General features: G+C 70.4%; 79 protein-coding genes and 1 riboswitch. Of the genes, 41 read left to right on the forward strand and 38 right to left on the reverse strand.

All coding sequences use genetic code 11. The features are described 5' to 3' along the window. From GFH49_RS35465 to GFH49_RS35515, 11 genes are all read left to right on the forward strand, one after another. Positions 1–1,155 (forward strand): LLM class flavin-dependent oxidoreductase (locus GFH49_RS35465; protein WP_155060160.1); only part of this gene is annotated, 1,155 nt, incomplete at its 5' end. Continuing rightward, positions 1,152–2,024: an alpha/beta fold hydrolase gene (locus tag GFH49_RS35470; protein WP_155060161.1), complete on the forward strand. Its 873-nt coding sequence runs from the start codon at positions 1,152–1,154 to the stop codon at positions 2,022–2,024. The genes GFH49_RS35465 and GFH49_RS35470, both read left to right, overlap by 4 nt. Before the next feature lie 158 nt (positions 2,025–2,182). Next, positions 2,183–3,799 (forward strand): MDR family MFS transporter, encoded by a 1,617-nt coding sequence (locus GFH49_RS35475; RefSeq protein ID WP_155060162.1) that lies wholly within the window; start codon positions 2,183–2,185, stop codon positions 3,797–3,799. Positions 3,800–3,928: 129 nt separating this feature from the next. Continuing rightward, the gene (locus GFH49_RS35480; protein ID WP_155060163.1) at positions 3,929–4,477 is read left to right on the forward strand and encodes an RDD family protein; all 549 of its coding nucleotides are present in this window, start codon (positions 3,929–3,931) and stop codon (positions 4,475–4,477) included. 418 nt (positions 4,478–4,895) lie between these two features. After that, positions 4,896–6,479 carry an ABC transporter substrate-binding protein gene (locus tag GFH49_RS35485; protein WP_155060164.1) on the forward strand — a complete coding sequence of 528 codons (1,584 nt, stop codon included), beginning with the start codon at positions 4,896–4,898 and terminating at the stop codon, positions 6,477–6,479. A 197-nt stretch (positions 6,480–6,676) separates the two neighbouring features. Beyond that, positions 6,677–8,266 carry an ABC transporter substrate-binding protein gene (locus GFH49_RS35490; RefSeq protein ID WP_155060165.1) on the forward strand — a complete coding sequence of 530 codons (1,590 nt, stop codon included), beginning with the start codon at positions 6,677–6,679 and terminating at the stop codon, positions 8,264–8,266. A gap of 176 nt (positions 8,267–8,442) precedes the next feature. Then, positions 8,443–9,579, forward strand: a complete 1,137-nt coding sequence (locus GFH49_RS35495; RefSeq protein ID WP_230396685.1) for an ABC transporter permease — start codon at positions 8,443–8,445, stop codon at positions 9,577–9,579. Between the two features lie 130 nt (positions 9,580–9,709). Next, positions 9,710–10,687: an ABC transporter permease gene (locus GFH49_RS35500; RefSeq protein ID WP_230396686.1), complete on the forward strand. Its 978-nt coding sequence runs from the start codon at positions 9,710–9,712 to the stop codon at positions 10,685–10,687. A 5-nt stretch (positions 10,688–10,692) separates the two neighbouring features. Next, a complete protein-coding gene (locus GFH49_RS35505) occupies positions 10,693–11,838 on the forward strand; it encodes an ABC transporter ATP-binding protein (protein ID WP_155060166.1) in 1,146 nt (381 codons plus the stop codon). Next, on the forward strand, positions 11,838–12,854 hold the full coding sequence (locus GFH49_RS35510; protein ID WP_155060167.1) for an ABC transporter ATP-binding protein: 1,017 nt from the start codon (positions 11,838–11,840) through the stop codon (positions 12,852–12,854). The genes GFH49_RS35505 and GFH49_RS35510 overlap by 1 nt, the downstream gene beginning before the upstream one ends. Continuing rightward, the gene (locus tag GFH49_RS35515) at positions 12,851–13,939 is read left to right on the forward strand and encodes an NAD(P)-dependent alcohol dehydrogenase (RefSeq protein WP_155060168.1); all 1,089 of its coding nucleotides are present in this window, start codon (positions 12,851–12,853) and stop codon (positions 13,937–13,939) included. Before GFH49_RS35510 ends, GFH49_RS35515 begins: the two co-directional genes overlap by 4 nt. 124 nt (positions 13,940–14,063) lie before the next feature. Here the strand turns inward: GFH49_RS35515 and GFH49_RS35520 are convergent, their stop codons facing one another. The 4 genes from GFH49_RS35520 to GFH49_RS35535 all read right to left on the reverse strand — a co-directional run bounded on the left by GFH49_RS35520 (position 14,064) and on the right by GFH49_RS35535 (position 21,774). Then, complete coding sequence (locus GFH49_RS35520) at positions 14,064–14,924, reverse strand: 3-hydroxybutyryl-CoA dehydrogenase (RefSeq protein ID WP_155060169.1); 861 nt, start codon at positions 14,922–14,924, stop codon at positions 14,064–14,066. Between the two features lie 98 nt (positions 14,925–15,022). Continuing rightward, entirely contained in the window at positions 15,023–18,250 is a 3,228-nt protein-coding gene (gene icmF, locus GFH49_RS35525; protein WP_155060170.1) for a fused isobutyryl-CoA mutase/GTPase IcmF, read from the reverse strand. A 151-nt stretch (positions 18,251–18,401) separates the two neighbouring features. Continuing rightward, a complete protein-coding gene (locus tag GFH49_RS35530) occupies positions 18,402–20,969 on the reverse strand; it encodes an ABC transporter permease (RefSeq protein ID WP_155060171.1) in 2,568 nt (855 codons plus the stop codon). Between the two features lie 4 nt (positions 20,970–20,973). Continuing rightward, the gene (locus GFH49_RS35535; protein WP_155060172.1) at positions 20,974–21,774 is read right to left on the reverse strand and encodes an ABC transporter ATP-binding protein; all 801 of its coding nucleotides are present in this window, start codon (positions 21,772–21,774) and stop codon (positions 20,974–20,976) included. A 168-nt stretch (positions 21,775–21,942) separates the two neighbouring features. Here GFH49_RS35535 and GFH49_RS35540 point away from each other — a divergent pair, with 168 nt between their 5' ends. Both GFH49_RS35540 and GFH49_RS35545 read left to right on the forward strand, forming a co-directional pair. Then, on the forward strand, positions 21,943–22,182 hold the full coding sequence (locus tag GFH49_RS35540; protein WP_155060173.1) for a toxin-antitoxin system HicB family antitoxin: 240 nt from the start codon (positions 21,943–21,945) through the stop codon (positions 22,180–22,182). A gap of 4 nt (positions 22,183–22,186) precedes the next feature. Next, positions 22,187–22,561, forward strand: coding sequence for a fic family toxin-antitoxin system, toxin component (locus GFH49_RS35545; protein ID WP_155060174.1), 375 nt, complete (start codon positions 22,187–22,189; stop codon positions 22,559–22,561). Here the strand turns inward: GFH49_RS35545 and GFH49_RS35550 are convergent. The 4 genes from GFH49_RS35550 to bioB form a co-directional block, all read right to left on the reverse strand. Continuing rightward, complete coding sequence (locus GFH49_RS35550; RefSeq protein WP_155060175.1) at positions 22,556–23,245, reverse strand: class I SAM-dependent methyltransferase; 690 nt, start codon at positions 23,243–23,245, stop codon at positions 22,556–22,558. The two genes, GFH49_RS35545 and GFH49_RS35550, sit on opposite strands and share 6 nt — an antisense overlap. 410 nt (positions 23,246–23,655) lie before the next feature. Further along, entirely contained in the window at positions 23,656–24,372 is a 717-nt protein-coding gene (gene bioD, locus GFH49_RS35555; RefSeq protein ID WP_155060176.1) for a dethiobiotin synthase, read from the reverse strand. Position 24,373: 1 nt separating this feature from the next. Then, complete coding sequence (locus tag GFH49_RS35560; protein WP_155060177.1) at positions 24,374–25,654, reverse strand: adenosylmethionine--8-amino-7-oxononanoate transaminase; 1,281 nt, start codon at positions 25,652–25,654, stop codon at positions 24,374–24,376. Further along, entirely contained in the window at positions 25,647–26,843 is a 1,197-nt protein-coding gene (bioB, locus tag GFH49_RS35565; RefSeq protein ID WP_155060178.1) for a biotin synthase BioB, read from the reverse strand. The genes GFH49_RS35560 and bioB overlap by 8 nt, the downstream gene beginning before the upstream one ends. A 147-nt stretch (positions 26,844–26,990) precedes the next feature. On the opposite strand from bioB, the gene GFH49_RS35570 reads away from it, so the two are divergent. Beyond that, positions 26,991–28,118 (forward strand): 8-amino-7-oxononanoate synthase, encoded by a 1,128-nt coding sequence (locus GFH49_RS35570; RefSeq protein WP_155060179.1) that lies wholly within the window; start codon positions 26,991–26,993, stop codon positions 28,116–28,118. Positions 28,119–28,180: 62 nt separating this feature from the next. Here the strand turns inward: GFH49_RS35570 and GFH49_RS35575 are convergent, their stop codons facing one another. Both GFH49_RS35575 and GFH49_RS35580 read right to left on the reverse strand, forming a co-directional pair. Further along, positions 28,181–28,405 carry a DUF397 domain-containing protein gene (locus GFH49_RS35575; RefSeq protein ID WP_155060180.1) on the reverse strand — a complete coding sequence of 75 codons (225 nt, stop codon included), beginning with the start codon at positions 28,403–28,405 and terminating at the stop codon, positions 28,181–28,183. Positions 28,406–28,414: 9 nt separating this feature from the next. Next, positions 28,415–29,284: a helix-turn-helix domain-containing protein gene (locus GFH49_RS35580; protein WP_155060181.1), complete on the reverse strand. Its 870-nt coding sequence runs from the start codon at positions 29,282–29,284 to the stop codon at positions 28,415–28,417. Between the two features lie 212 nt (positions 29,285–29,496). On the opposite strand from GFH49_RS35580, the gene GFH49_RS35585 reads away from it, so the two are divergent. Both GFH49_RS35585 and GFH49_RS41125 read left to right on the forward strand, forming a co-directional pair. Then, complete coding sequence (locus GFH49_RS35585) at positions 29,497–29,958, forward strand: ATP-binding protein (protein WP_155060182.1); 462 nt, start codon at positions 29,497–29,499, stop codon at positions 29,956–29,958. 7 nt (positions 29,959–29,965) lie between these two features. Continuing rightward, positions 29,966–30,094 (forward strand): hypothetical protein, encoded by a 129-nt coding sequence (locus GFH49_RS41125; protein WP_268867541.1) that lies wholly within the window; start codon positions 29,966–29,968, stop codon positions 30,092–30,094. A gap of 43 nt (positions 30,095–30,137) precedes the next feature. Here the strand turns inward: GFH49_RS41125 and GFH49_RS35590 are convergent, their stop codons facing one another. The 3 genes from GFH49_RS35590 to GFH49_RS35600 all read right to left on the reverse strand — a co-directional run bounded on the left by GFH49_RS35590 (position 30,138) and on the right by GFH49_RS35600 (position 32,113). Then, complete coding sequence (locus GFH49_RS35590; RefSeq protein ID WP_155060183.1) at positions 30,138–30,611, reverse strand: C40 family peptidase; 474 nt, start codon at positions 30,609–30,611, stop codon at positions 30,138–30,140. 3 nt (positions 30,612–30,614) lie between these two features. Then, a riboswitch (cyclic di-AMP (ydaO/yuaA leader) is annotated at positions 30,615–30,794 on the reverse strand. Between the two features lie 369 nt (positions 30,795–31,163). Continuing rightward, the gene (locus GFH49_RS35595; RefSeq protein WP_155060233.1) at positions 31,164–31,472 is read right to left on the reverse strand and encodes a hypothetical protein; all 309 of its coding nucleotides are present in this window, start codon (positions 31,470–31,472) and stop codon (positions 31,164–31,166) included. A gap of 5 nt (positions 31,473–31,477) precedes the next feature. Next, on the reverse strand, positions 31,478–32,113 hold the full coding sequence (locus GFH49_RS35600; RefSeq protein ID WP_155060184.1) for an ATP-dependent Clp protease proteolytic subunit: 636 nt from the start codon (positions 32,111–32,113) through the stop codon (positions 31,478–31,480). Positions 32,114–32,201: 88 nt separating this feature from the next. Here GFH49_RS35600 and GFH49_RS35605 point away from each other — a divergent pair, with 88 nt between their 5' ends. Beyond that, on the forward strand, positions 32,202–32,480 hold the full coding sequence (locus GFH49_RS35605; RefSeq protein WP_155060185.1) for a type II toxin-antitoxin system Phd/YefM family antitoxin: 279 nt from the start codon (positions 32,202–32,204) through the stop codon (positions 32,478–32,480). Positions 32,481–32,620: 140 nt separating this feature from the next. Here the strand turns inward: GFH49_RS35605 and GFH49_RS35610 are convergent, their stop codons facing one another. Continuing rightward, positions 32,621–33,757 carry an ABC transporter permease gene (locus GFH49_RS35610; RefSeq protein WP_230396687.1) on the reverse strand — a complete coding sequence of 379 codons (1,137 nt, stop codon included), beginning with the start codon at positions 33,755–33,757 and terminating at the stop codon, positions 32,621–32,623. Positions 33,758–33,878: 121 nt separating this feature from the next. On the opposite strand from GFH49_RS35610, the gene GFH49_RS35615 reads away from it, so the two are divergent. From GFH49_RS35615 to GFH49_RS35650, 8 genes are all read left to right on the forward strand, one after another. Further along, positions 33,879–34,508 (forward strand): TetR/AcrR family transcriptional regulator, encoded by a 630-nt coding sequence (locus GFH49_RS35615; RefSeq protein ID WP_155060186.1) that lies wholly within the window; start codon positions 33,879–33,881, stop codon positions 34,506–34,508. Positions 34,509–34,640: 132 nt separating this feature from the next. Further along, complete coding sequence (locus GFH49_RS35620) at positions 34,641–34,943, forward strand: urease subunit gamma (RefSeq protein WP_028808600.1); 303 nt, start codon at positions 34,641–34,643, stop codon at positions 34,941–34,943. Between the two features lie 29 nt (positions 34,944–34,972). Next, on the forward strand, positions 34,973–35,284 hold the full coding sequence (locus GFH49_RS35625) for an urease subunit beta (RefSeq protein WP_155060187.1): 312 nt from the start codon (positions 34,973–34,975) through the stop codon (positions 35,282–35,284). Then, positions 35,277–36,998, forward strand: coding sequence for an urease subunit alpha (locus GFH49_RS35630; protein ID WP_155060188.1), 1,722 nt, complete (start codon positions 35,277–35,279; stop codon positions 36,996–36,998). The genes GFH49_RS35625 and GFH49_RS35630 overlap by 8 nt, the downstream gene beginning before the upstream one ends. A gap of 11 nt (positions 36,999–37,009) precedes the next feature. Next, complete coding sequence (locus tag GFH49_RS35635) at positions 37,010–37,684, forward strand: urease accessory protein UreF (RefSeq protein WP_155060189.1); 675 nt, start codon at positions 37,010–37,012, stop codon at positions 37,682–37,684. 139 nt (positions 37,685–37,823) lie between these two features. Next, positions 37,824–38,501 carry an urease accessory protein UreG gene (ureG, locus tag GFH49_RS35640; RefSeq protein ID WP_155060190.1) on the forward strand — a complete coding sequence of 226 codons (678 nt, stop codon included), beginning with the start codon at positions 37,824–37,826 and terminating at the stop codon, positions 38,499–38,501. Next, positions 38,489–39,280 carry an urease accessory protein UreD gene (locus GFH49_RS35645; protein ID WP_155060191.1) on the forward strand — a complete coding sequence of 264 codons (792 nt, stop codon included), beginning with the start codon at positions 38,489–38,491 and terminating at the stop codon, positions 39,278–39,280. The genes ureG and GFH49_RS35645 overlap by 13 nt, the downstream gene beginning before the upstream one ends. A gap of 105 nt (positions 39,281–39,385) precedes the next feature. Then, positions 39,386–40,987, forward strand: a complete 1,602-nt coding sequence (locus GFH49_RS35650; RefSeq protein ID WP_155060192.1) for an alpha/beta hydrolase — start codon at positions 39,386–39,388, stop codon at positions 40,985–40,987. 49 nt (positions 40,988–41,036) lie between these two features. On the opposite strand, the gene GFH49_RS35655 is transcribed toward GFH49_RS35650, so the two are convergent. From GFH49_RS35655 to GFH49_RS35680, 6 genes are all read right to left on the reverse strand, one after another. Further along, positions 41,037–42,050, reverse strand: a complete 1,014-nt coding sequence (locus tag GFH49_RS35655) for an NAD-dependent epimerase/dehydratase family protein (RefSeq protein ID WP_196218240.1) — start codon at positions 42,048–42,050, stop codon at positions 41,037–41,039. Positions 42,051–42,120: 70 nt separating this feature from the next. Next, positions 42,121–42,846 carry a lysophospholipid acyltransferase family protein gene (locus GFH49_RS35660; protein ID WP_155060194.1) on the reverse strand — a complete coding sequence of 242 codons (726 nt, stop codon included), beginning with the start codon at positions 42,844–42,846 and terminating at the stop codon, positions 42,121–42,123. A 170-nt stretch (positions 42,847–43,016) separates the two neighbouring features. After that, positions 43,017–44,246, reverse strand: coding sequence for a PP2C family protein-serine/threonine phosphatase (locus tag GFH49_RS35665; protein WP_155060195.1), 1,230 nt, complete (start codon positions 44,244–44,246; stop codon positions 43,017–43,019). A 117-nt stretch (positions 44,247–44,363) separates the two neighbouring features. Then, positions 44,364–45,584 carry an ornithine--oxo-acid transaminase gene (gene rocD / locus GFH49_RS35670; protein WP_155060196.1) on the reverse strand — a complete coding sequence of 407 codons (1,221 nt, stop codon included), beginning with the start codon at positions 45,582–45,584 and terminating at the stop codon, positions 44,364–44,366. Further along, positions 45,581–46,393 carry a dimethylargininase gene (ddaH, locus tag GFH49_RS35675; RefSeq protein ID WP_155060197.1) on the reverse strand — a complete coding sequence of 271 codons (813 nt, stop codon included), beginning with the start codon at positions 46,391–46,393 and terminating at the stop codon, positions 45,581–45,583. The genes rocD and ddaH overlap by 4 nt, the downstream gene beginning before the upstream one ends. Positions 46,394–46,539: 146 nt before the next feature. After that, on the reverse strand, positions 46,540–47,031 hold the full coding sequence (locus GFH49_RS35680; protein WP_155060198.1) for an Lrp/AsnC family transcriptional regulator: 492 nt from the start codon (positions 47,029–47,031) through the stop codon (positions 46,540–46,542). A 76-nt stretch (positions 47,032–47,107) separates the two neighbouring features. On the opposite strand from GFH49_RS35680, the gene GFH49_RS35685 reads away from it, so the two are divergent. The 4 genes from GFH49_RS35685 to GFH49_RS35700 are packed head-to-tail and all read left to right on the forward strand — an operon-like array spanning position 47,108 to position 51,158. Then, on the forward strand, positions 47,108–47,857 hold the full coding sequence (locus GFH49_RS35685; RefSeq protein WP_155060199.1) for a LytR/AlgR family response regulator transcription factor: 750 nt from the start codon (positions 47,108–47,110) through the stop codon (positions 47,855–47,857). Between the two features lie 2 nt (positions 47,858–47,859). Next, positions 47,860–48,222, forward strand: a complete 363-nt coding sequence (locus GFH49_RS35690; RefSeq protein WP_155060200.1) for a hypothetical protein — start codon at positions 47,860–47,862, stop codon at positions 48,220–48,222. A gap of 12 nt (positions 48,223–48,234) precedes the next feature. Continuing rightward, entirely contained in the window at positions 48,235–49,947 is a 1,713-nt protein-coding gene (locus GFH49_RS35695) for a sodium/solute symporter (protein WP_155060201.1), read from the forward strand. Continuing rightward, positions 49,944–51,158: a sensor histidine kinase gene (locus tag GFH49_RS35700; protein WP_155060202.1), complete on the forward strand. Its 1,215-nt coding sequence runs from the start codon at positions 49,944–49,946 to the stop codon at positions 51,156–51,158. The genes GFH49_RS35695 and GFH49_RS35700 overlap by 4 nt, the downstream gene beginning before the upstream one ends. A 3-nt stretch (positions 51,159–51,161) precedes the next feature. Here GFH49_RS35700 and GFH49_RS35705 read toward each other — a convergent pair whose 3' ends face one another. The 5 genes from GFH49_RS35705 to GFH49_RS35725 all read right to left on the reverse strand — a co-directional run bounded on the left by GFH49_RS35705 (position 51,162) and on the right by GFH49_RS35725 (position 55,722). Beyond that, entirely contained in the window at positions 51,162–51,332 is a 171-nt protein-coding gene (locus GFH49_RS35705; protein WP_155060203.1) for a hypothetical protein, read from the reverse strand. Between the two features lie 115 nt (positions 51,333–51,447). Continuing rightward, positions 51,448–52,398, reverse strand: coding sequence for a cytochrome c oxidase assembly protein (locus tag GFH49_RS35710; RefSeq protein ID WP_155060204.1), 951 nt, complete (start codon positions 52,396–52,398; stop codon positions 51,448–51,450). A 123-nt stretch (positions 52,399–52,521) separates the two neighbouring features. Further along, positions 52,522–53,547 carry a 6-phosphofructokinase gene (locus GFH49_RS35715; RefSeq protein ID WP_155060205.1) on the reverse strand — a complete coding sequence of 342 codons (1,026 nt, stop codon included), beginning with the start codon at positions 53,545–53,547 and terminating at the stop codon, positions 52,522–52,524. A gap of 191 nt (positions 53,548–53,738) precedes the next feature. Continuing rightward, positions 53,739–54,467: a type 1 glutamine amidotransferase gene (locus GFH49_RS35720; protein WP_155060206.1), complete on the reverse strand. Its 729-nt coding sequence runs from the start codon at positions 54,465–54,467 to the stop codon at positions 53,739–53,741. Positions 54,468–54,483: 16 nt separating this feature from the next. Beyond that, entirely contained in the window at positions 54,484–55,722 is a 1,239-nt protein-coding gene (locus GFH49_RS35725) for a MurT ligase domain-containing protein (RefSeq protein ID WP_155060207.1), read from the reverse strand. 111 nt (positions 55,723–55,833) lie between these two features. Between GFH49_RS35725 and def the strand changes: the two genes are divergently transcribed. Next, a complete protein-coding gene (gene def / locus GFH49_RS35730; RefSeq protein WP_155060208.1) occupies positions 55,834–56,373 on the forward strand; it encodes a peptide deformylase in 540 nt (179 codons plus the stop codon). An 85-nt stretch (positions 56,374–56,458) separates the two neighbouring features. On the opposite strand, the gene GFH49_RS35735 is transcribed toward def, so the two are convergent. Then, entirely contained in the window at positions 56,459–57,100 is a 642-nt protein-coding gene (locus GFH49_RS35735) for a TetR/AcrR family transcriptional regulator (protein ID WP_155060209.1), read from the reverse strand. Between the two features lie 168 nt (positions 57,101–57,268). Here GFH49_RS35735 and GFH49_RS35740 point away from each other — a divergent pair, with 168 nt between their 5' ends. Then, positions 57,269–58,486, forward strand: coding sequence for an acyl-CoA dehydrogenase family protein (locus GFH49_RS35740; RefSeq protein WP_155060210.1), 1,218 nt, complete (start codon positions 57,269–57,271; stop codon positions 58,484–58,486). A gap of 57 nt (positions 58,487–58,543) precedes the next feature. Here the strand turns inward: GFH49_RS35740 and GFH49_RS35745 are convergent, their stop codons facing one another. The 8 genes from GFH49_RS35745 to GFH49_RS35780 all read right to left on the reverse strand — a co-directional run bounded on the left by GFH49_RS35745 (position 58,544) and on the right by GFH49_RS35780 (position 66,359). Further along, the gene (locus GFH49_RS35745; protein ID WP_155060211.1) at positions 58,544–59,065 is read right to left on the reverse strand and encodes a cupin domain-containing protein; all 522 of its coding nucleotides are present in this window, start codon (positions 59,063–59,065) and stop codon (positions 58,544–58,546) included. Positions 59,066–59,072: 7 nt separating this feature from the next. Continuing rightward, entirely contained in the window at positions 59,073–60,287 is a 1,215-nt protein-coding gene (locus GFH49_RS35750) for a cytochrome P450 (protein WP_155060212.1), read from the reverse strand. Between the two features lie 14 nt (positions 60,288–60,301). Next, positions 60,302–61,411: a type III polyketide synthase gene (locus GFH49_RS35755; RefSeq protein ID WP_155060213.1), complete on the reverse strand. Its 1,110-nt coding sequence runs from the start codon at positions 61,409–61,411 to the stop codon at positions 60,302–60,304. A gap of 74 nt (positions 61,412–61,485) precedes the next feature. Beyond that, positions 61,486–61,722 carry a DUF6213 family protein gene (locus GFH49_RS35760; protein ID WP_155060214.1) on the reverse strand — a complete coding sequence of 79 codons (237 nt, stop codon included), beginning with the start codon at positions 61,720–61,722 and terminating at the stop codon, positions 61,486–61,488. A gap of 25 nt (positions 61,723–61,747) precedes the next feature. Beyond that, complete coding sequence (locus GFH49_RS35765; protein WP_155060215.1) at positions 61,748–63,133, reverse strand: NADP-dependent succinic semialdehyde dehydrogenase; 1,386 nt, start codon at positions 63,131–63,133, stop codon at positions 61,748–61,750. Positions 63,134–63,207: 74 nt separating this feature from the next. Then, on the reverse strand, positions 63,208–63,666 hold the full coding sequence (locus tag GFH49_RS35770) for an NUDIX hydrolase (protein WP_155060216.1): 459 nt from the start codon (positions 63,664–63,666) through the stop codon (positions 63,208–63,210). After that, on the reverse strand, positions 63,663–65,201 hold the full coding sequence (locus tag GFH49_RS35775) for an ATP-dependent DNA ligase (protein ID WP_155060217.1): 1,539 nt from the start codon (positions 65,199–65,201) through the stop codon (positions 63,663–63,665). The genes GFH49_RS35770 and GFH49_RS35775 overlap by 4 nt, the downstream gene beginning before the upstream one ends. 234 nt (positions 65,202–65,435) lie before the next feature. Next, positions 65,436–66,359, reverse strand: a complete 924-nt coding sequence (locus tag GFH49_RS35780; protein ID WP_155060218.1) for an NAD(P)/FAD-dependent oxidoreductase — start codon at positions 66,357–66,359, stop codon at positions 65,436–65,438. A gap of 78 nt (positions 66,360–66,437) precedes the next feature. On the opposite strand from GFH49_RS35780, the gene GFH49_RS35785 reads away from it, so the two are divergent. The 6 genes from GFH49_RS35785 (at position 66,438) to GFH49_RS35810 (ending at position 71,692) form a co-directional block, all read left to right on the forward strand. Then, positions 66,438–67,019 carry a helix-turn-helix domain-containing protein gene (locus GFH49_RS35785; protein ID WP_155060219.1) on the forward strand — a complete coding sequence of 194 codons (582 nt, stop codon included), beginning with the start codon at positions 66,438–66,440 and terminating at the stop codon, positions 67,017–67,019. Between the two features lie 84 nt (positions 67,020–67,103). Beyond that, a complete protein-coding gene (locus GFH49_RS35790) occupies positions 67,104–68,081 on the forward strand; it encodes an NADPH:quinone oxidoreductase family protein (RefSeq protein ID WP_155060220.1) in 978 nt (325 codons plus the stop codon). Next, positions 68,078–69,259, forward strand: a complete 1,182-nt coding sequence (locus GFH49_RS35795) for an acyl-CoA dehydrogenase family protein (protein WP_155060221.1) — start codon at positions 68,078–68,080, stop codon at positions 69,257–69,259. Before GFH49_RS35790 ends, GFH49_RS35795 begins: the two co-directional genes overlap by 4 nt. Continuing rightward, entirely contained in the window at positions 69,256–70,335 is a 1,080-nt protein-coding gene (locus GFH49_RS35800) for an acyl-CoA dehydrogenase family protein (RefSeq protein WP_155060222.1), read from the forward strand. The genes GFH49_RS35795 and GFH49_RS35800 overlap by 4 nt, the downstream gene beginning before the upstream one ends. 185 nt (positions 70,336–70,520) lie before the next feature. Then, positions 70,521–71,387 carry a phosphatidylinositol-specific phospholipase C/glycerophosphodiester phosphodiesterase family protein gene (locus GFH49_RS35805; RefSeq protein ID WP_155060223.1) on the forward strand — a complete coding sequence of 289 codons (867 nt, stop codon included), beginning with the start codon at positions 70,521–70,523 and terminating at the stop codon, positions 71,385–71,387. Positions 71,388–71,497: 110 nt separating this feature from the next. Further along, positions 71,498–71,692 carry a hypothetical protein gene (locus GFH49_RS35810; RefSeq protein WP_155060224.1) on the forward strand — a complete coding sequence of 65 codons (195 nt, stop codon included), beginning with the start codon at positions 71,498–71,500 and terminating at the stop codon, positions 71,690–71,692. A gap of 14 nt (positions 71,693–71,706) precedes the next feature. Here the strand turns inward: GFH49_RS35810 and GFH49_RS35815 are convergent, their stop codons facing one another. The 4 genes from GFH49_RS35815 to GFH49_RS35830 form a co-directional block, all read right to left on the reverse strand. Further along, a complete protein-coding gene (locus GFH49_RS35815) occupies positions 71,707–72,945 on the reverse strand; it encodes a phosphodiester glycosidase family protein (protein WP_155060225.1) in 1,239 nt (412 codons plus the stop codon). A gap of 75 nt (positions 72,946–73,020) precedes the next feature. Beyond that, complete coding sequence (locus tag GFH49_RS35820; RefSeq protein ID WP_155060226.1) at positions 73,021–73,380, reverse strand: DUF779 domain-containing protein; 360 nt, start codon at positions 73,378–73,380, stop codon at positions 73,021–73,023. 109 nt (positions 73,381–73,489) lie between these two features. Next, positions 73,490–76,864 (reverse strand): pyruvate carboxylase, encoded by a 3,375-nt coding sequence (locus GFH49_RS35825; RefSeq protein WP_155060227.1) that lies wholly within the window; start codon positions 76,862–76,864, stop codon positions 73,490–73,492. Positions 76,865–76,953: 89 nt separating this feature from the next. Further along, on the reverse strand, positions 76,954–77,535 hold the full coding sequence (locus GFH49_RS35830) for a TetR/AcrR family transcriptional regulator (RefSeq protein ID WP_155060228.1): 582 nt from the start codon (positions 77,533–77,535) through the stop codon (positions 76,954–76,956). Between the two features lie 216 nt (positions 77,536–77,751). Here GFH49_RS35830 and GFH49_RS35835 point away from each other — a divergent pair, with 216 nt between their 5' ends. The 4 genes from GFH49_RS35835 to GFH49_RS35850 all read left to right on the forward strand — a co-directional run. After that, positions 77,752–78,264: a 2Fe-2S iron-sulfur cluster-binding protein gene (locus tag GFH49_RS35835; protein WP_196218239.1), complete on the forward strand. Its 513-nt coding sequence runs from the start codon at positions 77,752–77,754 to the stop codon at positions 78,262–78,264. Continuing rightward, the gene (locus tag GFH49_RS35840; RefSeq protein WP_155060229.1) at positions 78,261–79,256 is read left to right on the forward strand and encodes an FAD binding domain-containing protein; all 996 of its coding nucleotides are present in this window, start codon (positions 78,261–78,263) and stop codon (positions 79,254–79,256) included. Before GFH49_RS35835 ends, GFH49_RS35840 begins: the two co-directional genes overlap by 4 nt. Then, positions 79,253–81,472, forward strand: a complete 2,220-nt coding sequence (locus GFH49_RS35845; protein ID WP_155060230.1) for a xanthine dehydrogenase family protein molybdopterin-binding subunit — start codon at positions 79,253–79,255, stop codon at positions 81,470–81,472. Before GFH49_RS35840 ends, GFH49_RS35845 begins: the two co-directional genes overlap by 4 nt. 228 nt (positions 81,473–81,700) lie before the next feature. After that, positions 81,701–82,607 (forward strand): ABC transporter ATP-binding protein (locus GFH49_RS35850; protein WP_155060235.1); only part of this gene is annotated, 907 nt, incomplete at its 3' end.

Consider the following 82,607-nt stretch of genomic DNA (forward strand, 5'->3'; position numbering starts at 1 on the left):
TCGATTCGGGTCACGTTCCCGAACCGGCATTACGATCCCAGGCTCGGTGCCGATATCTGGCACCGCAATCTGGACCTGTACCTGCACGCCGACTCGGTCGGGCTGGACGTGATGGTCAACGAGCACCACGCCACCCCGTCCTGCATCGACTCGGCCCTGGCGGTCATCTCCGGGGCGCTGGCGCGGCAGACGACGGACGCGCGGATCCTGCAGCTGGGCAACCCGGTCGCCAACCGGCGCGACCCGGTGCGCATCGCGGAGGAGACCGCGCTGGTCGACGTGCTGTCGCGGGGCCGCCTGGAAGTCGGCATGATCCGAGGTGTTCCCTACGAGGTCATCCCGGCCAACTCCCACCCGGTCGGCACGAATGAGCGGATGTGGGAGGCGCACGACCTGATCAAGGCGGCGTGGACCTCGCACGACGGTCCGTTCAACTACGAGAGCGAGAACTTCCAGTTCCGCAACGTCAACATCTTCCCGCGGCCGTATCAGGACCCGCATCCGCCGATCTGGTTCGTGGCGATGAGTCCGGGCACGAACGTGAAGCTCGCCGAGTACGGGTATGTGTCCGCCAGTTTCCTGCTGGGGTATGACACGCGGCCGTTGTTCGACGTCTACCGCAAGCAGTGGCGTGAGCTGGGCCGTCCCGGCGAGGCGCCCATGGACAGGTTCGCCCTGATGGCCCTGGTCTACTGCGCCGACACCGAGGCCGCGGCACGGAGCGGCGCCGAGAAGCTCAGCTGGTTCGTCAACGGCCCCGGACGCAAGATCCCGCCGCAGTTCGCCGGCCCTCCCGGATACAACAGCGTCGAGGCGACCGTCCGTATGCTCCGCCAGCGCGCCGCCGGGAATCGCCAAGTCGCCGGTGGACAGGGCGTGGCCGCGGCCTTCGACGTGGAGTCCATGAGCAAGAAGGGCACGCTCATCTACGGGACCCCCGACAGCGTCTACGAGCAGCTCCTCAGCCTCTACAAGGCAGTCGGCGGCTTCGGCCACCTCCTCCTGCACGGCCACGCCGGCCACATGGAGTACGAGGAGACCTCACGGAGCCTCACCCTCCTGGCGCAGGAGGTCCTGCCCCGCCTTCGAGAAGCCGAGCTCGACATCGAGTTCGACGAAGTCCCGGTCACGCCCACAGGAGGTGCAGCGTCATGAGTTCGTTGGACGGTGTGAAAAGTCGCTTCGTCAATGTCGACGGCATCCGGACCCATTACCTGGAGGCGGGTGACGGGCCTGTCGTGGTGCTGTTGCACAGCGGGGAGTTCGGAGCGGCGGCCGAGATCAGCTGGGAGTTCAACATCGGCCCGTTGTCGCAGCACTTCCGGGTGATAGCGCCTGACTGGCTGGGCTTCGGGTACACCGACAAGATCTTCGACTTCAGCTCGGGCAACGCCGCCGGGGCCTTCGCCCGGCGCCTTGAGCACATGCGCCGGTTCCTGGAGGTCATCTCGATCGACGAGGCCGACTTCGTGGGCAACTCGATGTCGGCGGGACTTCTCCTGGAGATGACGACGAGGGAGAAGCCGCTGCTACCGGTGCGCAGGCAGGTGATCATCAGTGGCGGTGGAGCGGCGACCGTGAACGACGCCCGTCGGGCGGTGCTGGAGTACGACTGCACCCCCGAGGCGATGAAGCGCATCCTGCAGGCGATCTTCGTCGAGGAAGCACTGATCGACAACGAGGACTACATCAAGCGACGAGTCGAGATGAGCATGGTCCCGGGTGCATGGCAGTGCAGTGCCGCGGCTCGGTTCCGCATGCCGGGCGAGGACGGCACGTCGGCTGCGCCCGCCAACCGACTGGCCAGCGCGCCGCTCGAGAACATCCGTGTGCCGACGCTCCTGATCGCCGGGGAGAAGGACCGCCTGCGACCGCTGGAGGACATGCAGGATTTCCACCGCAGGATCCCGGACTCGAAGTTGATCGTCCTGCCGAACACGGGACACTGCTCGAACATCGAGCGTCCCGACGAGGTGAACAGCGCCGTCATCGGATTCTTCTCGGAGCCTGCCCCGGCGGAGTGACCTCTGTCGTCGCCGGCCGGAAGTCCGGTCTGGACGGCGTGGTCCGAACCGGACGGCGTCCCAGGGACAGGTCTGCGCGCCCGCCGCATCAGCGGCGGGCGAGCCCCGCCCGGGCGCGGCGGCGACGTAGCCGACTTCCACCACCGCGAGGTACTTCGATGGACACTCAGACCCCACCCGGCAGTCCGCTCAGCCGCCGTGAGGTCCGCGTCGTGCTGGGCGCCCTGTTGGCAGGGATGCTGCTCTCCGCGCTCGACCAGACGATCGTCGCCACTGCCGTGCCCACGATCGCGGGCGACATCGGCGGTTTCGACAACCTGCCCTGGGTCTACACCGCATACCTGCTGACGAGCACCACCACCACGCCGTTGTACGGGAAGCTGAGCGACGTCTTCGGCCGCAAGGTGATCTACCAGATCGCGATCGTGCTGTTCCTGGCCGGGTCGGTCCTGTGCGGACTCGCGCAGGACATGACGCAACTCATTCTGTTCCGCGGTCTCCAGGGCGTCGGCGCGGGCGGCCTGACGGCGATGGCGTTCGCGATACTGGCCGACATCGTCTCTCCTCGCGAGAGGGGCCGCTATTCAGGCTACTTCGGCGGGCTGCTCGCCTTTGCGAGTGTCCTGGGTCCGCTGCTCGGCGGCTTCTTCGTCGACCACCTGTCGTGGCGATGGATCTTCCTCGTCAACGTACCCATCGGCGTTGCCGCGCTGTTCGCCACGACCACAGCGCTGCGCCTGCCCTTCGCCCGGCGCCCGCAACGCCTCGACTTGGCGGGTGCCGCTCTCCTCATGGGCGGCGCCACGACGCTGCTGCTGGTCCTGGAGTGGGGCGGGAACGAATACGCGTGGGCGTCGGCCACGATCGTCACGCTGGGCGCCGCCGCGCTGCTGCTGCTCGTGGCCTTCCTTCTCTGGGAGCGAAGAGCCGCCGAGCCGATCCTGCCGCTCGGTATGTTCCGGGACAGCATTTTCACGCTCGGCGTGACCCTGAGCTTCCTCGCAGGCTGCACCATGTTCGGCGCGATCCTGTTCCTGCCGCTCTTCCAGCAGACCGTGACCGGTGCGTCCGCGACCAACTCCGGCCTCTTGCTGCTGCCGCTGATGGCCGGCCTCACGGGGACGTCGATCGTCACGGGTCACGTCGTCACGGCGACCGGTCGCTACAAGGTCTGGCCCATCGTGGGGACGGCGGTCTCGGCGACGGGGATGTGGTTGCTGAGCCGGATGGACCCCGGTACGAGCCAGTTCGAGACCTCGGTCAACATGTTCGTGCTCGGCCTCGGCATCGGCATGACCATGGGCGTCTTGATCCTCGCTGTGCAGAACTCCGTGGGCCGGCGCGACCTCGGCGTCGCGTCATCGGCGATCAACTTCTTCCGCTCGATGGGCGGCGCGGTCGGCACGGCGGTGTTCGGCGTCATCTTCACGACACGTCTCAGCCATGAGTTGAGCGACGTCCCAGCCTCTGGCGACCCGTCAGAGCTGGCCGGCAGCCCGGAACGGATCCAGGCCCTTCCCGATCCCGTCGAGGCGGCCGTCGTCGAAGGGATGTCGCGCTCGATCGGTACCGTGTTCCTCGTCCTTTCCGTGGCGCTGCTGGTCGGACTCGTCCTGGCCTGCTTCCTCCGCGAGATTCCGCTTCGCGACAGTGCCCACATCGGCCGCGGCGACGCCGTGGGAGTCGATCCGCCGGGAGTGGTGACGGCAGGAGAGGGACAAGCGCCCAAGCGGCGGGGCCGCCGGTGGGGTCGCCGCGAGGAGGAGCCCGGCTGATGAGTCCGCACCCCTCTTGATGAAGCCGGGACCGCGACTCGGTGCCGTGTCAGGTCATGGCCGGCGGTCGGCACAAGACAGAGCAAGTCCGTTGCACGCGCACCGAAGGGGAGGCCTACCATCGCTGGCATGTCGACCACCGGCCGGGAGACGACCGGCCCTCTCGCCGGAGCCGGCGGCGCCGTGCCGACCGGGGCCCTGTGGCGCAGACTTCTCGCCAGGCTCGTCGACGCGACCGCCGTCCTCGCGGTGCTCTGGGTGCTCGTCGTCCTGCAGATCTTCTGGTTCATGGGGGACGCCACCCGGCGCCTCGACCCCGAGCCGTGGGGTTCGGCCTTCGTCCCGTTGGTTGCCTTCGTGGTGCTGAGCGCGACGTACGAAGTCGTGTTCCTGAGGTTCAACGGTGGTCAGACGCCGGGGAAGGACCTGCTCGACATCCGTGTCGTCGCCCGGAGTGCCGACAGTCCGGAACTGTCGCTCCCCAGGGCGTTGCTGCGGTGGCTCCTCCCCGGACTGCTGCTTCTCGCGTGGCCGCTGTGGCTGGGCGCACTGGCTGTGGCCGGGACCGCCGTCACCACGCCGCTGGGGACCCGTCCCCGCGCGGCACACGATTACCTGGCCGGCACGGAGGTCGTCCACTACCGGCATGCGGATCACGTCGGCCAGGACGCCGACTGAGCGCTCCGCTGGGTGTGTCGATATGCGGCTCCGCCGCGGGGCCGTGGTGTGCCGTCGTTCGACCGCGGCGCCATCGTGGCGGGTCGCGCCCGTGCGGTGGAGCCGCATGCCGATAGAGCCTCGCGCCCCTTTGGGGCGCTGCCGAACCGCCGGATCGTCCTCATGGGGCGCGGCGGTGACCGTCCCGCGTGAAGGCCCAGGCCCGTAGGTGAGCTGACCCGGTACGTCGGTGACGGCCGTGGTCCGCGGGCCGGCCACAACTGCCTTCCCGGGCGCCAGATGCCCGGCCGTCCCTGAGACGCCCTCGCCGACCAGCACGTCCCGACAGGTTTTACCTTCGCCCTTGATTGACTGACCGGCCAGTCAGGTCTACGGTCGGGCCACTGTCGTGACGACGTCGGCGAAAAGAGGGATACCGATGGGACACGGGAGAACGATGCGTGCGGTGGTGGCGGTGGCGATCGCGAGCTGCGTCCTCGCGGCATGCGGAGATGACGGCGAGCCGGAGAGCGCGAGCCCGACGGGCGACTCGACGTGCACGGAGGGCCGGGTCGGGGGAGAGGTGACCATGGGGTCGCTGAGCCAGGTCACGGGCCTCGATCCGGTGGTGAACCTGGGACTCGGCGGCACGGGCGCGAACGAGGTGATCGCGCTCTACGACACCTTGGTCCGGTATGACCCCGAGACCGACGAGTTCGTCCCGGTGGTGGCGGAGTCGCTGAAGCCCGACGAAGATTTCGCCGAGTGGACCCTGAAGTTGCGCGAGGGAGTCACCTTCGGCAACGGAGACGCCCTGACCGCGGAGCAGGTGCGGGACAGCTTCGCTCGCCATCAGGACCCGGCGAACCGCTCCGCGGCCCACCGGGAGTCGCTGGCGGTCACGGAGATGGAGATCGTCGACCCACTGACACTCGTCTTCCACCTGGACGAGCCATGGAGCCGGTTCCCGACCCTGCTCGCCGACCTCCCGGGGATGGTCACGAACGGCTCGGTGGTCGAGCGGCAGGGTGAGAACTTCAACACCGCTCCCACGGGCGGCGGCGTCGGCCCCTACGAGGTGCAGACCTTCACTCCGGGGGAGAAGCTGGTACTCAAGGCCAAGGACGACTGGTGGGGTGGGCCGGTGTGCATCCGGACGCTGCGGTTCGTCGTGATCACCGGTAGCCAGGCCACGTATGACGCGTTCAAGAACGACGACATCCAGCTCGCGTTCCTGCGTGCGCCCGATGTGATCGCGCAGGCCGAGGACGACGGAGTCCAAGGTCTTTCCACGATCGACAACGCAGGAAGCACCATCATTCTCAACACCGCCGAGGGGCCGGCCGCCGACCCGTTGGTGCGACGGGCCCTGGCGGCTGCGATGGATCCCGAGGTGATCAACCAGCGTGCGTACGGCGGCGCCGGCCTTCCCGGCACCGCGCTCATCAACGAGCAGTCGATCCTCTACGACGGTCTCGCGGGCCCCGAGCCCGACGCGGACCGGGCGGCCGATTTGGTGGAGCGGGCGAAGGCGGCCGGCTGGGACGGCCGCCTCAAGATGCCGTGCCAGAACTCGCCCGAGGGCAACAACGTCTGTCTGGCGATGAAGGCGATGGCGGAGGCCGCCGGCATGAGCGTCACGATCGAGCAGATGGCTCCGCAGGACTTCATCTCGACCGTCCTGGTCGACCGGAGCTTCGACATCGCCTCCTGGAGCATGCCGCTGTCCGAGGCCGAGCCGGCAGTGCGGCTGTCGGCCGCCGTCGGAACCGGCGGCGGGCTGAACCCGGGTGGATATTCCAACGCCGAGATGGACGCCGCCCTCGCCGCCCTGCGAGCCGCCCCGGATGCCGCCGACCGCCGGCAGGCGCTGGCCGGCATCCAGGAGATCTGGAACGAGACGCTCCCGAGTCTCGTCATCGCGGCGAACGAGAACTTCATCGCGATCAGCGATGCGGTCAAGGGCGTGCGGCTCTCACAGAACTCCCAGATCTACTTCGACTCGGCCTACGTCGACGACTGAACTTGAGGCCGGTGCCCGGGGCCTGTCTCAGCCTGAGTCGTAACCCACCGATAACACGACCAAAACCTTGACTGACCGATCAGTCAAGGTTAGTTTGCAGCAGCCGATGTGTCGACGGTCACGTGCACGGAGCGCACAAAGGGGCGCCAACTCGTTGCCGCGGAAGCCGTGACGACCGTTCAACGAGAGGGGCAGAAATGAAGCGAACGCGCAAGGCGCGGCTGACGATAGCCACGCTGGTGGGGGGCCTTCTGCTGACGGCGTGCGGCAGCAGCTCCGATGATTCAGAGGAGGCGGCTGACAACGGCCCTGCGGCATGCACCGAAGCCAACATCGGCGGCGAAGCGAGCATGGCGACGCTGAGCCAGGCACCCGGGCTCGACCCCGTGGTGAACCCGGGCACGGGCGGCAGCGGCGGCAACGAGGTGATCGCGCTGTACGACACCTTGGTGCGCTACGACCAGAAGAGCGACGAGTTCGTCCCGGTGGTGGCGAAGTCCCTCGAACCCAACGCCGACTCCACCGAGTGGACCCTGAAGCTGCGCGAGGAGGTCACCTTCGGGAACGGCGATCCCCTGACCGCGCAGCAGGTGCGGGACAGCTTCGCCCGTCACCAGGACCCGGACAACCGGTCCGTGGACTACCTGGCGTCGCTGGCGGTCACGGAGATGGACGTCGTCGACGACCTGACGCTCGTGTTCCACCTCGACGAGTCCTGGGCCCGGTTCCCGACCTTGCTCGCGAACATGGCGGGCATGATCACCAACAGCTCGGTGGTCGAGCAGCAGGGTGAGAACTTCAACACCGCCCCCACGGGCGGCGGCGTCGGCCCGTACGAGGTCGAGAAGTTCACGCCGGGCGAGGAACTGGTGCTCAAGGCCAAGGACGACTGGTGGGGTGGCCCCGTGTGCATCCAGACGCTGCGCTTCGTCACCGTCGCCGGCGGCGTCCAGCCGGCCTACGACGCGTTCACCAACGGCGACATCCAGCTCGCCTTCCTGCGCGGTCCGGAAGTCATCGCACAGGCCAAGGAGGACGGCGCCGCCGGCTTCTCCACGGTCGACAACGCCGGGTACACCATCGTCCTCAACCACGAGAACGGCCCGACGGCCGAGCCTCTGGTCCGGCAGGCTCTGGCGGCGGCCATGGATCCCGAGGTGATCAACGAGCGTGGGTACGGCGGCAAGGGGCGCCCCAGCAGTGCGCTGATCGACAAGGACTCGGTCCTCTACGACGGTCTCGAAGGGCCCAAGGCCGACGCGACCGAGGCGGCCGATCTGGTGAAGCAGGCCAAGGCCACGGGCTGGGACGGCCACCTCGACCTGCCGTGCCAGAACAGCGTCGAGGCCAACAACGTCTGCCTGGCGATGAAGGCACAGGCTGAGGCGGCCGGCATGACCGTGAAGATCGAACCGATGGCGCCCAACGACTTCATCACCAAGGTCCACGTCGACCGCGACTTCGAGTGGGCGGCGTGGAGCATGCCGCTCTCCGACGCCGACCCGTGGCTGCGCCTCTCAGCCGCCGTCGGGACCGATGGCGCACGGAACGCGGGCGGATACTCCAACGCCGAGATGGACGCGGCCCTCACCGCCCTGCGCGCGGCCCCGGACACCGCTGCCCGCCAGGGGGCCCTGGCCGACGTCCAGGAGGTCTGGAACGAGACCCTCCCGGCCCTCGCGTACGGCGCCAACGAGAACTACGTCGTGGTCGATGACTCGATCAAGGGACTTCAGGAGTCGCAGTACTCCCAGGTCTACTTCGACACGGCGTACATCGCCGACTGATCGCGAGCTGGGTGTCCCCGGCCCGGGAAGTCGGGCCGGGGACGCGGCAAGGTCCAAGGCGACGGTGGTCCGACAAGGAGCAAGCATGTGCATGGTGTGGCAGCTGATGAACATGGGTGACGTGCCGTGGCACACGCCACCTGTGCGGAGCCGGTGCCGGACGGAGGTGGTCGCCGGTGCTGCGTAGCCTCGGCGCACGGCTCCTCCGACTGGTGCCGGTGCTGTTTCTCGTGTCGTTGGGGACCTTCTTCCTCGTCGACCTCGTACCAGGGGACCCCGCCGTGGCGATCCTGGGTTCCAACGCCACGCCGGAGCAGTACGAGGCGGTTCGCGCCGAGCTCGGGCTGAACGAATCCGTCGTCACGCGCTACTTCGACTGGCTGGGGGACACGCTGCGGGGCGACCTCGGCGAATCGCTGACCCCGCCGACGCAGTCGGTGACCGATCTCATCCAGTCCCGGCTGCCCGTCACCATCCAGATCGCGACCATGGCCATGCTGATCTCGGTGACGGTGTCCATCGTGCTGGCGCTGGCAGCGGCCTACCGGCCGGGCAAGGTGTTCGACCGGGTGACCAGCGGCACGGCGTTCGCCGCCATCGCGGTGCCCCAGTTCCTCACCGGCCTGCTCCTCATCTTCTTCGTGCTCTTCCACACCGACTTGGTCCGCTGGTTCGTGCTGGTGGCCGGGATCGCGGGCGCGGTGCTGATCGCGGTTCGAGCGGTGGGAGGGGTGACCGACCATCCCCCGGGCAACGAACGGGTACGCGCGGCGGCGATCAGGGCGGTCCTCGCGCTCGCGGTGGTCGGGTTCGCGGTGTTGCTGTTCGCCAGGTTCCCGGAATTCCCACGGCAAGGCTTCACCCGCATCAGCGAGGACGGCCTCTGGCCCAGCTTGCGCGACGCCTTCCTGCCGGCCCTCACCCTGGCCGTGGCCGAGATCGCCATCTTCATGCGGCTGCTGCGCAACGACCTCATCACGACACTGCAGGAGGACTACATCCTGTCGGCGCGAGCCAAGGGGATGCCGCCGTGGCGAATCCTCGTGCGCGACGCGTTGCGTCCCTCGTCGTTCTCGCTGATCACGGTGGCGGGCGTCGCGCTCGGGCGACTGATGGGCGGCACCGTCATCGTGGAGACCATCTTCAACCTGCCTGGCATGGGAACGCTCATCGTCAACGCCATCGGGGCGCAGGACGTGCGGGTGATCCAAAGCTCCGTCCTGGTGATCGCCGTCTTCTACGTGCTGGTGAATCTCCTGGTCGACCTGTCCTACAGCCAACTCGATCCGAGGCTTCGCCGTGGCCGTGTCTGAACCCACCGAAACCAAGCCGGTCGTCCAGCCTGCCACGATCGGCGCTGACGTCGCAGCCGGCACAGCTGCTGGAGCGTCCGATATCGACGCCATGCTCCCACGAAGGCGGTCACGCCTGCTGAGGTTCGGCGTGCCGACGGCCGTCGCGGGCATCGCCCTGGTCGTTCTCGGCGCCGTCGTGATGACCGAGGGGACCACCTGGGTCCGGCTGTCGATGATCGGCGCCGGGCTGCTCGCGGCGTACATCGGCATCGACCGCGTGGCCAAGGCCGTCTTCGGTGCCACCTTCGACACCGGGCTCTGGATGGCGGCCGGCTGGCTGGCGCTGATCACGCTCAGCGCCGCCTTCGCCGACCTGCTGCCGTTGTCCGAACACGAGGACGTCTCGAAGACGCTGACCGTGACGCCGATGCTGACGCCCGATCTGTTGTCGTCCCATCCCCTCGGTACCGACTCCCAGGGCCTCGACGTACTGGGCGGAGTCATCTACGGGGCACGCGTGTCACTGGTCGTCGGCGTCGGCGCGACGGTGCTCGGCATGGTCCTCGGAGCGGCCATCGGCCTCGTCGCCGGCTACCTGCGCGGCATCGTGGACGCGGCCGTGGGCCTGGTCGGGGACGCCATGCTGGCGTTCCCGCCCCTGATCCTGCTGCTCGCCATGGTCGCGGTGCTGGAGCCCAGCATCTTCAACACGACCATCGCGCTCGCCATCCTCACCGTGCCCACCTACATCCGGCTCACCAGAGCCAACACGCTGCTCTTCGCACAGCGTGAGTTCGTGCTCGCCGCCAAGGCGCTCGGCGCGAAGAACCGGCGCATCATCGTGCGCGAACTCCTGCCCAACGTCGTCCTTCCCGTCGTCTCCTACGGCGTCATCGTCGTCGGGGCACTCGTCGTCGCCGAGGCGTCGCTCAGCTTCCTGGGCGTCGGTGTCCAACGGCCCACACCGACCTGGGGAAACATGATCGCCGCCGCGCAGTCGCGGTTCGAAAGCGATCCGCACCTCGTGTTCATCCCCGGTGCCTGTCTTTTCCTGACCGTCTACGCCCTGAACCGAGTGGGCGAGAGCGCACGCGCGGTCTGGGACCCGCGACAGAGGGAGTTGTGACGCACATGTCCGACAGCAGCACGCTGCGCCCGACCGAGTCCGCGCCCCAGGAGGACGGAGCACCGGACGCGCACGTGGCCCCGCAGCAGGCGTCGCCGGCGCTTCTCGAGGTCCGCGATCTCCACACGCACTTCAAGACGCCACGTGGCATCCTGCGCGCCGTGGACGGGGTCTCCTTCACGCTCGAACAGGGCGCCACGCTCGGCATCGCGGGTGAGTCGGGCTCGGGGAAGTCCGCTCTCGTGCGCTCGATCATGGATCTCACCGCCGCGAACGCCATCCGGCCCACAGGGCATGTGATCTTCGACGGCCGGGACATGACCGAGATGCCGAGGTGGGAGGCGCGGCACTTCTGGGGCCCGCAGATCGCCATGGTGTTCCAGGACCCCATGACCTCACTGAATCCGGTCAAACGGGTGGGAGCCCAGCTCACGGAGTCGATGCGGCACCACCTGGGACTGTCCCGGCGCGACGCACGCAGCCGGGCGATCGACCTTCTCCACCAGGTGCGGATCCCCGAACCGAAGCGACGCCTCGACCAGTACCCGCACGAACTGTCGGGTGGCATGAGGCAGCGGGTGACGATCGCCATCGCCCTGGCCTGTGAACCTCGACTCCTGATCGCCGACGAGCCCACCACAGCCCTGGACGTGACGGTCCAGAAGCAGATCCTCGAACTGCTCGCCAGTCTTCAGGAGGCTCACCACATGGCGATGATCCTCATCACCCATGATCTCGGCGTCATCGCCGGTTACACCGACCGCACGGCTGTCATGTATGCCGGGCAGGTGGTCGAGGAGGCATCCACGACCACCCTGTTCGACGAGGTGCGCCACCCGTACACGAACGCTCTGCTCGCATCGATTCCCCGTGTCGAGGAGGCCAGCCACGTGAGACTCGAAGCGATCAGCGGGCGCCCCCCGGACATGACCGCGCCGCCGGCGGCCTGCCGGTTCGCGGCACGCTGCCGCCTCGCCCAGGACAAGTGCCTCACCGACGCGCCGACACTCGTCCAGGACGGGAGCGAGGGTCACAGGTTCAGGTGCTTCTATCCCGTAGGAACCGGCGACGGTGTGAACGCTCTGAAGAAGAACCTGGAGCGAGGGTCCTCCGCCGCCGGGTTGCCCCTCAAGTCGAAGGTGACGAGCTGATGGCCGGCGTCGTGATGGACCACATGCGGCACTCCGACAAGGCCCTGCTGCGCGTCGAGGATCTCGTGGTCGAGTTCCCGGCACGCCGGAAGCAGGTGGTTCACGCGGTGTCGGGCGTGAGCTTCGACGTGCTCGAAGGCGAGACGCTCGGCATCGTCGGCGAGTCAGGCTGCGGCAAGTCCACGACGGGACGCGCCATCATGCAGCTCCCGCGTCCGACGAGCGGCAGTGTCTCGTTGGAGGGGGTCGAACTGACCTCCCTCAAGGACGAGGAGCTGCGGCGTACCCGCACCCGGATGCAGCTGATCTTCCAGGACCCGATCTCCTCGCTGAACCCGCGGCGCAGCATCAAGGACATCGTCGCCGAGGGGCTCACCATCCAGGGCGTCCCGAAGGACGTGCAGGCGAAGCGGATCGAGGAGGTGCTGGAAGCGGTCGGGCTGGACCCGGCGGGTGTCGGGGGCCGCAGACCACGCGAGTTGTCGGGCGGCCAGTGCCAGCGGATCTGCATCGCCCGTGCCGTGGCCCTGGAACCGAAGCTCCTGATCTGCGACGAACCGGTCTCGGCACTCGATGTCTCGGTGCAGGCCCAGATCCTCAACCTGCTCCAGGACATGAAGGCGCGCTACCAGCTCACCATGGTCTTCATCGCCCATGACCTCGCCGTCGTGAAGAACATCAGCGACCGGATCATGGTCATGTACCTTGGCAAGACCTGCGAGATCGCGGCGCCTGACGATCTGTTCGCCCGCCCGCGGCACCACTACACGAGCGTTCTGCTCAACTCGATCCCGCAGCCTGACCCGCGGCAGCGCAGCAAGGGCGTGGAGATCGCCGGCGAGCTGCCCTCACCCCTCGATCCGCCGTCGGGTTGCCGGTTCCGCACGCGGTGCCCGGCCGCCACCGACCTGTGTGCGACCAAGGAGCCGGAACTGCGCGAGCTGGCTCCGGGGCACTTCACCGCTTGTCACCATCCAGTTCAGACAGGTCAGGACCAGGAAAGGAAAGTTCCATGACCACCATCAGTGCCCTTGTGTCGCGAGGCAAGGAAGCCCCCTTCACTCTTGAGACACTCGAACTGGCCGAGCCGGGCCCTGACGAAGTCCTGGTGAAGATCAGCGCCGCAGGGCTGTGCCACACGGATCTCGCCGTGCTGGGCGGCCCGATGATGATGTGGCCCGGGGTACTCGGCCATGAAGGGGCCGGAGTGATCGATCGGGTGGGCACGAACGTGACGGAGGTCAAGCCCGGCGACCACGTGGCCACCACCGTCGGGTGGTGCGGCCGGTGCGCGTCCTGCCTGCAGGGCCGGCCCACGAAATGCGCACGGATGATGCCGCTGAACTTCACCGGCACCCGTGAGGACGGCTCGACGATCCTGACCGCTTCCGACGGATCCCCGGTGGGCGGACGGTTCCTGGGGCAGTCCTGCTTCGCGACCCACGCGCTCCTCTCGTCCACCAGTGTCATCCCCGTCCCCGACGACCTCGACTTCACGATCGTCGCCGCCCTCGGATGCGGCCTCCAGACCGGATCAGGGGCCGTTCTCAACACGCTCCGGGTCAGCCCTGGAGACAGCATCGTCATCTCCGGGGTGGGGCCGGTCGGACTGGGGGCCGTCATGGCGGCCCGGGCGGCGGGCGCCACCCGGATCGTCGCGATCGACCTGCTCGCGTCGCGTCGTGAGCTGGCCCTCGAAGTGGGTGCGACACACGCGGTCGACGGGCGCGGCGACAACGTGCTGGCGCAGATCCAGGAGGCTGTCGGCGGTCCGGCAGACTTCGCCTTCGACTCGACCGGGGTCCCTGAGGTCGTGCTGACCGACCTCGCCGCGCTCAAGCTGGACGGCCACTTCGCAGCCGGAGCATCCGGGCTCGGGGCCGCGTCGCAGTCACCGGTGATGCTGGGGAAGACGATTCACAACGTCGTCGCCGGCGACTCCGTTCCGCGCCTGTTCCTGCCCCGCCTGATCGACCTCCACCGGCACGGAATGTTCCCCGTCGAGCGGCTCATCACCACCTATCCGCTGGCGGACATCGACACCGCCATCGAGGACACGCAGGTCGGAAAGGCCACCAAGGCCATCCTGACCACGGCCTGAGCGGACCGTCCGAAGCGGTCGCGTCCGCCCCGGGACGGATCGATGCCCACTAAAACCCGCTGAGGGCGGCCAGGCCCACACAAGCCTGGCCGCCCTCGCGGTCTCTTCGGCAAGCGCGCCTTCGTCAGGCGTCGTAGGTGTAGAAGCCGCGACCGCTCTTGCGGCCGAGGTGGCCTGCGGCGACCATGCGGCGCAGCAGGGCGGGCGGTGCGTACAGCGGTTCCTTGAACTCTTCGTACAGCGATTCGGCCACCGCCGACGCGGTGTCGAGACCGATGAGGTCGAGCAGGCGCAGGGGACCCATGGGGTGGGCGCAGCCGAGCTCCATGCCGCGGTCGATGTCGTCCGGGCGAGCGGCCCCCGATTCCACCATCCGCACCGCGCTGAGCAGGTAGGGCACCAGCAGGGCGTTGACGACGAAGCCGGAGCGGTCGGGCGCCTTGATGGCCTGCTTGCCCAGTCGCCCGGCGAGGTCGTGGGTGCGCCGCACGGTCTCCTCGCTGGTGGTGAGGGCGGGGATGAGCTCGACCAGCTGCTGCACGGGCACGGGGTTGAAGAAGTGCATGCCGACGACCTGCGCGGGCCGCTCGGTGACGACGGCGAGATCGACGATGGGGATCGAGGACGTGTTGGTCGCCAGGATCGCCGCCGGGTCTTCGACCGCCTTGTCCAGCGCCCGGATGACGTCGGCCTTGATGTCACGGTTCTCCGCGACGGCCTCGATGACGAACTGACGGTCGGCCATGTCGCCGAGGTCGTGGGTGAACGAGAGCCTGGCGAGGGCCTGGTCCCGCTGCTCCTGGCTGAGCTTGCCGCGCTGTACACCCCTGTCCATGGATGCGGTGATACGACGGCGGCCTGCCTCGGCGGCGTGATGGGTGGCCTCGGCGACGCGGACGTCGATTCCGTTGCGGGCGGCGACTTCGGCGATGCCGGAGCCCATCAGACCGCATCCGACGACACCGAGACGGGTTACGGGATCCATCTGAGGTCCTATCTGTTGAGTAGCGCGCGGGGGTGGGCGTGCGCGTCAGGCCGAGGTCCGGCGGTGAGGACCGCGGCCGTCGGCGCGGTCCGGTCCGGTCAGACGTTCCGCCGGTACTGGCCGCCGACTTCGAAGAACGCCTCGGTGATCTGCCCCAGCGAGCAGACCTGGGCGGCGTCCATGAGGACCTCGAAGACGTTGTCACCGTTGGTGGCCGCGGTCTTCAGCCGGTCGATCGCCTGCGCGGCCTCCTCGCCGTGTACGGACTGGAAGTCGTTGACCCGCCTGAGCTGGGAGTCCTTCTCCTCCTCGGTGGCGCGGGCGAGTTCGAGCTCCTGGGGCGGGAGGTCGTGGCTTGGCCGGAGGAAGGTGTTCACGCCGATGATCGGCAGCGAGCCGTCGTGTTTGCGCTGCTCGTAGAGCATCGACTCGTCCTGGATGCGCCCGCGCTGATAGCCGGTCTCCATGGCGCCGAGGACACCGCCGCGTTCGCTGATCCGGTCGAACTCGACGAGCACCGCTTCCTCGACCAGGTCGGTGAGCTGGTCGATGATGAACGAGCCCTGCAGCGGGTTCTCGTTCATCGCCAGGCCCCACTCGCGGTTGATGATGAGCTGGATCGCCAGCGCCCGCCGTACGGACTCCTCGGACGGGGTGGTGACCGCCTCGTCGTAGGCGTTGGTGTGCAGCGAGTTGGCGTTGTCGTAGATGGCGATCAGGCCCTGCAGGGTGGTGCGGATGTCGTTGAAGTCCATCTCCTGGGCGTGCAGGGAGCGGCCGGAGGTCTGGACGTGGTACTTCAGCTTCTGCGAACGCTCGTTGGCGCCGTACTTGTCCTTCATCGTGACGGCCCAGATCCGGCGGGCGACCCGGCCGAGCACGGAGTACTCGGGGTCCATGCCGTTGGAGAAGAAGAAGGACAGGTTGGGCGCGAAGTCGTCGATGTGCATGCCGCGTGCCAGATAGGCCTCGACGTAGGTGAAGCCGTTGGCGAGGGTGAACGCGAGCTGGCTGATGGGGTTCGCGCCGGCCTCGGCGATGTGGTAGCCGGAGATCGACACCGAGTAGAAGTTGCGGACCTGGTTCGCGATGAACCACTCCTGGATGTCGGCCATCATCCGCAGCGAGAACTCGGTGGAGAACAGGCAGGTGTTCTGCCCCTGGTCCTCCTTGAGGATGTCGGCCTGCACGGTGCCGCGTACGGTCGCCAGCGCCCGCGCGCGCAGCCCGGCCGCTTCTTCGGGCGACGGAGCACGGCCCTCGGCCGCGCGGAACGATTCGATCTGCTGGTCGATGACGGTGTTGAGGAAGAACGCCAGCACGGTGGGCGCGGGGCCGTTGATCGTCATCGACACCGAGGTCGTCGGCGCGACCAGGTCGAAGCCGTCGTAGAGCGCCTTCATGTCGTCCAGGGTCGCGACCGAGACGCCGGAGGTGCCGACCTTGCCGTAGATGTCGGGCCGTTCGGCGGGGTCGCGGCCGTAGAGCGTCACCGAGTCGAACGCGGTGGAGAGCCGGGTGGCCGGCTGCCCCTCGGAGAGCAGTTTGAAGCGCCGGTTGGTGCGGAACGGATCGCCCTCGCCGGCGAACATCCGCGCCGGGTCCTCGCCGTCGCGCTTGAAGGGGAACACTCCGGCGGTGAACGGGAAGTGTCCGGGCAGGTTCTCCCGCCGCCAGAATGTCACCAGCTCCCCGTGGTCGGTGAACCTCGGCAGCGCGACGCGGGGGACCTTGTTGCCCGACAGGGACTCGCGGGTCAGTTTGGTGCGTATCTCCCGGTCCCGGATCTTCACGATCTGCTCGTCGCCGGAGTACGACTCCACGACCGCGGGCCAGTTCTCGAGTTGCTCCGTGATGCCGTGCGGAAGCTGCTTGCGGGCGCCGGCGAGCAGCGACTCCACGTTCGCGGCGTCGGAGCCGGCCTCGACCAGCTCTTCCCTGGTCACGTCCAGGTGCTGCACCCGCCGGGCGGCCCCGGCCAGCCGCTCGGTCTCCGCGTGGTACGCGCGGACGGTCTCGGTGATCTCGGCGAGATAGCGCACCCGTCCCGCGGGCACCACCTGCCGGATGCCGGAGGAGTGGCGTACGTCGACCGGCGCCAGCGTGCCCGCGGACAGCGGCAGTCCCTTCTCGGTCAGGACGGTCCTGAGGTACTGGTAGAGCGCGGTGACACCGTCGTCGTTGAACGCCGCGGCCGAGGTGCCGAACACCGGCATGTCCTCGGGTCGCTGGGTGAACTCCTCGCGGTTGCGGACGAGTTGGCGGCCCACGTCGCGCAGCGCGTCCTTGGCGCCGCGCCGCTCGAACTTGTTGATCGCCACCACGTCGGCGAAGTCGAGCATGTCGATCTTCTCCAGTTGCGAGGCGGCGCCGAACTCCGGCGTCATGACGTACATCGAGGCGTCGACGAACGGCACGATCGCCGCGTCGCCCTGGCCGATGCCCGGGGTCTCCACGATCACCAGGTCGAACCCGGCTGCCTTGACCACGTCGATCACGTCGGACAGGTGCTCGGGCAGTTCATGGCTGCCGCGGGTGGCGAGGCTGCGGAAGAAGACCCGGTTCCCGTCGAGGGAGTTCATCCGGATCCGGTCACCGAGCAGCGCGCCGCCTCCTCGGCGGCGGGTGGGGTCGACCGCGAGCACCGCGATCCGCAGCTTGTCCTGCTGGTCGACACGGAACCGGCGCACCAACTCGTCGGTCAGGGACGACTTCCCGGAGCCGCCGGTGCCGGTGATGCCGAGCACGGGTGTGCCCCGGCCCGCCGCGGCGGTTCGCAGCTGTTCCCGCAGCTCCGTGGGCAGCTTGCCGAGTTCGGCGCCGGTGATGGCACGGGTGACCGCGAACCGGTCGCCGGCCAGAACGCCGGCGGCGTCGGCCGGCTTGCCGTCCCAGAGGTCGAAGTCGCAGTCCTTCACGACCGAGTTGACCATTCCGGCGAGGCCCATCCGCTGGCCGTCCTCGGGGGAGAAGATGGTCACTCCCGCCCCGCGCAGCCGGGTGATCTCCTCGGGCACGATCACGCCGCCGCCACCGCCCACCACCCGGATGTGGTCCGCTCCCCGCTCGCGGAGCGACTCGACGAGGTACTCGAAGTACTCCACGTGCCCGCCCTGGTAGGACGAGACGGCGACGCCGTGCACGTCCTCCTCCAGCGCCGCGTCCACGACCTCCTGCACCGACCGGTTGTGTCCGAGGTGGATCACCTCGGCGCCCTGGGACTGGAAGATCCGCCGCATGATGTTGATCGATGCGTCATGTCCGTCGAACAGCGCCGAAGCGGTGACCAGACGGACGGGATGCAGGGGGCGGTGAAGAGTGCTCATCGGGGCCTTCCCGGAGAGATCAGGGAAACGCTGACGGAAGAAATACTAGGACGTCCTAGTAAATTACTGGGGGTGAGCGGGGTGTGAGGAGGAGCACAGAGGGTGCAACTCTCCTCGGCTCGAAGCGCCTTGCGCGCCTGCCAGGATTCCGTCACTCGTGCGCGATGGCCGCCAGCACATTCATGCGGGACGCACGCAACGCGGGCAGCAGGGCGGCGATCACACCCACGACCGCCGAGCCGATGACCACCGCGATGATCGTGGTCCACGGGATCGCGAACGCCGTCATGCCCTGCAGTGCCAGCACCTGCTGGGTGCACACGCCCCAGACCAGTCCCAGGGCGAGCCCCAGGACCGCGCCGAACACCGCGATCACCACCGACTCCAGCCGGATCATCCGGCGCAGCTGGCGCCGCGTGAGTCCGATGGCCCGCAGCAGGCCGATCTCCCGGGTCCGCTCGACGACCGACAGGGCAAGGGTGTTGACCACGCCGAGCACGGCGATGGTGATCGCGAGCCCGAGCAGCGCGTACACGAGGTAGAGCAGGACGGCGATCTGGTCGTGGACCAGCTCCTTGTAGTCAGCGATGTCCCGGACGTCCACCTGCGGATACGCGTCGAGGGTCGTCTCCAGGTCCGTGCGCAGTTCGTCGGCGCTCGTGCCGCGGGAGGCGTTCACATAGACCGCGGAGTCCTGCGCGCCGGGCGCGTACAGCTCCAGCGTGTCCATGCCGAAGTACAGTCCGCCCTGCATCCCGAACCCCTCGGCGGAGTCCTGGTCGGTCAGCGCGCCCACCGTCAGGCCGGCCGTGCGTCCGCTCTGGAACTCGACCGGGATCGTGCTGCCGACGCGCACGCCGTGGTCCCGCGCGAAGTCCCGGTCCATGGCGAGGTGCCCGTCGGCCAGCGCCGCCGCCGTGTCGCCCTGCGCGTACGTGATGTTGGCGACGTCGTCGAGCCGGGGATCGTACGCCCCGGCCGTCGTCTCGACGCGGTCCCCGTCCGGGAGGCTCACCGCGACCGGTGTGAGCCGTGAGCGCACGATGAGCCCGACGCCGTCCGTGTCCTCCACCCGGTTGGTGAGTTCCTCGGGGAAGGGCACGAAATTGCTGTTCTGTACGACGAAGTCGGCGCCGAGCGTGTTGTCGATCTGCTCGTCGAACGACTTTGTGATCGAGGCGCTTGCCACCGACATCCCGCCGACCAGCGCGAGCCCGACCATCAGAGCCGCCGCGGTCGCCCCGGTACGGCGGGGGTTGCGCAGGGCGTTGCGCTGGCTCATCCGGCCGACCGAACCGAACAGCGCCGGGAAGGCACCGCCGAGGACCCGGATCACCGGACGCACCAGCAGCGGGCCCGCGATGACCGTCGCGACGAGCGTCAGGACCACGCCCAGGCCGAGCAGGGAGGCCGCCGAGGATGCCTCCCCCGCGGTGGCACAGCCCACCAGCGCCGCCGCGCCCAGCGCCCCCACGACCGCGCCCGCCACCACGCGCACCCGCACCGGCCGGCCCACCTCCGCGACCTCGGCGTGCGCGAGCGCCGCCATCGGCGAGACGCCCGCCGCGCGCCTGGCCGGGAGATAGGCCGCCACGAAGGTGACGCCGAGGCCGACGACGTACGCCGCGAGAGGCGTCGCCAGGCCGATCACCATGTCGGCGGACCTGATGTTCATGCCGAGCAGGCCCATCAGTTCGATGAGCCCGGCGGCGAGTCCGATGCCGGTGGCCAGGCCCAGCGTGGAGCCGACGAGGCCGAGCAGCAGCGCCTCGGTGAGAACCGAGCGGCGCACCTGGCGCCGATCCGCGCCGAGCGCCCGCAGCAGGCCCAGTTCACGGGTGCGCTGGGCGATCAGCATCGAGAAGGTGTTCACGATCAGGAACACGCCGACCAGGACGGCGATCCCGGCGAAGCCGAGCATCACGTACTTGATGACGTCGAGGAAGCCGCCCAGTTGCTCGACATCCGACTCGGCCTGCTCGTCGGCGGTCCGGATGTCGTAGGTGTCCGCGCCCAGCGCGGCGGTCACGCGCTTCTTGAGCTGCGGGTCGCTGACGTCGTCCGCAGCGTCCACGGAGATGCCGGTGCCGACGTCCGGGTCGCCCAGCAGCCTGGTCTGCGCGGTCTCGGTGTCGAAGAAGACGAGTGCGGCACCGGGGTTGGTGGTGGTGAACGTGGCGATGCCGACGACCTCGGCCCTGAAGGAGCCGGGCGCGGCGATGACGGTGAGCGTGTCCCCGATCGCCACGTCCTTGCTGTCGGCGGTGTCCGCGTCGAGCAGGACCTGGCTCGGCCCCCGGGGGGCGTGACCGGACGTCAGCTCGACGGGGCTGCGGCCGGTCGGGTTCCAGTTGGTGCCGATCGTCGGGGCACCGGTGGTGGGGCCCACCGACTCGTTGTTCTCGTCGGCGACGGTGATGCCGTCCACGTCCACGTCCAGGCGGGCCGACTCGGCTCCCTCGACCTGGGCCGCACGGTCCACGAGCGAGGCCGGCAGGGTGGCCGTGAATCCGGAGGGCAGTGCCTCGTCGAGGTTCTCCTTGGGGCTGACGGTGACGTCGGCCGCGGTCGAGGCGAACAGCCGGTCGAAGGTACGGCTGAGGGTGTCCGAGAAGATCAGGCTGCCCGCGACGAACGCCACGGACAGGATCACGGCCAGCGCGGACAGCAGCAGCCGACCTCTGTGGGCGAGAAAGCTCCGGAGCGTGGCCTTGAGCACGGGATCAGTCCTCCGGGGAAGGCGCGGCGTCGTCGTACCGGCTGCGGATCACATCGAACCGCTTCATCCGTTCCAGGACCGCCTCCGCCGTGGGCCGCTCCATCTCGTCGACGATCCGCCCGTCGCCGAGGAAGAGCACCAGGTCGGAGTGGGCGGCGGCGCCCGGGTCGTGGGTGACCATGACGACCGTCTGCCCGAGGTCGTCGACGGCGTCGCGCAGGAAGCCCAGCACCTCCAGACCGGACCGCGAGTCGAGGTTGCCGGTGGGCTCGTCGGCGAAGATCAGCTCGGGTCGGGAGGCGAGCGCGCGGGCACAGGCGACGCGCTGCTGCTGGCCGCCGGACAGCTGCGACGGCCGGTGCGTGAGCCGGTCCCGCAGCCCGAGCGTGTCGATGACCTGGTCCAGCCACTTCTCGTCGGGCTTCCTGCCCGCGATGTCCATGGGCAGCGTGATGTTCTCGGCGGCGTTCAGCGTCGGGATGAGGTTGAACGACTGGAACATGAACCCGATGCGGTCCCGCCGCAGCCGGGTCAGCTCCCGTTCCCTGAGCCCGGTGATCTCGGTGTCGCCGAGCCACACCTGTCCTGCCGACACGGTGTCCAGCCCCGCCAGACAGTGCATCAACGTGGACTTCCCGGAGCCCGACGGCCCCATCACCGCAGTGAACCGGCCGCGCGTGATGTCCACGTCCACCGAGTCGAGGGCGAGCACCGCCGTCTCGCCCGAGCCGTATCCCTTGGTCAGACCGCGGGCGCGGGCCGCGATCCCGTCGGCCGAGGCGTGCTCCACAGCGGAAGGGGACAAGGCTGCCTCCTCGGTTCAGGAGATCGATTCAGGACATAACGACTTCGTCGTCAGGCCCGAGCCTAATGTGATCCAGCACACACTCGGTATCCCCCTTGGGGTCCGGCCGCTCTCCACCCAGGGGATGAGCCCTTGCCGCCGCTAGCGTTTCGGCGCTAGCTTTGACGTATGGCGAAGACCCAGCTGAACGTACGCGTGGACGAAGGCACCGCCCGCGCGGCTCGCGAACGTGCCCTGGCCCGCGGCATGAGCGTCAACCGCTACATAGAAGAACTGGTCAGACAGGACACCGGGGAGGTCGGCCACACCTTCGTGGAGGCCGCCGCCGACTTCATGAAGCAGTACGAGTCCGTGTTCGCCGAGGAGTTCGGCTCGGACCGTGAGGGCACACGCGAAGGTCGCCGCTGATCCGTTGAGCGATCTCAGAATCGACCTTGCCTGGCTGCTCATGCTCGCCGAACAGAACACGCCCGGAGACCCCCAGGTCACCGACTGGGGCGCGCTCGTGGCCGCCGTCGCACGCCATGAGGCCGAGATATTCGACGTCCCCGTCTACGACAGCCCGCAGGCCCGCGCCGCCGCGCTGCTGCAACTGCTGATCCACGTGCCCGCGCTGGAGCGCTCCAACGCCCTGTTCGCCTCCGCCGTCGCGTACGCCTACCTCGTCGCCAGCGGCCTGAAGGTCGTCACCTCTCCCGAGCAGGTCCGCGACCTGGCCCGGCTGGTGAAGAGCGGCGAGGCGACGGTCCAGGACATCGCGGAGGAACTGCGCCAGTGGAGCCTATGACTCGGTCCGGGGCCGCCACGCCGTGCCCAGCACGCAGTACGAAGTCGGCAGCGTCGGCCCGTTCTCCGGCATCAGCACCCGCCGGTACGGGCCGAGTTCGAACCCGGCGGCTCGCAGTCCGGCGACGGGGTCCCGGGCCAGATGGCAGCCGCCGCTCAGCCGCGGCCACACCGTGCGGTCCAGCGCGCGCTGGGTGAAGCCCATCATCCGGCCGCCGCCCCGGCCGTGCTCGAAGAACCGCACCGCACCGCCGGGCCGCAGTACCCGACGCGCCTCGCCGAGCGCCCGCGGCACATCCCGCACACTGCACAGCACCAGCGACAGCACCACCGCGTCGAAGGCCTCGCTCTTGACCGGCAACGCCTCCGCCGCACCTGGCACCACATCCACCGGCACCTCGGCGCGCAGGGCGGACTCCACCGCCAACTGCCGCAGCAGGCGCTCCGGTTCGATGGCGACGACCTCCGAGACCGTGCTCGGATAGTGCGCGAAGTTCAGGCCGTTGCCCGCGCCGATCTCGATCACCCGCCCCGACAGCCCGGTCAGCATGCGGTCGCGCACGGCACCCATCCCCATGCGGGTCTCCGCGGTGACGCTGATACGGGCGTAGTACCGGGCGAACAGCGGATGGTGCATGGCGTCCCGTGACACCTTGCCGGAGCCGGTGACGGGCCGTTGCGGCATGGCGACCTCCCGGGTGGACGACTGCCCTACCGCGATTGTCCCCCGCGCGCGCCCCGCGAACCCGACGACCCGTCTCACCCTGCTGGGGCATGTGCGGCACGGGCCCCGGATCACCGGCGGCAAGGCGGACTGTGGCTCATGGCGTCCCCACACGCGGAGCCGCCGCCCGTCAGGCCTCGCGGCTCACGGCGCTTCCCGCATGTGGGTCGCCTGGATAGCGCCTGGGGTCGGGGTGCTTCCCGCATGTGGGGGGTGGCCTGGATGGTGCGTTGGGTCGGGGTGCTTCCCGCATGTGGGTCGCCCGGATAGCGCCCTGGGTCGGGGCGCTTCCCGCATGCCGGGTGCTTAGGTGATTCCCCTGGATCGGGGCGCTTCCCGCATGCCGGATGCCCCAGGTGGCGGTCCCTGGGTCAGGGTGCCTCCCGTACCCGGAACGTCTCCGCGTCCCACATGCCGTGCAGGCGTGGGGCCAGCCAAGTAGGGGCCGCCGTGCGGAAGTCGGCGGGGTCGAGTGCTGCGGACCCGGCGGGGAGCGCGCCGAGCAGGGGGGCGTCGGTGACGATCGGCAGGTCCGCGAGGTTGCAGCGGGATGCCAGGTCGGGAGCTTCGGGCCAGCTGCCGATCACGATTCCGGCCAAGTCCAGCCGACGGGACCGGATTTCGCGTGCCGTCAGTTCCGTCGTGTTCAGCGTGCCCAGGCCCGCCGAGGCCACGACCAGCACCGGCGCCGCCAGTAGCCGTGCCGCGTCCGCCAGGGTGCCGCCCGCCGGGTCGAACCGTACGAGGAGCCCGCCCGCTCCCTCCACCAGCACCAGATCGTGCTGGGCGGCCAGCTTGGCGGCGGCCTCGGCGATGTCGTGCGGGTGCACCGGCGCACGTCCGGCCCGTCGTGCGGCCGTCGAGGGCGCCAGCGGGTCGGGATACCGGGCCAGCTCGACCGCCGTCACGGCGCCCGCGAGCCGCGCGACCTCGTCGGCGTCCCCGCGCTCGTCCGGTCGTAGGCCCGTCTGCGCCGCCTTCAGCACGGCCACCGACCGTCCGGCCGCGAGCGCGACGGCGGCGACGGCGGCCGTCGTGACGGTCTTGCCGACCTCCGTGCCCGTGCCCGTGATCACCAGGACCGGCATGTCATCCCTCCCGCGCCGCCGCGCACACCGCACGCGCGATCCGCGCCACGTCCCTGTCACCCGTGACGTACGGCGGCATCGTGTAGACGAGATCGCGGAACGGCCGCAGCCACACGCCCTCGCGCACGGCCGCCGACGTGGCGGCCTTCATGTCCACCGCGTGGTCGAGCTGGACGACCCCGATCGCGCCGAGGACCCTTACGTCCTGGACACCCGGCAGCGTCGCGGCCTCGGCCAGCCCCTCCCGCAGCCCCGCCTCGATCCGCTTGACCTCCGCCGGCCAGTCCTGCCCGAGCAGCAGCTCGATCGAGGCGCAGGCCACCGACGCGGCCAGCGGGTTGCCCATGAACGTCGGGCCGTGCGCCAGCACCGGCACCTCGCCGCGCGAGATGCCCTCGGCCACCCGCGATGTGCACAGTGTCGCCGCCATCGTCATATAGCCGCCGGTCAGCGCCTTGCCGACGCACATCACATCGGGCGTCACCGCCGCGTGCTCCGCGGCGAACAGCGCCCCCGTCCGCCCGAACCCGGTCGCGATCTCGTCGAACACGAGCAGCACACCGTATGCGTCGCACGCCTCACGCAGCACCCGCAGATACGCGGGGGAGTGGAACCGCATCCCGCCCGCGCCCTGCACCACCGGCTCGACGATCACCGCGGCCAGGTCCTCGGCGTGCCGCTCGATCAGCGCGCGCAGGCGGTCGGCGTACGACTCGTCGTACGCCGCCGGCGGCGCGTCGGCGAACACCTGGCGCGGGAGCACGCCGGTCCACAGCTCGTGCATCCCGCCCTCGGGATCGCACACCGACATCGGCTGCCAGGTGTCGCCGTGATAGCCGCCGCGCCAGGTCAGCAGGCGCTGCTTCGCCGGGCGGCCCAGCGAACGCCAGTACTGCAGGCACATCTTGACCGCCACCTCGACCGACACCGACCCGGAGTCGGCGAGGAAGACATGTTCCAGACCGTCGGGTGACATGTCGACAAGGTGCTTCGCGAGCCGTACGGCGGGCTCATGCGTGAGCCCGCCGAACATCACGTGGCTCATCCGGCCGAGCTGTTCGAGCGCGGCCTCGTTGAGCACGGGGTGGTTGTAGCCGTGGATCGCCGACCACCAGGACGACATGCCGTCGATCAGCTCGCCCGCGCCGTCCGCGAGTTTCAGCCGGACCCCGCTCGCCGACTCCACGACGAGCGGCTCCACCGCGCCCGGCATGGGCCCGTACGGATGCCAGACGTGCCGCCGGTCGAGGTCCAGCAGTTCGGGGACGGTCAGGTCAGGCATTGGGCGCGAGGTCCGTTCCGGCCCCTCGGCGGCGTACGGCGACGAGGTCCGTGCGGGCCTCGTTGACCTGCGGACCGACCTGCGGACCGACCTGCGGACCGACCTGCGGACCGACCTGATGGCTGACCTGAGGTGCCTCGGGGGCGGAACCGCAGGCTCCGGCCCCTTCGTGGCATCCACCGCCCGCCCGGTGCTCCGGCAGCGTCACGTGATCCGTGCCCTCCACCTCGAACCCGGCGTCCGCGATCATCTCCAGGTCCGCCTTGCCCGCCTGGCCCTCGGTGGTCAGATAGTCGCCGAGAAAGATCGAGTTGGCCAGGTGCAGTGCGAGCGGCTGCATCGTGCGCAGATGGACCTCACGGCCGCCCGCGATCCGCACCTCGACGTCCGGGCAGACGAACCGCACCATCGCCAGGATCCGCAGGCAGCGCTGCGGGGTGAGGTGCCACTCCTTGGCGAGCGGGGTGCCCTCGACCGGGATCAGGAAGTTGACCGGAACCGAGTCCGGGTCCAGCTCACGCAGGGAGTAGACGACGTCGACCAGGTCCTCGTCCGACTCGCCCATGCCGGCGATCAGTCCAGAGCAGGCGGACAGCCCGGCCGCGTGCGCCTTCTGCACGGTGTCGACGCGGTCGGCGTAGGTGTGGGTCGTGGTGATGTCGCCGTACGTCGCCTCGGAGGTGTTGAGGTTGTGGTTGTAGGCGTCCGCGCCGGCCTCGCGCAGCCGCTCGGCCTGGCCGTCGGAGAGCAGGCCGAGGCAGGCGCACACCTCGACTCCCTCGTTCTGCTCCTTGATCGCCTTGATGGTGCCCGCGACCCGGTCCACGTCCCGGTCGGTCGGACCACGCCCGGACGCCACCAGGCAGACCCGCTTGGCGCCCCCGGCGAGCCCCGCGGCTGCCGCCCGCGAGGCCTCGTCGGGCTTGAGCCAGGTGTACTTCAGGATCCCGGTCGTGGAGCCGAGCCGCTGGGAGCAGTAGGAGCAGTCCTCCGGGCACAGGCCGGACTTGAGGTTGACGAGATAGTTGAGTTTCACCCGTCGGCCGAACCAGTGGCGGCGCACCTTGCCGGCCGCGGCCACCACATCGAGCAGTTCGTCGTCGGAGGTGGCGAGGAGGGCCAGTGCTTCCTCACGGGTCGGCAGCTCGCGCCGAAGCCCCTTGTCCACCAGCGTGTTCAGCAGGTCCATGAGGTCCGATCCTGTCTTACGGGAGCGCCCCGGGCCAAGGAGAGATTCCACAACAGAGCCGGTTGGCTGTGTGGGTATTGCCACATCCTGGGTGGCTGGTCGTGCGACTACTGTCTGTGCACTGCCTACAAATGTCCCGGAGGAGTCATGGCGTTCGGCTGGATCGACGAACAGGCGGAGCTGCGCCGCCGCGCCGGACTGGAACGGACCCTGCGGCCCCGCCCCGCCGACTCTCCGCTGCTCGACCTCGCGAGCAACGACTACCTGGGCCTGGCCCGCCACCCCGAGGTGGTCGAGGGGGCCACCAGCGCGGCCCGCGCCTGGGGCGGCGGCGCCACCGGCTCCCGCCTGGTCACCGGCACGACCGCGCTGCACGCCGAACTCGAACGCGAGCTGGCGGACTTCTGCGGCTTCGAGGCGGCCCTGGTCTTCTCCTCCGGCTACGCGGCCAACCTCGCCGCCGTCACCGCCCTGGCGCCGCACGGCTCACTGATCGTCTCCGACGCCGGCAACCACGCCTCGCTGATCGACGGCTGCAGACTGGCCCGCGGTAGCACCCAGGTCGTCGCGCACGCCGACCCGGACGCCGTGCGCAAGGCGCTCCGGACGCATGACGGCCCCGCCGTCGCCGTGTCCGACACGGTCTTCTCGGTCGACGGAGACGCCGCCCCGCTGACCGAGTTCGCCACGGCGTGCCGGGAGCACGGCGCCGGTCTGGTCGTCGACGACGCCCACGGCCTCGGTGTCCTCGGCGACGGCGGCCGCGGCGCCCCGCACGCGGCGGGTCTCGCGGGCGCGGGCGACGTCGTGGTGACGGTCACGCTCTCCAAGTCGCTCGGCAGCCAGGGCGGTGCCGTGCTCGGCCCCGCCCGGGTCATCGAGCACCTGGTCAACGCGGCCCGAACGTTCATCTTCGACACCGGTCTGGCCCCCGCCGCGGCGGGGGCGGCCCTGGCGGCGCTGCGGCTGCTGCGCCGTGAGCCGGAGCGGGCGGCGCGGGCGCGTGCGGTGGCACGCGAACTCCACGCGCGCCTGACCGCCGCGGGTCTGGAAGCGGTACGTCCGGACGCCGCGGTCGTCTCCGTGCGCGCGCCGTCCCCGGAGGGTGCCGTGCGGTGGGCGGCCGACTGCCGTACGGCGGGTCTCGCCGTGGGCTGCTTCCGTCCTCCTTCCGTGCCCGACGGCATCTCACGGCTGAGGCTCACCGCCCGCGCGGACCTCTCCGAGGCCCAGGTCGAGCGCGCTGTGGGAGTGATCGGCGAGACGCGACCATGAGTCGGCGTGACATGGCCGTGCGTCGCGTGAACTGATTCAGAGGGGTCGCGGGGCAGGGGCGATCACCGGAACGCGGCCGTGAATCCCGCCCAGCTCTCGGGGGAGAAGAGCAGCGCGGGCCCGGCCGGGTCCTTCGAGTCGCGCACGGCGAGCAGCCCGGCCCCCGGGCCGGAAAGCGGCCGGGCCGTCTCGACGCAGTTGTTCGCACCCGTGCTGTAGCTGCTGCGCAGCCAGCGCACGGCGTGCAGTCGGGTACTGGAAGGTACGTTCCGAGGCAGTGCAGACATGGTGCCTCCTTACACGCTGTCACCAATCGCGGCGATGTAATCCAACGAGTCGTCGGGCGAAAGGGCGTGGAACTGAAGGGTGTTGAAGGCCTCGGTGTAGGCCTGGAGGTCTTCTTTCCGTTCGAGATAGAGGCTACTCGTCAAGTGGTCCAGAACAACCACATCCAGATCAGAAGTGCTCGAAAATGAGAAGATAACGAAAGGACCGGTGATGCCGATGTGGGCACCGGCCGCGAACGGCAGTACCTGAAGCCGCACTTGGGGGTAGCGCGCCGCCTCGATCAGCCGCTTCAACTGCCGCGCCATGACGTCCGGCCCGCCGATCTCCCGGTGCAGCACCGCCTCGTCGAGCACCGCGCTCAGCTCCAGCGGCGGCTGCGAGCGCAGCACGTCCTGCCTGGCCAGGCGCACTTCCACCAGCGCGTCCAGCCGGTCGCCCGCGTCCTCGTCCAGTCCGCCCACCGCGGCCCGGGTCACCGCCCGCGCGTACTCGGGCGTCTGCAACAGTCCCGGTATGACGGAGGTCTCCAGCGTGCGCATCGCGCTGGCCTGGGACTCCAGGCTGATGAAATCCCGGTACGTCGGCGGCAGCACGCCCCGGTACGCATGCCACCAGTGGTGCCTCCCGGCAGTGTCGTCCTGTCCCGCCAACACCAGGAGCAACTCCCGCAGTTGGGGATCCGCCACTCCGTAGACGTCCAGGAGTAACCGCACATCGGCCGGTTTCACCCCGCTCGAACCGGTCTCGATGCGGCTCACCTTGGACTGGTGCCAGCCCACGAGCCGGGCCGCCTCGCCGCTCGTGAGCCCGGCGCCGGTGCGCAGCGTGCGCAATTCGGCACCCAGTTTTCGGCGGCGTACCGCGGGACCGTGCTGCATGGGCTCCTCCTTACTCCTTCCGGGCCGCCCAAATACGGTCTGCCGTCGCAGAGTTCACCGCTTCGAGCGACAGATATATGCATATCTTGGTGGATCGCACCCGTGACCGGCCCGGTGATGGCAGTCTGGCGACGAAGCACCAGTCCGGGACCGTACTCGAACCCTCCGCTCCGTGTCGGACTGCGGTCCCGTGGGAAAGGGACGACGTCGCCATGGCAGACCATCTGGAAGCATCCGTCACTCTGCCGAGCGATCCCGCCTCGGTCTCCGCGGCCCGCACCTACGTCGTCGGCACCCTGGCGGAATGGGGACTGCCGGCCGACACGGAACTGGCCGACACCCTCCGCCTCATCGTCTCCGAACTCGCCACCAACGCCGTACAGCACACTTTCGGGCAGTCACCCACCTTCACGGTGGACATCGAACTCGACCGTGACGAACACCTGCGCATCGGCGTCACGGACAGCCATCCGCGGTTCCCCAAACGGCTGCCCGCGGCCGTCCAGCAGGACAACGGCCGCGGCCTCGTCATCATTCGCTGGCTGACCGCCGAGTTCGGCGGCAAGCTGAGAATCCGGCCCACCCGCGAGGGCGGCAAGACGATCTCCATCGAACTGCCGTGGACGGTACCGGCGCGGCCGGTGACGACGACGGCGGTGCAGCAGGAGCCTTAGAAATCAGATGTGCCGGGCCCGCCTCCCGTTCCAGCTGGGGGGCGCTCCCGGCGTCGGCGGCGTTCCCGCCCGCGTGGTCGAGGGCGTCGCGCCGACGGCCCTCGGTGTGCTGCTCGTTCCCGGATCGCTGGGGTGACGCGGTGACGGCGCGTCAGGACGCCGTCACCGCGTCGCTCAGGTCACTTGACCCGGCCGTACCAGACGCTCTTGGTCCAGATCTTCTGCAGTCGCACGACGTCCCCGGTCTTCGGGGCGTGCCAGATCTTTCCCTTCCCGGCGTAGAGGCCGACGTGGTAGACGTTCGAGCCCGAGTGGAAGAACACCAGGTCTCCGGCCTTGCGGCTCTTGGCCGAGATGTGGCGTGTCTTGTTGTACTGCTGAGCCGCCGTCCGCGGCAGGCTCTTGCCCGCCTTCTTGTACGAGTACAGCGTCAGCCCCGAGCAGTCGAACCGGCGCGGCCCCGTGGCGCCGTACTTGTACGGGGCGCCCTTCTTGGAGGCCGCGACCTGGAGTGCCTTCGTCGCCGGAGTCGCAGCCGCGGCATCTGAGGAGAGACCCGGCACCACGACGGAGCCGCCCACGGCGGCCAGGGTGAGAGCCGAGGCCGTGCCGGCCCGGGCCATCAGCGACGGGACACGATTGAGCGCAGTCATGCGCAACCCTTCGTCAGCCGCCTGTGAAGGATGACCTGTCGGATTCGGGCTGGCGAAGTTGCCCGGCCGCTGACGCGGCTTCACCCCAAGGACTGCTCGGCCCGGTCATGGCGTGACCGTTCCGGCGACCCGTCGTGCTTGGGTCCTCCACTCCTGCCGATCCACTTCTGTCGACCGGTCATCCGGGCGGCGGCAGGACTCGGCGTCCGCCCGGATCGCCCCGCCGTTGTGGCGGGGGCTTGTCGTCAGACAGGGATCTTCACTCACGGGTGAGCGAAAAACCCAATGGAATCGGGGATTTGTGGCGTTACTCACCACTCACCCGTTCGGGTGGACACCTCTGTGTTCGAGTGGATGTCCCGGGCCGCGCAGGGCCCCGGACCAGCGCGAAAACCTCTCATCGGCCCCGGAGGCAAGCGGGTTGCGCAAGCCTGGCAGTCCCAAAAAATTACAAACATCTACTCCGGACAGCGGTACGTCATTTGGTCCGTTTCAGATCCGGCCCGGACGTCTCGCGGTCGTGGCGAGAGCCCGGACCGAAGGCGGGGTCGGTCAACTGTCGGAGCGCGGCGGCACGATGACGCGCGCCGTGCGGCGCTCGCCGTCCAGCACGCGCAGCGCCCGCGTGAGAGTCGGGCCGTGCAGCTCGGTCTCGCCCCGCTGGTGCATCAGTGCCAGCGCGTCGCGCAGTTCGGCCGCCCGGGTCACCAACGCCTGGGCGGCGCGCAGTCCGCGGTAGGTGTCCCCGTGGTGCACCGGGTTGATCCGGCCCAGCAGATCGACCACATCGAGGTAACGGTCGATCAGCTCGCCCTCGGCGCGGGTGAGGGCGGGCAGCGGCGGGAGTTCGGGCGGGAGCACCGCGGTCACTTCCCGGTGGGCGGAGCCATGGTGGACTTGCGGCTGGGGATGATCCGGTCCACCAGTCCGTAGTCCAGGGCCTCCTGGGCGGTGAGGATCTTGTCCCGTTCGATGTCCGCGCTCACCTGTTCGTGCGTGCGCCCGGTGTGCCGCACGAGCATCTCCTCCAGTCGGGCCCGGGTCCGCATCAACTCCTCGGCGTAGATGGCGAGATCGCTGGCCTGTCCCTCGATCGGCTCGGGCAGCGCCGGCTGATGGATCACCATGCGCGCTCCCGGCAGTGCGAATCGCTTGCCCGGTGTGCCCGCGGCCAGCAGCACGGCGGCGGACGAGCCCGCCTGGCCCAGGCAGATCGTCTCCACGTCGCAGGTGACGTACCGCAGCGTGTCGTAGATCGCCGACATCGCGCTGAAGGAGCCGCCGGGGGAGTTGATGTAGAGCGAGATGTCCCGGTCCGGGGCCTGGTACTCAAGGTGCATGAACTGCGCCATCACGTCGTTCGCCGAGGTGTCGTCGATCGGGGTGCCGAGAAAGACGATCCGCTCCTCCAGCAGCTTCGAGTACGGGTCCATCGTCTTCTGCCCGAAGCTGGTGCGCTCCGTGAACTCGGGCAGGACATGGCGGGCGGACGGTCGGGTCATGGCGAACCCCTCCTCGGCAGAGCTGTCTCTGTATAAAATGTACAGGACGTACGGTGCGAGCGTGAGGGGGTCACCGTAAGCTGGGGGCATGGCCTACGAGATTCCGGTGACGCAAGCCAGGGCTGAGCTCGCCGACCTGATCAACAAGGTGGTGTACGGCGGTGAGCGCGTCGTCGTGACGCGGCACGGCAAGCCTCTCGTCGCCCTTGTCTCCGCCGCCGACCTCGAACGACTCGAACAACTCAAGGAACCCGCGGACGAGCAGGTGATCAGCTCGGTCTCCGCCGTCCGCGAACTCGCCCCGGCTCCCCGTGAACGGCAGCGCTTCGGCATCGCGGCGGAGCACCGGGGGGCCGATCAGACGTAAGCGCTCCGCTAGGGCTCCGCTGGAGGGCTGGAGGCTCCCCGACTCTCGACTTCGCCAGAGCGGGGGGACCCCCATGAGCGGGGGACCCCCATCGCGCCGGAGTCACATATCGATACGACCCGCGCCCTGGCGGGGCGCTGTCAGCCGACCGGCGAAAGCTCGCGCGCCCCCTTCAGCACGCCCCCCTCCGATACATCCCCCTTTGATACGTCCCTCTTCGGCACGTCCCTCTTCGGCATGTCCCCCTTCGTGCGTCCCTTGACCGCACCCCCGAGCAGTACCGCCCCCAGGCCCAGCGCCGCCCACCAGGTCAGCGTCAGTGCGGGCCCGGTCGCCGCCGCGCCGTCGAAGAACGACACCGAGCGCAGCAGGGTCGTCCCCGCGCCGGGCGGCAGCAACTGTCCGATCGTCCCGGCGGGCTCCGGCAGCATCTGCGGCGCCGAGGCGGCCCCGGACCACGGGTTGCCGAACAGCATCATCACGCCGGCGGCGACCCCCACCCCGGCGCGACCGATCAGCGCGGCGAGTCCGGCGACGGCACCGCTCACCGCCAGCGTCGCCAGACCCAGCGAGCCGGCCTCCGCCCACCAGTCACCGGTGAGGACGTGCAGCCAGCTGTCCGCGATCGCGGTCGCCGTGATGCCGACCAGGGCGGCGGCGCCGATCAGCGTGGCCACGGCCCGCAGGCCGCGCAGCCCGAGGAACGTCACCACCGCGCCGGCCGCCATACCGGCCATCACGAGCGGCAGCACGCTCGCGTTGAAGGCCGCGCCGCGTGGGTCGTTTTCGGGGGCGGGCACGACATCGACCGTCCGGACCGGGTTCAGCTCGGCGGACGCCTGCTGGAGGACCTGTGCGACGGCCGGGCTCGCGGCTGTGGAGGTCAGCAGTTCGGTGCCTTCGGGGGTGACGACGATCGCGCCGTATACGGTCCGGTCCTCGATGGCGTGCCGGGCGTCGGCTTCACCGGCGTAGCGGTGGACGTCGAACGAGCCCTCCTGGTGCGCCAGCCGCTCCTCCATCTGCGTCGTCGCGGCGGCGGTCCCGGCCACGCCGACTGGCAGGTCGTGCGGCGCGGTGCGGGCGGCGGGCCAGGCGAAGGCCCACAGGGCCAGTGCCGCGAGGACGGGGGCGAGCACGAGGACCGCGATCAGGCGGCGGGTGCGCGGCGGGGCTGCCGCTGAGCGGCCGGCGGGTGTGTCGGTGACGGTGACTGGGGCGGCGAAGGCGGCGGGTTCAGCGGTGACGGTGGAGGGCGTGTCGGTGACGGTGGGCATGCGATTCCCCTCGGGTCGGCACGGGCGTCAAAAAGAAGGATCGTTCGTTTTTATTATGCCGCCAGCGTCTCCGGGCGCCGTTGCCTTGTCAAGAAGGAATGCTCGTTTTAACTTTGCGGACATGGCCCGTGTATCCCAGGCACACCTCGACGCCCGACGCCGTCAGATCCTCGACGGCGCCGCCCGCTGCTTCGCGCGCAACGGCTTCCACGCCACGTCCATGCAGGATGTGCTGAAGGAGGTCGATCTCTCGGCCGGTGCGGTGTACCGCTACTTCAGCGGTAAGGACGAGCTGATCGCCGCGATCTTCACTGAGGTGCTCGGGGAGGTTCGGATGTCCTTCGAGGCGGCCACCGAGCAGGTGCCGCCCCCGCCGCCGGACGTCCTGATCGGTTCGGTGCTCGGCCGGACCTTCGGCGCGAGGGCCCATCTGGCCGTCGACGGCGAGCCGGTCTTCTCGCGGCTGATCATCCAGGTCTGGGCGGAGTCGCTGCGCAACAAGGACCTGGCCGCCGTCATGATCGAGGGGTTCGAAGCGATTCGCCTGGCCTGGGGGCGGATCGTCGAGGCATACCAGGACGCCGGGATGATGCCGCGAGACGTGCCCGCGGATCATGTCGCGCGGACCATGATCGCCGCCGCGCAGGGGTTCATCATCCAGCAGACGATGCTCGGTCCGGCCCCCGTCGAATTCCTCCAGGACGGTTTGCGGGCGTTGATGGGCGCACGGGACGCGCGGTCCGAAGCCTGATGGATCACAGCCCGGGTTAACGTGCCTGAAACTCCTTCCAACTAGCCTGCCCCTCCACGCCACCAGGCACTTTGCCCGGTGGCCGCGGCAACCGGGCCCCGCACGGTCCGGAGCGAGGAGGTGAGGTGGGACGTGCAACTGACCCCGCACGAGCAGGAGAGGCTGCTCATCCACGTGGCGGCCGACGTGGCCGAGAAGCGCCGGGCCCGCGGGCTCAGGCTCAACCACCCCGAGGCGGTCGCCCTCATCACCTCGCACATCCTGGAGGGCGCCCGTGACGGCCGTACGGTCGCCGAGCTGATGTCCTCCGGACGCAAGCTGCTCACCCGGGACGACGTCATGGAAGGCATCCCCGAGATGATCCACGACGTCCAGGTCGAGGCGACCTTCCCGGACGGCACCAAGCTCGTCACCGTCCATGACCCGATCGTCTGAGGGCCGCCGATGATCCCCGGAGAGAGCCGATGATTCCTGGCGAGATCCTGTTCGCGGACGAGCCCGTTGTGTACAACGAGGGCCGCGAGGTCACCAGCCTGACCGTCCTCAACGCCGCCGACCGGCCCGTGCAGGTCGGCTCCCACTACCACTTCGCCGAGGCCAACCCCGGCCTGGACTTCGACCGCGCCGCCGCCCGCGGCAAGCGGCTCAACATCGCCGCCGGTACGGCCGTACGGTTCGAGCCCGGGATCCCCGTCGAGGTCGAACTCGTCCCGCTCGCCGGCGCCCGTGTCGTGCCCGGGCTGCGCGGGGAGACCGGAGGTGCCCTCGATGCCTGAGATCTCGCGTGCCGCGTACGCCGACCTGTTCGGCCCGACCACCGGCGACCGGATCCGGCTGGCCGACACCGATCTGCTGATCGAGATCGAGGAGGACCGTTCCGGCGGGCCCGGACTCGCCGGTGACGAGGCCGTGTTCGGCGGTGGCAAGGTCATCCGCGAGTCCATGGGCCAGTCGCGTGCTACGCGCGCAGACGGCACCCCTGACACGGTCATCACGGGGGCCGTGGTGGTCGACCACTGGGGGATCGTCAAGGCCGACCTCGGCATCCGCGACGGCCGGATCACCGGCATCGGCAAGGCCGGCAACCCCGACACGATGGACGGGGTGCACCCCGACCTCGTCATCGGCCCCGAGACGGAGGTCATCGCGGGCAACGGGCGGATCCTGACGGCCGGCGCCATCGACGCGCACGTCCACTTCATCTGCCCGCAGATCGCCGACGAGGCGCTGTCCTGCGGCATCACCACGCTGATCGGCGGCGGCACGGGACCGGCCGAGGGCTCCAAGGCGACCACGGTCACCCCCGGCCCGTGGCATCTGGCCCGGATGCTGGAGGCGATGGAGGCCTACCCCGTCAACTTCGGTCTGCTGGGCAAGGGCAACACCGTCTCCCACGACGCGATGCTGTCGCAGATCCGCGGCGGAGCGCTGGGGCTGAAGCTGCATGAGGACTGGGGGTCCACTCCGGCCGTCATCGACGCCTCGCTGACCGTGGCGGACCAGACCGGTATTCAGATCGCCATCCACACGGACACGCTGAACGAGGCCGGTTTCGTGGGCGACACCCTCGCCGCGATCGCGGGACGCGGCATCCACGCCTACCACACGGAGGGCGCGGGCGGCGGGCACGCACCCGACATCATGACCGTGGTCTCCGAGCCGCATGTGCTGCCCAGCTCGACGAATCCCACGCGGCCGTTCACGGTGAACACCGCCGAGGAACACCTCGACATGCTGATGGTGTGCCACCACCTGAATCCGGCCGTGCCGGAGGACCTCGCCTTCGCCGAGTCCCGGATCCGGCCGTCCACGATCGGCGCGGAGGACATCCTGCACGACCTGGGCGCCATCTCGATCATCTCCTCGGACTCCCAGGCCATGGGCCGGGTCGGCGAGGTCGTCATGCGCACCTGGCAGACGGCGCACGTCATGAAGCGGCGGCGGGGCGCCCTGCCGGGCGACGGTCGCGCGGACAATCGCCGAGTACGGCGCTATGTCGCCAAGTACACGATCAACCCGGCGCTCGCGCAGGGGCTTGCGGGCGAGATCGGCTCCGTCGAGACGGGCAAACTCGCCGACCTGGTGCTGTGGGAGCCCGCGTTCTTCGGCGTCAAGCCGCACCTCGTCATCAAGGGCGGGCAGATCGCGTACGCGCAGATGGGCGACGCCAACGCCTCCATTCCGACCCCGCAGCCGATTCTCCCGCGGCCGATGTTCGGCGCGATCGGGCGGGCGCCCGCGTCCAACTCGGTCAACTTCGTCGCGCAGCCGGCGATCGAGGACGGGCTGCCGGAGCGGCTCCGGCTCGGGAAGAGGTTCGTCGCCATCGAGTCGACTCGGGGCGTGACCAAGGCCGACATGCGGGAGAACGACGCACGGCCGCGGGTCCAGGTGGACCCCGACAGCTTCGCCGTGCACATCGACGGGGAGCTGGTCGAGGCGACCGCCGCCGCCGAACTGCCCATGGCCCAGCGGTACTTCCTCTTCTGAGGCCGGGTTCGATGTCAAGGGCAGCGCTACTCGTCCTGGCCGACGGCCGGTTTCCCGCCGGGGGGCATGCGCACTCCGGCGGGGCCGAGGCCGCGGTCAAGGCCGGGCGGGTCACCGGGGCGGCGAGTCTGGAGGAGTTCTGCCGGGGGCGGTTGCACACCGCCGGGCTGGTATCGGCGGCGTTGGCGGCAGCCGCGGCGGCGGGGGCCGATCCGGTGTCACTGGATGCGGCGGCGGACGCCCGTACGCCCTCTTCGGCCTTGCGGGTCGCCGCGCGGAAGCTGGGCCGGCAGTTGATGCGGGCCGCTCGGGCGACGTGGCCGTCCGCTGAACTCGATGCCGTGGCACGGGAGTTTCCCAAGGGGGCCCATCAGCCCGTGGTGCTGGGGCTGGCGGCGCGGGCCGCCGGGTTGGGGGCCGTCGATGCGGCGTACTGCTCGGCGTACGAGAGTGTGAGCGGGGCCGCGTCGGCGACGGTGCGGTTGCTGAGTCTTGATCCGTTCGACGCGACGGGGGTTCTGGCGCGGCTGGCGCCTGAGCTGGACCGGGTGGCGGACGCGGCAGTCGAGGCGGCCCGGCGGGTGGGTGACGAGGGGGTCGAGGTGCTGCCTGCGGCTTCGGCCCCGCTGCTGGAGATCGGGGCGGAGGTGCATGCGGCTTGGGCTGTACGGCTGTTCGCGTCCTGAGTTCCTCTCGCCCCCGCCGCCCCTACCCGTCCGTTGTCTGAGGGCTGCCGCCCCCCCCAGACCCCCGCTTCGGCCTGAACGGCCTCGTCCTCGAACGCCGGACGGGCTGAGAGATGTACAAGAGTTTGGAGCCGCACTCATGCACCTCGACCACTCCCACCACCACACCCCGGCCGTCAGCGCCGACGCTCACCGCCCCGACGGCTCCCGGCGTGCCCTCCGGGTAGGGCTCGGCGGACCTGTCGGTTCCGGGAAGACCGCCACCGTCGCCGCCCTCTGTCGGGCTCTGCGGGACGAGCTGTCCCTGGCCGTGGTCACCAACGACATCTACACGCGCGAGGACGCGGAGTTCCTGCTGCGGGAGGCCGTCCTGCCGCCGGAGCGGATCACGGCTGTGGAGACGGGGGCCTGCCCGCACACGGCGATCCGGGACGACATCTCGGCGAATCTGGAAGCCGTCGAGGATCTGGAGGACGAGGTCGGACCGCTCGATCTGATCCTCGTCGAATCCGGTGGCGACAACCTCACCGCCACCTTCTCCAAGGGGCTCGTCGACGCGCAGATCTTCGTGATCGACGTGGCCGGAGGAGACGACATTCCGAGGAAGGGGGGACCCGGGGTCACCACCGCGGACCTACTGGTGGTCAACAAGACCGACCTCGCGCCGTACGTCGGCTCGGACCTGGCGCGGATGGCGGCCGACGCCAAGGCGCAGCGGGCCGAACTGCCGGTCGTGTTCCAGTCGTTGAGGAGCGAGGCCGGCGTGGCGGACGTCGCCGGCTGGGTGCGGGCGCGGCTCGCCGCGTGGCGGGCGTGACCGTGCCGGGTGTGCGGGCCACCGCGAGGATCGGCGCCCGAGCGGACGGACGCGGCGGTACCGCCCTGCCGGTGCTGGAGGGCGAGGGGCCCATCGCACTGCGGCGTACGCGGGGGAGTGGCCCTGGGGCACATGTCGTGCTCGTCGGCGCGATGAGCGGGCCGCTCGGCGGGGATCACTTCACGGTGGTCGCGGACGTGGCCGAAGGAGCCCGGTTGCGTGTCGGGTCGGCCGCGGCGACCATCGCGCTGCCCGGACAGACGAAGGACGAGGCCCGCTACGACGTGCGGCTCTGCGTCGCCGACGGAGGTGAACTGCAGTGGCTGCCCGAGCAGTTGATTTCCGCGCACGGCAGTGACCTGTATGTGGGCACACAGGTCGACCTCGGTGCGAACGCCCGGCTCGTCCTGCGCGAGGAACAGGTGCTCGGTCGCGTCGGCGAGGAACCCGGGAGACTGACCAGCCGTCTCACGGTGCGGATCGCGGGGCGGACCGTCCTGGACCAGGAGCTGGCCTGCGGCCTGGGGGCGCCGGGCGGCTGGGACGGGCCCGCCGTCCTCGCAGGGCATCGGGCCGTGGGGCAACTGGTCGTCGTACGACCGGAGTTCGCGGACGAGCCCGCGGTGGCTCGGGTCGTGGGGGAGACGGCTGCCGTGACGCCGCTCGCCGGGCCCGCCGTGCTGGTCACCGCCGTCGCACCGGACGCGCTGCGGCTGCGCCGGGTGCTGGACGAGGCGCTGGTGACGCTCGAAGGGAGTCCCGCCGAGCGAACGGCGTAATCCGGTTATCGGATTGGTAAAGAACGCCCACCACGTCTGTTCTCAGGGAACGCACAGTCGAGAGGATCCCCGTACTCAACTCAACGACGTACGGGGAGGTCCCACTTGAGGGACATCAGACCGAAAAGGCGGGCTGCCGCGCTCGGCTCGGCCGGAGTGCTCGTCACGGCGACCCTGATCTCCGGTGCCGTCGCCGCTCCCTCGGCGAGCGCCACGGCGGGCGCCCGGCACGGCCAGGACCGTGCGGACTTCGGCGTCACCGTCGCCGCGGACCGTGCCGCGAGGGCCGGGATCGACTGGCAGGACTGCCCCGCCGACTGGGGACTGGAGAAGCCGATCCAGTGCGGCTGGGTCACCGTCCCGCTCGACTACGCCAAGCCGTTCGGCAAGCAGATCAAGCTCGCCGTCGACCGCATCGGCAACACGGGCACCAAGGCGGAGCGCCAGGGCGCGCTCCTCTACAACCCCGGCGGTCCCGGCGGTTCCGGCCTGCGCTTCCCACGCCGCGTCACGACCAAGGCGCCGGTGTGGGCGAACACGGCCAAGGCGTACGACTTCGTGGGCTTCGACCCGCGCGGCGTCGGCAAGTCCGCGCCCATCTCCTGCATGGACCCGCAGGAGTTCGTGAAGGCGCCCAAGGCGGACCCGGTGCCGGACTCCGAGGCCGACAAGCTCGCCCAGCGCAAGCTGGCCCGCGAGTACGCCGAGGGCTGCTACGAGCGCAGTGGCGAGATGCTGCCGCACATGACCACGCCCAACACCGCACGCGACCTGGACGTGATCCGTGCCGCGCTCGGCGAGAAGAAGCTCAACTTCCTCGGCGTCTCCTACGGCACCTACCTCGGCGCGGTCTACGGCACCATGTTCCCCGGTCATGTCCGCCGGATGGTCGTCGACAGCGTCGTCAACCCGTCGCGGGAGAAGATCTGGTACGAGGCCAACCTCGACCAGGACGTCGCCTTCGAGACGCGCTGGCAGGACTGGCAGGACTGGGTCGCCGCCAACGACGCCGCCTTCCACCTCGGCACCACCCGCGAAGCCGTCCAGGCGAAGTGGCTCGAACTGCGGGCCACGGCCGAGAAGGACCCCATCGGCGGGGTCGTCGGACCGGCCGAGCTGACCGGCTTCTTCCAGAGCGCTCCGTACTACGACTCCTCCTGGGTGCCGGTCGCCACGGTGTTCAGCAAGTACTTCGCGGGCGACACCCAGGCGCTCGTCGACGCGGCCGCCCCCGACCTGTCGGACACCGCGGGCAACGCGACCGCGGAGAACGGCAACGCCGTCTACACGGCCGTCGAGTGCACCGACGCCAAGTGGCCCACCAGCTGGCGGAAGTGGGACCGCGACAACTCGGCGCTGCACCAGAACTACCCGTTCCTGACCTGGTCCAACGCCTGGCTGAACCTGCCGTGCGCCACCTGGCCGGTCAAGCAGCAGACCCCGGTGAACGTGCAGACCGGCAAGGGCCTGCCGGGCGTGCTGATCGTGCAGTCCACGCGGGACGCGGCCACCCCGTACGGGGGAGCCGTCGAACTGCACGAGCGCTTCAAGGGCTCCCGCCTGATCACCGAGCGGGACGCGGGCTCCCACGGCGTGACCAGCCTGGTCAACCCCTGCATCAACGAGCGGGTGGATGCCTACCTGCTCACCGGCAAGCTGGACGGCGCCGACGTGACCTGCGCACCGCACGCCACGCCCAAGCCGTGAACCGTCGTACGGCATGAGGGGCGGCCGGCAATCCCCGGCCGCCCCTGGTTCACGCGTCCAGCCAGGCGTCCTCCGCCGCGTAGTCGAAGAGGTCGCCGTACGTCTGGAACATCCTCGGATACGCCTCCCGCCAGTCCCGCCCGGCCAGTCGGCGCTCGATCCAGGCGACCGTGTCGGGGAGCGTCTGCGCGTACGTCACCACCGGGCGGTAGCCCAGCTCCCGTTCGGCGGCGGTCATGGCGCAGACCACGGGCGCCGGAACCGACCACGGAGTGTCGCCCACGGTCGGCGCCGGCGGCCCCCCGTCCACCAGCACGCTCTCCGCCGCCACGCCCATGACCGCGTCGATCGCTGCGGCGATCTCCGCCACCGTCGGCGCCTCGGGATCGACGGCGTTGAGCACGCGCGTGCCGGGCCGCGCGGCGGCGAGCCGGATCAGCTCCGCGATGGTGTGCACGCTCGCCGGATGGAAGCGGCTCTCACCGCCGAAGGGGAGGATCCGCCGGGTCCGGCCGTCCAGGTTGCGCTTGACGAAGTACAGCTCGCGCGGGGTCCGGCAGTGCGGGCCGTGGATCGCCCCCGCACGCAGCAGCGTGGTGGGCAACCGGTCGCCGGCCGCGAGGAGTTCACGCTCCAGCGCCGCCTTCCGGGTGCTGTACGAGGAGTCGCCGGGCCGGACGGTGCGCTGGGCCTCGGTGAGCGGCACCGGATATTCCGGGAAGCCGTCCGGCTCGTCCAGCGTGTCGAAGTTCCGGCCCTTGTCGTCCTCGTACACCGACACGCTGGAGATCACCACGGCCGAGCCCACTCGGCCGGCGAGCGAGACCAACTGCCGTGCCTGCCCGGTCCCGTAGGCGACCATGTCCACCAGCACGTCACATCCGTCGCCGACCACGGCGGCCAGGGCCGCGTCGTCCGCCCGGTCGGCCCGCGCGACCCGTACGCCCTCGGGCCAGCCCTCGTCCCGCCCGCCGCCCCGCGAGACGGCGGTCACCTCCCAGCCGTCCCGGGCCAGCGCGCTCACCGCCGGCCGTCCGATCTGTCCTGTCGCTCCGAGCACCACAGCACGTCTCATACGGCGACCGTACGGGCGGAGAGATCCCGATCGGACATGCTTATGCCGACAGCAGAGTTCAGCCGAGCGGCAGCCGCGGGAACCGGCGCTCCTTCACCGCGCCCGCCGCGGCCTGCTCGGCCTTGACGACGGCCGCGTACTGGTCGACGTACTCCTGCTCGGAGAGCGAGAGGATCGCGTACATGATCTCGTCGGTGACGGCACGCAGGATCGCCTTCTCGTTCTCCATGCCGGCATAGCGGGAGAAGTCGAGGGGCTTGCCGAAGCGGATGACGACGGGGTGGACGTTCGGGATGACCTTGCCGGGCGGCTGCGCCTCGAAGGTGCCGATCATCGCGCAGGGGACGACGGGGACCTGCGCTTTCAGCGCCATCACGGCCACGCCGACCTTCCCCTTGTAGAGGCGGCCGTCGTGCGAGCGGGTGCCCTCCGGGTAGATGCCGAGCAGCTCGTCCTTGCGCAGTACGCCGAGGCCCTCGCGGATCGCGGCCTGTCCCGCGTCCTTGCCGGAGCGGTCGACCGGGATCTGCCCTGCGCTGCGGAAGAACGTCGCGATCAGCCGGCCCTTGAGCCCGGGGCCGGTGAAGTACTCGGCCTTCGCCAGGAAGGTGATGCGCCGCTTGAGGATCGCGGGCATCAGGAAGTGGTCCGAGAAGGAGAGGTGGTTGCCGGCGACGATGGCGGCGCCGGTCGCCGGAATGTGTTCAAGTCCCTCTATTCGCGGCCGGAAGACCAGTCTCAGCAGGGGGCCCAGCAGCACGTATTTGAGCAGGTAGTAGAACAAGGGGTGCTCCTCGCTCCCGGCGGATCGGCTCGGCGGCCGTGTTCCAGCAGGTCAACCGGTATGCCGTGAGGTGACAGTGTAGGGGCAGGCGGGGATGGCCGGAACCGGGCCGGTTCGGACCGATCCGGGCCTTCCGGTGTATTCCTGACGGCTGGTCAGGTCGAGTGACGTCACAGTCGTACGACGATCAGCGCCGTGTCGTCGGTGGCACCTCCCGGCGGCAGCAGTTCCAGCAGGACGGCATCGGCGAGGGTCTCGGGGTCCGCCCCCAGGTGGCGGCCGAGTGAGTCGGCGAGGCGGGTCAGACCGGTGTCGATGTCCTCGCGGCGGCGTTCGATCAGGCCGTCCGTGTAGAGGACGAGCGTCGCGCCCTCGGTGAAGGTGGTGCGGGCCTCCGGTCTGGGGGCCGGGTCCGGACGGGCGTCCAGCGGGGGATCGGTGGCCCGGTCGAGGAACTCCACCCGGCCGTCGGCGTGCAGCAGCGCGGGCGGTGGGTGCCCGGCGCTGCTGTAGGTGATGGTGTGGGCGTCGAAGTCGATGAACGTGGCGACCGCGGTGGCCGATTCGGCGCCGTCGACCACATGGGCGTACCGGCTCAGGACGTCCAGCGCCTGCGCGGGCCCTTCGGCGACGCGCGAGGTGGCGGTGAGCGCGCTGCGCAGCTGGCCCATGACTCCGGCGGCGCCCAGGCCGTGACCGACCACGTCGCCCACGGAGACGCCGATGCGGTTGCCGCCGACCAGGTCGACCAGGTCGTACCAGTCCCCGCACACGTTCAGGGCGCCGACCGCCGGCCGGTAGCGGACCGCGGCGCGCTGGTCGCCGACCTGCCGGCGGCCCGGGAGCATCGCCTCCTGCAGGGCGAGGGCGACCTCGCGCTCGCGGGCGTGGGCCTGGCGCAGCCGGTCGTTGACCTCCTGGAGTTCACGGCCGCGCGTGTACAGCTCGGCCTCCAGCACCCGGGCGCGGCTCCCGCTGGGGCCGCCGCGGGCCCGGATGAGTTCGGTGACGTCCTCGACCCGGTGCACCACCAGCACCACTGTGCCGTCCGGCCCGAACACCGGCGCGTTCACCGGGCTCCAGTAGCGCTCCTCCCACTGCCCGGGGCGCTCGGGGGCTTCGACGTCGTACCGCTGCAGAGCCATGGTGTCGCGCTGGCCCGTGGCCACCACCCTCCGCATGGAGGTCTGCACGTTGTGCATGCCCTTCGATGCCGGGATGTCGGGATTCTCGGGGAAGACGTCGAAGATGTAGCGCCCCACCACCTGCTCCCGCTTGCGCCGGGAGAGGCGCAGGAAGTCCTCATTGGCGTCCACGTACACCAGCTCGGGGGTGAGCAGCGCGACCATTCCGGGCAGCCCCTCGAAGACCGCCCGGTAGTCGATCGCCACGTCCTTCATGGCTGCCGCCTCATCGCCGATTCACCCCAGTTTCGCACGTTACGAGCAGCAGCGGTGCGGCACCGGCCGGTCGAACCGCTGCCGGGCAAGGTCGCGCTCCTCGTGCGTGCCCGGGGTTCAGGCCCTCAGCACCTCCTCCAGTGCCGTCAGAGCCTGGGTGAGTTCCCCGGCGGTGATGGTGAGCGGCGGGGCGAGGCGGATCGTCGAGCCGTGGGTGTCCTTGACGAGGATGCCCTCCCGCATGAGGCGTTCGCTGACCTCGCGCCCGCTGCCGAGGGCCGGGTCGACGTCGACGCCCGCCCACAGCCCGCGCGACCGGAAACCGACGACGCCCCTGCCGACCAGGGCGGACAGCCCGCCCCGCAGCACCGCCCCCAGTTCGGCCGCCCGCTGCTGGAACTGACCCGTCTCCAGCAGTTCGACGACCGCCGTACCCACCGCCGCGGACAGGGGGTTGCCGCCGAACGTGGACCCGTGCTCGCCGGGCCGCAGCACACCCAGCACGTCCCGGCGCGCGACCACCGCCGACACCGGCACGATGCCGCCGCCCAGTGCCTTGCCGAGCAGCAGTACGTCGGGGACGACCGACTCGTGCTCGACGGCGAGCGTACGGCCCGTACGGCCCAGCCCCGACTGGATCTCGTCCGCGATGAACAGGCAGCCCTCGCGGCGGGTCAGTTCGCGTACGCCGGCCAGATAGCCGGTGTCCGGGATGATCACCCCGGCCTCGCCCTGGATGGGCTCGATCAGCACCGCCGCCGTCGTCTCGTCGACCGCCGCCTCCAGCGCGGCGAGGTCGTTGTACGGCACGATCCGGAAGCCCGGCGTGAAGGGGCCGAAGCCCTGTCGAGCGGTCTCGTCCGTCGAGAAGCTGACGATCGTCGTCGTACGGCCGTGGAAGTTCTCCGCCGCGACCACGATCGTCGCCCGGTCGGCGGGGACGCCCTTCACGTCGTACGCCCATTTGCGGGCTACCTTGATGCCGCTCTCCACGGCCTCGGCGCCCGTGTTCATGGGCAGCACCATGTCCAGGCCGGTCAGCGCGGCGAGCCGTGCGGCGAACTCGGCCAGCCTGTCGTTGTGGAAGGCGCGCGAGGTCAGCGTCAGCCGGTCGAGCTGGGCGTGGGCGGCTTCGATCAGCGCGGGGTGGCGGTGGCCGAAGTTGAGGGCCGAGTAGCCGGCCAGCAGGTCGAGATAGCGGCGGCCCTCGACGTCCTCCACCCAGGAGCCCTCGGCGCGGGCGACGACCACGGGCAGCGGGTGGTAGTTGTGCGCGAGGACCGGCTCTTCGGCCCGGATCAGGTCGGCGGAGGAACGGGTACGGACGGGCGCAGTCATGGGCGGATCTCCTGGGTGCAGCACTTGATGCCCCCGCCGGCCTTCTGGAACTCGGACAGGTCGACGGGGACGGGAACATAGCCGTGGTCGTCGAGCCGGGCGGCAAGGGACTCGGCCTGGGGCGCGATGAAGACATGGCGTCCGTCGGACACGGAGTTCAGTCCGAAGGCCATCGCGTCGTCGCGGGTCGCGAGCACGGCGTCCGGGTACAGCCGCGCGAGGACCTCGCGGCTGCCCGGGGAGAACGCCTCCGGGTAGTACACGACGGTGTCCTCGTCGAGGACGAACAGCGCCGTGTCCAGGTGGTAGAAGTACGGGTCGACCAGCGTCAGGCTGATCACCGGGTGCCCGAAGAACTCCTGCACCTCGCGGTGCGCCTCCCGTGTCGTGCGGAATCCGGTGCCGGCCAGGACGTACCGGCCCGTCCAGACCAGGTCCCCCTCGCCCTCGCAGACCGACTCCGGGCGGTGGACGGTGAAACCCGCCGCCTTGAACCACATGTCGTAGTGCGTGGACTCGGGGCGCCGCTCCGCCGCGTGGAAGAACGAGCCGAAGACGCGGCCGTTCACGACGACGGCCGAGTTCGCGGCGAACACCATGTCCGGCAGGCCGGGGACCGGCTCCACGGCGTCGACGGTGTGGCCGTGGGCCCGGTAGGTGCTGATCAGGGACTGCCACTGCTCCTGGGCCAGATCGACGTCGACGCGGACGTCGGGATGCATCCAGGGGTTGATCGCGTACTGCACGGCGAAGTGTCTGGGTTCACAGACGAGGAAGCGCCGCCGGCGCTGCACACGGCTTTCGGACACAGAGGGGTTCCTCCGCTTCCTGGGGTGCCGACTGGGGTTGACACCACGTTAGGAAGTGACCGATACGCCCGACAAGAAACGAAGCTTGCGTGTCCGCGCAGGAATACTGCGTCTTTAGGCTGCCCAGCGCACGTCTCATGCGCCGCTCACGCGCCCTCCGGGGCGGGCTGGCTCGCGCCCGCCTCCGGACTCTCCGGGATCAGATGGGACAGCACCATCACGCTGATCGTCTTCCGGATGAACGGCTCCGCACGGATCCGCTCCAGCACCTCCTCGAAGTGCTCGACGTCCCGCGCCCGCACATGCAGCAGCGCGTCCGCGCCGCCGGTCACCGTCATGGCCGCCGTGATCTCGGGATGGTTGCGCACGACCTCCGCCAGCCGCCGCGGCGGCGCCGCCCCCTCGCAGTACACCTCCACATAGGCCTCCGTGCGCCAGCCCAGCGCGGACGGCCGCACCGTCGCCGTGAACCCGGTGATCACACCCGCCTCCCGCAGCCGGTCCACCCGCCGCTTGACGGCCGTGGCGGACAGCCCGACAGCCGCCCCGATCTCGGCGAAACTGGTCCTCGCGTTGGCCATCAGCGCGGTGATGATCTTCCGGTCGAGGTCGTCGAAGGAAGCGGCCCTGCTGTTCATGGCCGCACTGTATCCAGCGCGAACGTCCGCCCCGGGCACGTTGCGGTCCTACGAATTGCTCCTAGACTCCGGGTTCATGCTGCGCGCCCTCGCCGTCGACGACGAACGCCCCTCGCTGGAGGAGCTGCTCTACCTCCTGAACGCGGATCCCCGGATCGGCACCGCCGAGGGCGCGAGCGACGCCACCGAGGCGCTGCGCCGGATCAACCGGGCACTGGAGTCGGGCCCGCACGGCCCCGAGGCCATCGACGTCGTCTTCCTCGACATCAACATGCCCGGCCTCGACGGACTCGACCTGGCCCGGCTGCTCACCGGCTTCGCCCAGCCGCCGCTGGTCGTGTTCGTCACCGCCCACGAGGACTTCGCCGTGCAGGCCTTCGACCTCAAGGCCGTCGACTACGTGCTCAAGCCCGTCCGCAAGGAACGGCTGGCCGAGGCGGTCCGCCGCGCCGCCGAGCTGCGCGACAGCGCCCCGCACATACCCGTGCACGAACCCGACCCCGACCACATCCCCGTGGAACTCGGCGGCGTGACCCGTTTCGTCGCCGTCGAGGACATCACGCACGTCGAGGCCCAGGGCGACTACGCCCGGCTGCACACCGACAAGGGCAGCCACCTCGTACGCATCCCGCTGTCCACCCTGGAGGAGCGCTGGCGCTCCCGCGGCTTCGTCCGCATCCACCGCCGCCATCTCGTCGCCCTGCGCCACATCGGCGAACTCCGGCTGGACGCCGGCACCGTCAGCGTCCTGGTCGGCTCCGAGGAGCTCCAGGTCAGCCGACGCCACGCCCGCGAGCTGCGGGAACTGCTGATGAGGAGGCCGTAGCCGTGCCGAACCAGGATCCCGCCGAACGGCGCGTCGTCGTCACCGGCCCGCCGCGCCGCAGCCGTCCCGCCTCCGGCTACTACCGCCCCCGCACCGAGATCGACGAGCAGACCACCCTCGGCCACACCTACGTCCGCTCCCTGATGCGCACCCAACTGCGTGCCGCCTTCGCCGTGGTCGCCGTGCTCGGCCTGCTCGTCGGCCCGCTGCCGCTGCTCTTCGCGACCATGCCGGACGGCCACGGCGTGGCATGGGCCGTCCTCGGCTTCGGCCTCTACGCCCCCCTCGTCCTGCTCGCCCGCTGGTACGTGCGGCGTGCCGAGCGCAACGAACGGGACTTCGTACGCCTCGTCGAAGACCGCTGAAGCCGCAGACCGATGAACTCCGGTTACGCCGTCCCCGCCGTCGCCCTGGTCGTCCTCGCGACGGTCTTCGTCGGCGCGTTCGGCCTGCGCATCTCCCGCACCACCTCCGACTTCTACGTCGCCTCCCGCACCGTCGGCCCCCGCCTCAACGCGGCCGCCATCAGCGGCGAGTACCTCTCCGCCGCCTCCTTCCTCGGCATCGCGGGACTGGTCCTGGTCCAGGGCCCCGACATGCTCTGGTACCCGGTCGGCTACACGGCGGGCTATCTGGTGCTGCTGATCTTCGTCGCCGCCCCGCTGCGCCGGTCCGGCGCCTACACCCTGCCCGACTTCGCCGAGGCCCGCCTCTCCTCCCAGGCCGTGCGGCGGCTCGCGGGCGCCTTCGTCGTCGGCGTCGGCTGGCTCTACCTGCTGCCCCAGCTCCAGGGCGCCGGGCTGACACTGACCGTCCTCACCGGTGCCCCGGACTCGCTCGGCGGGCTGATCGTCGCGGTCGTCGTGGTCGCCACGGTCGCCGCCGGCGGCATGCGCAGCATCACCTTCGTGCAGGCCTTCCAGTACTGGCTCAAGCTCACCGCCCTGCTGGTCCCGGCTCTCTTCCTGGTCCTCGCCTGGCAGGGCGACGGATCCCCGACCCGCGCCTTCGAGGAACCGGCCACCTTCCGCGAGCAGCGCGTCGTCCGAGTCGACGACAGCCTCGACGTGAAGCTGGACACCCCGCTGACCGTCACGGTGAGCGGCACCGTCGACGGCCGCACCCACGAGGACACCGAACTGCGGCTCCCCGCAGGCACCCACCACATCGACGCCGGCACCCGGCTCACCTTCGGCAAGGGCGCCCCCGTCCCCGAGGCCGACCGCGTCGGCGACGGCAGCCTGTCACCCTCGCAGGCCGAGAGCCGCGGCGAACGCCCGCTGTACGCGACGTACGGACTGATCCTCGCCACCTTCCTCGGCACCATGGGCCTGCCGCACGTCGTCGTCCGCTTCTACACCAGCCCGCACGGAGTCGCCGCCCGCCGCACCACCGTCGCCGTCCTGGGCCTGATCGGCGCCTTCTACCTGCTGCCCCCGGTCTACGGCGCCCTGGGCCGCCTGTACGCCCCCGAACTCACCCTCACCGGCAACGCGGACGCCGCCGTACTGCTCCTGCCCGACCGCGTGATCGGCGGCCTCGGCGGCGACCTGCTCGGCGCCCTGGTCGCCGGGGGAGCCTTCGCCGCGTTCCTGTCGACGGCGTCCGGACTGACGATGGCCGTGGCGGGGGTGCTCACCCAGGACGTGCTCCCGTCACGCGGCGTACGGCACTTCAGGCTCGGTACGGTCCTCGCGATGGCCGTGCCCCTGGCCGCCAGCGTCCTGGTGGGCGGACTGCCGGTCGCCGACGCCGTCGGACTGGCCTTCGCCGTGTCGGCGTCGTCGTTCTGCCCGCTGCTCGTGCTGGGGATCTGGTGGCGGCGGCTGACCCCACCGGGCGCCGCCGCCGGGATGCTGGTGGGCGGCGGCGCCGCACTCGTCGCCGTCGCCGCGACCATGGCGGGATTCCCGGGCAGCGGCGCCTTGCACGCCCTGCTCGCCTGGCCCGCCCTCTGGTCGGTGCCGCTGGGCTTCCTCACCATGGTGCTGGTGTCCCTGGCCACGCCGAGCCGGGTACCGGCCGGGACGGGGGCCATCCTGGCCCGGTTCCATCTGCCGGAGGAGCTGCGGACGGAGGTCAAGGCATGAGCGGATTCATCGCCGGGCTGTGCGTGGCGATCCTCCCGCTGCTGGCCGCCGGATACTGGCTCGGCCGCCGCACCGCACGCCCGGAGAGCCTCGTCGGCCTCGGTACCCCGGTCGAGCACGCCACCTTCCAGACCCTGCACACCGCATCGCTCGCCGCGCCTTCGCTGCGGGCCGGCCTCACCGAGGAGACCGCCCGCAAGTCGGCCCGCAGACTGCGCTCACTGCTCGGCACGGACGCGCTGTGCCTCACGGACCAGAAGGAGGTGCTGGTCTGGGACGGAGTGGGCGGCCACCACCGGGCGGAGATCATGGACCGGCTCGCCGGCCCCCTGGAGTCGGGCCGGGGCGAGGCCTTCCCGCTGACCTGCGAGACGCCCGACTGCCCGGTCCGCTGGGCCGTCGTCGCCCCGCTCACCGTCGACGACCGCGTGCACGGAGCGCTGGTCGCCTGCGCGCCCCGCGAATCGGCGGTGCTCGTACGCGCCGCCGGTGAGGTCGCCCGCTGGGTCTCCGTCCAGCTGGAGCTGGCCGACCTGGACCAGTCCCGGACCCGCCTGATCGAGGCCGAGATCAAGGCCCTGCGCGCCCAGATCTCCCCGCACTTCATCTTCAACTCGCTCGCGGTGATCGCCTCGTTCGTGCGCACCGACCCCGAGCGCGCCCGCGAACTGCTCCTGGAATTCGCCGACTTCACCCGCTACTCGTTCCGCAGGCACGGCGACTTCACCACCCTCGCCGACGAACTCCACGCCATCGACCACTACTTGGCGCTCGTCCGGGCACGCTTCGGCGACCGCCTCTCCGTCACCCTGCAGATCGCGCCGGAGGTGCTGCCGGTCGCCCTGCCCTTCCTCTGCCTCCAGCCGCTCGTCGAGAACGCCGTGAAGCACGGGCTCGAAGGCAAGGCGGCGTCCGTGGGCAAGTGCCACATCAGCATCACCGCACAGGACACCGGAGCCGAGGCGCTGGTCGTCATCGAGGACGACGGCGCCGGAATGGACCCCGCCACCTTGCGCCGCATCCTCGCCGGCGAGGCCAGCCCCTCGGGCGGCATCGGACTGTCCAACGTCGACGACCGGCTCCGCCAGGTGTACGGAGACGACCACGGGCTCGTCATCGAGACCGCGGTGGGAGCGGGCATGAAGGTCACCGCCCGGCTGCCGAAATACCAGCCGGGCGTGCACTCCGCGGGCCGCCTCACCGGCGACTGAGGCTCAGGTGTCCTTCGTGACGACCATCCCGAGAGTGATCAGGCCCAGCACGACCCAGCCGAACCACAGCCAGCCACTGCTGCCGAGCGCCACCGTGTAGGCGGTCACCACGACCAGACCGCCGACGGTGAGCACCCCCATCGCCTTGGTCGATCCGTCCGAAGAACCGGGCATCGCAACACCCTCCTCATGGTCCGTCCCCCTCCATGGTGCCTCGGTTCTGCACCAAGGCGCAGTCGATACCGGGTCCGACTCGGGTGAACGGGAGGTCGGGGCGACGAAAGGCCGGTCAGCGCCCGCGTGCGTTCAATGAGGCCAAATAGGCGTTGTACGCCTCAAGTTCCTTGTCGCCGTCCCGGTCGGCCGCCCGGTCAGCGCGCCGCGCCTGCCGCTGCTCACTGCCGTACCACTGGAACAACAACGCGATCAGCACCAGCACCGACGGGATCTCACTGAACGCCCAGGCGATCCCGCCGGCCGCGTTCTGGTCGGAGAGCGCGTCGATACCGAGCGAGGCCGGGGGGTTCTCGAACGTCTCGACCATCGGCGTGGACGCCATCATCAACGCGATACCGAAGAAGGCGTGGAACGGCATGCCCGCGAACAGCTCCAGCATCCGCATCAGATAACCGGGCCGCTGCGGGCCCGGGTCGACCCCGATGATCGGCCAGAAGAAGACGACACCCACGGCGAGGAAGTGCACCATCATCGCGATGTGTCCCGCCCTGGACCCCATGAGGAAGTCGAAGAGCGGGGTGAAGTACAGCGCGTACAGGCTCGCGATGAACAGCGGAATGGTGAAGGCCGGGTGCGTGACGATCCGCATGTACCGGCTGTGCAGCAGCGCCAGCAGCAGCTCGCGCGGCCCCTTGCGCCCCTGGCCGGCGACGGGCAGCGCCCGCAGCGCGAGCGTGACCGGGGCGCCGAGCAGGATCAGGATCGGCGACAGCATGCTGATCACCATGTGCTGCACCATGTGCACGCTGAACATCACCATGCCGTAGTCGTTCAGCTTGGTGCACATCATGAGCGCGATGGTCAGCACACCGGCGACGTACGAGATCGTCCGTCCCACCGGCCAGCGGTCACCGCGCCGCCGCAGCCGCACGACGCCGTACCCGTACAGCGCGAGCCCCGCCAGACAGGCGACGAGGAAGAACGGGTCGGCCGACCACTGAAGACCCCGCCCCAGCGTGAACGGCGGCAGATCCATGGTCATGCCGTGCCCGCTGTGATCCATTCCGGCGGCTCCTGATGCGTGGGGGTTGTGCGCTTCTGTCCGCACCAGGGTATGACCGACCCCGGCCACACCCGTGACCGGGGTCAGTACCACACAACCCGTACCCGGCAGATCAGGGGACCGTCAGAGCACGCACTCCGCCTCTTCGTACCGCTCCGCGGGAACCGTCTTCAGCGTCTGAACGGCCTCCGCCAACGACACCATCACGATGTCGGTGCCACGAAGCGCCGTCATCTTCCCGAACTCCCCGCGGTGCACGGCCTCCACCGCATGCCACCCGAACCGCGTGGCGAGAACACGGTCGTAGGCGGTCGGCGTACCACCGCGCTGCACATGGCCCAGAATCACCGGCCGGGCTTCCTTCCCCAGCCGCTCCTCCAGCTCGATGGACAGCTGGCGGGCGATCCCGGCGAAGCGCTCATGGCCGTAGATGTCCTTGCCGCCCTCGTCGAAGGCCATGGAGCCCGGCTTCGGCTTGGCCCCCTCCGCCGCCACGACGATCGCGAACCGCTTCCCCGCCTCGAACCGCTCCCCGACGACCGCGGCCAACTCCTCGATGTCGAAGGGCCGCTCCGGTACGACGATGGCGTGGGCGCCGGCCGCCATGCCGGAGTGGAGTGCGATCCAGCCGGTGTGGCGGCCCATGACCTCGACCACGAGGACCCGCTGGTGGGACTCGGCGGTGGTCTTGAGCCGGTCGAGGGCCTCGGTGGCGACACCCACGGCCGTGTCGAAGCCGAAGGTGACGTCCGTGACCGCGATGTCGTTGTCGATGGTCTTGGGCACGCCCACGACGGGCAGGCCGCTGTCCGACATCAGCCGGGCGGCCTTCAGCGTGCCCTCGCCGCCGATCGGGATGATCGCGTCGAGGCCGAGTTCCTCGACATGGCCCTTCGCCCGCTCGACCCCGTCCCGCAGATGGGACGGCTGGACGCGGGAGGAACCGAGGATCGTGCCGCCGCGAGCGAGGATGCCGCTCACCGCGTCGAGGTCGAGCTTGAGGTAGTCGCACTCCAGGAGGCCCTTCCAGCCGTCCCGGAAACCGATGACCTCGTCGCCGTGGTCGGCGACGGCGCGGTGTACGACGGACCGGATGACGGCGTTCAGGCCGGGGCAGTCGCCGCCGGACGTGAGGACACCAATGCGCATCGCCCGAAATACCTTCTCAACGTGGGCCGGGGACCGGACCACGTTGTCCGGCTCGATCCCCGCCACCCTAGCGGCAGTAGGGGGCGGGACCGAACCGTGCGTCCGCCTGCTGGACGACCCCGCTCACCTGTGCGGACACCTCGTCAGACGGGCTGGTGAAGCCTGGCCGGCGCCCAGGTGCACAAGGCGGTTCAGGCAGGCTGCTGCGCCGCCGCGATGCGCTCGCTCCGCAGCGCCTCGTACCACCGGTCGTCGGTCGGCGGCAGCGCGTTCACGTCGAGTGCCAGCTTCAGCAGCAGGTCGGCGATGAGCGGGTTCCGGGCCAGCACCGGGCCGTGCATGTACGTACCGAACACCGTGTCGTTGTACGCGCCCTCGGTGCCGTCTCCGGTGCCGTTGCCCTTGCCGAGCTTCACCTGGGCGAGGGGGCGCGCGGTGGGGCCGAGATGAGTGACGCCCTGGTGGTTCTCGAAGCCGGTCAGCTGCGGCAGGCCCAGGCGCGGGTCGATGTCCGCGAGCACGTCGCCGACGCACCGCTCGCCCTCGCCCCGTACCGAGACCACGTCGAGCAGCCCGAGACCGGGCTCGCGCTGGCCCAGGTCGTTGATGAACTCGTGGCCGAGGATCTGGTAGCCCGCGCACACCGAGAACACGATCGCGCCGTTGCCGACGGCGCGGTGCAGCCCGCCGTCCCGGCGCAGGCGTTCGGCCGCGAGCCGCTGGGGCCGGTCCTCGCCGCCGCCGATCAGGTAGATGTCGCCGGATGTCGGGATCGGCTGGTCGCTGCGGACGTCCAGGCGGGCCACGTCGAGGCCGCGCTGCCGGGCCCGGCGCTCCACCACCAGGGCGTTGCCCTGGTCGCCGTACGTGCTGAGCAGGTCGGGATAGATCCAGACGACCCGCAGGCTGTTGTCGCTCACAAAAGTCCCCTGTGTGTCAGTTGCCGACGCGGCGGCGCAGGTCCTGGAAGGCGGTGTAGTTGGCGATGACCTCGATCCGGCCGGGCGGGCTCATCTGCACGGCCTGGTCGAGGTTCTCGCAGACCTGGAAGTGCTGGTTCGCGACTTCCAGGCGCACCGCGAGGTCCAGCTTGCGGTCGCCGATGACGCAGATCGGGTGCCCGGTCAGCCGCGTGTAGTCGACGTCCCACAGCCAGGAGGTGTCGGTGCCGTCGGCGCCGCGCGCGTTCACGGACAGGATCACCGGGGTGGGCGGCGGGTCGATGAGGGAGAAGGTCTCCAGCCAGCCGGCCGGGTTCTTCGCCAGCAGCAGCCGCAGGTCACGCTGCTGGAACTGCACCACGTCATAGCGCCCGGCCACGGCCTGCACCTGGTACATGCGCTCCAGCGCGACCTGCGGCGGCACCCCGAACACGGCGGCGACGGCGGCCGAGGAGGCGGCGTTGGCCTTGTTGGCACGGCCGGGCAGCTGGAGGTGGATGGGCCAGGCCGAACCGTGCGGGTCGAGGACGTGGTCCCCGTTGAGCGCCCAGCTCGGCGTGGGCCGCCGGAAACCGCACTCACCGCAGAACCAGTCGTCGCCCGGCCGCTGCATCACGCCACCGCAGGACGGGCAGGACCAGGCGTCGTCCTTCCACATCTGCCCGGCGGCGACCCAGATCACGTTGGGGGAGGAGGACGCGGCCCACACCACCAGCGGGTCGTCGGCGTTGGCGACGACCACAGCCTTGGAGCCCGCGAGCCCCTCCCGCCAGTTCTCGGCGAGCATCCGGGTCTCGGCGGCGCGGTCGAGCTGGTCGCGGGAGAGGTTCAGCAGGGCGATGCACTTCGGGTCGGTGTCCCGGGCGACGCCCGCGAGGTACTTCTCGTCGACCTCGATGACGCCGTAGCGGGCGTCCGAGGCACCGGCCAGCGCGGAGGTGATGCCGGCGGGCATGTTGGCGCCGAGCGCGTTGGAGACGACCGGGCCCGCGGCACGGAGCGCCTCCGCGATGAGCCGGGTGGTCGTGGTCTTGCCGTTGGTCGCCGACACCAGGATCACGTCCAGGTTCTGCGCGAGCCGCGCGAGGAGGTCGGGGTCGAGCTTGAGCGCCACCCGGCCACCGATCACCGAACCGCTCCCGCGACCCGCGGCACGCGATGCGGCCGCGACCGCCTTGCCCGCGGTCACGGCCAGCTTGGCCCGCGGCGTGAGCGGGTCCGAGTTGCCTGCCATCAGTTCTCGATCCTCCTTGCGTACGCGCCGCGCCTCTGCCTGACGGCAACGTGGTGGTGGTCAGCCTATCGAGATCCATTCGCACTCCCGAATCGCCGTACCCTTGCGGCCATGCGAAACGGCTCCATTCCGGGCGCGCGCGGGCGCGTCCGGCACCTCACCCTGCTCGGTGCGCCGCTGCTGCGTGAACCATGCCGTGAGGTCACCGACTTCGGTCCGGCCCTCGCGGCACTCGTCGAGGACCTGTTCGCGACGATGTACGCGGCGCAGGGCGTCGGCCTGGCAGCGAATCAGATCGGTGAGCTGGTACGGGTGTTCGTCTACGACTGCCCGGACGACGAGGACGTACGCCACCTCGGCCATGTGGTGAACCCCCGTCTGGCCGAGGCCGGCGGAGTCGTGGTCCGCGGCCCGGAGGGCTGTCTGTCCCTGCCGGGCCTGGAGGCGGGGACGGAGCGGTACGACCATGCGGTGGTCGAGGGTTTCACAATGACGGGGGAGTCGGTGACCGTGGAGGGGACGGGCTTCTTCGCCCGTTGCCTGCAGCACGAGTGCGACCACTTGGAGGGCCGGGTATACGCCGACCACCTCACGGGGTGGCGGAGGCGGAGGCTGCTGCGGCAAGCCGCGCAAGCGCCGTGGGGGCGATGAGGATCGCGCGTCTGCGGGACGTCTGGGCTGGTCGCGCCCGCGCGGCGGAGCCGCTGTCGGCACAGCCCCGCGCCCCCAGGGCGTTTCAGAACCCCGGTCCCCCCATCTTGTCCCCCGCCGCAGCCAGCCGGCCCCACAGCAGGTCGGCCAGACTCCGGACCAACTCAGCCCGAGTACACGGCCGTTCCCCCAGCCACCAGTCCCCGGCAGCGTGCATCATCCCGACGATCCCGTGCCCCCACACCCGAGCCAGCTGCTGGCTCCCCGGACCGAGATCCAGCCGGTCCTCGATGACCTGGGCCAGCTCCTCGCCCATCCGCCGCAGCAGCGGAATCGAATGCATGCCGACATCGAACCCCCGGTCACTCGCCGACCCCTCGGACGGATGCATCAGGAACCGATACACCTGAGGACGTGCCTCGATCGCCGCGAGATACGTGTCGAGCGTGACCTCGACCCGCTCCCGCCGCTCCGCCGGGGCGTCCAGCGCGGCCCGCAGGGAATTCAGCAGCGCGTCGGTGTGCCGCTTGGCCAGGGCTGCGTAAAGACCGCCCTTGTCACCGAAGTGCCGGTAGAGGATCGGCTTGGTGATGCCCGCCTCCGCCGCGATCGCGTTCATCGAGGCCTGCGGGCCGTCGCGCAGCACCACTCTGTCCGCGGCCTCCAGCAGTTCGCGGCGCCGGCGGTCGGCGGAGCGCTGCTGATCGGTCGGCTGTGTGGTGTCCATGTGGTCTCCCCCTGCTCAGTCGGTGACGCCTGCGCAAAGTAACACTCATTACGCTCCTGACATCGAACTGGCTGCCGGGCGGCCGTCAGGAGTTGACTTTCCCTACCCGTCGGTAACAGACTGCTGTTACCGCAAGTAACATGATAGTGCGCCACTGCTGGAGGGGACATGGCCGAGTTCACCATGGAGCTCAACGACGAACAGAAGGAGGTCAGGGACTGGCTGCACGGCTTCGCCGCCGACGTCATCCGTCCCGCGGCCGCCGAATGGGACGAGCGTGAGGAAACTCCCTGGCCGGTCATCCAGGAGGCCGCCAAGGTCGGCATCTACTCCCTGGACTTCTACGCCCAGCAGTACTTCGACCCCACCGGCCTCGGCATCCCCATGGCCATGGAGGAGCTGTTCTGGGGCGACGCGGGCATAGCCCTTTCCATCGTCGGCACGGGACTCGCCGCCGTCGGCGTCCTCGCCAACGGCACCGAGGAGCAGATCGGCACCTGGATCCCCCAGATGTACGGCGATGCCAGCGACGTCAAGGTCGCGGCGTTCTGCTCCTCCGAGCCCGACGCCGGCTCCGATGTGGCCTCCATGCGGACGCGTGCGGTGTACGACGAAGCCAAGGACGAGTGGGTGATCAACGGCACAAAGACCTGGGCGACCAACGGGGGCATCGCGGGCGTCCACGTCGTCGTCGCGGTCGTCGACCCGGACCTCGGCTCCAAGGGCCACGCGTCCTTCATCGTTCCGCCGAACACGCCGGGCCTGTCCCAGGGGCAGAAGTTCAAGAAGCACGGCATCCGCGCCTCGCACACCGCCGAGGTCGTCCTGGACAATGTGCGGGTCCCCGGTTCCTGCCTGCTCGGCGGCAAGGAGAAGCTGGACGAGCGCCTCGCCCGTGCGAAGGCATCCGGCAGGGAGCGCTTGAAGAACGCGGCGATGGCGACGTTCGAAGCTTCACGTCCGGCCGTCGCGGCGATGGCGGTGGGTACCGCCCGGGCGGCGTACGAGGTGGCGCTGGACTACGCCACGACGCGTGAGCAGTTCGGGCGCCCGATCATCGACAACCAGGGCGTGGCGTTCCAGCTGGCGGACATGCGCACGTCCATCGACGCGGCCCGTCTGCTGGTCTGGCGGGCGTCCTGGATGGCGGTCAACGGCAAGCCGTTCACCGCGGCCGAGGGCTCGATGTCCAAGCTCTTCGCGAGCGAGACGGCCAAGAAGGTCACCGCTCAGGCGATCCAGATCCTGGGCGGCAACGGCTACACCAGGGAGTACCCGGTGGAGCGCATGCACCGGGACGCGGCGATCTACACGATCTTCGAGGGGACCAGCGAGATCCAGCGCCTGGTGATTGCCCGGACGATCTCAGGGATGTCCATTCGGTAGGTGCGCGGCTGCGGGTCGTGGGGGCTGGTCGCGCAGTTCCCCGCGCCCCTGAGGAGCTCACCTGTGCCGGAGTGGTGTGAGCTGCTGGATGTCGTACCTGGCCCGCAACTCCGCGATCGCCGCATGGTCCGGTGGACCCCCGTTCCCCAGGATCTCCAGCAGTTCCTCGAAGTACCGCTCGTGATCCGGCGGCGGGGACGCCTGGAAGAACATCTTGGCCTGGGCGTCCGTCGGGTTGGCGAAGGCGTGCGGGCACCCCGGTGGTACGACGATGACCGTGCCCGGCGTCGCACGTACCACCCTGTTTCCCGAACTCGACTCCCACCTCTGCCAGTTGTCGGGGGTGCGGATGCGCGGCTCGAAGGCGAGTACGTCCAGCTCGCCTTCGAGGACGTAGAACAACTCCTCGCTGCGCGTGTGCACATGGGCGCCGACGTCGAAGCCCGGCGGGACCAGCACCTCGAAGGTGGAGGCCATCCGGGAGTGCGTGCCGGTCACCTTGAAGGTCACATGCTGGGCGGGTGTCCGCACGACCCGGCCGTGGCCCGGTGGTACGAGGAGCCCCTCCGTCGCCGTCATCGGCGTCTCACCACGTCACGGGCAGGGCCTCGGGCCCGCGGATCAGCGCACCCTTCCTGAAGGGCACTTCCCGGGGCGGCACGGCGAGCTTCAGGCCCGGCACGCGGTCGAGGAGCGCGTCGACCAGGAGCTGGGACTCCAGCCGGGCCAGCATGCCGCCGGGGCAGTAGTGCGGGCCGAAGCCGAAGGAGACGTGGGGGTTGGGGTTGCGGGAGAAGTCGATCATCTCCGGCTGCGGGAAGACGTCCGGATCGCGGTTGGCGGCGAGATACGACACATAGATCGCGTCGCCCGCCCGGATCCGTACGCCCTTGATGCCGACGTCCTCCGTCGCGATCCGGGACAGCCCGACGGCGTTGCGGTGCGGGATGTACCGCAGCAGCTCGTCGATGGCCTGGGGACGGATCTCCGGCTCGGCGCGCAGCCGTGCCGCGAGGTCGGGGCGGGTCAGCAGGATGTAGAACATCTGCCCGCTGTTGTTGGTGACCGCCTCGCCGCCGATCTGCAACAGGACCGCGAGTCCGACGGCCTCCTCCAGCGTCACCTCGCCCTTGCCGACGGCCGCGCCGAGCAGTGACGCGACGTCCTCGCCGGTACTGCCCTCCCGCATGCCGATGAGGTCGGCGAAGTACGCGCCCATCTCGTTCTTGGCCTTCTCGCTGACGTCGGCGCCGTGCGAGGAGGACAGGATGAGCTGCGTCCAGGTGTGCATGCCGTGCCGGTCGGCGGCCGGGACGCCCATCAGCTCGCAGATCACCGCGATGGGGAAGGGGCTGAGGACCGTCGCGGTGAGGTCGGCGGGCGGGCCGTCCTGGAGGAGTTCGTCGACCAGCTCGTCCAGCATGCGGCGCGACTTCTCCCGCACCCGCTCCACGCCCTTCGCGGTGAACGCGGCGGCCACCGCGCGGCGCAGCCGGGTGTGGTCCGGCGGGTCGAGGAAGCCGACGGCGCCGCGGGCCGGGACGAAGTGCGGGGCGAGCCGGGTGACCTGCCGGTCCATCACGGCCTCGCGGCTGAACCGGGGGTCGTTGGTCACCATGCGTACGTCGTCGTAGCGGGTGACCAGCCAGGCCCAGCCCTCGCCGTTGGGCAGCTGGATCCGGGTGACCGGGCCCTCGTCCATCAGCTGGCCGAGGACCGGGTCGAAGTCCACGCCCGACAGGTCGAGCGCCGGCCAGTGCCGGACGGGGGGAAGGGTTTCGGTGATCGTCTCTTCGGTCATCTCACGTCGTCTCGTCAGTTGCGGTGCCAGCGGCCCAGGGCCATCTCGGCGGTGATACCGGGACCGAACCCGGCGAGGAGCCCGCGGGCCTTGTGCTCGGCGCCGCCCTCCTCGAACAGCCGGCGCAGCGCGTCCAGGACGACGGCGCTGGCGATGTTGCCGTACTCGGTGAGCGTCGACCGGCTGAACCGGAACGCGTGCTGGTCGACCTGCAGGAACTTGCTGAGGTCGTCGAGTATTCGGGGCCCGCCCGCGTGGACTATGTAGAAGTCCAGGTCGGCGGCGTCCCAGCCGTGCAGGCCCGCGAGGTCCTGGAGCGCCGGGGCGAGCGGCTCCATGGTGGCCGGCACCCGCTTGTCCAGCAGGAAGTGGAAGCCGGTGGCCCGGACGTCGTACATGATCCACTCTTCGGTCTTGGGGATCAGGTACGAGCCGTTGCGCTCCAGCGTGATGCCCTCGCCCCCGCGCCCGCGGACCGCCGCGGCGGCGATGCCGTCGCCGAACAGTCCGTTGGACAGCAGGGAGCCGATGCCGAGGTCGGTGGGCTGGTAGCACAGCGAGCAGAACTCGCAGGCCACGATCAGCGCGTTGGCCTCGGGGTAGGCCGTGCAGAAGTCGTGCGCCCGGTTGATCGCCGCTCCGCCGGCCGCGCAGCCCAGCTGGGCTATGGGGATCTGGCGGGTGGTGCTGTCGAAGTCCATCTCGTTGATCAGCCAGGCCGTGAGCGAGGGCATCATGAAGCCCGTGCACGACACGTAGATGATCACGTCGATGTCGGTGGTGAGCAGCTCCGCGTCGTCGAGCGCCCGCTGTACGACTGCCGGGACCCGGGCCTTCGCCTCGGCCACGTAGACCTTGTTGCGATGCTCGAAGCCCGGGTGCTTCAGGGTCTCCTCGATCGGCTGCACGATGTGCCGGGTGCGTACGCCGGTGTTCTCGATCAGCCGGAGGGCCAGCGGCAGTTGGGGGTGGTCGGAGTGGCGGGAGCGTGCCAGCTCCAGCGTCTCCTCCATCGTGATCACGTGCTCTGGAACGGACACCGAGGGTCTGCACAAAGTCGCCATGAACCGTGCCTGCTTTCGCCTTCCGGAAGGCCTGCGCCCCCCGGTCAGAAGGTTGTGCATTCACGATCACCCGGCGGGGCGGCGATCTCGCGCCGGACTACTCCAAACTGGGGATCACTGGACTTGCCCAACGTCTACGGCGTGCCCCCGCTGCTGTGCGCGATACAGGCGACATCGATACGGTCGGCCAGCTTGGCCAGCTCGATCGTCAGCGCCGCCACGGTGTCCTCGTCCAGCTCCTCCTGCCCGGCCTCGACGAGGTGCAGCCACCGGGCACCCATGGTCCGCAACAACTTGCTGACATCGGCGGCAGCCACCTGCAAGGTCCCGCGGTCGTCGACGATCAGAGGCAGAGTCACTTCGCGGTTCACAAAGGGGATCGTAGCCGCGGAACCCTCACGCTCCGTGCCATACGGTCGTGATGTTGCAGAACTCGCGGATTCCGTGCCCGGACAGCTCACGCCCGTACCCGGACCGCTTCACCCCGCCGAACGGAAACGCCGGGTGGGACGCGGTCATCCCGTTGACGTACACGCCGCCCGCCTCCAGGTCCCGTACGAACCGGTCGACCTCGGCCCCGTCACGGGTCCAGACGTTGGAACTCAGCCCGAACGACGAGTCGTTGGCGATGAGCACCGCCTCGTCCAGGTCGCCCGCGCGGTACAGCGTGGCCACCGGCCCGAACGCCTCCTCGCGGTGGATCCGCATCTCGCGGTCGATGCCGGTGAGGACGGTCGGCGGGTACCACCAGCCGGCCTGCCCGGGACGTTCGCCGCCGCACAGCACGGCCGCCCCGCTGCGCACCGCGTCCTCCACCAACTCCTCCAGGTCGGCCCGGCCCTGCTCGCTGGCCAGCGGCCCGACCTCGGTCTCCTCCTCCAGCGGGTCACCGACCTTGAGCGCCCGCATGCCCGCGACGAACCGCTCGGCGAACGCGTCGTACACATCCGCGTGCACGATGAACCGCTTGGCGGCGATGCAGGACTGACCGTTGTTCTGCACCCGTGCGGTGACGGCGACTTGGGCGGCCCGGTCGACGTCGGCGGAGGGCATCACGATGTACGGGTCGCTGCCGCCCAGCTCCAGCACCGTCTTCTTCACCATGTCCCCGGCGACGGACGCGACCGCGCGGCCGGCGGGCTCGCTGCCGGTGAGGGTGGCGGCCCGCACGCGCTCGTCGCGCAGGATCTCCTCGACCGCGCCGGAGCCGATGAGCAGGGTCTGGAAGCAGCCCTCGGGGAAGCCCGCGCGGTGGAACAGGTCCTCCAGGTAGAGGGCGGTCTGCGGGACGTTCGAGGCGTGCTTGAGGAGGCCGACGTTGCCCGCCATCAGCGCGGGCGCGGCGAAGCGGACGACCTGCCAGAGCGGGAAGTTCCACGGCATCACCGCGAGCACCGGGCCCAGCGGCCGGTAGCGGACCAGGACGCGGGAGGCGCCGGAGTCCCGCACGTCGGAGTCGGCGGGTTCCTCGTCGGCGAGGAGCTTCGCCGCGTGGTCGGCGTACCAGCGCATCGCCTTGGCGCACTTCGCGGCCTCCGCGCGGGCCTGCTTGACCGGCTTGCCCATCTCGGTGGTCATGACGCGGCCGATGTCCTGCTGGTCCTCCTCAAGGAGATCGGCGGCCCGGCGCAGCAGCAGGGCGCGCTCGGCGAAGCCGGTCTCCCGGTAGGTACGGAACGTGGCTTCGGCGAGCTGGAGCCTGCGTTCCAGTTCTTCGGCGCCCATGGCCTCGTACGTCTTGAGCGTCTCGCCGTTGGCCGGGTTCACCGTCGCGATGGGCATGGCTGACCTCCTGAGGGCGGCTCTGGTTCGACCTTCCCGCGCGGCGCCGGGCACCGCAACGCGTAGGCCGCTGCTCAGCCCGAGTGCTCCGCCAGCCGGTCGAGAAACGCGGACTGCGCCTTGACGATCACGGCCCGGGCGCGGTCGAGCCCCAGCCACTCCACCCGGTCCAGCTCGGGGAACTCCTGCGTCCGCCCGGATCTCGGCGGCCACTCCATCCGGAAGGTGCCGGGGACCACGGCGGCCGGATCGAGGTCGGCCGCCACCGCCCAGACGGTGACGATCTTGCCGCCCGTCTGCCGGACCTCGCCCAGCTCGACGGCCTCGCCGTCCGGCGGCGGCAGCCCCAGCTCCTCCTGGAACTCACGGCGGGCGGCGTCCCAGGCGGACTCGCCGGGGCCGTACTCACCCTTGGGCACGGTCCACGCCCCGGCGTCACGCCGTGCGAAGAACGGGCCGCCCATATGCCCGAGCAACACCTCCAGGCCCTGGTCCGTGTGCCGGAACAACAGCAGACCGGCGCTCGTCCTCACGGGGTCACCCCGGGATGTGCGGCCAGCAGCGTCTCCACCGTGTCCGCCTCCTCCGGCCGCTTGTCCTCGCGGTAGCGGACCACGCGGGCGAAGCGGAGGGTGACGCCGGCCGGGTAGCGGGTGGACTTCTGCAGTCCGTCGTAGGCGATCTCCACGACGAGTTCCGGGCGTACGATGACGCCCCAGCCGTGGTCCTCGACGGCCAGCTCCGTCAGGCGCTCGGTCTGCCAGGCCAGCATCGCGTCAGTCAGACCCTTGAAGGTCTTGCCGAGCATGGCGAAGGAGCCGTCGGGGCCCAGTGCGCCCAGGTGGAGGTTGGAGAGCTTGCCGGTGCGGCGGCCGTGGCCCCACTCGGCGGCCAGGACGACGAGGTCGAGGGTGTGCACCGGCTTGACCTTCAGCCAGGACGCGCCGCGCCGGCCCGCGCTGTAGGGCGCGTCGAGGGCCTTGGCGACGATGCCCTCGTGGCCGCGCTTCAGGGTGTCGGCGAGGAAGGTCTCCGCCACGCCGGTGTCCTCGGGCCCTGTGACCAGTGTCCGGCGCACCCGCATCGGCTCGGGCACCAGCCGGGCCAGCTCCGCGTGCCGCTCGGCGAACGGCAGGTCGAGCAGGTCGCGGCCGTCGACGGACAGCGCGTCGAAGAAGACGGGGGACACGGGGACCTCCCTGGCCGCGGTGGCCACGTCCACGCGGGAGCCGACGCGTCCGGCGGTCTCCTGGAACGAACGGGGCCGCCCGTCCGGGCCGAAGGACATCACCTCGCCGTCCAGGATGAAGCGGTCGCCGTTCAACTCCAGGGCCGCCGAGATCAGTTCGGGCAGGCGGTCGGTGATGTCGTCGAGAGTGCGGGTGTAGACGCGTACGACGTCGCCGTCCCGGTGCACCTGGACGCGGATGCCGTCGAGCTTCTCCTCGACCGCGCACGCGCCGAGCCTGTCGACCGCCTCGGCCGCCGAGGACGCGCTGTGCGCCAGCATCGGCAGGACCGGGCGGCCGACGGTGAGCCGGAAGCGGTCCAGTGCCGCGGGGCCGTCCGCGAGCAGCGCCCGGGCGACGGTCTGCAGGGACCCGGCGAGCATCACCGCCCGCCGTACGTCCGCGGACGGCGCCCCGGTCGCCACCGCGAGGCCCTCGACCGCCACCGCGTCCAGTGCGCCCTGCCGTACCTCGCCGGTGATCAGCCCGAACAGGAACCGCTGCTCGTCCTGGGTGGCCGCACCCATCAAGTCGCCCACCAGCCGGGCCCGTTCCGTCTGCGAGCCGGGCCCGGACACCTTGCCCAGCTCGCTGAGCAGGGCGTCCACCTCGCGCACCGCCAGGGTGGGCTCGGCGGCCGGGGCGACCGGGCGGCTCAGCACCTTCCAGCCGACGCCGAGCCGCCCCTGCGGCAGCCGGCCCGCCAGATACGGGATCACGATCGGCACGTCGTCCGCCTCCGCGTCCCGGAACAGCTCCGCGAGCAGCGCGATCTTCCGGGACCGCGCCGAGGTGGCGGCGACGTCCCGGGACACCTGGGCCAGCCGGGTCAGCAGCATGCAGCCATGGTGCGACGGGCTCCGCCGGTTTTCACCCGGACGAACGGCCGTCGATCGTCTGCCGGTCCGTCTGGCTGGTCGCGCCTCAGCGCTTCGCTGGATGTGCCGTGATGTGCCGTCGTTCGACCGCGGCACCATCGTGGCTGGTCGCGCAGTTCCCCGCGCCCCTTTGGGGCGCTGGCGAACCGTAGCTGACTTCGCCGAGCTGGCTCAGGGCGTGTTTCGGTGGCCCGACTAGTCCCTGTCGTCAAGGTCCGTCATCAGCAGTTCCCCGTTGATCGTGGCGCCCGCCCGGTAGCCGCCGCTCGCCGCGTTCACGACCTGCTCGCCGAAACCCATCGCGTTGCCCGCGGCCCATACGCCCGGCACGGTCGTCAGCCCCGTCCAGTCGACCACGGGATAGGAGCCGAAGGGCGTCTCGTTCATCTCGGCGCCGAGCTTCTCCAGCAGCCCGGTCTGCGGGACCGCGCGCGGCGCGACGAACAGCACCTGACGGTCGTACGCCGAACCGTCCGCGAGCCGCACACCGGTCAGCCGGTCGTCCTCGACCACCAGCCCCGCGACCTCGCCGGGCACGACGCGCACGCCCGCCGCGGCCAGCCTGCGCAGGTCATCGTCCGGCAGATCGTCCTCGGCGACCTCGTGCAGGAAGAAGGTCACGTCCTTGGACCACTGGGAGACCATCAGCGCCTGGTGCACGCTCATCGGGCCGGTCGCGAGCACTCCGAAGGCCTGGTCGCGCACCTCCCAGCCATGGCAGTACGGGCAGTGGAGCACGTCACGCCCGAAGCGCTCGGCGACGCCCGGGACGTCCGGCAGTTCGTCCTTGAGGCCGGTGGTGACGACGAGGCGCCGGGCGCGCACCGTCCGCCCGCTCGCGAGCCCGACCGCGAAGCCCTCGCCCCCGGTGACGTCCACTGCCGTGTCCCGGACCAGCTCCACGCCGTACCGCGCGACCTCCTCGCGGCCGATCGCCAGGAACTCGGCGGGGGACATGCCGTCCCGGGACAGATAGCCCTGCATGTGCGCGGCGGGCGCGTTGCGTGGCTCGCCCGCGTCGACCACCAGCGTGCGGCGCCGGGCCCGGCCCAGGATGAGCGCGGCGGACAGGCCTGCCGCGCCGCCGCCGATGACGACGACTTCGTATGTCTCGGTCATGGTGACCACCTCCACGTCCGACGGTCGCGCCACCACTGCCATATTGACAAACGCATTTGCCGAAACTGCAATGGAGTCATGAGTGAGGACGACATGGACGAGGTGCTGGCGGAGGTCGGTCCGCGGCTGCGGCGGATCCGCAAGGAGCGGGGCGCCACGCTGGCCGGGCTCTCCGCGGCGACCGGCATCTCGGTGAGCACGCTCTCCCGGCTGGAGTCCGGTCTGCGCAAGCCCAGCCTGGAACTGCTGCTGCCGATCGCCCGGGCGCACGAGGTGGCGCTGGACGAACTGGTGGGCACGCCCGCGGTGCGCGATCCCCGGGTGCGGGCCGAGCCGATCAGGAGGCACGGCCGCACATACTGGCCGCTGACCCGCCAGCCCGGCGGCCTGCAGGCCTTCAAGGTGCTGATACCGCAGGAGCAGGAGGAGCCCGAGCCGCGCACGCACGAGGGCTACGAGTGGCTGTATGTGATGTCGGGGCGGCTGAGGATGATCCTGGGCGATCACGACCTCGTGCTGAACGCGGGGGAGGCCGCCGAGTTCGACACCCGGGTGCCGCACTGGTTCGGGTCGGCGGGGGAGGGGCCGGTGGAGTTCCTCAGTCTGTTCGGGCCGCAGGGGGAGCGGATGCATGTGCGGGCGCGGCCGAAGCGGGCGTGACGGACGCGACTGTTCCCTGATCGGCAAGCGACCGCTTAGTATGCGATGGACCTGGTCGGACGACGCAGTCTGTGGAGGCCCCGCATGCAGGCATGGCAAGTGCACGAGAACGGCGAGCCGAGCGAGGTGATGCGGCTGGCGGACGTGGAGCGGCCCACGCCCGGCGACGGCCAGGTCCTGCTGAAGGTGCGTGCCGCCAACATCAACTTCCCGGATGTCCTGATGTGCCGGGGGGAGTACCAGGTCAAGCCGCCGCTGCCGTTCACACCGGGGGTGGAGATCTGCGGTGACACCGAGGACGGGCGGCGTGTGCTCGCCAACCCCGCCCTGCCGTACGGCGGTTTCGCCGAGTACGTGGTCGCGGATGCCGCGGCTTGTCTGCCCGCACCCGATTCGCTGGACGACGCCGAGGCCGCAGCGCTGCACATCGGCTACCAGACGGGCTGGTTCGGCCTGCACCGGCGGGCCCGGCTGGAGGCCGGCGAGACCCTGCTCGTCCACGCTGCCGCAGGAGGGGTCGGCAGCGCGGCCGTGCAGCTCGGGAAGGCGGCCGGTGCCACCGTCATCGGTGTCGTGGGCGGTGCCGAAAAGGCGGCCGTCGCCCGGGAGCTGGGGTGCGATGTCGTCGTCGACCGCCGCGCCGAGGACGTCGTCGCCGCCGTGAAGGAGGCCACCGGCGGCCGGGGCGCCGACGTGATCTACGACCCCGTCGGCGGCGCCGCCTACACCCAGTCGGCCAAGGTCGTCGCCTTCGAGGGCCGGATCCTGGTCGTCGGCTTCGCCAGCGGGACGATCCCCAGCCCGGGCCTCAACCACGCGCTGGTGAAGAACTACGCGATCCTCGGCCTGCACTGGGGTCTGTACAACACCAAGGACCCGAAGCTGGTCCAGCACTGCCACGAGCAGCTCACCGAACTGGCCGCACGGGGCGCGATCAAGCCGCTGGTGAGCGAGCGGGTGCCGCTGGAGGGGGCCGCGGCGGCGGTACAGCGGGTCGCCGACGGGGTGACGACGGGCCGGGTCGCCGTGATGCCCGCACTGGAGAACGGAGCCGCCGCATGACCGACGCCGGAGAACTGCGCAACCGCACACGGGATGTGCTGGCCGCCCACCCACCCGCCACCACGGAACGCCTCGACTTCCTCAAGGCCCGCTTCGACGCCGGACTCGCCTGGGTGCACTTCCCCGAGGGTCTCGGCGGGCTCGGCGCCCCGCGTTCCCTCCAGGCCGTCGTGGACGCCGAGTTGGAGGCGGCCGGCGCCCCGGACAACGACCCGCGGCGCATCGGCATCGGCCTCGGGATGGCGGCGCCGACGATCCTGAAATACGGCACGGAGGACCAGAAGCAGCGGTTCCTCAGGCCGCTGTGGGTGGGCGAGGAGGTCTGGTGCCAGCTGTTCAGCGAGCCGGGCGCCGGATCCGACCTGGCCGCGCTGGGCACGCGAGCCGTCCGGGAAGGCGATCACTGGGTCGTCAACGGACAGAAGGTGTGGACGTCCAGCGCCCATCTCGCCCGCTGGGCCATCCTCATCGCCCGCACCGATCCCGACGTGCCCAAGCACGCGGGCATCACGTACTTCGTCTGCGACATGACCGACCCGGGCGTCGAGGTCAGGCCGCTGCGCCAGATCACCGGCGAGGCCGAGTTCAATGAGGTGTTCCTCACCGACGTCCGCATCCCGGACGCGCACCGCCTCGGGGAGGTCGGCGACGGCTGGAAGGTCGCGCAGACGACGCTGATGAACGAGCGCGTCTCGATCGGCGGCATGCGCATCCCGCGCGAGGGCGGCATGATCGGGCCGATCGCGAAGACCTGGCGAGAACGCCCCGAACTGCGCACCCACGACCTCCACCAGCGCCTGCTGAAGGTCTGGGTCGAGGCCGAGGTCGCCCGCCTCACCGGCGAGCGCCTGCGCCAGCAACTCGTCGCGGGCCAGCCCGGCTACGAGGGCTCCGGCATGAAGCTGTCCTTCGCCCGCCTCAACCAGGAGATCAGCGGCCTGGAGGTCGAACTCCTCGGCGAGGAAGGCCTGTTGTACGACGACTGGACCATGCGCCGCCCGGAACTGGTCGACTTCACCGGCCGTGACGCCGGCTACCGCTACCTCCGCTCCAAGGGCAACAGCATCGAGGGCGGGACCAGCGAGGTCCTGCTGAACATCGTGGCCGAGCGCGTGCTGGGCCTGCCCGCCGAGCCGCGCACCGACAAGGACGCCGCGTGGAAGGACCTGACCCGATGAGTGACCTTCTGTACTCGGAGGAAGAGGACGCGCTGCGCGCCGCCGTCCGTGACCTGCTCACCGACCACTGCGACGCGGCCGGCGTGATCGCCCGCACCGAGTCCGGCGCCCCGCACGACCTGTCCCTGTGGAAGTCGCTCGCCGACGGCATGGGCCTCGCGGGCCTGCTCGTCCCAGAGGCGCAGGGCGGCCAGGGCGCCACACACCGCGAAGTCGCCGTCGTCCTGGAGGAGTTGGGGCGGGCCGTCGCCCCGGTGCCCTATCTGACGAGCGCCGTGGTCGCCACGGAGGCCCTGCTGGCGTGCGAGGCCGGCGACCTGCTCGCCGAGCTGGCGTCCGGGCGCAGGATCGGCGCCCTCGCCGTCGCCCTGAGCGTCGCTCCGGACGGCGCCTTCAAGACCGTACGGCTGGAAGACGGCACCCTGCACGGCGAGTCGACCGGCATCGCGGACGCGTCGGCCGCGGACGTGCTGCTGGTGCCCGCGGACGACGGTGGGCTGTACGCCGTGGACGCCGATGCCGACGCCGTCACCGTCGTACCGCAGGTGTCGCTGGACCTGACCCGGCCGGTGGCGCGCGTGGTGCTGGAAGGGGCTCGCGGGCGCCGGGTGGGCGATGCCGAACCCGCCGTACGACGGGCGCTGCGGGCCGGAGCCGGGCTGCTCGCGTCCGAGCAACTCGGGCTCGCCGACTGGGCGCTGACCGAGACGGTCCGGTACCTCAAGGAACGCAAGCAGTTCAACCGGCCCGTCGGCGGGTTCCAGGCGCTCAAGCACCGGCTCGCGCAGCTGTGGCTGGAGGTCGTCAACCTGCGCGCCGCCGCCCGGAACGCGGCCGACGCGCTCGCGACCGGCGAGGACGTCGAGGTGGCGGTCGCCGTCGCGCAGGCCTACGCGGCGGGCGCCGCCGTCCACACCGCCGAGGAGGCGCTGCAGTTGCACGGCGGTATCGGGATGACCTGGGAGCACCCGGTGCACCTGTGCCTGAAGCGGGCCAAGGCGGACTCGATCGCCTACGGCACCTCGGGTGGCCACCGTGCCGCGCTGGCCGAACTGGTCGACCTGCGCGCCCCCTGACGTACACCTGGGAGTAGACCGCGAGAAGCCCGCCCCACCAGGGGCGGGCTTCTCGGTGTGCGGTGGGCCACGGAAGTGAACTCACGGCGGCAGTCCGGCCAACTCCCTTTACCAAGGGGTTTCTTGGGCCCCACTCGAACGCATACTCGCTGGAGTTTCAATCCGGAACTCCTCGGGGAGCGAGCATGGCCCACATCACCCGTCGCAGAGCCCTCACCCTCGGCACCGCCCTCGCGGGCGCGGTCGTGGCGCCCGCCTCACAGGCGCTGGCGGGCGAGCGGAAGAAGCACCACCCCCGCCCGCTCTGGCGCGCTCACGCACACAACGACTACGAGCACCCCCGTCCCCTCCTCGACGCCCTCGACCACCGCTTCGGCAGCGTCGAGGCCGACATCTGGCTCGTCGGCGACCAGCTTCTCGTCGCCCACGACGTGGTCGACCTCGACCCGGCCCGCACCCTCGAATCCCTCTACCTGGACACGCTCGCGTCACGCGTGAAGGCCAACCACGGTTCCGTCCACCGGGGTCACCGCGGCTCGCTCCAACTGCTCATCGACATCAAGACCGAGGGCTCGTCGACCTACCTCGAACTCGACCGGCACCTGCGGCGCTACAAGGGCCTGTTCACCACCTACGCGCGCGGCCGGGTGCACCCCGGCCCCGTCACCGCGGTGATCTCCGGCGACCGCGCGGCCCGCGTCCCCATGGAGGCCCAGACCGTGCGCCGGGCCTTCTACGACGGCCGGCTCGCCGACCTCGGCACCTCCGCGCCCGCCTCCTTCGTCCCGCTGATCAGTGACAACTGGACGCTCAACTTCACCTGGCTGGGCGTGGGCGCCTTCCCCGCCGCCGAGCGGCAGAAGCTGCACACCATCGTCCAGGCCGCGCACGCACGCGGACAGGAGGTCCGCTTCTGGGCCACCCCGGACCTCGCGGGCCCGGCCCGGGACGCCCTGTGGACGCAGCTCCTCGCCGCCGACGTCGACTACCTCAACACCGACGACCTGACCGGCCTGGAAGCCTTCCTGGACGCGCACTCGGCCTCAATGTAACGGCGGGACACCACACGTTCGGAGCACACTCCAGCCGCCCGGACGAACCCTCCGCTACGCCACACTCGGGGCCGAACGCCGCGAAGCGGACGTGGCGGAGGAGGTTTTCGATGGCCGTGTCCATCTCGGTGGTGCTGCTGCTGTTGGTCCTGGCGGTGGTCTTCCTGCGCAACGGCGGGCTGAAGCCCACCCACGCGATCGTCTGCGTGCTGCTCGGCTTCTACATGGCGAGTTCGAGCATGGCGCCGACCATTGAGAGCGGCCTCACGGCGACAGCGGACATCGTCAGCAGTCTGAGACCGTGAGGCCACCGCGGCGGTCACTGGACTGAGAAGACCCCGATGCCGTTCGGGACGGGGCGTTCCGCGCCGCCGGAGGGGTGGTTGCGTACCGTGACCGCGGTCGCGCCCGGCGCGCGGGCGACCAGCGTCGACGACCCGCCGCCGTCCAGGTTGAACGCGTCGGCCGAACCCAGCTTCCGCATGGTCTCGGCCAGTTCGGCGATCGTCAGACCCGTGCGGTACTCGGCGGCGCCGTCCAGCGCGAGCAGAAGCACCCGGCGCCCGCCGTCCGCGATGCCCACGGCGGTCCGCACGGCCCCCGTCCTGTTGTCCAGCCCCGGAAGCGGCTGTCCGCCCGTCAGGACCGGATGGCCGCCCAGGGCGAAGCGGAACGGCGTCCCGGCCGTGGACGGCATCAGCTGGTGCTGTACCGTCACGGGCTCACCCACGGAGAACTTGCGCAGCTGCTGCGCCCCCGCCTCCCGGCCGACCAGCACGGTCGTCCCCTGGGCGATGGGCCCGCTGCCCGGGGCGTCCGCGGCCGAGACGACCTTTCCGCCGCGGACCTTCACCTCGTAGGTGTCCGTGCTGCACGGCGCGGCGCGGTTCGTGTCCGTGCCGCAGGTGGCGCGCACCCGGGAGACGCTGCCCCATTGGGTGGTGAAAGCGCCGACGGAGCCCACCGGCAGGGCGTACTGGTTGAGCCCGCCGAGCGGCAACTGCCCCTCGGCCGTGCGGACCGATCCCTTCAGCGAGAGGCTGTCCAGCCGGGCCCGCTGGTCGGCGCCGACACCGAACACGTCCTTCGTGCTCGTGCCGGGAGGCAGCGACGGGCCGAAGCGCTGGCCGCGCGGCACCGCGGCCTTCAGCGCACCGCCCTCGGCGACCGCCGGGCCCACGCTCGCGCCCGTCGCCGCCACGCCGGGGTGCTGGGTCTCGCTCATGTTGAAGAAGTCGCCGTTGATGCCCGCGACGGCGCCCTGGGCGCCGGCCAGTCGCGAGACCTTCGCGCGTGCGGCCACCGTTCCCGGATACAGCAGACCGAGCCGGACCTTCGGATCGCCCAGGTCGACGCTGAGCACATGAGCACGCGTCACACCCTTGGCCGCCTCGATGTCGATCTGCTCGTATGTGACACCCTGCGCGATCCGGGTGCCGCCCTGGACGGCGCCGGCCGGTGCCGCCCCCACCAGGGCCGCACCGGCCAGCGCGCCGAATGCCGTGAGAAAAGCCAGTACCGTCCTGCCTGCTGCGAACCGTCCCTGACGACGCGTCACCGTACCCCCTGAGGGCTCGTCACATCTCCTTGAACTCAGGGGGATTGGACCAGACGGCGGTGACCGCCGGGGTGCCTAAGCGCCGACTACGCGCGAACGGATCAGAAAACGCACCCCCTCGGGTGCCTCCAGTGAGAAGCCGCTGCCCCGGCCCTCGACGACGTCGACGATCAGCCGGGTGTGGCTCCACACCTCGTACTGACTCCTCGACATCCAGAAGCCCACCCGCTCCTCGACCCCGTCCACCGCCAGCTCCGCGAGCAGCACGTCCGAGCCGCCCGTACGGAACTCGCCCTCCGGGTAACACATGGGCGCACTGCCGTCGCAGCAGCCGCCGGACTGATGGAACATCAGCGGACCGTGCGCCTGCCGCAGCCGACGCAACAGGTCGGCGGCCGCGGGCGTCAGCTCGACACGCGGGGTCTCTTCATGCATGCCGACAGCGCAGCACGCGGGAGGTTGCGAGGGGGTTGCAGAGGGACGGGCCGCTCGGGTGACTGCCCGCGCCGGTACGGCAGTCACCCGGCCCCGCGCTCGCCTGCCGCTACACGATCTCCACGAGCAGGTCTCCGCCCTCCACCTGCTGGATGCGGTTGATGGCCAGCCTGGCCACCCGGCCCGCCGTCGGCGCGGTGATGGCGGCCTCCATCTTCATCGCCTCGATGGTGGCCACGGTCACGCCGGCCTCCACCACGTCGCCCTCGGCGACCGCGAGCGTCACCACGCCCGCGAACGGCGCCGCCACATGCCCGGGGTTGGTCCGGTCCGCCTTCTCGGTGACCGGGGCGTCCGAGGCGGCGGCCACGTCGCGGACCTGGACCGGGCGCAGCTGGCCGTTCAGGCCGGCCATCACGGTACGCATGCCGCGTTCGTCGGCCTCGCCGATGGCCTGCAGCTCGATGAGCAGGCGGACGCCGGGTTCGAGGTCGACGGCGTATTCCCTGGCGGGGCGCAGGCCGTAGAAGAAGTGCCTGCTGTCCAGGATGCTGGTGTCGCCGTACGACTGACGGTGGGTCTCGAACTCGCGCGTCGGGCCGGGGAAGAGCAGCCGGTTGAGCGTGGCGCGGCGGGACTTCTCCAGGCCGTCGCGGTCCTCGGCGGTCAGGTCCGCCACGGGCCTGGCGTCGGCGCGGCCCTGGAGCGCCTTCGTGCGGAACGGCTCCGGCCAGCCGCCCGGCGGGGTCCCCAGCTCGCCGCGCAGGAAGCCGATGACCGAGTCGGGGATGTCGAACCGGTCGGGCGTCGCCTCGAAGTCCTGCGGCGTCACGCCCGCTCCCACCAGGTGCAGGGCCAGGTCGCCGACCACCTTCGACGAGGGGGTGACCTTCACCAGCCGGCCGAGGATGCGGTCGGCGGCGGCGTACATCGCCTCGATCTCCTCGAAGCGGTCGCCGAGGCCGAGCGCGACGGCCTGGGTACGCAGGTTGGACAGCTGGCCGCCGGGGATCTCGTGGTGGTAGACCCGCCCGGTGGGGGAGGCGAGGCCCGCCTCGAACGGCGCGTACACACGGCGGACGCTCTCCCAGTACGGCTCCAGGTCCCCGACCGCCTGGAGGTCCAGGCCCGTCGGCCGCTCGGAGTGGCCGGTGGCGGCGACGATCGCCGACAGGGACGGCTGCGAGGTCGTACCCGCCATCGACGCCACCGCCCCGTCCACCGCGTCCACGCCTGCCTGGGCCGCCGCGAGGTAGGTGGCGAGCTGGCCGCCCGCGGTGTCATGGGTGTGCAGATGGACCGGCAGGCCGAACTCGCGGCGCAGGGCCGAGACGAGTGTCGCGGCGGCCGGGGCGCGCAGCAGGCCCGCCATGTCCTTGACGGCCAGAACGTGGGCGCCCGCCTCGACGATCTGCTCGGCGAGGCGCAGATAGTAGTCGAGGGTGTAGAGCCGTTCGGCGGGGTCGGACAGGTCCGCGGTGTAGCAGAGCGCGACCTCGGCGATCGCCGTCCCGGTCTCGCGTACGGCGTCGATGGCCGGGCGCATCTGGCCGACGTCGTTGAGCGCGTCGAAGATGCGGAAGATGTCGATGCCGGTGGCCGCGGCCTCCTGCACGAACGCGTCGGTCACCTCCGTGGGGTAGGGGGTGTAGCCGACGGTGTTGCGGCCGCGCAGCAGCATCTGCAGGCAGATGTTGGGCACCGCCTCGCGCAGGGCGGCCAGGCGTTCCCACGGGTCCTCGGCGAGGAAGCGCAGGGCCACGTCATAGGTGGCGCCGCCCCAGCACTCCAGGGAGAGCAACTCCGGCAGGGTGTGCGCGACGACCGGGGCGACGGCCAGCAGGTCCTTGGTGCGTACCCGGGTGGCCAGCAGGGACTGGTGGGCGTCGCGGAAGGTGGTGTCGGTGACGCCGAGCAGCGGCGACTCGCGCAGCGCCCGGGCGAAGCCCTCGGGGCCGAGTTCGGCGAGCCGCTGCCGGGAGCCGGCGGGCGGCTCACCGGCCGACCGGGCCGGCAGCTTGGTCGTGGGGTCGATGAGGTCCGGCCGCTCGCCGTGCGGCTTGTTGACGGTGACGTCGGCGAGATAGGTCAGCAGCTTGGTGCCGCGGTCCGCGGAGTGCCGCGCGGTCAGCAGGTGCGGCCGCCGCTCGATGAACGACGTCGTGACCCGGCCGGCCTGGAAGTCGGGGTCGTCCAGGACGGCCTGCAGGAACGGGATGTTCGTGGAGACCCCGCGGATGCGGAACTCGGCGACCGCGCGCCGGGCCCGGCCGATCGCGGCGGTCAGATCCCGGCCCCGGCAGGTGAGCTTCACCAGCATCGAGTCGAAGTGCGCGCTGATCTCCGTACCGGCGTGCGTGGTACCGCCGTCCAGACGGATGCCGGAGCCGCCCGGTGAGCGGTAGGCGCTGATCCGGCCGGTGTCGGGACGGAAGCCGTTGGCCGGGTCCTCGGTGGTGATACGGCACTGCAGGGCGGCGCCGCGCAGGGTGAGGGTCTCCTGGGCGAGTCCGAGGTCGGCGAGGGTCTCGCCGGAGGCGATGCGCAGCTGGGCCTGGACCAGGTCGACGTCGGTCACCTCCTCGGTGACCGTGTGCTCGACCTGGATGCGCGGATTCATCTCGATGAAGACGTGGTTGCCGTCGCGGTCGAGCAGGAACTCCACGGTGCCGGCGTTGCGGTAGCCGATCTCGCGGGCGAAGCGCACGGCGTCCGAGCAGATCCGTTCCCGCAGCTCCGGGCCGAGGTTGGGCGCGGGGGCCAGCTCGATCACCTTCTGGTGGCGGCGCTGCACCGAGCAGTCCCGCTCGAACAGGTGGATGACATCGCCCTCGCCGTCGGCGAGGATCTGCACCTCGATGTGGCGTGGCTCGACAACGGCCTTCTCCAGGAAGACGGTCGGATCACCGAAGGCGGACGCCGCCTCGCGCGAGGCCGCCTCGATCGACTCGCGCAACTGGGCGGGCGCCTCCACGCGCCGCATGCCGCGTCCCCCGCCGCCCGCGACGGCCTTCACGAACACCGGGAAGCCGATGTCGTCGGCGGCACGGACCAGTTCGTCGACGTCGGTCGAGGGCTGCGAGGAGCCGAGCACCGGTACGCCGGCGGCGCGGGCGGCGGCCACCGCGCGGGCCTTGTTGCCGGTCAGCTCCAGCGTGCCGGCGTCCGGCCCGACGAAGGTGATGCCCGCCTCCTCGCAGGCACGGGCCAGTTCGGGGTTCTCGGAGAGGAAGCCGTAGCCCGGGTAGACGGCGTCGGCTCCGGCCCGCTGAGCCGCTCGTACGATCTCGTCGACCGAGAGATAGGCCCGCACCGGGTGGCCCGGCTCACCGATCTCGTACGCCTCGTCCGCCTTGAGCCGGTGCAGCGAGTTGCGGTCCTCGTGCGGAAACACGGCGACGGTCCGTGCCCCCAGCTCATAGCCGGCGCGGAACGCACGAATGGCGATCTCGCCTCGGTTGGCGACCAGTACCTTGCGGAACATCCTGGATCCCTTCGCGGCCTGCCCGTGACGACGACCATGGTGTCTGCGACGCCCCCGATACGCCATGTGAGCCGGGACACCAAAAAAACTCACCGCGGCCCAGGGGCTCCCACCCGCAGGCCGTCCATGATGAGGTCGAGGAGTCGACCGGACTTGGCCCGCCAGTCCCCATGGTTGTCGATCTGCCAGATGCCGGCTATGGCGAGGATGAAGTCGTCGGCTGTCAGATCCGGGCGGATGGTGCCGGCCTCGTGGTTGGCGTGGATCAGGAGTTCGATCGCGTCGACCACCAGGGAGTATCCCGGTTTTGCCGGGCTTCCCGTCGCGCTGATGGCCTGGCGCAGTGCGTCGGCCAGACCGGCCCTGGCCATGGCGAAGTAGGCGAGGCGGCTCATCCACTCGCGCAGGGCCTCATCGGGTCTGCCGCTCAGCAGCAACTCGGACGCGCTATCGGCGAGATGCTGCACCTCGCGCTGGTGGACCTCCAGGACGAGCGCCTCGCGGTTGGGGAAGTTCCGGTACAGCGTTCCTTGCCCGACCCCGGCCTTTTTGGCGATCAGGCTGAGTGGGGCGTCCGCGAACAGCGAGAGCTCGGTCAGCGCCACCGCCAGGATGCGCTCGCGATTGCGTTGCGCGTCCGAGCGCTGAGGCACCTCGTTCTTCGGTTCCACTCGTCCACCTCCCCGGGTGTGCCCCGGCCTTCCGCTTGCTAACCGGACAACAGTCCGCTACCTTCCACCATACCGGACGGTTGTCCGCTTAGGTTCACCATAACCGGCAACCGGTGTCGGTGTGAATGGCCGGTGGCATGCGCGACCGACGATCACTCCGTCGCATCCCCCGCACCAGACCCGCCCGAGAGCCACCCCCCGACCCCGAGGATGATCATGGGTTCGACCCCCTCGATGACGTCCAGCGTCATCTCTTTGACCATCAATGGCGAGAACCACCGGTTGGCCGTCGACCACCGCACATCCCTGCTCGACGCCCTCCGTGAGAACGTCGGCCTGACCGGCACGAAGAAGGGATGCGACCAGGGGGCGTGCGGTGCCTGCACCGTGCTGGTGGAGGGTGTGCGGATCAACTCCTGCCTCGCGCTCGCCGTGCAGTACGACGAACGGGAGATCACCACGATCGAGGGGGTCGATCATCCGGTGCAGGAGGCGTTCGTCCGCCACGACGGATTCCAGTGCGGTTACTGCACCCCCGGCCAGATCTGTTCCGCGATCGGGATGCTGGCCGAGCACAAGGGCGGAGCGCCCAGTGCGGCGACCGAGCACCTGGCCGAGAGCGGCGGTGAGCTGTCCGAGGCGGAGATCCGGGAGCGGATGAGCGGGAACCTGTGCCGGTGCGGCGCCTACAACGGCATCGTCGCCGCGATCGGGGAGGTCGCCCGATGAAGTCCTTCTCCTACCTGGTCGCAGCCGACGTGGAGGACGCGGTCCGGGCGATCTCGGCCGAGCCCAACGCGAAGTTTCTGGGCGGCGGGACCAACCTCGTCGATCTCATGCGGGAGAACGTCGAGCGTCCGGACACGATCGTGGACATCACGCGCCTGCCCCTGACCGGGATCGAGGAACTGCCCGACGGCGGGATCCGGATCGGCGCGCTCGTGCGCAACAGCGAACTCGCCGCGCATCCGCTGGTCAGAACGCGCTACCCGATGGTGTCTCAGGCGATCCTGCACGGTGCGTCGGCGCAGCTGCGCAACATGGCGACCATCGGTGGAAACCTGATGCAGCGCACGCGGTGCCTCTACTTCTATGACAGTGCGTCACCGTGCAACAAGCGCGAGCAGGGCAGCGGCTGCGGCGCGATCGGCGGCTTCACCCGCAGCCATGCCATCCTCGGCGCGAGCGAGCAGTGCATCGCCACCCACCCGTCCGACATGGCCGTCGCCCTGGTCGCCCTGGACGCCGTCGTCGAGGTGCAAAGCGAGCGCGGGGTGCGGCGCATTCCGCTGGCCGAGTTCCACCGCCTGCCCGGCAGCACACCGCACATCGAGACCGCACTCGCCCCGGACGAACTGATCACCGCGATCGACGTGCCCGGCCTGCCGGTCGCGGCGACGTCGCGTTACCGCAAGGTGCGCGACCGGGCCTCCTACGCGTTCGCCCTGGTGTCGGTCGCGGCGGCGATGGAGGTCCGGAACGGGTACGTCAGCGCGGTTCGGCTGGCGCTCGGCGGGGTCGCCGCCAAGCCCTGGCGGGCGCACGTGGCGGAGGAAGGGCTGCTCGGGGCGCCGGCCACCGAGGAGTCGTTCGGCCGGGCCGCGGACGCCGCACTCGCATCAGCGGTCGGCCAGGGCGACAACGACTTCAAGATCGAACTGGCGCGACGCACCATCGTGGCGACCCTGCGCCGGCTTCTCACGGACGGGAGCGCCGCATGAACGAGACCCTGCCCCACGCCGGGACGGACGGCCCGGCCGTCGGCAGGCCCATCGACCGCGTCGACGGACCCGCCAAGACCACCGGAGCCGCCGTCTTCGCCGCCGAGGTCCCCTACCCGAACCTCGCGTACGCAACGCTGGTGCCCGCCACGGTCAGCCGCGGCCGGATCACCGCGATCGACTCCGCGGCCGCGACCGCCGTACCCGGCGTGATCACCGTGCTCACCCACGAGAACGCGCCCGACCTGAAGCCGCCGCAGCCGTTCAGCCCGTTCAACTTCGCCACGTTCGCGCCCGGAACCCAGGTCAACTACCTCAAGACCGACGAGATCTTCTGGGACGGCCAGCCGGTGGCGCTCGTGGTGGCCGAGACCCTGGAGGCGGCACGCGAAGCCGCCGCCCTGGTCCAGGTCACGTACGAGGAGCTTCCGGCGGCTGTGGACTTCGCCGTCGAAGAAGGCAACGCCAAGCCCCAGAAGGCCAACATGGTGCTGCCGAGCAGTGCGAAGAAGGGGGACGCCGAGGCGGCGTTCGCGGCATCGCCGGTGAAGGTCGATCTGCGGTTCACCAACCCGCCCCACAACCACAACGCGATCGAACCGCACGCCACGACGGCGGTGTGGGAGGGCGACCGGCTCACCGTGCACGACAGCACGCAGGGCATCGACTGGCTGCGCACGCACCTCGCGCTGCGGTTCGACATCCCCCCGGCGAACGTGCGGGTCCGCTCGACTTTCGTGGGCGGCGGGTTCGGCGGCAAGAGCGTGGTCTGGGCCGGCACGATCCTCACCGCCCTGGCCGCGCGCGCGATCGACCGGCCGGTGCGCATGATGCTCACCCGCGAGGCGGTCTACCACACCGTCGGCGCACGTGCGGCCTCGACGCAGCGGGTCGCGCTCGGCGCCGACAACAACGGCAAGCTGACCTCGCTCATCCACACCACCGTCTCGCGCACCGGGCGGGTGGGCGGCCTTCCGGAGGGGCTGACCAGCCCGTCACGGCACCTCTATGCCACCCCGACCATGCTGCTCCAGCAGAACCTGGTCGAGATGGACCTCATCCCGCCCGCGCCGATGCGCACGCCCAGCGAGGGAATCGGGAGTTTCGCCCTGGAGTCGGCGGTCGACGAACTGGCCTACCGGGTCGGCATGGACCCGATCCAGTTCCGCATGCTCAACGAGCCCGAGACCAATCCGGTCGACGGCAAGGCGTTCTCCCGCCGGTTGCTGCGGGAGGCCTACGAGCTGGGCGCCGAGATGTTCGACTGGCGTGAACGCACGCCGGAGCCCGGCTCGATGCGGGACGGCCGGTGGCTGGTCGGCATGGGTGTGGCCACGGCTTTCCACCCGGCCCAGCAGATGGCGGCCAACGTCACCGTTCGCCTCTCCGTCGACGGCGGCGTCCTGGTCCGCTGCGCCTTCCAGGAGATGGGCGTGGGCGCCGCGACGGTGCAGGCGCAGATCGCCGCCGACGCGCTCGGCGTACCGTTCGACAGTGTGCGGGTCGAATACGGTGACTCGGATCTGCCGAGCAGCGCCGCCGCGATCGGATCCGTGCAGACCGCCACCGTGGCGGGCAGCCTCCTGGCGGGCTGCGACAAGCTCAAGAAGCGGCTGCGTGGCCTGGCCCGCAGGTACGGCACGACCGGTCAGGCATTCACGGAGACGCTGGCCAGGGCGGGCCTGCCGTCCGTGGAGGTCGCGATCGGCTCGGACACCCGGGTCGGGAAGATGACCGGCCAGGTGAAGTTCTTCACGAGGTTCCTGCGTGACCAGCGGCGCTGGATGAAGGCCGCTTACGGGGCCCACTTCTGCGAGGTCCGGGTCGACCGGGACACCGGCGAGGTGCGGGTCGCGCGATGGACCGGCGTGTTCGACTTCGGCAGGGTGATCAACACGAAGACGGCCACCAGCCAGCTCCGCGGGGGCATCATCGCGGGGATCGGCATGGCCATGGGCGAGGAGACCCTGGTCGACCCGCGCAACGGACGGATCATGAACCCGAGCCTGGCGGAGTACCACCTCCCGGTCCAGGCCGACATCCCGCAGATCGACATCGCGTGCCTCGACGAACCCGACCCGACCATGCCGATGGGCCTGATCGGTATCGGAGAGGTGGGCCCCACCGGGGTCGCCGCCGCGATCGCGAACGCCGTCCACCACGCCACCGGCAAGCGGATCCACGACCTGCCCATCACCCTGGACAAGCTGCTGTGACGATGGAGGCGGGAGGGCCGCCGCAGGCCGTGGAAAGGGCGGCTGTTGTCGTCGCGTCTCCTGCGGCGGAGCCGATCCGCCAGACCCGAGTCTGACACCGGTCTCGTACCACGGTACGAGGCCGCCCCCTGTGGTTCAGCCTGAGGTTGACGGGATCTGGGCTGATCGGTTCGTAGCGTTGCTGGTGCGGCGCCGGACCGGTGCCGGAGGCTCAGGGAGGGCATGCGGATGATCGAGGCACGGGTACTCACCAAGAGGTACGGGGAGAAGACGGCGGTGGACGGGCTGGACTTCACCGTCAAGCCGGGCACGGTGACCGGCTTCCTCGGGCCCAATGGTGCGGGGAAGTCGACCACGATGCGCATGATCGTCGGACTGGACGCCCCGACGAGCGGCTCCGTGACGGTGAACGGCCGCCGCTACGCCCAGCACCGGGCCCCGCTGCAGGAGGTCGGCGCGCTGCTGGAGGCGAAGTCGATCCACCCGGGCCGCTCGGCGTACAACCATCTCAACGCGCTCGCGCTGACGCACGGGATACCCCGCAGCCGGGTGGAGAAGGTCATCGAGCTGGCCGGTCTGGGCAGTGTGGCGGGGAAGCGGGCCGGGGCCTTCTCCCTCGGTATGGGGCAGCGGCTGGGTATCGCCGCGGCGCTGCTGGGTGATCCGCAGACGGTGATGCTGGACGAGCCGGTCAACGGCCTCGATCCGGAGGGCGTGCTGTGGATCCGCAATCTGCTGACGGGGCTCGCGCAGGAGGGGCGGACGGTGTTCGTCTCCTCGCATCTGATGAGTGAGATGGCGCTGGTGGCGGACCATCTGATCATCGTGGGGCGCGGGCGGTTGCTGGCCGATACGACGGTGCAGGATCTGGTGCGCGAGGCCGGCGGGAACACGGTGAAGGTGGCGGCCCAGGATCCGGCGCGGCTGCGGGACGTCCTGGCGGGGCCGGGCGTCGACATCACCGGTCAGGCCGGCTCCGAGGAACTGCACGTCGCAGGGCTCACCGCCCGTGAGATCGGGCTGAAGGCGGCGGAGCACGGCGTCGCACTGTTCGAGCTGAGTTCGCGGACGGTGTCGTTGGAGCAGGCGTTCATGGATCTGACCAGGGATGCGGTGGAGTACCACGGCACCACGA

The sequence above is a fragment of the Streptomyces blattellae genome (genome assembly GCF_009709555.1).
In the GTDB taxonomy this organism is placed as follows: Bacteria; Actinomycetota; Actinomycetes; order Streptomycetales; family Streptomycetaceae; genus Streptomyces; species Streptomyces blattellae.

Excerpts from the sequence above, each read along its gene's own strand:
- bioD (WP_155060176.1), bottom strand. The coding sequence starts at position 24,372 with ATGCCGGTCCTGGTGATCACGGGCACGGGCACGGAGGTCGGCAAGACC.
- GFH49_RS35740 (WP_155060210.1), top strand. The coding sequence starts at position 57,269 with ATGGCCGAGTTCACCATGGAGCTCAACGACGAACAGAAGGAGGTCAGG.
- GFH49_RS41125 (WP_268867541.1), top strand. The coding sequence starts at position 29,966 with ATGTGCCGGGCCCGCCTCCCGTTCCAGCTGGGGGGCGCTCCCGGCGTC.
- rocD (WP_155060196.1), bottom strand. The coding sequence starts at position 45,584 with ATGACTGCGCCCGTCCGTACCCGTTCCTCCGCCGACCTGATCCGGGCC.
- GFH49_RS35685 (WP_155060199.1), top strand. The coding sequence starts at position 47,108 with ATGCTGCGCGCCCTCGCCGTCGACGACGAACGCCCCTCGCTGGAGGAG.
- GFH49_RS35785 (WP_155060219.1), top strand. The coding sequence starts at position 66,438 with ATGAGTGAGGACGACATGGACGAGGTGCTGGCGGAGGTCGGTCCGCGG.
- GFH49_RS35490 (WP_155060165.1), top strand. The coding sequence starts at position 6,677 with ATGAAGCGAACGCGCAAGGCGCGGCTGACGATAGCCACGCTGGTGGGG.
- GFH49_RS35580 (WP_155060181.1), bottom strand. The coding sequence starts at position 29,284 with ATGCAGCACGGTCCCGCGGTACGCCGCCGAAAACTGGGTGCCGAATTG.
- GFH49_RS35630 (WP_155060188.1), top strand. The coding sequence starts at position 35,277 with ATGCCTGAGATCTCGCGTGCCGCGTACGCCGACCTGTTCGGCCCGACC.
- GFH49_RS35680 (WP_155060198.1), bottom strand. The coding sequence starts at position 47,031 with ATGAACAGCAGGGCCGCTTCCTTCGACGACCTCGACCGGAAGATCATC.
- ureG (WP_155060190.1), top strand. The coding sequence starts at position 37,824 with ATGCACCTCGACCACTCCCACCACCACACCCCGGCCGTCAGCGCCGAC.
- GFH49_RS35540 (WP_155060173.1), top strand. The coding sequence starts at position 21,943 with ATGGCGAAGACCCAGCTGAACGTACGCGTGGACGAAGGCACCGCCCGC.
- GFH49_RS35805 (WP_155060223.1), top strand. The coding sequence starts at position 70,521 with ATGGCCCACATCACCCGTCGCAGAGCCCTCACCCTCGGCACCGCCCTC.
- def (WP_155060208.1), top strand. The coding sequence starts at position 55,834 with ATGCGAAACGGCTCCATTCCGGGCGCGCGCGGGCGCGTCCGGCACCTC.
- GFH49_RS35575 (WP_155060180.1), bottom strand. The coding sequence starts at position 28,405 with ATGTCTGCACTGCCTCGGAACGTACCTTCCAGTACCCGACTGCACGCC.
- GFH49_RS35605 (WP_155060185.1), top strand. The coding sequence starts at position 32,202 with ATGGCCTACGAGATTCCGGTGACGCAAGCCAGGGCTGAGCTCGCCGAC.
- GFH49_RS35615 (WP_155060186.1), top strand. The coding sequence starts at position 33,879 with ATGGCCCGTGTATCCCAGGCACACCTCGACGCCCGACGCCGTCAGATC.
- GFH49_RS35820 (WP_155060226.1), bottom strand. The coding sequence starts at position 73,380 with ATGCATGAAGAGACCCCGCGTGTCGAGCTGACGCCCGCGGCCGCCGAC.
- GFH49_RS35475 (WP_155060162.1), top strand. The coding sequence starts at position 2,183 with ATGGACACTCAGACCCCACCCGGCAGTCCGCTCAGCCGCCGTGAGGTC.
- GFH49_RS35510 (WP_155060167.1), top strand. The coding sequence starts at position 11,838 with ATGGCCGGCGTCGTGATGGACCACATGCGGCACTCCGACAAGGCCCTG.
- GFH49_RS35840 (WP_155060229.1), top strand. The coding sequence starts at position 78,261 with ATGAAGTCCTTCTCCTACCTGGTCGCAGCCGACGTGGAGGACGCGGTC.
- icmF (WP_155060170.1), bottom strand. The coding sequence starts at position 18,250 with ATGAGCACTCTTCACCGCCCCCTGCATCCCGTCCGTCTGGTCACCGCT.
- GFH49_RS35845 (WP_155060230.1), top strand. The coding sequence starts at position 79,253 with ATGAACGAGACCCTGCCCCACGCCGGGACGGACGGCCCGGCCGTCGGC.
- GFH49_RS35585 (WP_155060182.1), top strand. The coding sequence starts at position 29,497 with ATGGCAGACCATCTGGAAGCATCCGTCACTCTGCCGAGCGATCCCGCC.
- GFH49_RS35635 (WP_155060189.1), top strand. The coding sequence starts at position 37,010 with ATGTCAAGGGCAGCGCTACTCGTCCTGGCCGACGGCCGGTTTCCCGCC.
- GFH49_RS35590 (WP_155060183.1), bottom strand. The coding sequence starts at position 30,611 with ATGACTGCGCTCAATCGTGTCCCGTCGCTGATGGCCCGGGCCGGCACG.
- GFH49_RS35570 (WP_155060179.1), top strand. The coding sequence starts at position 26,991 with ATGGCGTTCGGCTGGATCGACGAACAGGCGGAGCTGCGCCGCCGCGCC.
- GFH49_RS35825 (WP_155060227.1), bottom strand. The coding sequence starts at position 76,864 with ATGTTCCGCAAGGTACTGGTCGCCAACCGAGGCGAGATCGCCATTCGT.
- GFH49_RS35470 (WP_155060161.1), top strand. The coding sequence starts at position 1,152 with ATGAGTTCGTTGGACGGTGTGAAAAGTCGCTTCGTCAATGTCGACGGC.
- GFH49_RS35745 (WP_155060211.1), bottom strand. The coding sequence starts at position 59,065 with ATGACGGCGACGGAGGGGCTCCTCGTACCACCGGGCCACGGCCGGGTC.
- GFH49_RS35755 (WP_155060213.1), bottom strand. The coding sequence starts at position 61,411 with ATGCACAACCTTCTGACCGGGGGGCGCAGGCCTTCCGGAAGGCGAAAG.
- GFH49_RS35505 (WP_155060166.1), top strand. The coding sequence starts at position 10,693 with ATGTCCGACAGCAGCACGCTGCGCCCGACCGAGTCCGCGCCCCAGGAG.
- GFH49_RS35700 (WP_155060202.1), top strand. The coding sequence starts at position 49,944 with ATGAGCGGATTCATCGCCGGGCTGTGCGTGGCGATCCTCCCGCTGCTG.
- GFH49_RS35515 (WP_155060168.1), top strand. The coding sequence starts at position 12,851 with ATGACCACCATCAGTGCCCTTGTGTCGCGAGGCAAGGAAGCCCCCTTC.
- GFH49_RS35665 (WP_155060195.1), bottom strand. The coding sequence starts at position 44,246 with ATGAAGGACGTGGCGATCGACTACCGGGCGGTCTTCGAGGGGCTGCCC.
- GFH49_RS35725 (WP_155060207.1), bottom strand. The coding sequence starts at position 55,722 with ATGGCAGGCAACTCGGACCCGCTCACGCCGCGGGCCAAGCTGGCCGTG.
- GFH49_RS35520 (WP_155060169.1), bottom strand. The coding sequence starts at position 14,924 with ATGGATCCCGTAACCCGTCTCGGTGTCGTCGGATGCGGTCTGATGGGC.
- GFH49_RS35480 (WP_155060163.1), top strand. The coding sequence starts at position 3,929 with ATGTCGACCACCGGCCGGGAGACGACCGGCCCTCTCGCCGGAGCCGGC.
- GFH49_RS35835 (WP_196218239.1), top strand. The coding sequence starts at position 77,752 with ATGGGTTCGACCCCCTCGATGACGTCCAGCGTCATCTCTTTGACCATC.
- GFH49_RS35550 (WP_155060175.1), bottom strand. The coding sequence starts at position 23,245 with ATGCCGCAACGGCCCGTCACCGGCTCCGGCAAGGTGTCACGGGACGCC.
- GFH49_RS35790 (WP_155060220.1), top strand. The coding sequence starts at position 67,104 with ATGCAGGCATGGCAAGTGCACGAGAACGGCGAGCCGAGCGAGGTGATG.
- GFH49_RS35795 (WP_155060221.1), top strand. The coding sequence starts at position 68,078 with ATGACCGACGCCGGAGAACTGCGCAACCGCACACGGGATGTGCTGGCC.
- GFH49_RS35735 (WP_155060209.1), bottom strand. The coding sequence starts at position 57,100 with ATGGACACCACACAGCCGACCGATCAGCAGCGCTCCGCCGACCGCCGG.
- GFH49_RS35485 (WP_155060164.1), top strand. The coding sequence starts at position 4,896 with ATGGGACACGGGAGAACGATGCGTGCGGTGGTGGCGGTGGCGATCGCG.
- GFH49_RS35610 (WP_230396687.1), bottom strand. The coding sequence starts at position 33,757 with ATGCCCACCGTCACCGACACGCCCTCCACCGTCACCGCTGAACCCGCC.
- GFH49_RS35625 (WP_155060187.1), top strand. The coding sequence starts at position 34,973 with ATGATTCCTGGCGAGATCCTGTTCGCGGACGAGCCCGTTGTGTACAAC.
- GFH49_RS35715 (WP_155060205.1), bottom strand. The coding sequence starts at position 53,547 with ATGCGCATTGGTGTCCTCACGTCCGGCGGCGACTGCCCCGGCCTGAAC.
- GFH49_RS35705 (WP_155060203.1), bottom strand. The coding sequence starts at position 51,332 with ATGCCCGGTTCTTCGGACGGATCGACCAAGGCGATGGGGGTGCTCACC.
- GFH49_RS35695 (WP_155060201.1), top strand. The coding sequence starts at position 48,235 with ATGAACTCCGGTTACGCCGTCCCCGCCGTCGCCCTGGTCGTCCTCGCG.
- GFH49_RS35600 (WP_155060184.1), bottom strand. The coding sequence starts at position 32,113 with ATGACCCGACCGTCCGCCCGCCATGTCCTGCCCGAGTTCACGGAGCGC.
- GFH49_RS35780 (WP_155060218.1), bottom strand. The coding sequence starts at position 66,359 with ATGACCGAGACATACGAAGTCGTCGTCATCGGCGGCGGCGCGGCAGGC.
- GFH49_RS35710 (WP_155060204.1), bottom strand. The coding sequence starts at position 52,398 with ATGGATCACAGCGGGCACGGCATGACCATGGATCTGCCGCCGTTCACG.
- GFH49_RS35765 (WP_155060215.1), bottom strand. The coding sequence starts at position 63,133 with ATGCCCATCGCGACGGTGAACCCGGCCAACGGCGAGACGCTCAAGACG.
- GFH49_RS35750 (WP_155060212.1), bottom strand. The coding sequence starts at position 60,287 with ATGACCGAAGAGACGATCACCGAAACCCTTCCCCCCGTCCGGCACTGG.
- GFH49_RS35800 (WP_155060222.1), top strand. The coding sequence starts at position 69,256 with ATGAGTGACCTTCTGTACTCGGAGGAAGAGGACGCGCTGCGCGCCGCC.
- GFH49_RS35810 (WP_155060224.1), top strand. The coding sequence starts at position 71,498 with ATGGCCGTGTCCATCTCGGTGGTGCTGCTGCTGTTGGTCCTGGCGGTG.
- bioB (WP_155060178.1), bottom strand. The coding sequence starts at position 26,843 with ATGGACCTGCTGAACACGCTGGTGGACAAGGGGCTTCGGCGCGAGCTG.
- GFH49_RS35560 (WP_155060177.1), bottom strand. The coding sequence starts at position 25,654 with ATGCCTGACCTGACCGTCCCCGAACTGCTGGACCTCGACCGGCGGCAC.
- GFH49_RS35775 (WP_155060217.1), bottom strand. The coding sequence starts at position 65,201 with ATGCTGCTGACCCGGCTGGCCCAGGTGTCCCGGGACGTCGCCGCCACC.